The 114256-nt window shown below is 59.0% G+C and carries 102 protein-coding genes, 1 tRNA gene, 1 CRISPR repeat array and 2 riboswitches (2 of these 106 only partly in view); of the genes, 46 read left to right on the forward strand and 57 right to left on the reverse strand.

The window, feature by feature from the left end; genetic code table 11:
* Together G7Y41_RS00225 and G7Y41_RS00230 are read left to right on the forward strand one after the other, a co-directional pair.
* Positions 1-682, forward strand: partial view of a sensor histidine kinase gene (locus tag G7Y41_RS00225; RefSeq protein WP_165315487.1) — the final stretch only. Its footprint begins 1511 nt before the window's first position; 682 of the gene's 2193 nt are visible here — the last part of the coding sequence; the start codon falls outside the window, past its left edge; the stop codon is at positions 680-682.
* A gap of 126 nt (positions 683-808) precedes the next feature.
* Positions 809-1288 (forward strand): response regulator, encoded by a 480-nt coding sequence (locus tag G7Y41_RS00230; protein WP_165216989.1) that lies wholly within the window; start codon positions 809-811, stop codon positions 1286-1288.
* 613 nt (positions 1289-1901) lie between these two features.
* A CRISPR array of direct repeats spans positions 1902-2833; the repeat unit is 36 nt; unit sequence GCTGGGAATCAGTCATCGTTCCCCCTGATAGACTTC.
* Positions 2834-2882: 49 nt separating this feature from the next.
* Here the strand turns inward: G7Y41_RS00230 and cas2 are convergent.
* Genes cas2 through cas9 form a run of 3 tightly spaced genes read right to left on the reverse strand, consistent with a single transcriptional unit; the run spans position 2883 to position 7425 of the window.
* Complete coding sequence (gene cas2 / locus G7Y41_RS00235) at positions 2883-3203, reverse strand: CRISPR-associated endonuclease Cas2 (RefSeq protein ID WP_165315486.1); 321 nt, start codon at positions 3201-3203, stop codon at positions 2883-2885.
* Positions 3193-4116 carry a type II CRISPR-associated endonuclease Cas1 gene (gene cas1 / locus G7Y41_RS00240; protein WP_165315485.1) on the reverse strand — a complete coding sequence of 308 codons (924 nt, stop codon included), beginning with the start codon at positions 4114-4116 and terminating at the stop codon, positions 3193-3195. The genes cas2 and cas1 overlap by 11 nt, the downstream gene beginning before the upstream one ends.
* Before the next feature lie 3 nt (positions 4117-4119).
* Positions 4120-7425: a type II CRISPR RNA-guided endonuclease Cas9 gene (cas9, locus tag G7Y41_RS00245; RefSeq protein ID WP_165315484.1), complete on the reverse strand. Its 3306-nt coding sequence runs from the start codon at positions 7423-7425 to the stop codon at positions 4120-4122.
* Between the two features lie 573 nt (positions 7426-7998).
* On the opposite strand from cas9, the gene G7Y41_RS00250 reads away from it, so the two are divergent.
* Both G7Y41_RS00250 and G7Y41_RS00255 read left to right on the forward strand, forming a co-directional pair.
* A complete protein-coding gene (locus G7Y41_RS00250) occupies positions 7999-8298 on the forward strand; it encodes a hypothetical protein (protein ID WP_196819519.1) in 300 nt (99 codons plus the stop codon).
* Positions 8299-8307: 9 nt separating this feature from the next.
* Positions 8308-8646 (forward strand): hypothetical protein, encoded by a 339-nt coding sequence (locus G7Y41_RS00255; protein ID WP_165315482.1) that lies wholly within the window; start codon positions 8308-8310, stop codon positions 8644-8646.
* Between the two features lie 359 nt (positions 8647-9005).
* Here G7Y41_RS00255 and G7Y41_RS00260 read toward each other — a convergent pair whose 3' ends face one another.
* The 6 genes from G7Y41_RS00260 to G7Y41_RS00285 form a co-directional block, all read right to left on the reverse strand.
* Entirely contained in the window at positions 9006-9740 is a 735-nt protein-coding gene (locus G7Y41_RS00260) for a CBS domain-containing protein (protein ID WP_165315481.1), read from the reverse strand.
* A 137-nt stretch (positions 9741-9877) separates the two neighbouring features.
* Positions 9878-11503: an NAD(P)-binding protein gene (locus G7Y41_RS00265; RefSeq protein WP_231367307.1), complete on the reverse strand. Its 1626-nt coding sequence runs from the start codon at positions 11501-11503 to the stop codon at positions 9878-9880.
* A gap of 1 nt (position 11504) precedes the next feature.
* Positions 11505-12704 carry a thiamine pyrophosphate-dependent enzyme gene (locus tag G7Y41_RS00270; RefSeq protein ID WP_165216856.1) on the reverse strand — a complete coding sequence of 400 codons (1200 nt, stop codon included), beginning with the start codon at positions 12702-12704 and terminating at the stop codon, positions 11505-11507.
* A gap of 7 nt (positions 12705-12711) precedes the next feature.
* Positions 12712-14106 carry a pyruvate ferredoxin oxidoreductase gene (gene porA / locus G7Y41_RS00275; protein ID WP_165315479.1) on the reverse strand — a complete coding sequence of 465 codons (1395 nt, stop codon included), beginning with the start codon at positions 14104-14106 and terminating at the stop codon, positions 12712-12714.
* Positions 14099-14764: a 2-oxoacid:acceptor oxidoreductase family protein gene (locus tag G7Y41_RS00280; RefSeq protein WP_165315478.1), complete on the reverse strand. Its 666-nt coding sequence runs from the start codon at positions 14762-14764 to the stop codon at positions 14099-14101. Before G7Y41_RS00280 ends, porA begins: the two co-directional genes overlap by 8 nt.
* A gap of 193 nt (positions 14765-14957) precedes the next feature.
* Positions 14958-15197 (reverse strand): hypothetical protein, encoded by a 240-nt coding sequence (locus G7Y41_RS00285; RefSeq protein ID WP_165315477.1) that lies wholly within the window; start codon positions 15195-15197, stop codon positions 14958-14960.
* On the opposite strand from G7Y41_RS00285, the gene G7Y41_RS00290 reads away from it, so the two are divergent.
* The 3 genes from G7Y41_RS00290 (at position 15196) to G7Y41_RS00300 (ending at position 16898) form a co-directional block, all read left to right on the forward strand.
* Positions 15196-15660 (forward strand): RidA family protein, encoded by a 465-nt coding sequence (locus G7Y41_RS00290; RefSeq protein WP_165315476.1) that lies wholly within the window; start codon positions 15196-15198, stop codon positions 15658-15660. The genes G7Y41_RS00285 and G7Y41_RS00290 overlap by 2 nt on opposite strands.
* Before the next feature lie 176 nt (positions 15661-15836).
* A complete protein-coding gene (locus tag G7Y41_RS00295) occupies positions 15837-16331 on the forward strand; it encodes a DUF2249 domain-containing protein (protein ID WP_165315475.1) in 495 nt (164 codons plus the stop codon).
* Positions 16332-16427: 96 nt separating this feature from the next.
* The gene (locus tag G7Y41_RS00300) at positions 16428-16898 is read left to right on the forward strand and encodes an SRPBCC domain-containing protein (protein WP_165315474.1); all 471 of its coding nucleotides are present in this window, start codon (positions 16428-16430) and stop codon (positions 16896-16898) included.
* 56 nt (positions 16899-16954) lie between these two features.
* Here the strand turns inward: G7Y41_RS00300 and G7Y41_RS00305 are convergent, their stop codons facing one another.
* Together G7Y41_RS00305 and G7Y41_RS00310 are read right to left on the reverse strand one after the other, a co-directional pair.
* Complete coding sequence (locus G7Y41_RS00305; RefSeq protein ID WP_165315473.1) at positions 16955-19171, reverse strand: YhgE/Pip domain-containing protein; 2217 nt, start codon at positions 19169-19171, stop codon at positions 16955-16957.
* Positions 19168-22032, reverse strand: coding sequence for a YhgE/Pip domain-containing protein (locus G7Y41_RS00310; RefSeq protein WP_165315472.1), 2865 nt, complete (start codon positions 22030-22032; stop codon positions 19168-19170). The genes G7Y41_RS00305 and G7Y41_RS00310 overlap by 4 nt, the downstream gene beginning before the upstream one ends.
* On the opposite strand from G7Y41_RS00310, the gene G7Y41_RS00315 reads away from it, so the two are divergent.
* From G7Y41_RS00315 to G7Y41_RS00325, 3 genes are all read left to right on the forward strand, one after another.
* On the forward strand, positions 22026-23582 hold the full coding sequence (locus tag G7Y41_RS00315; protein WP_165315471.1) for an amino acid permease: 1557 nt from the start codon (positions 22026-22028) through the stop codon (positions 23580-23582). The genes G7Y41_RS00310 and G7Y41_RS00315 overlap by 7 nt on opposite strands.
* Positions 23583-23695, forward strand: a riboswitch (TPP riboswitch).
* 30 nt (positions 23696-23725) lie between these two features.
* A complete protein-coding gene (locus tag G7Y41_RS00320) occupies positions 23726-24427 on the forward strand; it encodes an ECF transporter S component (RefSeq protein WP_165315470.1) in 702 nt (233 codons plus the stop codon).
* Positions 24420-26900: an ATP-binding cassette domain-containing protein gene (locus G7Y41_RS00325; RefSeq protein ID WP_231367308.1), complete on the forward strand. Its 2481-nt coding sequence runs from the start codon at positions 24420-24422 to the stop codon at positions 26898-26900. Before G7Y41_RS00320 ends, G7Y41_RS00325 begins: the two co-directional genes overlap by 8 nt.
* Before the next feature lie 145 nt (positions 26901-27045).
* On the opposite strand, the gene G7Y41_RS00330 is transcribed toward G7Y41_RS00325, so the two are convergent.
* From G7Y41_RS00330 to G7Y41_RS00340, 3 genes are all read right to left on the reverse strand, one after another.
* The gene (locus G7Y41_RS00330; RefSeq protein WP_165216843.1) at positions 27046-27729 is read right to left on the reverse strand and encodes a Crp/Fnr family transcriptional regulator; all 684 of its coding nucleotides are present in this window, start codon (positions 27727-27729) and stop codon (positions 27046-27048) included.
* 178 nt (positions 27730-27907) lie between these two features.
* Complete coding sequence (locus G7Y41_RS00335) at positions 27908-29374, reverse strand: hypothetical protein (protein WP_165315469.1); 1467 nt, start codon at positions 29372-29374, stop codon at positions 27908-27910.
* 145 nt (positions 29375-29519) lie between these two features.
* Entirely contained in the window at positions 29520-30605 is a 1086-nt protein-coding gene (locus tag G7Y41_RS00340; protein ID WP_165315468.1) for a hypothetical protein, read from the reverse strand.
* Between the two features lie 125 nt (positions 30606-30730).
* Here G7Y41_RS00340 and G7Y41_RS00345 point away from each other — a divergent pair, with 125 nt between their 5' ends.
* On the forward strand, positions 30731-31627 hold the full coding sequence (locus G7Y41_RS00345; protein ID WP_165315467.1) for a hypothetical protein: 897 nt from the start codon (positions 30731-30733) through the stop codon (positions 31625-31627).
* Here the strand turns inward: G7Y41_RS00345 and G7Y41_RS00350 are convergent.
* Positions 31597-33141: an MFS transporter gene (locus G7Y41_RS00350; RefSeq protein WP_196819520.1), complete on the reverse strand. Its 1545-nt coding sequence runs from the start codon at positions 33139-33141 to the stop codon at positions 31597-31599. The two genes, G7Y41_RS00345 and G7Y41_RS00350, sit on opposite strands and share 31 nt — an antisense overlap.
* An 86-nt stretch (positions 33142-33227) precedes the next feature.
* Between G7Y41_RS00350 and G7Y41_RS00355 the strand changes: the two genes are divergently transcribed.
* On the forward strand, positions 33228-33779 hold the full coding sequence (locus G7Y41_RS00355) for a TetR/AcrR family transcriptional regulator (RefSeq protein WP_165216835.1): 552 nt from the start codon (positions 33228-33230) through the stop codon (positions 33777-33779).
* Positions 33780-33872: 93 nt separating this feature from the next.
* Here G7Y41_RS00355 and G7Y41_RS00360 read toward each other — a convergent pair whose 3' ends face one another.
* A complete protein-coding gene (locus G7Y41_RS00360; RefSeq protein ID WP_165315466.1) occupies positions 33873-34712 on the reverse strand; it encodes an HAD family hydrolase in 840 nt (279 codons plus the stop codon).
* 157 nt (positions 34713-34869) lie between these two features.
* Between G7Y41_RS00360 and G7Y41_RS00365 the strand changes: the two genes are divergently transcribed.
* The 4 genes from G7Y41_RS00365 to G7Y41_RS00380 all read left to right on the forward strand — a co-directional run bounded on the left by G7Y41_RS00365 (position 34870) and on the right by G7Y41_RS00380 (position 38933).
* Entirely contained in the window at positions 34870-36069 is a 1200-nt protein-coding gene (locus G7Y41_RS00365) for a CpaE/TadZ family protein (protein WP_165315465.1), read from the forward strand.
* Positions 36066-37334: a TadA family conjugal transfer-associated ATPase gene (locus tag G7Y41_RS00370; protein WP_231367309.1), complete on the forward strand. Its 1269-nt coding sequence runs from the start codon at positions 36066-36068 to the stop codon at positions 37332-37334. The genes G7Y41_RS00365 and G7Y41_RS00370 overlap by 4 nt, the downstream gene beginning before the upstream one ends.
* The gene (locus tag G7Y41_RS00375) at positions 37318-38538 is read left to right on the forward strand and encodes a hypothetical protein (protein ID WP_165315464.1); all 1221 of its coding nucleotides are present in this window, start codon (positions 37318-37320) and stop codon (positions 38536-38538) included. Before G7Y41_RS00370 ends, G7Y41_RS00375 begins: the two co-directional genes overlap by 17 nt.
* 152 nt (positions 38539-38690) lie before the next feature.
* Positions 38691-38933: a DUF4244 domain-containing protein gene (locus G7Y41_RS00380; protein ID WP_165217782.1), complete on the forward strand. Its 243-nt coding sequence runs from the start codon at positions 38691-38693 to the stop codon at positions 38931-38933.
* Between the two features lie 118 nt (positions 38934-39051).
* On the opposite strand, the gene G7Y41_RS09990 is transcribed toward G7Y41_RS00380, so the two are convergent.
* On the reverse strand, positions 39052-39192 hold the full coding sequence (locus tag G7Y41_RS09990) for a hypothetical protein (protein WP_231367311.1): 141 nt from the start codon (positions 39190-39192) through the stop codon (positions 39052-39054).
* Between G7Y41_RS09990 and G7Y41_RS00385 the strand changes: the two genes are divergently transcribed.
* Complete coding sequence (locus tag G7Y41_RS00385; RefSeq protein WP_231367312.1) at positions 39179-39466, forward strand: hypothetical protein; 288 nt, start codon at positions 39179-39181, stop codon at positions 39464-39466. The two genes, G7Y41_RS09990 and G7Y41_RS00385, sit on opposite strands and share 14 nt — an antisense overlap.
* On the forward strand, positions 39463-39879 hold the full coding sequence (locus tag G7Y41_RS00390) for an Rv3654c family TadE-like protein (RefSeq protein WP_165315462.1): 417 nt from the start codon (positions 39463-39465) through the stop codon (positions 39877-39879). Before G7Y41_RS00385 ends, G7Y41_RS00390 begins: the two co-directional genes overlap by 4 nt.
* A gap of 331 nt (positions 39880-40210) precedes the next feature.
* On the opposite strand, the gene G7Y41_RS00395 is transcribed toward G7Y41_RS00390, so the two are convergent.
* Positions 40211-41332, reverse strand: a complete 1122-nt coding sequence (locus tag G7Y41_RS00395) for an IS1249 family transposase (protein WP_165315542.1) — start codon at positions 41330-41332, stop codon at positions 40211-40213.
* Between the two features lie 202 nt (positions 41333-41534).
* Here G7Y41_RS00395 and G7Y41_RS00400 point away from each other — a divergent pair, with 202 nt between their 5' ends.
* The 3 genes from G7Y41_RS00400 (at position 41535) to G7Y41_RS00410 (ending at position 45825) form a co-directional block, all read left to right on the forward strand.
* Entirely contained in the window at positions 41535-42938 is a 1404-nt protein-coding gene (locus tag G7Y41_RS00400) for an IS3 family transposase (protein ID WP_231367313.1), read from the forward strand.
* A gap of 291 nt (positions 42939-43229) precedes the next feature.
* Positions 43230-44501: a serine--tRNA ligase gene (serS, locus tag G7Y41_RS00405; protein WP_165217015.1), complete on the forward strand. Its 1272-nt coding sequence runs from the start codon at positions 43230-43232 to the stop codon at positions 44499-44501.
* A complete protein-coding gene (locus tag G7Y41_RS00410; RefSeq protein ID WP_165315663.1) occupies positions 44485-45825 on the forward strand; it encodes an HAD hydrolase family protein in 1341 nt (446 codons plus the stop codon). The genes serS and G7Y41_RS00410 overlap by 17 nt, the downstream gene beginning before the upstream one ends.
* Before the next feature lie 66 nt (positions 45826-45891).
* Here G7Y41_RS00410 and G7Y41_RS00415 read toward each other — a convergent pair whose 3' ends face one another.
* Positions 45892-46269, reverse strand: coding sequence for a winged helix-turn-helix transcriptional regulator (locus G7Y41_RS00415; protein ID WP_165217019.1), 378 nt, complete (start codon positions 46267-46269; stop codon positions 45892-45894).
* Between the two features lie 212 nt (positions 46270-46481).
* Between G7Y41_RS00415 and G7Y41_RS00420 the strand changes: the two genes are divergently transcribed.
* The 3 genes from G7Y41_RS00420 to G7Y41_RS00430 all read left to right on the forward strand — a co-directional run bounded on the left by G7Y41_RS00420 (position 46482) and on the right by G7Y41_RS00430 (position 50038).
* Complete coding sequence (locus tag G7Y41_RS00420; RefSeq protein WP_165217022.1) at positions 46482-48077, forward strand: xylulokinase; 1596 nt, start codon at positions 46482-46484, stop codon at positions 48075-48077.
* 122 nt (positions 48078-48199) lie between these two features.
* The gene (locus G7Y41_RS00425; protein WP_165315664.1) at positions 48200-49081 is read left to right on the forward strand and encodes a DUF5926 family protein; all 882 of its coding nucleotides are present in this window, start codon (positions 48200-48202) and stop codon (positions 49079-49081) included.
* A gap of 105 nt (positions 49082-49186) precedes the next feature.
* Positions 49187-50038, forward strand: a complete 852-nt coding sequence (locus tag G7Y41_RS00430) for a glycosyltransferase family 2 protein (protein WP_231367314.1) — start codon at positions 49187-49189, stop codon at positions 50036-50038.
* On the opposite strand, the gene G7Y41_RS00435 is transcribed toward G7Y41_RS00430, so the two are convergent.
* From G7Y41_RS00435 to G7Y41_RS00465, 7 genes are all read right to left on the reverse strand, one after another.
* A complete protein-coding gene (locus G7Y41_RS00435; protein ID WP_165315665.1) occupies positions 50007-52679 on the reverse strand; it encodes a heavy metal translocating P-type ATPase in 2673 nt (890 codons plus the stop codon). The genes G7Y41_RS00430 and G7Y41_RS00435 overlap by 32 nt on opposite strands.
* Before the next feature lie 389 nt (positions 52680-53068).
* Positions 53069-53314 carry a heavy-metal-associated domain-containing protein gene (locus G7Y41_RS00440; RefSeq protein ID WP_165217028.1) on the reverse strand — a complete coding sequence of 82 codons (246 nt, stop codon included), beginning with the start codon at positions 53312-53314 and terminating at the stop codon, positions 53069-53071.
* A gap of 69 nt (positions 53315-53383) precedes the next feature.
* Positions 53384-53668: a metal-sensitive transcriptional regulator gene (locus tag G7Y41_RS00445; protein ID WP_165217030.1), complete on the reverse strand. Its 285-nt coding sequence runs from the start codon at positions 53666-53668 to the stop codon at positions 53384-53386.
* Between the two features lie 145 nt (positions 53669-53813).
* Positions 53814-54416, reverse strand: coding sequence for a pyridine nucleotide-disulfide oxidoreductase (locus G7Y41_RS00450; RefSeq protein WP_165217032.1), 603 nt, complete (start codon positions 54414-54416; stop codon positions 53814-53816).
* Positions 54413-55999, reverse strand: coding sequence for an alpha/beta hydrolase (locus G7Y41_RS00455; RefSeq protein ID WP_165315666.1), 1587 nt, complete (start codon positions 55997-55999; stop codon positions 54413-54415). The genes G7Y41_RS00450 and G7Y41_RS00455 overlap by 4 nt, the downstream gene beginning before the upstream one ends.
* Positions 56000-56029: 30 nt before the next feature.
* Positions 56030-57502, reverse strand: coding sequence for an adenylosuccinate lyase (gene purB / locus G7Y41_RS00460; protein WP_165315667.1), 1473 nt, complete (start codon positions 57500-57502; stop codon positions 56030-56032).
* A 59-nt stretch (positions 57503-57561) separates the two neighbouring features.
* Positions 57562-58464, reverse strand: coding sequence for a fructosamine kinase family protein (locus G7Y41_RS00465; RefSeq protein ID WP_165315668.1), 903 nt, complete (start codon positions 58462-58464; stop codon positions 57562-57564).
* Positions 58465-58640: 176 nt separating this feature from the next.
* Here G7Y41_RS00465 and G7Y41_RS00470 point away from each other — a divergent pair, with 176 nt between their 5' ends.
* The 6 genes from G7Y41_RS00470 to G7Y41_RS00495 all read left to right on the forward strand — a co-directional run bounded on the left by G7Y41_RS00470 (position 58641) and on the right by G7Y41_RS00495 (position 63836).
* Entirely contained in the window at positions 58641-58931 is a 291-nt protein-coding gene (locus G7Y41_RS00470; RefSeq protein ID WP_165315669.1) for a hypothetical protein, read from the forward strand.
* A 27-nt stretch (positions 58932-58958) separates the two neighbouring features.
* Positions 58959-60719: an alpha/beta hydrolase family protein gene (locus tag G7Y41_RS00475; RefSeq protein WP_165315670.1), complete on the forward strand. Its 1761-nt coding sequence runs from the start codon at positions 58959-58961 to the stop codon at positions 60717-60719.
* 134 nt (positions 60720-60853) lie between these two features.
* A complete protein-coding gene (gene thiM, locus G7Y41_RS00480; protein WP_165315671.1) occupies positions 60854-61654 on the forward strand; it encodes a hydroxyethylthiazole kinase in 801 nt (266 codons plus the stop codon).
* On the forward strand, positions 61651-62328 hold the full coding sequence (gene thiE, locus G7Y41_RS00485; protein WP_231367315.1) for a thiamine phosphate synthase: 678 nt from the start codon (positions 61651-61653) through the stop codon (positions 62326-62328). The genes thiM and thiE overlap by 4 nt, the downstream gene beginning before the upstream one ends.
* Before the next feature lie 3 nt (positions 62329-62331).
* Positions 62332-63177 (forward strand): bifunctional hydroxymethylpyrimidine kinase/phosphomethylpyrimidine kinase, encoded by an 846-nt coding sequence (gene thiD, locus G7Y41_RS00490; protein ID WP_165217048.1) that lies wholly within the window; start codon positions 62332-62334, stop codon positions 63175-63177.
* Positions 63174-63836 (forward strand): TenA family protein, encoded by a 663-nt coding sequence (locus G7Y41_RS00495; protein ID WP_231367316.1) that lies wholly within the window; start codon positions 63174-63176, stop codon positions 63834-63836. The genes thiD and G7Y41_RS00495 overlap by 4 nt, the downstream gene beginning before the upstream one ends.
* A 256-nt stretch (positions 63837-64092) precedes the next feature.
* Here G7Y41_RS00495 and G7Y41_RS00500 read toward each other — a convergent pair whose 3' ends face one another.
* On the reverse strand, positions 64093-64476 hold the full coding sequence (locus tag G7Y41_RS00500; protein WP_165217050.1) for a phage holin family protein: 384 nt from the start codon (positions 64474-64476) through the stop codon (positions 64093-64095).
* A gap of 174 nt (positions 64477-64650) precedes the next feature.
* Between G7Y41_RS00500 and hisC the strand changes: the two genes are divergently transcribed.
* A complete protein-coding gene (gene hisC / locus G7Y41_RS00505; RefSeq protein ID WP_165315672.1) occupies positions 64651-65718 on the forward strand; it encodes a histidinol-phosphate transaminase in 1068 nt (355 codons plus the stop codon).
* Positions 65719-65939: 221 nt separating this feature from the next.
* Here hisC and G7Y41_RS00510 read toward each other — a convergent pair whose 3' ends face one another.
* The 4 genes from G7Y41_RS00510 to G7Y41_RS00525 form a co-directional block, all read right to left on the reverse strand.
* Positions 65940-67082 carry a DUF308 domain-containing protein gene (locus G7Y41_RS00510; RefSeq protein ID WP_165315673.1) on the reverse strand — a complete coding sequence of 381 codons (1143 nt, stop codon included), beginning with the start codon at positions 67080-67082 and terminating at the stop codon, positions 65940-65942.
* A 310-nt stretch (positions 67083-67392) separates the two neighbouring features.
* A tRNA-Pro gene (locus G7Y41_RS00515) sits at positions 67393-67466 on the reverse strand.
* 124 nt (positions 67467-67590) lie between these two features.
* Positions 67591-68640 carry a metallophosphoesterase gene (locus tag G7Y41_RS00520; RefSeq protein ID WP_165315674.1) on the reverse strand — a complete coding sequence of 350 codons (1050 nt, stop codon included), beginning with the start codon at positions 68638-68640 and terminating at the stop codon, positions 67591-67593.
* Between the two features lie 10 nt (positions 68641-68650).
* A complete protein-coding gene (locus G7Y41_RS00525; protein WP_165315675.1) occupies positions 68651-70789 on the reverse strand; it encodes a transglycosylase domain-containing protein in 2139 nt (712 codons plus the stop codon).
* Positions 70790-70937: 148 nt separating this feature from the next.
* Here G7Y41_RS00525 and G7Y41_RS00530 point away from each other — a divergent pair, with 148 nt between their 5' ends.
* The 3 genes from G7Y41_RS00530 (at position 70938) to G7Y41_RS00540 (ending at position 72382) form a co-directional block, all read left to right on the forward strand.
* Positions 70938-71273 carry a WhiB family transcriptional regulator gene (locus G7Y41_RS00530; RefSeq protein WP_165217061.1) on the forward strand — a complete coding sequence of 112 codons (336 nt, stop codon included), beginning with the start codon at positions 70938-70940 and terminating at the stop codon, positions 71271-71273.
* Between the two features lie 164 nt (positions 71274-71437).
* Positions 71438-71608, forward strand: a complete 171-nt coding sequence (gene sp36, locus G7Y41_RS00535) for a Sp36 family protein (RefSeq protein WP_165217063.1) — start codon at positions 71438-71440, stop codon at positions 71606-71608.
* A 15-nt stretch (positions 71609-71623) separates the two neighbouring features.
* Positions 71624-72382: a class I SAM-dependent methyltransferase gene (locus G7Y41_RS00540; RefSeq protein ID WP_196819521.1), complete on the forward strand. Its 759-nt coding sequence runs from the start codon at positions 71624-71626 to the stop codon at positions 72380-72382.
* 62 nt (positions 72383-72444) lie between these two features.
* Here the strand turns inward: G7Y41_RS00540 and G7Y41_RS00545 are convergent, their stop codons facing one another.
* Both G7Y41_RS00545 and G7Y41_RS00550 read right to left on the reverse strand, forming a co-directional pair.
* The gene (locus G7Y41_RS00545) at positions 72445-73575 is read right to left on the reverse strand and encodes a Gfo/Idh/MocA family protein (RefSeq protein WP_165217065.1); all 1131 of its coding nucleotides are present in this window, start codon (positions 73573-73575) and stop codon (positions 72445-72447) included.
* Between the two features lie 78 nt (positions 73576-73653).
* Positions 73654-76347, reverse strand: a complete 2694-nt coding sequence (locus tag G7Y41_RS00550; RefSeq protein ID WP_231367317.1) for a lysylphosphatidylglycerol synthase transmembrane domain-containing protein — start codon at positions 76345-76347, stop codon at positions 73654-73656.
* Positions 76348-76416: 69 nt separating this feature from the next.
* Between G7Y41_RS00550 and G7Y41_RS00555 the strand changes: the two genes are divergently transcribed.
* From G7Y41_RS00555 to pheA, 3 genes are all read left to right on the forward strand, one after another.
* Positions 76417-77199 carry a DedA family protein gene (locus G7Y41_RS00555; RefSeq protein WP_165315676.1) on the forward strand — a complete coding sequence of 261 codons (783 nt, stop codon included), beginning with the start codon at positions 76417-76419 and terminating at the stop codon, positions 77197-77199.
* Positions 77165-79438, forward strand: a complete 2274-nt coding sequence (locus tag G7Y41_RS00560; RefSeq protein WP_331272605.1) for a DUF6541 family protein — start codon at positions 77165-77167, stop codon at positions 79436-79438. The genes G7Y41_RS00555 and G7Y41_RS00560 overlap by 35 nt, the downstream gene beginning before the upstream one ends.
* Positions 79439-79577: 139 nt before the next feature.
* Entirely contained in the window at positions 79578-80603 is a 1026-nt protein-coding gene (gene pheA, locus G7Y41_RS00565; protein ID WP_165217069.1) for a prephenate dehydratase, read from the forward strand.
* 177 nt (positions 80604-80780) lie between these two features.
* Here the strand turns inward: pheA and G7Y41_RS10135 are convergent, their stop codons facing one another.
* Both G7Y41_RS10135 and G7Y41_RS00570 read right to left on the reverse strand, forming a co-directional pair.
* Entirely contained in the window at positions 80781-80906 is a 126-nt protein-coding gene (locus G7Y41_RS10135) for a hypothetical protein (RefSeq protein ID WP_269207956.1), read from the reverse strand.
* A 561-nt stretch (positions 80907-81467) separates the two neighbouring features.
* Positions 81468-82796, reverse strand: a complete 1329-nt coding sequence (locus tag G7Y41_RS00570) for a diacylglycerol/lipid kinase family protein (protein ID WP_165315677.1) — start codon at positions 82794-82796, stop codon at positions 81468-81470.
* Between the two features lie 143 nt (positions 82797-82939).
* Here G7Y41_RS00570 and G7Y41_RS00575 point away from each other — a divergent pair, with 143 nt between their 5' ends.
* Positions 82940-85867: a homing endonuclease associated repeat-containing protein gene (locus G7Y41_RS00575; protein WP_165315678.1), complete on the forward strand. Its 2928-nt coding sequence runs from the start codon at positions 82940-82942 to the stop codon at positions 85865-85867.
* Here the strand turns inward: G7Y41_RS00575 and G7Y41_RS00580 are convergent.
* The 7 genes from G7Y41_RS00580 to G7Y41_RS00610 all read right to left on the reverse strand — a co-directional run bounded on the left by G7Y41_RS00580 (position 85864) and on the right by G7Y41_RS00610 (position 91235).
* Positions 85864-87027: a ThiF family adenylyltransferase gene (locus G7Y41_RS00580; protein WP_165315679.1), complete on the reverse strand. Its 1164-nt coding sequence runs from the start codon at positions 87025-87027 to the stop codon at positions 85864-85866. The two genes, G7Y41_RS00575 and G7Y41_RS00580, sit on opposite strands and share 4 nt — an antisense overlap.
* On the reverse strand, positions 87024-87803 hold the full coding sequence (locus G7Y41_RS00585; RefSeq protein ID WP_165315680.1) for a thiazole synthase: 780 nt from the start codon (positions 87801-87803) through the stop codon (positions 87024-87026). Before G7Y41_RS00585 ends, G7Y41_RS00580 begins: the two co-directional genes overlap by 4 nt.
* The gene (thiS, locus tag G7Y41_RS00590) at positions 87804-88007 is read right to left on the reverse strand and encodes a sulfur carrier protein ThiS (protein WP_231367318.1); all 204 of its coding nucleotides are present in this window, start codon (positions 88005-88007) and stop codon (positions 87804-87806) included.
* Between the two features lie 58 nt (positions 88008-88065).
* Positions 88066-89148, reverse strand: coding sequence for a glycine oxidase ThiO (gene thiO / locus G7Y41_RS00595; RefSeq protein ID WP_165315681.1), 1083 nt, complete (start codon positions 89146-89148; stop codon positions 88066-88068).
* The gene (locus G7Y41_RS00600) at positions 89145-89804 is read right to left on the reverse strand and encodes a thiamine phosphate synthase (protein ID WP_165315682.1); all 660 of its coding nucleotides are present in this window, start codon (positions 89802-89804) and stop codon (positions 89145-89147) included. The genes thiO and G7Y41_RS00600 overlap by 4 nt, the downstream gene beginning before the upstream one ends.
* A gap of 2 nt (positions 89805-89806) precedes the next feature.
* Positions 89807-89916: riboswitch (TPP riboswitch) on the reverse strand.
* Positions 89917-90009: 93 nt separating this feature from the next.
* Complete coding sequence (locus tag G7Y41_RS00605; RefSeq protein WP_165315683.1) at positions 90010-90483, reverse strand: 2-thiouracil desulfurase family protein; 474 nt, start codon at positions 90481-90483, stop codon at positions 90010-90012.
* The gene (locus G7Y41_RS00610; RefSeq protein WP_165315734.1) at positions 90483-91235 is read right to left on the reverse strand and encodes an NADPH-dependent oxidoreductase; all 753 of its coding nucleotides are present in this window, start codon (positions 91233-91235) and stop codon (positions 90483-90485) included. Before G7Y41_RS00610 ends, G7Y41_RS00605 begins: the two co-directional genes overlap by 1 nt.
* A 339-nt stretch (positions 91236-91574) precedes the next feature.
* Here G7Y41_RS00610 and G7Y41_RS00615 point away from each other — a divergent pair, with 339 nt between their 5' ends.
* The gene (locus tag G7Y41_RS00615; protein WP_165315684.1) at positions 91575-92000 is read left to right on the forward strand and encodes a hypothetical protein; all 426 of its coding nucleotides are present in this window, start codon (positions 91575-91577) and stop codon (positions 91998-92000) included.
* 198 nt (positions 92001-92198) lie between these two features.
* Here the strand turns inward: G7Y41_RS00615 and G7Y41_RS00620 are convergent, their stop codons facing one another.
* The 6 genes from G7Y41_RS00620 to G7Y41_RS00645 all read right to left on the reverse strand — a co-directional run bounded on the left by G7Y41_RS00620 (position 92199) and on the right by G7Y41_RS00645 (position 98646).
* Positions 92199-93023 carry an amino acid ABC transporter ATP-binding protein gene (locus G7Y41_RS00620; protein ID WP_165315685.1) on the reverse strand — a complete coding sequence of 275 codons (825 nt, stop codon included), beginning with the start codon at positions 93021-93023 and terminating at the stop codon, positions 92199-92201.
* Entirely contained in the window at positions 93023-93886 is an 864-nt protein-coding gene (locus tag G7Y41_RS00625; RefSeq protein ID WP_165315686.1) for an amino acid ABC transporter permease, read from the reverse strand. The genes G7Y41_RS00620 and G7Y41_RS00625 overlap by 1 nt, the downstream gene beginning before the upstream one ends.
* Before the next feature lie 57 nt (positions 93887-93943).
* A complete protein-coding gene (locus G7Y41_RS00630) occupies positions 93944-94825 on the reverse strand; it encodes an ABC transporter substrate-binding protein (RefSeq protein ID WP_165315687.1) in 882 nt (293 codons plus the stop codon).
* Between the two features lie 172 nt (positions 94826-94997).
* Entirely contained in the window at positions 94998-95498 is a 501-nt protein-coding gene (locus G7Y41_RS00635) for a cupin domain-containing protein (protein WP_165315688.1), read from the reverse strand.
* Positions 95499-95508: 10 nt separating this feature from the next.
* On the reverse strand, positions 95509-96861 hold the full coding sequence (locus tag G7Y41_RS00640) for an amidohydrolase family protein (RefSeq protein ID WP_165217088.1): 1353 nt from the start codon (positions 96859-96861) through the stop codon (positions 95509-95511).
* Between the two features lie 102 nt (positions 96862-96963).
* Complete coding sequence (locus G7Y41_RS00645; protein ID WP_165315689.1) at positions 96964-98646, reverse strand: adenosylhomocysteinase; 1683 nt, start codon at positions 98644-98646, stop codon at positions 96964-96966.
* Between the two features lie 222 nt (positions 98647-98868).
* Between G7Y41_RS00645 and G7Y41_RS00650 the strand changes: the two genes are divergently transcribed.
* Positions 98869-99756, forward strand: a complete 888-nt coding sequence (locus G7Y41_RS00650) for a Cof-type HAD-IIB family hydrolase (protein ID WP_165315690.1) — start codon at positions 98869-98871, stop codon at positions 99754-99756.
* Positions 99757-99855: 99 nt separating this feature from the next.
* Here the strand turns inward: G7Y41_RS00650 and G7Y41_RS00655 are convergent, their stop codons facing one another.
* Positions 99856-100542: a hypothetical protein gene (locus tag G7Y41_RS00655; protein ID WP_165315691.1), complete on the reverse strand. Its 687-nt coding sequence runs from the start codon at positions 100540-100542 to the stop codon at positions 99856-99858.
* A 247-nt stretch (positions 100543-100789) separates the two neighbouring features.
* Between G7Y41_RS00655 and G7Y41_RS00660 the strand changes: the two genes are divergently transcribed.
* Both G7Y41_RS00660 and G7Y41_RS00665 read left to right on the forward strand, forming a co-directional pair.
* Positions 100790-101311 carry a peptidylprolyl isomerase gene (locus G7Y41_RS00660; protein ID WP_165217096.1) on the forward strand — a complete coding sequence of 174 codons (522 nt, stop codon included), beginning with the start codon at positions 100790-100792 and terminating at the stop codon, positions 101309-101311.
* Between the two features lie 283 nt (positions 101312-101594).
* A complete protein-coding gene (locus tag G7Y41_RS00665; RefSeq protein WP_331272606.1) occupies positions 101595-102383 on the forward strand; it encodes a rhomboid family intramembrane serine protease in 789 nt (262 codons plus the stop codon).
* Between the two features lie 180 nt (positions 102384-102563).
* Here the strand turns inward: G7Y41_RS00665 and G7Y41_RS00670 are convergent, their stop codons facing one another.
* Positions 102564-102827, reverse strand: coding sequence for a cell division protein CrgA (locus G7Y41_RS00670; protein WP_165217101.1), 264 nt, complete (start codon positions 102825-102827; stop codon positions 102564-102566).
* 122 nt (positions 102828-102949) lie between these two features.
* On the opposite strand from G7Y41_RS00670, the gene G7Y41_RS00675 reads away from it, so the two are divergent.
* The 4 genes from G7Y41_RS00675 (at position 102950) to G7Y41_RS00690 (ending at position 105609) form a co-directional block, all read left to right on the forward strand.
* Positions 102950-103813 carry a DUF881 domain-containing protein gene (locus G7Y41_RS00675; protein ID WP_165315693.1) on the forward strand — a complete coding sequence of 288 codons (864 nt, stop codon included), beginning with the start codon at positions 102950-102952 and terminating at the stop codon, positions 103811-103813.
* Positions 103806-104573 carry a class E sortase gene (locus tag G7Y41_RS00680; RefSeq protein ID WP_165315694.1) on the forward strand — a complete coding sequence of 256 codons (768 nt, stop codon included), beginning with the start codon at positions 103806-103808 and terminating at the stop codon, positions 104571-104573. Before G7Y41_RS00675 ends, G7Y41_RS00680 begins: the two co-directional genes overlap by 8 nt.
* Positions 104574-104598: 25 nt before the next feature.
* Positions 104599-104766 (forward strand): hypothetical protein, encoded by a 168-nt coding sequence (locus tag G7Y41_RS00685; protein ID WP_165315661.1) that lies wholly within the window; start codon positions 104599-104601, stop codon positions 104764-104766.
* 201 nt (positions 104767-104967) lie between these two features.
* A complete protein-coding gene (locus G7Y41_RS00690; RefSeq protein WP_165217111.1) occupies positions 104968-105609 on the forward strand; it encodes an anthranilate synthase component II in 642 nt (213 codons plus the stop codon).
* A gap of 72 nt (positions 105610-105681) precedes the next feature.
* Here the strand turns inward: G7Y41_RS00690 and pknB are convergent, their stop codons facing one another.
* The 7 genes in view from pknB to G7Y41_RS00725 are tightly spaced (at most 1 nt apart) and all read right to left on the reverse strand, a layout consistent with a single transcriptional unit that may run on beyond the window.
* Positions 105682-107676 carry a Stk1 family PASTA domain-containing Ser/Thr kinase gene (gene pknB / locus G7Y41_RS00695; RefSeq protein ID WP_165315695.1) on the reverse strand — a complete coding sequence of 665 codons (1995 nt, stop codon included), beginning with the start codon at positions 107674-107676 and terminating at the stop codon, positions 105682-105684.
* On the reverse strand, positions 107649-109223 hold the full coding sequence (locus G7Y41_RS00700) for a serine/threonine-protein kinase (protein WP_165315696.1): 1575 nt from the start codon (positions 109221-109223) through the stop codon (positions 107649-107651). Before G7Y41_RS00700 ends, pknB begins: the two co-directional genes overlap by 28 nt.
* The gene (locus G7Y41_RS00705) at positions 109220-110674 is read right to left on the reverse strand and encodes a peptidoglycan D,D-transpeptidase FtsI family protein (RefSeq protein ID WP_165217118.1); all 1455 of its coding nucleotides are present in this window, start codon (positions 110672-110674) and stop codon (positions 109220-109222) included. The genes G7Y41_RS00700 and G7Y41_RS00705 overlap by 4 nt, the downstream gene beginning before the upstream one ends.
* On the reverse strand, positions 110671-112062 hold the full coding sequence (locus G7Y41_RS00710; protein ID WP_165217120.1) for an FtsW/RodA/SpoVE family cell cycle protein: 1392 nt from the start codon (positions 112060-112062) through the stop codon (positions 110671-110673). The genes G7Y41_RS00705 and G7Y41_RS00710 overlap by 4 nt, the downstream gene beginning before the upstream one ends.
* Positions 112062-113339: a PP2C family protein-serine/threonine phosphatase gene (locus G7Y41_RS00715; protein WP_165315697.1), complete on the reverse strand. Its 1278-nt coding sequence runs from the start codon at positions 113337-113339 to the stop codon at positions 112062-112064. The genes G7Y41_RS00710 and G7Y41_RS00715 overlap by 1 nt, the downstream gene beginning before the upstream one ends.
* A gap of 1 nt (position 113340) precedes the next feature.
* Entirely contained in the window at positions 113341-113841 is a 501-nt protein-coding gene (locus G7Y41_RS00720; protein WP_165315698.1) for an FHA domain-containing protein FhaB/FipA, read from the reverse strand.
* On the reverse strand, positions 113838-114256 hold the 3' portion of the coding sequence (locus G7Y41_RS00725) for an FHA domain-containing protein (protein WP_165217123.1). 286 nt of this gene lie beyond the right edge of the window; the window shows 419 of its 705 coding nt (coding positions 287-705); the start codon falls outside the window, past its right edge; it ends in the stop codon at positions 113838-113840. The genes G7Y41_RS00720 and G7Y41_RS00725 overlap by 4 nt, the downstream gene beginning before the upstream one ends.

Genomic DNA, 114256 nt, shown 5'->3' on the forward strand with positions numbered 1-114256 from the left:
CACACTGACTCATTCCCTCAAAGGGTATGCCCGGCCCGACGCCGACGAGAAACGTCCGCTGTCCGTTGCCGAGGGAATCGAGGACGTGCTCCGCCTGACGAACCACCGATTGCGTGGAATCGACGTTGAACGTGACTATGCGGATGTCCCCGAAATCATTGGGCATCCTGCGAAACTTCAGCAAGTGTGGACGAACCTGCTGGTCAACGCCGCCGAAGCCCTTGAAGGGGAAGGGCAGATTGGCGAGGGCGCGCATATTGATGTGATCGTGCGCTCCGTGTCAGTTGAATGTTCAGGTAAGTGGATCGAGGTGATCATCGCCGACAACGGCCCCGGTATCGCACCTGAACTCATCGACAAGATCTTCGAGCCACACTTCACAACGAAAGCTGGGCGCGTGCGGTTCGGTCTGGGAATGGGAATGTCCATTGTTCAGTCGATTGTTTCGGACCACTCTGGAACCCTGACCATTGATTCGCGGCCCGGGTGCACCCGCATTTCCGTGAGGCTGCCCATTGACTTGGCTGGGGAGTCTGGTGGGTTGGCTGGGGGTTCTGGCGGGCTGGTTGGGGAGTCTGGCGGGTCGACCGGGGGTTCTGGTGGGTTGGTTAGGGATTTTGACGGGTCGACCGGGGGTTCTGGCGGGCTGGCCGGGGAACTGAATCTTCCCCCTCCAACATGACAATGGGATCGCGCCAGCTCGCGTTCTCGTCTCCCTGGGGAACGAATGTCCCTTTCCAGATGACGATTTTGGAATAAACCACACCTAGTGAATAACCTACGAAATCAAGTGAACTCAGGAGTAACGATGACACTGACGATTCTTTCCCTTGAAGATGAAGCGGACGTTCGCGAAGCCCTCGAACGTGACCTTGAGAATTACCTTGATCGATTCCGCCTAGAGATGGCCGAGGACGTCGACGACGCATGGGCCGTTATCAAAGAAATCGAAGCTGATGGTGACGAACTTGCTCTGGTTCTTTCCGATCACCGTCTCCCGGGTCGATCCGGAGTCGACTTCCTCGTCGAACTCGTGGCCGATGAGCGCTTGAGTGCTGTCCGCACCGTCCTCGTCACCGGTCAGGCCAACCAAGAGGACACGATCCGCGCCGTCAACGAAGCTGGCCTCGACTATTACATTGCGAAACCCTGGGATCCCGAAGCGCTAAAAGCGGTCGTCCGCAACCAACTCACCGAATACGTGCTGGAAACCGGCACGGATCCGCTGCCCTACATGCCGTTACTTGACGGCGTGCGCGTCATGGAGGCGATCCGGTCGGGGATGTGAGTGAGGGCCCCGGGGATTGGTGTGGTGGGTGCGGAGACTTGTCCACAATGACCGCACTGACGAGGACTCTATACGGATTAGCCCTGCTGACGCAGAAACTTGGGATGGAGACGAGGTATCGCGTGCGGATCGCCGATGACAGCTGATTCGTTTGATCCGTGATGTACCTGCGGACCGGCTAGCGTCGACCCTTGCGGTGGCGGCCTTTTCCGGGAATGAGGAACCCAATGAAGATTGTCAGGACAATCAAGGACATCGAGAGTGCAAGTTGGGTGAGAGTCAACTTTGGCATCGCGGGTCACCTTCCGTATGAATGATTCGTAGCGACGAGGGAGGACTGTGAATGCTGAGGAAAGTCTATAATAGTTCGATAGGAATTCTCCATGTTTACCTTTGAATCTTCGGATCTGAATCTGACCGTGCAGCGCGTCAACGTCTACGGTCAGTTGATGCACAACATCAGTTGACATGAGTACCGCGTCATGCGAGGCATCGGGTTCAGATGGTGCGAATTGATGCTTACTGCTTTAGAGTGGTGCATCTGCTTGTCGCGGATGTGCGTACGGAATATGTTCTGATAGGGTCGGGACCGACACAGTAGAGAGAATTCCTAGTTGGGAATCAGTCGTCGTTTCCCCTGATAGACTTCTAGGGTTACACAGGAAACGAGTGTGAACGCTGGGAATCAGTCATCGTTCCCCCTGATAGACTTCTACTACGCAAGCGGCAAAGAATTTCATTGCTGGGAATCAGTCATCGTTCCCCCTGATAGACTTCGTGAGCGTCGATGTTCGTCAACGCCTTTGCTGGGAATCAGTCATCGTTCCCCCTGATAGACTTCGAGAATGATATTCGTCAGGCATCCGTTTGCTGGGAATCAGTCATCGTTCCCCCTGATAGACTTCCCCGGTAAACCGAAGGAACATCCCCGGGGCTGGGAATCAGTCATCGTTCCCCCTGATAGACTTCCAGACTGGAGTCTCGCCGCATGTATGACGCTGGGAATCAGTCATCGTTCCCCCTGATAGACTTCCCAGACGCACAATCACATCCTGCGCTTCGCTGGGAATCAGTCATCGTTCCCCCTGATAGACTTCACATCAGGCGCAACCCGCGCCGCCCGCGGCTGGGAATCAGTCATCGTTCCCCCTGATAGACTTCTGCTTGCCAGCATGTATGGAGTCGAAATGCTGGGAATCAGTCATCGTTCCCCCTGATAGACTTCTTCGGCGCCGCGTCTGGTTTGTTGTTGGGCTGGGAATCAGTCATCGTTCCCCCTGATAGACTTCCCCAAGCAACAACACTCGCCGCAACACAGCTGGGAATCAGTCATCGTTCCCCCTGATAGACTTCAGCTCCCGACGCTATCCGTGTGCCCGGAGCTGGGAATCAGTCATCGTTCCCCCTGATAGACTTCTGCCGTGAACGATCCCCACGCGCGTATCGCTGGGAATCAGTCATCGTTCCCCCTGATAGACTTCGTTTTCCCGATGTTTCTGCCCCGTCCTGGCTGGGAATCAGTCATCGTTCCCCCTGATAGACTTCAGGGGGACGATTTTCCCTTGGAATTACAAGGAAAACTAAAGATTTTCCGTTAAAAAATCATGAGCTGTTCGGGTTCTGACTCGGGTGTTTGTGGCTTCGCGTTCTCAAAACGGAGCCCCGTGGACCACTGACGATCGGTCAATGCGATTATTCGGACCTGTCCTCCCTCGGGCAGATAGGTCTTTATTGCATTTATCGTGGCGTAATTCCAGCCACCCGCTGGCCAATACTTAATGTACACAGAGAACTGGACCATAGAGAAGCCCCAATCGAGAAGAGTGTGTCGAAAACGAGAAGCTTCACGCCGTTGAGTTTTTGTCTCAACCGGAAGATCGAACATCACGAGGCACCACATAGAATCATCCGGCATGTGTAGAATCCTTGGTCTGAATTGGCCCCCTCCAGGTTGGTGGATTTAGCCGTTCACGCTGCCCTTCGATGTACTGACCGAGTTGCTGTGCAAAGTCATCGAGGACTGCAGGGATCCCTCGTCCGTCGTCAGAAAATGGTTGTTTGGCAGCAGCCACCAAGAGCTGTTTAATGGCCCGGTCGCTAGGAGAAGCGGTAGTGTCCAACTGAAAGACCACGTGATCAATGCATGGTCGAAACGGCTCGATCAAGTCGTCTGCCAATGCGAACGCGTTACCGCGACCGTGGTGGAAAAGTCCTAGAGGCGCTGACAATCCTGCGCTCAAAATAGATTTAATTACAAATCCGCGGAGGACGGCATATCCGTAGTCGAGACATGCGTTCAGACCGTCATCACTTCTTGTGCCAGGAGTACGTTTGTCTCCGTCAAAAAGCGCTTGCCAATAGATGCGCGCTGCTTGTGCTTCGATGTTTCCGGGATCCCCGGAACGTACTTCCTTTGAGAGGGCTGCGAGCGTTTTTGTCTCTGGAAGGCCGGCAGCATCCAGCACGGCTGCTTGCCCTAGTACCTTTGCTTTGACGATTCGTCCCCACGCGTTCTTTCGGCGCGGTTCCGAAAGCCGAGCTTGAGCTTGATGCCGAGCAGCAATGCGACCGTGATCGGACCAAGAGAATGCGCCACCCTCGGGAACGCCCCGCCAGTCGCAAAATAGGACAGCAACATCAGCTTCACAAAGCCGGTGAAGTGTGGCCGCGCTGAAATGAACATGCATTCCGACAAGAACGACTGCGAGATCGGCAACGGGGATTCGCTTATGAACTTCGGGTTTCTTTGTCAAGGAGATCGCTCCTCGATCCGAGGTGATTGTGCCATCGAATTCCGTAAGATCAAGGATCTGCCATTGCCGACTCATCACTCACCTCAACACATATGAGGAAGGAAGGGACGTCTTCTGGGTAATACGACGTTCTCCGAGCGCATTCCGCCTCACTACCTGTAATTCTGTCGTTGATAGGAGAGTATTGACAGTGGATAACCATCCTCGATCAAAAGTAATTGTTTGGATTGCTTCACCAGCGCCCTCTGGCAGCCCCTCTCCTGAAAGAACCATTGGACGGAGCCTAAATCTTGATGGTGATGGAAATCCTGCAATCCGCCAGGATTGACACCTAGGGTACTCGCTGAAAAATGTTCCGATTGCATGAGTATTGAATGAAGATGGGTCCAAACGAAGTTCATCTCCTTCAACCAACCATCCGATGTAACTAGCTGTACCACTAGCCAACGCCGTGCGCAGCTTTGGCTCAGCTGTTCGAACGCTAATTGTTGAGGGTGCAAGGGGAGCAGTAAAGAGATCTCGATCTTGTACTTTGGCAAGATCGATTTGGTAAACGCGAAGCATTGCGTAGATAGGCTTCTTCTTGCCCTCAATTCTATAGATTCGAGCGTGATGGATTGCGTTTCCTAGTTGTGCAGAACCACCCCTGACCATGACCGATGCTGAACTGCTCTTGAAGAATGGGAGCTTGTCGTCAGCGCGGAAATGAGTGCCGTTTACGCGAATGTGTCGGTTTGAATCTGCAGGAAGACCGGTACTCGGATTGTAGTCAGGGTGTCTCGTCAATGCAGTCCAAAGTGCCGGTGTAGCGGCACGGTCAATGAGTTCGGAAGAGAGTTCTGCGCCTAGGGCTACTTTGCTTAGCTCACTGATAGTTGCCTCATGAATCGCGCCACTTCCTTGCCGTAAACGCATGTTCTCGAGAATCGGAATAGCGTCGTCAGTTAACGCTAAGTTGAATAGCTCAACTGCTCGAAGCATTGAGTCCTTCCAACGGTTCCACCGTTGTTGTGTGGCGACAGTGGCCCCCGTATATGACTTCCAGGTTTCAGCTTCACCGGATATTCGCTGAGCGTCACGGATACTATCGCGTTCGGCGAGGGTCTTCGCAACAGAGCGATCCATCAGGGCGATTACTACGGCATCCATAGCATGGTGACGACGATCAAAGCGCGTCTTCCCATGCCCGCCGATGAGATTTACACGGTTTTCAAACCCGCTAGCCTTTCTGGCTGATGCGGTCAATGAACCACGGAATACTGCAACGTCAACAATTCTTTCTTGTCGGTTAAAGTGCGCGTCAATTCGGTGGCGTAGCTCGGAAGCCATCCATGCGACGGACTCAAGGGAACGACCATCGATCTCGTCGTCGGGCGTAGTGAGTGTAAGTCGTTCGATTACTTCGCGTTTAAAGCGATTAAATGCCTGTGCAGTCATTCCGCTGTCACGTTCCCAGACGCGAATAGCTTGTATGACGTTCTCGAGACTCACTTTGTCGTTTGATGTAGTAGCGGCCCATACAGCAAACGGCATTTTGCCCTTGGAATGGTTGCAACGCCTACAGACTGCGAGCAGGTTCGATCGAGTATTTGTTGAGCCGGCACCTGCGCGCGGAACAATATGATCCATCTCCGCTGTTCTGAAATCGATGGCGCACCCACAGTACGCGCAATTCCCACCTTGTCTTTGGATTGCCTGGTAGCGGATAAGCTCTGAGCGACGAGTGCGCCCAGAAATGTTCAACTGTTCACGCATGCTCTCATAGGTGGCCATGTTCGCCTTTCGGCGCCGCTCAATGTCCCGTTCATATTCACGGCGTACCTTCTCACTACCGAGTGCATTACGAACGTGCTCGATGTAGATCGATTCAGGAGTGCCAAATCGTGACTCAATTCCCATGAGCCATCGGTTGATCTGCTTTGTCACTCGATCTACAGCGGGATTGCCAACGGGGAGACCGATTGGATCGGCCGGCGGCGTCCATGTGTCGTCGACTCTGAAGACATACTTTCGCGCCTCGTGGAGATCGATTCCCATCTCGAGCATTGCGTCGGTGAGGCGACTCATTGAATCTAGGGAGTATGCGGCGCGGCCCGAGGGAAGGTTGATCTTTTCAAATTTTTCCTGATCCGTTTCGGTTGCTTGTTCGAGTACCTCGGCAATCTCATCATCGATTTCCGTGTCGATCTGAGAGCCGCCGCTGTTGGAAAGGGCATCAATCATCAGACCACGGCGAACGAGGTCCGCGCTATCCCACCATTCAACCAACCAAGGAATCTTGGACTCGCGAATTGCTCGGTCGGTCACGTCGATAGGGGGCCGGCTCAGCGAGGGAGCGCCATCAACGCCCTCCTTTGCGGTACCTCTAAGTTCTCGTCGGCTGACCCCGAGCGTCTCCGCGACATCTGCCCACGACAGGTCGTCGGATCGATTTGAGTCCGTGAGTAAGTCTACGAGCAGGGACAGTTCGTCGGGGTCGAGCTGGCGTGAAACACCTCCTTGGACAATGCGAAGATTCGTCAGGACACCTGCGATCCTGAAAAGCTGAAAAACGGGGTGTGCTTTTTCTGCACGAGGTAATGCCCCCTGGCCAGGTAACGCATCTTTCCCGCGGAGTGCGCTCGCACTTCCACGTGGGGACTTTGCATAGAAAACCTTACGGAGCAAAATATTGAGGTCGTCGTCAGAAAGCTTCTGAGTCTGCGCGATCAGCCGAATCTCCTGGGCATTATCAGTTTGATGGAGCTTGCCGCTGAGGATCCCTTCGGCGCCACGAATCCGGCCCTCTGGGAAATCTGTCAAGTATTGCGAGATGACTTCACCGGGAGTGAGGTCCGGCGGAAGCGTCTGTCCAAGAGCCGCGCCGACGCGGGAGTTGAGGGCAACGAGGAACTCGGATGGTTCTGCTGTCACAAACAGGGTTTCAATCTTTGCGTAGGGGCTTCGCCACCCGCGATGGCGTGCGATATGACGAATTGCAATAGAAATCGATTTGAGACGCTCTTCCGGATCCTCGATAAAGTGGTCTGTTAAGGCTGCCCTGATGTGCCACGGAGCGTGCGGGTCTGTGAGGGTTTCTAAGTCGACCAGTGGATATCCCAGTTGCATTAGTGTTTCATCAAGATTCTTGAGGCGTTTCTTCCGAGCCCGAACCAAGCGGCGAGCGCGTCGGGCAAAACCTGAACGAGCCTTGCGAGTTTGCGCAAATTTCGCGCCATCCGGATCGATCCCCGAGTCATGCATGAATACGACGGAGTTGAGAATAGATACCGGCATCCCCGAATCATCGACCTCAACGGCAGCGTAGCCGGTTGAGTGGCTACCGACATCAATCCCGATTCGGTACCGTAGGTGATTGCCTGCTTCGTTTTCGATAATACCCATAAGAGAATTGTGCCATGCGTCACCTGCATCTGAGGCCCGTGAAACACAATGTATGGATTTCGTTCAGTACCGATTTCCCGCTATGAGACAGGAGCGGTAGCCATTCCAGTTGATACCAGTCCCTCATTGGTTGATTTTTAAGCGTAGCTCTTTTCGGCAAAGATCAGAGATCTGCTCGTCGGTGAAGAGATCTGCAAATACTCGCGCACCTCGATTTTCGATCGGACCTCTGAAGATAGCTTCACCTGGTGATCGGAGGGCATCTTCTGATGGCTTCCAAGCAGTGGAAACCTGGGGTTAATCTCCGGAATCAGTTCACCTTAACCGGCAAATGTGGGGCGAGGCAGTGCGCAGCCTGGTCTGTCACAGGTCACAAGTAAGGGAGGGGTCGTGCTTACGGATGGCCATGCTTAGATTCTGGCGTGGTCACTTGTATGAGGTCCTTGCGCTGGGGAGATCCGAGTTTCCTAATGGCTTTCGTCACCGATTGTGCGCGATTGTCACGCGTCAGGTTTAGTGGCAGGGGCGGCTGAGCCCTTCAAGGACCTCGAGGTGATCGACGTGGAGGTGGGCATGTTGACCGCGAGGATGCTCGAGCACATCCTCTATGGGAGTCGTCCAAGCCGAGGCGGCGGACACATGTACGGTCACGGATGGAAGGCCAAGGGGATGAGGTGGCGTAGCGAGTTTTCACAGTCATGGACGCAACGTGACATCACCAATGCCATACGGGAAGTCCTCGAAAATCATTGGGACGGGGAGTCCGTTGGCTCCTTCCCGGCTACTATTAAGGGCGAAATAGTTACAGTGGCTATTCGTCGAAATAAAGCCGGTGCCGTGGAGATTAAAACAGCGCATTCAGGAGTGCTGTAGGAGATGATCATGCTGTTCGAAGATAGTGAACTCACTGATGAAGAATATCGGCGGCTGTACGACGATCTGCGTGTGTACGCTATCCAGGTTCCTGACCCAGATAACAACGTAGCGATGAGCGACCGGGGATACAACAACGATCAAGAAGAGGCAATGGGTGGACTGATGATCCCGCTCATCAATGGTGACGTGATTCTGTCTGATGATCTCATGGCCCGGCTGCGCGCTGAAATGCCAGAAGACCCATACTGGGCTCCAGAATTCCGTGACCTTGAAAAGGCTCAGAAGAAGCTGCGTCAGAAAGCCGCGATCAAGGAACTCAAGAAGTTCGACTGCCCCGATCCGTGACGGGGTTCTGCAAGCACCGGGTGATGTGGCCGGGCTCAATGACCCCCGATCACATGAAAAAGCATTATCAGGAAACCCGGGTGCCTATTGACGTTCCCGCGTAGGTGACTATCGGGTGATCAGTGAAATCATCAATGACCAGTTAAGCATTGTTGCGATAAAGGTGAGACATTGAGGCCACGTCTACCGTGTTGATGGTCGCTGACACTCTTTGGAGCAGCAACGAAGGTTCTGATCGAAGTCAGGTTAAAGAGGTAGACAAATATCAGGACATACACCGACATTAACGGAACTGTTTTCAGTGATAAAGCTGGGACTGCCACTTGAGCCTCAGTTGATGTTTGATACCCGGCCGACAACTACTTCAGTGATAACGTCGTTGCCTTGAGTATTCTCGATACGTCGTAGCGTGTGACAAGTCCTTGGAGTTCACCCGTTTCTTTGCCGTCTGTCGTAATCAAGGCGGCAACTGGCCCATCACCGGAACTCAGGGCGTTGCATACCGTGTAGACCGGAGCAGTTGGTTTGAAGAACTTTTCTCGCTCGGTGGCCTCAGCGTGGTCAAGGATAGTCGCGACGGTGACACCATCGGCAAGGAGTGTGCCATCCGAGTCAATGATTGTGCTGAGCCACCGGGCCATAGCGTTCGTGGTGAACAGACCGATGTATTTCCTGCCGTCATAGACAGGCATCTGGGAGATGTCGTGCTTGATGACGCTATTCGCCGCTTCAGATAGGGTGGCGGTCGGGGTTAAGACATCGACGTTTCTGATCATGTAGTCGGAGATGTGGGGTGCCCGCTCAATCCAGCGTGCGAGTTTCTCCATGAATTCGACGGTGTCTTCGCGTGGCACAGCGATAGGTTTACCTGCGTTGTAGTTTCCGTGTTGAATTGCGTTCCTGAGGTCAACGAGAGTATCCAATATATCCCGGTAGTTTCGCACGACGGAATGTTTCTTTTCATCCGCATGTATTATGGCGGTTTTGAGTCCGCTGAACTTCCTGCCGTATTGATTCTCAAGTGCTTTTTTCGCTTCTTCGACGGCGTTGAGAAATCGACCTGTTAAGTCGTTGGGATCGCTTGTTGAGTCCATGTCGGTGCCTTTCGCATCAGAAGGTAATAAGTCGATTATCCCAGGTCGGATTGTTGAAACATAAATTCACGGTGTTTGTTCGCGGGTGTCGAGGGGCCCATTCCTGACAGTACCCTGACATGACGATCCCCCTGCCCCTACACCTCCTCCGGAACCATTGAAATCGCACCGCAGGGGCACTCCTGTGCGCACACCGCGCAGCCCTTGCAGTAGTCGTACTTGAATTCATATTCGCCGGGCTTGATTTTCGTGATCGCGTTGTCGGGGCAGACACCGAAACAGTTGTCACAGCCAAAGCAGTTGCCACATGACATGCAGCGGCGTGCCTCAAACACAGCCGAGGACTCATCAAGGCCCTGGACGACCTCGTCAAAAGTGGAAGCTCGGCGAGCACCCTCAAGTTTTTCGCGCACCTGATGGGGAGCGTCCGCGTAGTACCAGGGGGTCATTCGGGAGAACTCGGCGGTTGGGTGCTTAGGCGCGGGCGTGTAGGTTGTGCCACGCAGATACGCGTCAATGTAACGCGACGCTTTCTTACCGTGACCGATCGCCACGGTCACGGTACGCTCGGACGGCACCATGTCGCCGCCGGCGAACACCCCCTCGATTCCCGTCATCATCTGGTTGGATACCTGGACGACGCCGTCCTCGATGGTGATGCCGGAAGCGTTCTCAATGAGCGACAGGTCAGCTTCCTGCCCGAGAGCCATCACCAGGGAATCGGCGCCAAGCTCCTCAAACTCGCCGGTTGGCTGGGGGAATCCGTTTTCGTCAAGCTCCATTTTCTCAATCGTCAGCGTGCCCTCATCAACGTGCTTGACGGTTGAGAGCCAACGCATCATGATGCCCTCTTCCTCGGCCTCGATCACCTCGGTGTCGTGAGCGGGCATGCGATCGCGGGTGCGACGGTACACAATGATTGCCTCGGACGCCCCCAGGCGCTTGGCGGTGCGCGCCATGTCGATTGCCGTATTACCGCCGCCGTAAACAACGACGCGGCGTCCAAGCATCGGCTTCTCACCGGTCTCGACGTCCTGGAGAACGGAGACGGCATCCATGATCTTCGCGGACGACCCCGCGGGAATGTACGCGCGCTTACCGATGTGTGCGCCCACAGCAAGGAAGACGGCATCCCACTGGCCGACCTCGTCCTCGATATTGTCAACTTTGGCGTTGAACTCGAAAGTCACACCCATGTCTTCGATTCGCTGAATCTCCGCGTCAAGCACTGCGCGCGGCAGACGGTAGGCGGGAATACCGAAACGCATCATGCCGCCGGCCATCGGACCGGCCTCTTTGATGTGAACGGAGTGACCCGCGAGCGCCAGGTGATACGCAGCCGACAGACCCGAGGGCCCGGCGCCGACAACGAGGACGCGTTTGCCGGTCGGTGGGTTGAGGACGGGAACGGTCCACCCTTCCTCAATGGCTTTGTCACCGAGGAAACGTTCAATCGCGTTGATTCCGACGGCCTCGTCAACTTGTGCGCGGTTGCATACCGTCTGACACGGGTGGTAGCAGACGCGCCCCATTGTCGCAGGCAGCGGGTTGTCACGCATGATCTGACGCCACGCACCCTCGTAGTCGCCTTCTTCGGCGTGGTAGAGCCATTGTTGAATGTTTTCCCCCGAGGGACAGCCCTTGTTGCACGGGGGGAGTAAGTCGACGTACATGGGGCGTTCCGTGCGCCATGACCCGGTTTCGTTCGCCAGCGAACTGCCGACGTTCAGCGTGATCGCAAAAGGTTGAGTTTCAATCGTCATGTCACTGGTCTTCTCTGTCCGAAGGGTTTTCGGTGGCTGCATTGCGAGTGCGCGCCTGCGCTTGTGCCTGTTTCGTTTCCGAGGCCGCGTGGAGGATCGCCTCGTAGCGTCCCTCGGGATCCTCGGGTGCGGCGAGGACACGGGCGAGGACGTCGTCGTCAAGCTGATCTTCGTCGATGAGTCCGTACCTGCGGATGTTTCGGTCGGCGATGGCCTGTAGGCGCGCAATGACCTCGGGTTCGCCGCCGCCCTTGAAGAGGTGTGCGAAGCGCCGCTGTGGCTTGAGGTATTCCTCGACGGGAGCTGGCCGGCGGATCTTCATGACGGAGGTGATTTCGCCGCCCTCGGCCTCGAAAATTGGGAAAAGTCCGGTTTGTGTGGCGAGGCGTGCGAGTGTGACGGTGAGGTTCGATGCGGATCCCCATCCCAGTGGACAGGGAACGAGGACGTGGATGTAGCGAGCACCGTGCATGCTCATTGCTTTCGTCACCTTAAATTCCAGGTCACGCAGGTCTGCAACGCTTGCGGTGGCGACGTAGGGGATTTCGTGGGCCATCGCGATGCGGGCCATGTCTTTGCCCTGACCGAAGCGATTGCCGGGCTTGGGGCCAACGGGCTGTGTCGTTGCCGTGCGAGCGGTGGGTGGGGTTGCGCCTGAACGCTGGACTCCCGTGTTCATGTACGCCTGGTTGTCGTAGCAAATGTAGAGGACGTCGTCGTTGCGTTCGAACATTCCTGACAGTGTGCCCATGCCGATGTCGACGGTGCCGCCGTCGCCACCTTGAGCGATGACGCGCGTTGACTTGCCTTTTGCGCGTAGGCCCGCTGCTGCTCCCGCCGCAACGGCCGGGGCGTTTCCGAAAAGGGAGTGGAGCCACGGAACGGTCCATGCGGATTCGGGGTACGGGGTGGAGAAAACTTCAAGGCAGCCGGTTGCATTTACGGCCACGAGGTCGCCGTCGGACGCTGCGGCGGCTGAGTCGAGGGCGTAGCGTGCCCCCAGGGCTTCGCCGCAGCCTTGACAGGCGCGGTGTCCACTGGTGAGGGTGTTCCACCGGTTCGGGTCGGATTGAACGGATCTGAGGCCCTCTTCAGCCAGACGGTTACCTACCGCGTAGGAGCCGACCTGATAGAACTTCACGTGCTCGCGCGCCGGAATTTCGGTTTGCCGAACGCCGGGGATTCCCAATGGTGTGCTCATGAGTCGCTCACTTCTCTTCGGATTTGGCGTCGGTGGACACCGGCACGTTGGCGGTTCCGACTAGCCCGCCGGCTTCGCTTCCGTTCGCTAAGGGACTTGCCGCGCGGGCACGAGCTGCGCCGCGGGCCGGGTCAGTGCCTTCGTTCTCTTCAAGGACCGCGTCCGTCCGAGCTTGCGAGGCGCGGACAAGGTTCTCAGCTAATGGTCCTGACCTGCGCGAATGTGCTTCGCGGGCCAACTCTTCCTCGACAAGATCACGGTCGAGGTCGAGGAACGTTTGCTCGGCGAGCGACCCCGCCGCCAGGTCATCGAGCATCCCGTGCAGTGACGCCTTCGTGATGGGGCGGCCACCCAGCCCTGCGATCACCTCAAAGTTCTCCAGGTCGAGGCCGCGAACGGCGCTACGGCAATGCGACGACACGATGCCGCCGATACCCACCGAGAACGCCTTTTCAACATTGACGAACCGCTGGCAACCCGATAGGGCTTCACGGACTGCGTCCGTGGGGAAAGGACGGAAGCTCGTGATCCCGAGAACACCGATTTTCTCACCGCGCTCGCGGCGTTCGTCAACAACGTCCTTGATGGTTCCAAGTACGGAACCCATCGACACGATGACGGTTTCTGCATCATCCAACAGGTAGGGGCGAACCAAACCACCCGAATCACGTCCGAAGACCTCGGCGAATTCTTTCTGAACCTGCGGAATCAACTCAAGTGCCTGCATTTGGCGGTGATGAGCCAGATAACGGACCTCGGTGTAGGCCTCAGGCCCAACCATTGCGCCGATAGATACGGGGTTCTCGGGGTCGAGGACCTGGCGTGGCTCGTAGTCGGGGAGGAACTTCGCGACCTGTTCGGCCTCGGGAACGTCCACCAGCTCCATTGCGTGCGTGAGAATGAACCCGTCCATACACACCATGACGGGCAAGGACAGCTCCTCGGCGATGCGGAACGCCTGAACATGCAGGTCAGCGGCTTCCTGGTTGGTTTCGGCATACAGCTGAAGCCACCCGGAGTCGCGCTGACTCATCGCGTCCGTGTGATCGTTCCAAATGTTAATCGGAGCGCCGATTGCCCGGTTCGCCACCGTCATGACGATGGGCATTCCCAGACCGGAAGCGTTGTACACGGCCTCGACCATGAAGAGCAAACCTTGGGATGCGGTTGCCGTGTAGGTGCGCGCCCCAACAGCGGACGCACCGATGCACGCCGACATCGCGCCGAACTCAGATTCGACGTTGAGGTATTCCGCCCCCGGCAGGTCACCCTTCTTCACCAGCGCTGATAGCGCTTCGACGATGTGGGTTTGCGGGCTGATCGGGTAGGCGGCAATGACGTCTGGACGACAGGCAGCAACGGCCTTCGCGATGGCCTGCGAACCTTCAATTTGTTCACGCATCGGTTCTCTCCTGTTCGTGGCCAGCGGGTGTGTCGTGGTCGCCGGGCTGCGACTTGGGCTGGTCGGCATCACCAGACGGCGTCTCCTGCGTGGAACCCAGAGCCTGAGCTATCAGATCAAAGGTGTGCGTTGCGGCGGCAATGTTTGCCTCACCGACCCGCCCGGGAAAACGACTGCGGATTGCACCGACAACGGACTCGAGGCGGATCAACCCGGTGAGAGCCGCAAATCCGCCGAGCATGACGGCGTTCGGCACGGGCCTGCCAACGAACTCTTTGGCAATATCGAACGCGGGGATCGTTTGCGCATGCCCAGCGGGAAGTGCGTTGACCATGTCACCCAGTCCGAGTTCGGTGAAACTCTTCGTTGAGTTCACCAGCACGTATCCATTGGGTTTGATGCCGGCGAATACGTCCATGACGGGCAGCAGCGTCGGATCTTGAACAATGATGACGTCGGGTTCGAGGACGGGTTCGCGTGTCCGAATCTCTGACTGCGTGATGCGGCAGAACGAGACGACGGGTGCGCCCATGCGTTCCGAACCGAACGAAGGAAAGGCCTGAGCGTGGTGTCCGTCCGTGTAGGCAGCCATCGCCAGCAGATCGGACGCCGTGACGACTCCTTGTCCTCCTCGGCCGTGGATTCTCACTTCAACCATGTCTTCGACGGTAAGACGATTCGTGGGACCTCGTGTGCGGCTGTGGTAAATCCTGTGAAACCGTGGGGAGAGTGCGGGTCACGATGTGGAAACTTTGCCGGGGTTTCGCTGAAATTCGCCACGCAATGCTTCCGTAATACGGTGTTTCAGCTTCTCCTGAGTCCTCCAGAATCGACCTGCGGCTGCACACATTTCACGTTGCTGGGAGCTGCGCGGGCGTGGTTTCTTTCGCGTGAGTGACCCCGTTGTCAATCATTGACGAGGACGAGTCCGGCCTGGGAACCCGTTTGCGACCCACGTCAGTGCGGTGACGGATGGACGAGGACGAGCCCGGCCTGTTGACCCGACTACATTTAAGCGGGTCGGGCATGGATCGTGCCCGCGTTCGTCGCCGGAACCGGCGATCGGCCTGTTGCCCGAAAGGAATTGCCATGACACTGCCGTCCGAAAAACTTGCTGAGCTGGGAGTGGAGCTTCCCGAGGTCGTTGCGCCCGTGGCTGCGTATGTTCCCGCGGTTCTTGACCGCGGTGTTGTACGGACTTCTGGGCAGATCCCCGTTGTCGGCGGTGAAGTCGTCTGTATCGGTGCTGTGGGCGAGGACGGAGCCGACCCCGATGACGCCAAAGATGCCGCGCGGATCTGCGCTCTCAATGCTCTTGCGGCTGCGGCTGATGTGGCAGGTGGGATTGACCGCTTGGCCGGCGTTGTCAAGGTTGTGGGATTCGTTGCTTCGCGTCCCAACTTCTATGGACAGGCCGGCGTCATCAACGGAGCATCGGAGCTATTCGGGGAGATTTTTGGCACCTCGCATGCGCGTTCAGCGGTGGGTGTTGCCGCCCTCCCCCTCAATTGTTCCGTCGAGGTCGAGGTCGAGTTCGCCCTCCGCGAGAACTGAAAGACTGCGCCGGGCACGTGAAAGACTGCGTCGACACGACCCTCGTTGGTGTACCGGGTAGCCTGTGCGCTCTGGCCGCGAACCGCGTTCCGCCGTACACTGGTCGGGTACCCCCACCGGGTATCTTCTGACGATATTTTCAGTTGCTCATCCGACCGCAATCGAAGGACACGATCATGGTTGACACTCTTCCCGAAGCTGCTCCCAACGGCGATCACCAGACGTTTAAGCTCGTCGACGCTCATGCGACGACCTCGGCATCGGGTGGCGGATGTGGCTGTGGCGGACACGGGCACGGTGAGGCCGAGGGTCACGGAAACGGTGGCGGTTGCGGCTGCGGTGGACACGGGAAGGGTCATGGACACGGCGGTGGCTGCGGTTGCGGCGGTCACGGTAAGGGCCACGGCCACGGACACGGACATGCCGATGCCCATCCCAGCGAAACCGAGGTCGAGGAACTGGTGGTCCACTCCCTCCCGCGGATCATCCGACGCGCCCTGCTCTTTGCCGCGGTTGATCAGCTGCCCGTGGGCGAAAACCTCGTGATCCGTACCCCGCATCAGCCCGATCCGCTATTTGAGCATCTCCAGCAGTCCGAATCGCACTACCGTGTTGAGACTCTGGAAGCCGGCCCCGAGGCGTGGCGTTACCGCATCACTCGCGTATCCTGATCCAGCTCGCCAGCAAGATTGCTAGGAGGCATGTGTTGATCGGGGAAACTTCCCGAAGCACTCGCCCAAGCCGAACTCACCGTTTACCGTTGATATATGGAAACCTACGAAGCTGAAGATGCCCAGGTAGAAACCGATGTCGACCGCGTTGAAGCTGACGTTGTCGTCGCCGCCACACAGGAAGCAGTGTGGGCGGTGGTCTCTGAACCCGGGTGGTGGATGAATGACGGGCCGCTTGACGATCACGAGGTTGAGCGTGACGAAGACGGGGTTTACCACGTCGAGGATCCCGACGCCGGTGAGTGGCTGGTTGAACGTGAGGACGAGGACCCGATGGACATGATTTCATTCCGCTGGGATCCGCGAGCCTCCGATGAACTGGATTCGGATCAGTGCACGCGCATTGAGATTTCCCTGTCCGAAGAAGACGGCGGAACCGCAGTTCACATCGAAGAGTCCGGCATTTCGACCTTGGATTCAGACGAGGCTGTGGTCCGTCAGATCTGGGAAAACGAACAGGGGATGTGGGAGGACGCCCTCGCACAGATCGCCGCTCACTTCGCCTAGAAGGTTCATCCCGAAACAGCTTCACCTCGGCGTTCACCGCTGCCAGGAGATGCTGTCTAGGAGATGATCCGCGTTTCCTCGACTTTGTCAACGTACCAGCGGTTAAAGCGCATCAGTGGGCGCCGCAGGACCAAGCCGAGCAGGAGCAGCGGTGGAATGAAGGCGAGCAGTCCGCCGATCGACCACCAGAAGTCAGCGTGGTAGATCCCCGCGATGGCCGCGCGGATCGCATCGATGGAGTGAGTCATCGGTAAGAAGGGACTGATTGCCTGGATGGGTTTGGGGAGCATGACCAGCGGATAGCTGCCGCCCGAACCGGTGATCTGAATGACGAGCATGATGACCCCGATGGCTTTGCCGATATTCCCAAAGCTCACGGTCACGGTGTACAGGAAGAAGGAATACACCAGAGCACTCACCCAGCCTGAGAGCATGAAGAGCCACGGGTGAACGGCATCGACTTCGAGGAAGAGAAGGCTGCCTCCCAGTGAGAACGTTGCCTGGAGCAGGGAAATGAGCCCGAAGATTCCGTAGTGACCGAGGAAGAGAATGTGGGCGGGCGGATCACCAAGTTCAGCGCGACGTGTCCGTGACACACTGGTTTTCAGCGTTGCGACGAGAAGGAGAGCACCGACCCACAGTGGGACGAAAGTGTAGAAGGGTGCCATCTGTGATCCAAAGTGGTCGACCGCAAAAACTCGATGCGCGGTGACGGTTACGGGAGCCGCGAGGGTTGCAGCAAAAACAGCGGAGTCACGTCCGAGGATGTCGCGGAGCATGTCAACGTCTCCGGAAGAAAGCGCCTCAGATAGGCGCGAATGGAAGGTATTGAGGTTGTCGCCTGTGTCGCGCAGGTTCTTCGCGGCCTCGTGCAAGGCGGATTCGATGTCATCGAGCTGTTTGGCCCCCGAAGTCCCGTTGCTCGTCACCGTTGAGAAAGCGGAGCGCAGGTCGCCAGCTGCCTCAGACAGGGTGGAGGCAGCTGACCCGGTGTTTGAGCGAACGGAGTCCAGCGCGGGAGAGACAGTCGATGAAAAATCGGAACGGATTGCCTCAATCGCGTTCTTTGCCTGCGTTGCGAGGTCAGCAATGTCCTTGCGGTCTGAGTCGGATACCTCGACTTTTGCGTCGATACTGTCTGCCTGGTCGCTCAGCTTGGACTTCAGGGCGTCGAGGCTGGAATGGGCGGCATTGGTGGAATTGATGAGGTGATTGAGTGATCGAACAGCGTTGGCAATCGCGGGGTGCGCACCCGTTGGGTCGGATGCCGAGAGGGAATCCCGCACCGATGTGAGATGGTCGGTGAGTTGGTCGATGTGTGTGGCTTGGGTGTTGATTGTGACGCTGAGGTCACGAAGGGTCCGGGCAGTGTCGGTGGCGGTCGCTGAGGCACCTCCAACGAGGTCGTCAACTTTCGTCGCAACGGAGGAATATCCGTTTGCCGCCTGATCGAGGGCGGTTGATAGTGCCGTCGATGACAGGGAAATTGCCGAGGACACGTCGGATACTCCGGCGGCTGCATTGGCGAGAGTGTCGCGCGCATCCGAGGCCGTGCTCCGCGTTGACGCCAGCAGTTTGGCGGAGGAATCCATGAGCGTTCCCGATGAGTCGAGGATGACGGCGTATGAGTCAAGAAGCGTTGCAGAATTCCCCAATGAGTATGCGAAATCGGTGAGTTTCGCATCAAATGCTAATAGGCGCTGCTGGGTTTCGGGGGTGTCGATCGAGGCGGCCAGCTGGGATCCGATGTCAAGCGCCGTCTCCGCCAGAGTCTGCGAGAACACCTGGTTGATCTCGGCCGATACCGTGTCCGCGCCCTGTCCGGTGATCTTCGGCGTCAGCGCATTTTTCTTTTCGTTGTTGTAGTACGTCAGCGTTGCCTGCGTGGACCGGGTGAAGAATGTGAGCATATCTTCAGAGAATTGCTCGGGGATAACAACCGCGGCGTAGTATTTCCCGGATTTTGTTCCTTCGATGGCTTCCTCGGTCGTGGTGAACGCCCAGTCGAGCTGGCTATTTGCTCGCAGGGTGTTGATGACTTGGTCACCGATGTTGACGGTGATGGGAACCAGGTCTGATCGGTAGCCCACGTCGTCGTTAGCGACCGCGAACTTCAGGTTCCCCGTCCGAGCGAAGGGATCCCAGTTCGCGATGACGTTGAACCATGTGAAGATTCCGGGGATGACGACGAGTCCGATGACGATGATGACGGATACCGTGTTCATTGTCATCCGTCGGATATCGGAAACACACAGTGCCCACAGTGTTTTCATCGGGTGACCTCCGCCGTTTCATCGTCGTCGGTTGCGTGCGCGGCATCGCTGGTGTCTTTGGCGTCGTCGTCCTCGTCACTGTTGTCGGCGGGCGGGACGGGTGCGTCCGTCGCGGAGATTCTCAGGGGACGAGGACGAGGGCGCGTCCTACGTGCTCGGCGGAGTCGCCGTCCACGCAGGACACTGTGGATTTCTTCCTCAGTGAGGTTCCCCAATTCGCATTGGCGTTCAAGGGAGTCCTTGACGTATTCAACAACGATGAGGAAACCAATGATCAGCAGGAGCCACATGAGCCATGTGGCGAGAGTGGCAACCTGGGCGTCGGGTGTCAGGGAGAACGCGAGGACGAGAAGAGTGGGAACAGCGAGACCGGCGATGAGGGCACCGCGGATGAGTTTCGGATACCAGTGGGTGAAACGTTGGGCGCGTTCGGTGATGTGCTCCCGGTAGGCATCTTGGTCGGTGAATGCGGAAAGGATCTGGGGGATCGAGAATCGACGATCCGGAAGGTGGATGTCTTCACCGAGGACCATGCCGGATTCGGCGATTTGTCGGGAGAACATGCGGTTGAGATTCGTCAAGGACGGGCGGATCACCAGTCCGATGATGAATGACGCCAGCGCGAAGATCATCATGCCAAGGGTCATGTGTAGCCACTCGTTACCGTAGAAACCGGCGATGGTTTCACGCATTGCGCGGATCGAATACGTGAATGGAACGATCGGTTCGATCAGTGAGAAGAACGGCGGGAGCATTTCCGTTGGGTAGATCCCGGATGCCCCCGGAACCTGAACCATGATGAGAGCGAGGCACAGTCCTTTGCCGACGTGCTGGAACGTTGTTGACAGGGCAAAAATCACCGACAGGTCAACGAATGACGTGACGACACATGTGGCGAGGAATCCGAGGAAGGACACCATTTGCACGCCAATGATGAGGTTGCCGACGGCCACAACAATTGCCTGGATCGTTGCGAAGATCGCGAGCAAGGTGAAACGAGCCAGGTACTTCTGACTTGTGGTGACCTCTAGGCTCTCGAGGCCGTCGTCGTCGACCTCGACCCTGAGCATGACGACCAGCATGAATGCGCCAACCCACAAAGAGATCGTGGTGAACAGGGGAGCCATTCCTGAACCGTAGGAGTCAACGGGGAAGATGTTTTCTGTTTCTAAGACGGTTGGTGATGCCATGAATCGGGCAATGGATTCGGTGTTGAGGGAATCTTTCCCACCTGTGAGCTCCGCTAAGACGCTGGATGTATGCAATGCGGAAATATCCGTCGACATGTGCGACAGCTGTGATTGAAGAGATTGAAGACCGTTGTCCGTAGCTGTCACCGAGCGATGCGCTGCGGAGGTCACGGAGTCGATCTGGTCGAGGACGAGGCGTGCCTGCGCGATGAGGGACTGTTGGCCCGAGGTGATCCCCGCAAGTGTGCCTGCACTGGTTGACAGAGATGTCAGACCGGACGTCATCTGGGGGATCGCCTGGGAGTTGACCGACGAGCGGGCCGTGGAGAGCCACTGGAACGCGGAAGTATTTGCCGTCAGAAGTGATTCTGATGTTTCCGAGGCCGCGTCAATTGTTGACTGGAGATCTGAGTGGATGTCTGACAGTGATCCCAGGGTTGTTCCCAGTGCAGCCGTTGTTTCTTCAAGCTCGGTGACTGCCGAGTTCAACGACGACAGGTCATGACCGGGGAGAGTGTTCGCCGAGTCAGTGAGGTCTTTGAGGTCGTCAAGGACCTGCGTGAGATCGGAGTTAATGGAGGTCAGGGATGACACGGCAGCGGATGTGTAACCGTTGGCCGAACTCAGCGCCGATGTGATGCCGTCAACGGATGAGTGTGCCCGCATGTTCATTCGTGTGAGCGTCTGGGAGCTGGTGTCCAGCTGCGTTGATGCCTTCGCTGAGAAGTCCGAGAGGGCACGTGAAGCATCGTCCATCAGATCACCGGTTGTTGCCAGTGCAGTGGATGCGTCGTTAGCTGCGACCTCGATGCTGTTGAGAGCTGCACGCGTGTCATCGGCGGCCTGGGAAATGTTGTCGAGCGTGTCGATCAGCGTGTCCCCGCTATTCCGGATCTTCGTGACTGCGTCGAGGGATTGCGTGAGTTGATCCAGTGCCTTCGTGGTGAATTGATCCGCAAAGTCGTCGATCGTGTGGGCACCGGAGTTCGTGGCCTGTGCGATGACCGATGCGGCGGTGGAGACGAATGTGTCGTTGATCTGCCGGTCAAGTGTGGTCATTCCGGCGTTGGTGATCTTCGGAGTCAGGGCGTTGGCTTTTTCGTTGACGTAGAAGTCCAGTGTGGGTCGTGGCTGGTCGCCGTCAATAACACCGATGAGTCGTGCCGAAAAGTTCGTGGGGATGATGATCGCGGCGTAGCTTCGACCGGAGTACACATTGTCCATCGCGTCGCTGCGCTTCGTGAACTGCCAGTTGAGCTGGTGGTTTGCCCGTAGCTGGGCAACAATTTTCTCACCGGCGTCAAGGTCGCCGACAGTGTCGGAGGATGCCCCACGATCCTCGTTGACAACGTCAACGGTGATGCTTGCCGTATTGCCGTAGGGGTCCCACAGGCCGTAGATGTTGAACCATGCATACAGCGGGGGCAGAGCGATGATGCCGAAAATGATGACCCAGGCGGCAGGTACGCGCAGAATCCGGCGGATGTCGCGCGTGAGTATGTGTCGAACGCTGCTCATGGGCACCTCGAAGATGACGATGATGACCTTGCCAGGGTAGTCCTGGTGCAGTCCGAGGGCATCACGATGAGGAGAGTCTCTCAATTCTTTGTGCTCGGACAATGACGGGGGTAGCGTGAAATAGCCGTGGAATAACGGGAGAGACAATGACATCGGACAATAAAACACCGCCGAGTTGCGCAGATGCGAGGAAACTCACGGAGGGAACATCTGCTCAGGTGGGACACGCCCCCAACCTTCAGCGCAGCCTTGAGAACCGTCATATTCAGCTCATCGCCGTCGGCGGAGCAATCGGTACCGGCCTGTTCATGGGATCGGGGAAGACCATCGCTATTTCGGGTCCGTCGATTCTCCTGGTGTACATGATCATCGGTGCTGTCCTCTTCCTTTTCATGCGCGCAATGGGTGAGTTGCTCCTCTCCGACCGTCGCTACACAACGTTCGCCGATATTACGCGCGACCTCATTGGCCCGTGGGCGGGATTCGTCACCGGGTGGACATACTGGACATGCTGGGTGGTCACCGGCGTTGCCGACATGATCGCGATCACCGGATACATTCGCTACTGGTGGCCAGGCACTCCCGCGTGGATCCCCATCGTTGCGATGACCGTTCTCCTCTTCACACTCAACGCGATGACTGTGGCGGCATTCGGTGAGACAGAATTCTGGTTCGCTCTGATTAAGATCGTTGCGATCCTCGCCCTCGTTGTCGTGGGAATCGGCATGGTCGTCCTGGCGGTCCCCACCGCTGGCGGTGAAACTGCTGCCGTGTCTCACCTGTGGAATCGAGGAGGATTCTTCCCCACGGGGTTGAGCGGATTCCTCGGGGGTTTCCAGATCGCAATTTTCGCCTTTGTGGGTGTTGAACTTGTGGGCACGACCGTTGCGGAAACCTCGGACCCGGACAAGACCCTGCCTAAAGCCATCAACTCCATTCCGATCCGCATCATGATTTTCTATGTCGCAGCCCTGGCAGCGATCATGATGGTGACACCGTGGAATGAGGTTGACCCGAACACCTCGCCGTTCGTCACGATGTTTTCTTTCACCGGCCTGGGAGCCGCAGCAACCGTCGTGAATTTTGTTGTTCTCACCTCGGCTGCGTCCTCGGCGAACTCGGGAATCTACTCAACGTCTCGGATGCTTTTCAGTCTCGCGGGGCGAGGCGACGCTCCCGGAGTGTTCAACCGCCTGTCGCGTCACCATGTGCCGCGCAACGCCCTGTTCCTGTCGTGCGTGTTCCTCCTGTCGGGCATCATCATCATGGAATTTGGTGAGTCACTGTCGGACGCGTTTACTTTGGTGACGTCCATGTCGGCGACCCTGTTCATGGGTGTGTGGGTGATGATTACCGTTTCCTACCTGATCTATGTGAAAAAACGGCCACACCTGCACAAAGAGTCAACATTCCGCGCACCCGGAGGCGTGGTGAGCGCGTGGGTTGTCCTCGTGTTTATGGGACTGATGGTGGTTGTCCTGTCGCTTCGTTCGGATACGAGGACGGGGCTGCTGGCTTCCATTGGGTGGTGCGTGTTCATCACCGTCGCGTCTCTTATTCATCGTCATCGTTCATTGGCGAGGGCGAGGGCGAAGGCTTACTCCGTGTCCGCTTCACGAACGAGAGGCATAGGGGAAGCAGAGTCGTCCTCGTCAATGCAGCATGACAACGATGGGAAGAACGTCACCGACGGGGTAGACTGACTGCCGTGCCACGGGAACCCGAACGTTTTTTGGGTTGAGAGGGGAGCCGGATGCTCCCGACCGTCGAACCTGAACCGGTTAATGCCGGCGTAGGAAGGCTCTTCACTCGTGCACGCCGCGGAGTACGAGAGGAGAACCCCGGCATGGCCGACACAACACCGCACCCATCAGTCCCCCGAGTTCACGCACATGAGGCAAGCGCTGGGCGAAAGCCCGACAATCCTGGGCACGCAGGTGAGGGGCCGGAACATTCCACGCAACCGTCGCTTAAGTGGCGCGTTGTCGATATTGTCACCGCAGCCGTCCTGGGAGTGACCTGCGCTGTCATCATTTTCGTCTGGAACCAGATCTACGGACTCGGCGGAGGCGTCATCGGTGCGGCACTGCCTGGCCTTGAGGGAGTGTTCCTCGGTGGCTGGCTGCTCGGTGGAACCCTGGGGGCGCTGATCATCCGTAAACCCGGTGCCGCCCTCTTTGTCGAGGTCGTTGCCGCAGCTCTTGAGGCAGCGATCGGCTCGCAATTCGGGCCGACGGTTGTGCTGTCGGGCCTTGCTCAGGGATTCGGCGTGGAAATTGTCTTCGCGATTCTCCTGTATCGCCGCTACACCGCACTGACGGCCACACTGTCAGGGGCAGTGTCGGGCCTGTGTGCCTGGGGCCTGGAACTGTTTATGTACGCCTACATTGAAAAAGGTCCGGCTTTTATTTTCACCTACCTCGTGTGCTGCGTGATCTCGGGTGCCCTGCTTGCGGGTCTTGGAGGTTGGGCGGTGACTCGAGGCCTTGCACGCACCGGTGCGCTTGACCGCTTCGCCGCAGGACGCGAGGTTCGCACGCGTGTCTGAGGCTTCGCATGACACGACGCCCACGACTACCGGTGAACACACTGTGGAAACAGTGGGATCGCGCGATCCTCATGCCGTGGGCGCGTCACGTTCGGTCGGCGATACGTCGGGTGCTCGAGCCTCGTCCTCGTCCCCTTGCGAGGTGGAACTTCACGGCTGGGGATGGCGGCACGGTGGCCGAAAAGCATGGGCGATAGAGTCCGTTGACCTGCACATAAGGCCGGGTGAACGCGTCCTGATTCTCGGGCCTTCAGGGTCGGGAAAGTCGACGCTCATGGCCGGACTTGCGGGGCTTCTCGGTGGTGACGACCAGGGGGATAGCCGCGGGACTCTGAGAATTGACGGACACGTCCCCGAGAAACTCCGTGGACGCATCGGCCTTGTCATGCAGGACCCCGAGGCTCAGGTTGTTCTTGAGCGCGTCGGCGACGACGTGGCTTTCGGTATGGAAAACCTGGGGGTGGCGCGCGAGAACATCTGGCCGCGGGTTTCTCGGGCGCTCTCGGACGTCGATCTGCGTGTTTCACAGCGACGCGCAACGGCGAAACTCTCGGGAGGGCAAAAGCAACGGCTTGCTTTGGCGTCCGTTGTGGCGATGGAACCCGGACTGTTGCTCCTTGATGAACCAACTGCGAATCTCGATCCGCAGGGCACTGCGGACGTGCGGGCCACGGTGGAAGGGGTGCTCGACTCCACGGGCGCCACCCTCGTTGTCATCGAACATCGCGTAGACGTGTGGGCCAGCCTCGTTGATCGCGTTGTTGTCTTGCTTGACGGGCAGATCCGTGCAGATGGGCCGCTTGATCGGGTGCTCGCCGATCACGGGGAGGAATTGCGTTCTCGTGGAATCTGGCTTCCCGGAGACAACGTCGCCCTCGCCGCGCGCAGAACCGGTGGAGGCGAGGTCGATGGGGGTGGGCCTGCGGGTGACCCGATTCTTCGCCTCACGGATGTCACCGTTGGATACTCACCGGAACAACCGGTCCGATGCGGCATCACACTGGATATCCCGCGCGGCCGTGCGACGTGCATCACCGGGGTCAATGGAACAGGGAAAACAACGCTCGCCTTGACGATCGCCGGGTTGCTTGATCAGCTTTCCGGCAGTGTCACGATGGCTCCTGCGGCCGGAATTCCCGAGGGCGTGGGACCGGATCCGCATGAGTGGACCTCGCGTCAGCTGTTGGGGCGTATCTCGATGGTCTTCCAAGAGCCCGAATATCAGTTCCTCAGTCGCACTGTGCGTGAGGAACTTGAGGTCGGGCCGCGTCAGGCTGGAATCACCGGGGAACGGCTTGATGCTCTTGTTGATGAGTATCTTGATGCGTTGCGGCTCTCAGCGCTCGCCGGGGCTCATCCGATGACTTTGTCCGGAGGGGAAAAACGTCGACTGTCGGTGGCAACGGCCCTCATTAGTGCGCCTGAGCTGCTGATTCTTGACGAGCCAACTTTCGGTCAAGACCGGTTGACGTGGATCGAACTTGTGCGGCTGCTGCGTCGGGTGCGGTCAAATGGGACCACTCTGGTTGCGATTACCCATGACGCTGCGTTCATTGAGGCGATGGATGATCACGTTGTTGACCTTGCCGAGGTTGGTGACGCAGCTGCCAGCGTTGATGAACCTGCCGGCGCCGACGCCCTTACCGGCACCGATGCCCCGACCATCGCCAATGAACCCGCTGAGAAGCGACGTGACGCCCAGTCCACGTCCTCGCGGATAACACCCGTTGACCGCGTCAACCCGGTCACCCAGTTCTTCGCCCTTTTCGTCATCGCGCTCCCCCTGCTGGCCGCGGTTGATCCAACGACGGCGCTCGTTGCCGTGGGCGTGGAAATCCTCCTCGTACCACTGGTGAGGATCCCACTGAAAACACTGCTGATCCGGATGATTCCGCTCATCATGGCGGCACCGTTGGTCGCACTGTCGATGCTGCTGTACGGAAAGGCCGGTGGCGAGATCTACTGGAGTCTAGGGCCGGCCGTGATTTCCCAACGATCCATCAGTTTGGCTATTGCCATGTTTCTGCGGATCTTCGCAATGGGGATTCCTGCGCTCACCCTGATGCCACGGATTGACCCAACGAACATGGCCGATGGCCTTGGACAGGTCCTTCGACTCCCCGCCCGTCCTGTCATTGCCACGCTTGCGGCTGCGCGAATGACGGGACTGATGTTCACCGACTGGAAGGCACTTGAACAGGCCCGACGGATCCGCGGCGTGGGCGACTCACGAAAGGTCCGGGGTTTTCTCTCCGGCGCATTCTCGCTGCTGGTGTTTGCGCTGCGTCGCTCGGCGAAACTGTCAATGACAATGGAAGCACGAGGGTTTGGCGCATCTGGTCGTCGAACCTGGGCGCGAGAATCACGTGTCGGATGGCCGGACGCGATTTTCCTTCTCATCGCGATTCTCATCCCGGCTTTCGCTGTGGTGATGTCGATGATGCTGGGGCATTTCGAGCCACTCATCGGGTAAAGAAGTGCTCCCCACGAGGTGAACTGAGTGAATCAGTGGCCTACTCGTGGGGAGCATTCGTACATGTGTTCAACGTTTCTCGCTCAGCATCAGTGAGTCAATGACAAACCGTGTGCGTGGCGTATCCGCGTTGTTGAGCGCGGGGTCAGCGTGCGCGTCGAGCCAGTCGATCGACGTCAAGCAGCGTGACCGCGCGGCCTTCGAGACGGATCCATCCGCGGGACACGAAATCCGCGAGGGACTTGTTGACGGTTTCACGCGATGCGCCAACGAGCTGCGCAAGTTCCTCCTGCGTCAGGTCGTGAGGGACGTGCACCCCCTTGTCGGTTGCGTTGCCGAAACGATCAGCGAGGTCGAGAAGCGCCTTGGCAACGCGACCGGGAACGTCGGAGAAAACGAGGTCCGAAAGGGATTCGTTGGTGCGACGCAGTCGCTGTGCGAGTGCCTTCAGCATGTGCTTGGCAAGCGTCGGGTTGGAATCGAGGATCTCCATGAGATCCTCGTGTTCGAGGAAGAGCAGCGAGGCCGGGGAAACGGCGGTAGCTGTTGTTGAACGGGGACCCGGATCAAAGAGGGTGAGTTCACCGATGATTTCGCCGGGGCCGAGGACGGCGAGCAGTGATTCGCGTCCGTCGTTTGATGTGTGTCCGAGCTTGATCTTGCCTTCGGTGACGATGTACAGGCGGTCACCGAGATCGCCCTCGTCAAAGAGGGTTTCACCGCGTCGAAGCGAGGTGTGTCCCATTTTCTGTTGTAGTGAAACCTGCTGGGATTCATCCAAGCCACCGAACAGTGGGACCTGGCTGATGAAGTTAGCATCACCGTTCATATGGTGGAGCTCCATTCTGGTCATTCCCGCTGAAAGTGAGCGGGCCTCATCTGGCACCGTCACGGCGCGTTGGCCTAAGGTTCGGCCCCGCATACCGTGAATCACATCCATTATGCCTCTATTAGTCGTGATCTTGCTCATTCTCGGGGTATTCCGCACGAATTCCCACGAATTTTCCTCAGCGCAGTCCGGCCTGCTTTTCGGCACGTCGGCGTTCACGACGTGTGAAGTATGCGCCCACGGGGTTGACCTTTTCGACCTCGGCCCGCAGAACCTCTTCGCTGCGTCCAACGCGACGCGCTGAATGGGACACGTATCCAAGGCCGATGAGGGCGATCCCGAGGAAAAGCATTCGCCCGGAGTAGCCGGAGGCCTGGAGGTGGTGAGCGATGTTCCCGGTGAAACTTGATGCCGCAAACATCCGCGTCAGCAACGGATTGAGGGTTGTCGCGGTGAGAGCGGGGATAACGATCCACGGGATGCCCGCGATTGTCCACAGGACACCGCTGATCCACGCGCCCAGTGAGGAACGTCGGCCGAGCACGAAGAGGAGGAGCACGACGACAAGCGCGCCAACGAGTTCACCCAGGGCAAGGAAGTTCAACGCGCCGGTGTTCATGGGGGAGTTGTCCAGCAGCGTCATTCGCGCTCCGGCATCTCCGAGGAGGTACCACGCAACGGGGCTGAGCAGGAGGAACGCGAAGAAACTCAGCCAGTGAGCCCCTGCCCGCGAGGGAACTTCGGCAACAACGGTTGCGCCGGAGAAGATCGCGTCGTCAAGTGACCCGGGTGTCGACTGAAGAATTGCGCGTTCTTGGGCGCCATCACGCGGCTTCCACGCCGCTTCTTGCGTCTCTTCGATGTCGTCGGCTGCGGTCATCAGGGACCGGCGGCGGATTGTTGTGTCTTCGGGGTGCGCGGTCTGCGCAGAGGTGTCGTGGGCGTCGTTAGTCAGTCCAGGAGCTGCGCCAGTGTGTGCCGTTTCAGTATTGTCGGGCTCAGTGGTGGGTTCTGGCGTAGAGTCTTCCGTCGTGTCTGCCCACAGCAGTGAGGGATGCTTTGTGGATGGTGCGGTTGTGTCATCCGATTGCAGCGTTTGAGGGGACGAGGACGCATCGGCGTTGGGCAGGATTTCCGGTGCATCCGTGGAATCTGCATCTGAGTCGTCGGATTCGCTGATCACGGGGATCGTTGTTGTGTGAGCGCCAATCGTCACGGGTTCGATCTGTGAGGTTTTGAGCGTGTGCGCCTCCCCGACGATGTCTTCAACGTCGGTTTCCTCTCCGGGCAGTTCAACCTCTTCGCCGGTGAGGACGCGTGTGCGGTCCCTGGCCGCTGCCCACATCTGCGTGGACGCAGGGCTCTCAGTGTCTTCCGATGGTTGCGCAGGTGTTTGCGCATCGCTGGCCATTGACGAGGACGAGGCCGCATCTTCGGGTGTGTGCTCGGCTTCATCGAGGGCATCGTCGGCGGGTTCGCGCGGCGTCTCTTCTCCCGTCTGCGCACCTTCCTCCAGATGTGAGTCGGTGTCGGTGTGAGGCTCGGGAGTGGTTTCGGCGACGGCATCCTCGGTGGGCGTGGAAAGGTCGTCGGTGTTCTGGGTGTCCGGTGACGCGTTGCGGTCGTCGAATTCGTGATCTGACATGCTCATCCTCCTGCTTGTGGCCACACGATAGTTGGTGAAGATGAGTAGGTGGCTCTTTTCCTCCGGCAGGCCTTGAATCTGAGAACTATGTCGCAGGTGTACTGGGTGAATGATCGTCGGGCGCATGCCGGTGCGTGAGGGATTCTCATGTGTCTGAGGAGGTAGGGAGATGTTCCTGCGGAGTCGATGTGTTCTGAGGGACAGTCGGCGTGCGGGCGTGTGTGTTCCCCGTTGTGGGAGAAGCCGCCTCGTCCTCGTTCGCAGTGGACGGGTGATGTGGGGCGACCGGGCTTAGGGGGCCACCCGCCTGGCCCTCATGTGGAGCGAACTCGGCGCCGGTGTCGAGAGGAGACTCAACGACGTCAGTTTTACGCGCCCAATAGACGCCGATTGTTGTTGTTGTCAGGACGAGACCGAGCGAAGCAGCTACGGGAGCTGCCAGAGCGATCTGCGTGAGTGTTGACGCTCCCGGGGTGACAACGCGACCCGTGAGGGATGCCCAGAGGGGTTCAAGAAGGTAGGACGGGAGGATCAGCACAGCCCATCCGGCGAACTGAGGTCCGGTCAGTGACCAATGGGTGACGAATGCTGTGATAGCGAGCAGTAGTCCAACGATGAGCCCGGCGAAGGGTCTGAGGGTGTAGCCAAAAAGGATGCCGGCGAGCCCTGACGCCCCGACTTGAGACGAATCTGCGGGTGCCATGTCGATGAGGATGAGGAGCACGCTCGCGCAGGCGGGGAGCGAGATCGATGCGGCCCATGCGTGACGATGGGACGAGGGGACGAGGCGCTGGGTCTGATCGAGGGATGGTGAAGGGCGGACAAGCGTGAGAGACGCGGTTGCCCCAGCTGTGATGAGGGTGACGCACACGGGGTAGAAGTTCCACAGCATCGCGGCGTTCATGTCCGCCGGTCCCATTCGTGAGGCCATGAGAACGGGAACTGAGAGAAAACCGGAGAGTTGAAGTAAGCCGATGGGGATTGACATCAGGCATGTCACGGCCATGCCGGCTGCGGAAATATCGCAGTTGATGGACACCAGGGCAAGGAGGGACGACGACAATGCCACACCGATCATGCCTTCAACGGACGCCAGAGGTTGCCCCATTGCTGTCTGCGTCTGAATGTCAGCCATTGATGACCCCATGAGGATCAATGCGATGGGCGCGAACACCAGCGCAAAAATCCCCGAGCGGAATCGTGGAGTCTGAATGAAAGCGCTTTTCGTCATATGTACAGAGTGCCACAGCTCCTCTCATCTGCCGTAGGCATCGCCACTCCCTGTGGAAAACTTTCAGCGGGAAAGGTGACTGAGCCAGGACGCATCTTGGCGAGTGAGGCCCTAGGCTGTGAGTCGTGGCAATTGACGCTGTGGTGAACCCTGACCTGAATGTCCTGCGAGCCGCCTCCCAGCGAAAGGACGTGCGCGAGGCGATCGACAAAGCCCACGTCAAGCTCGCCGAATTGCGGTTCCACGAGGGGCTTCGTCGGCGATGGGAAGAAGCCCGAGCCGAAGCTGGCGTGCGGGAAGCAACCGCGTTGGCAATGTGCGAGGGCATCCGCATCACCGTTGACGATCTTCGCCTGCTATCAATGACACCGAACGGAGAATCCCCTGATCACGTGGCCGATGAAAACGGCATGACAGAAGGTGAACGACAGGGGTCCCGACACCTCGATCCTGCGCACGCACTGGCCGTAGGGATTTGGCGGTCTCAATGGAACCTTGCCTCGTCGTTCGACCCGATGAACACCCGTACACCGGTACGTCGCGCGCCCCGTCCCCTTGCTGCGCTGATCGCCACCATTCATCGTGATATCACGTCAAAACTTGTGGAAGAAGGGCACGTTGATGCTCGTTTAAGCGCGATTCCTCAAGATCCGCACGCGATTTCCTACGCGATGAACCTCCTGCACGCCGACCTTTCCGCTCTCGCGTGCGCTGCGGGACTGATCGCCCACTTCCGCATCCGGGACGTTTTCACACCGGCATCCGCGGCCGTTGGGGCCGCACTTGCCCGGTGGGTGCTTGTCAGTCGCGGAATCGATCCGAGTGGGGTCGCGGTTCTCACTGCCGCCGATGCCCTCGATCAGGCTCAGGCAAGTCGCGCCCTCGCGGGATGGGTCATGGGGGACGAGGACGGACTTGCTCGCTGGCTCATCCACGTTGCGCAGTCGGTGGAATACGGATGTGACGTGGGGATTGACATTGCTCGTCATATTCAGGCCGGAAAGCTGTCTGCGTCCTCGTGACGTGAAGGTATGACCGTGAGTGCGATCGCGGCACCGAGGATGATGATCGCTGCGGCAGCTGTGGCTGTCAGTTGCATTCCGTGAGTGAATGCTTCGCGCGCGCTCTGTGCGATAGCGGCCTGCGTGGGGTCTGACATGTCGAGACTTGCTAGTGCCTGAGCCAGTGACTGACGAATTCCGGTAACGAGGTCGGGTTCTAGCGACGTGGGGATGTCGAGGGATGATCGGTAGAGCGATGCCTGGAGTGAGCCCAGAATGGCGATTCCTAGGGCGGAGCCTAACTCGTAAGCGGTCTCGGACACTCCAGAGGCTGCGCCCGCACGTTCGATAGGAGCTGAGGAGACGACCGCGTCCGTTGCTAGAGGCATCGCGACTCCCGAGCCGAAACCCAGGATGCCGATCGCACAGATCAGCAGCCACAGCGTGCCGTTCCCTTCGGCCAATGCAAGTATTCCCATTCCCAGAGCCATGAGGACGAGACCGAAGGAGACAGCTCGTCCTCGTCCCATGAATATGAGGAGGCGGGTTGCGCAAAGGTTGGCTGCGATGGAAGCCGCGGTAGCTGCGAGCTCGAAGAGACCTGCCTGAAGGGGTGTGTATCCCAATACCAACTGGAGGTATTGGGAGAAGAAGAACAGTAGACCAACCAGAGCAAAAATTGAGATCGTGACCGATAGCACTGCTCCCGTGAATGCGGGGATTCCGAAGAGAGAAACGTCGAGCAATGGGTGGGTGAGACGGCGCTGGCGTCGGATGAACATGATGCCAGCAGTGATACCGATGAGTGCGCTCACCCATGCGCTTGCGTCGAGTCCATCGTGGGCGATGTGCTTGACCGAATAGACCACAGGAATGACCGCGACGACTGACATGAGTGCTGAGAGGAGATCAATGGGGGCGGTGTGATCGCCGTAGGACTCGCGGAGAATCGGGAATGCGGCGGCGATGAGGAACATCATGATGGGGAGATTGATGAGGAATACGGACCCCCACCAGAAGTGTTCGAGCAGGAAGCCGCCAACGAGGGGACCAGCTGCGGCACCTCCGGTTGCGCCGATTGACCAGATAGCAATGGCGCGGGTGCGCATCTGTGGTTGGCGGAAGGAATCCCGAATGATTGAGAGTGTTGAGGGCATGATTGTTGCGCCGAATGCGCCTTGGAGTGCGCGCGCCGCGATGAGAATTTCTGCGGAAGGAGCGAATGCTGCAAGGGTGGAAGCGAGGGTGAAGCCTAGTGCTCCGATGAGGAGGACTTTCTTTCGGCCGAATCGATCCGCGACATTCCCCATGATGACGAGAAGCCCAGCGAGGGTGAAGGAGTAGATGTCGCCGATCCACAGGATTTCGCTTGAGGTGGGTGCCAGTTCTTGAGTGAGATGTGGGACGGCAAGAGAAAGAACGGTTCCGTCGATCGCCAGAAGCATGACTGCGACAGTTGAGACACTGACGATTCCCCAAAGATGGGCGTTCATTCGCGGAATCTGGGGTGTTGATGAATCTCCTGTGGAGGACATGACATCTACTGTACCGATCAAATGGTCGGTTAAATAGTTTTGAGTAAATGTTAATACTCACACGTACGGTTGGTTATCATGGTGGGATGACACGATCTGGCAGTCGCAACACCGAACGGACACGCACCGCAGTCCTTACCGCTACGGAACACCTGATCCTCACGAAGGGCCTGGCCTTCTCCCTGGGTGAAGTCGCCTCTGCTGCCGGCGTGTCGAAGTCCGGTCTGCTTCACCACTTTTCATCCAAAGACGATCTCGTCCTTGAAACAACTCAGAGAATCTGCCAATCCCTGCGTGAGGTGGTGCTTCGGCAGGTTGACCTGGCCGAGAATACCCCCGGAAAGCTTCTGCGAGCATACGTGCGAACCTTATGCGGAGGTGACGAGCAAGCGGCTCGGGGATGTGCGCTCTTCATGATGCTCAAGGCGTCCGTCGAGGCGGCTCCCCAGATTGAGGGTGTCCTTGCTGAGGACTCGGCCTGGTGGACGAAGAATCTCGCAGCGGACGGTATGGATCCAGATCTTCTCCACCTGGTGCTGCGCGCAACTGAAGGGTGTGCCATTGCCTATGTCTGGGGTGCGGAGACAGCTGAGGAGGCCCGGCATCTCAGGGATATTCTTCTCAAAATGTGCCCCTAGCGCCGTGGGTGCCAGGCTGCCTACGGCTCGCGCGGTCCCCCAGGGTGATAGTTGGTGAAAGTTGGTTGAGCGCGACCCGCGTCGACGCTCCTTTCAGTGGCCTCGCCTCACGGAGCGGACAACCTGTGAGAGCGCGAAAGTCAGGGCAACACCGCCGACAACACCGATGGCGGCGGCCCGGATCGACGGAATAGATTTCCCGTTCTTCGTGGGGCGCAGCCACCACGGACGCATGTGGGCGTAGTCCGTGAAGCGAAGAATCGGCCAGCCGCGTTCATCGGCGATTTTGCGCAGTTCACGATCAGGATTGACGGCGTGCGGCTCACCAACGGCTTCAAGCAGGGGAACGTCAGACACCGAGTCCGAGAATGCCGCACAATCGGACATTTCCCAGCCGTTGCGTTTGGCAAGGCGTTCGCATGAACGCGCCTTTTCTTCGGCCTGGTTATACAAGCTGAGAGTTCCGGCGAAGCGTCCGTCCTCGTCAATGTCGGCAATGGAGGCGAGGACGAAGTCAGCTCCGAGCAACCGGGCAATCGGTCGAACTAGCTGCTCAACGGAAGCGGAGGCAATGACAATTGCGTAGCCGGCGTTGCGGCGCGCATAGATTTCCTCAAGGGCTTGCGTGTAGATCACCGGGTCGATGGAGCTGCGCAGCGACTGCGTGGCAACGTCCTCAAGTTGGTGTGGGTCCATGCCTTTGGTCAGCGCACCTAGCGCTTCTGCCATGTGTTCCATCCGCTGTTCGTCTGCCCCGCCGATGAGGTACGGCAGGTGAATGAGGACGCCGATCAGTGCTTCACGTCGGCTAATGATTCCGGCGGAAACGCACGGTGAGCGCAGTGCCATCGAGGATGATGTTGCCAGGATTGTCTTATCCAAGTCGAAGAACGCAGCGCGAGTGACGCGGCGTACTGGGTGGTTCGTGGTCATCGCGGTTCCTTCTGTTGTCGATTGTCAATCGGTGGTGACACTGGGGTGCACATCGGTGATGCGGTGCGCAGCGTCGCAGCGTGCATGTTCCGTCCAGTCTTCCACAGGCTGAGGCTGAGGGGGTGACAAGCAGAATAATTCGCAGTGTCATGAGGGGATGGGAAAAATCAAGGACCCTCGTCAAAAGCCCTCGTTTCGTGGAGATGAAAGAACGAGGCAGACAACCGAAGACGCTGCGCAAGCACCGCCGTTCCTTAATGGTGGGTGCTCGCCCAAGCCATGCGCTGATATTCATGGGCTCAGCCCGCACAATCGCCAGCTTGTTGTACCGATCCTTGAACTTGTTGGACTGAAACCAGCCGAACCTGATGATTCGAATATCCGGGTGGCACTCATCGACAGTGCAGGGGCTCATGCTGGCATCCCCGGTGGCATCCCGGGCGGTGTTCCCGTTGTGCGCATCGGACCGGGCGGACACCTCCATCTTCCAGGAGAAGAGGAACAGTTGGCGCAGATCCTCGTGCATTTCGCTCAGGAACCTGTCAGTGGCCGGTGCCGCACCGTCATGGTTGCTGGCTGGCACGGAGGTGTGGGCACATCAATGCTCGCCGGATTGCTCGCACAATCGCGCGCGGCCATTCTTCTTGACGCATCGGGTGAAACCTCCGGATCGAGCACAGATCATCAGTCTCGGCGCGGTATCGCATGGGCGGACCTGAAACCCGATGAATGGATGTTCCCCTCAGATCTGGCTGAGGCCTTCCCCGTTGTCGAAGGCGTTCCTGTGCTCAGTGGCGGCGGTCGCGGCGGAGTGGATTGCGCGGACCCGAGACTGGGACATGTTCTTCGCGCGCTCACGCGTGGAACCACCGTTGTCGGTGGTGAAAAAACACGCCCGCTTTCTCGCAGAAATCCGGGAGTGAACCGTGGAAGCAGGCCGAGGGCCGCCGTCGGCCCTGCGCGCCGAATCATCATTGACGCGGGACGCTGGGACCGGGATTCGTGGACGTTTCACAAAGACAACGCTGATGTTCTTGTGCTCGTTGGTTGGGGAGACGAGGATTCGCTGCAATCCTTGGCCTCCCACAACCAGCTTTTCCCACCTCGGATTCCCTTCGTCCTCGTGCATTCACTCCGTCACCCTTTTCCGCTGATTGACACAGTGATCAACGAGGCGGTCGGCGTGGCCCCGCACCCGCACGCACGGTTACTGAGCCGATCAGGACACGCTACCGCTGTGGGTCACAGAAAATCCGACGTGCCGTGGAGAACCCGTGGACGTGTGCGGCGGCGAATGCATCGACTGTGGGACCTCATTGACGAGGCCGAATCCGGGGACAAACGGGAGGAAGAATGAGGAGACAGAGCAGGGGAACTGACGAGGACGATGCCCGGATGCTGCGAGTTCTCGCGGCGGAGAACTCCCTCGCTCATGCTGTGCACTCTCGGTCACGGCCGGGAGCTGGGCTGGCTGAGATGTCGCAGTCTTTGGTGCGTTTACGGTCGATCTCTCAAGGCCTGGGGCCGAAGATTGCGCACATTTTTACCGATCCGACTGTCACGGATGTTCTGATCAACTCCACGCAGGTGTGGGTTGATCGGGGTCGGGGACTTGAACGATCGGTAGTTGACATCGGCGATGAGCGTGACGTGAAACGCCTGGCGATCCATATGGCCGCGGCGTGCGGAAATCGTCTGGACGATGCCAGTCCGATTGTTGACGGAACGCTTCCCGGTGGGATTCGCCTCCATGCGGTCCTTCCGCCCCTGTCGTCCTCGGGAACTGTGATTTCTTTGCGCGTGTCCGGGCGAGTTGACCTGAGTATTGACCAGTTGGAACGGGCGGGAAGCTGCACACCCCGAGTTGCTCGCGTGCTTCGGGGTCTTGTTGCTCGCCGCGCTAATGTGGTGATTTCGGGGGCAACCGGGTCGGGGAAAACCACTCTTTTGTCGGCGCTTCTGGCGTTGGTTCCTGCGGATCAACGCATCCTGTGCATCGAAGAGGTCAGCGAGTTGCATCCCGTTCACCCGCACGTCGTTCACCTCTGCGAACGTCGAGCAAATGTTCAAGGTCTCGGAGCGGTCACCCTGTCCGATCTTGTCCGAGCGGCCATGCGGATGCGACCGGATCGTCTTGTACTGGGGGAATGTCGCGGACCGGAGGTGCGTGATGTCATGACGGCTCTGAACACGGGACATCAGGGCGGATGGGCAACGATTCATGCGAATAGTGCCCAGGATGTGCCCGCGCGACTCCTGGCTTTGGGGGCGCTCGCGGGAATGAGGGAATCGGAGGTGACTGCGCAGGCGGTTGCTGCTTTCAACGCGGTCGTGCACCTGGAGCGCCGTGCCCTGCGCTCGGGTGAGTCGGGTCCCGGTCGGTGGGTTGCGCAGGTGGGGGTGTTTCGGCGTGATGGTGACCGGCTCATCTGTTCGCCGGTCCTCGACGTCAGTTCCGATGGGACTGAAACCTGTGGACTTGACTGGCCACGTTTTGCCGCATTGTTCCTCTCGGAGCCGGTTCCGGGTTCCTGTAGCGAGGGGGTATTGCCGCCGTCGTCGCCCTCGTCATCGCCGGTTCCGAGTTCCTGCGGGGAGGTGGCCGATGAGCATTCTCGCTGATGCGCTGGCCCCGATATGCGCGGGAAGCACTGTCCTTGTCCTCTTCGTTATCTGCGCAGGTGACGTGGTGTTTCGTGCGCAGCGTCTGATTCGTTCCGTGCCGCGTTGCGGTAACGAGGACGAGTCGGCATCTTACGTTGAGCAGCCGGGAAAGAGAATGAGTCAGCGGGCGTATTCGTGGGGAGTCGAAGGGGCTGACTTGGCCCTCATGGTTGCTGAGGTGTCTGCACGCTTGCGGGCCGGAGCCCCTGTTACTCAGGCGTGGGCGAGGACGTGGGCTGATCGCGGTGATGGGCGGGAGTTTTCAGGCGTTGATGAGATGGGAGTACCCCACGTTGTACGTGATGATGCGAGGAAAATGCGTGCGCGCGACATCCGTGGCCCCGCGCAGGTGATTCGCTGGTGGCGAGGGCGCACATATGCGGGTCGGGCCAGGATTCGGGCAGCGAGGGGACTGGTTGCTGCATGCAGTCTGACTGGACAGTTGGGTGCGCCGCTCGCGGATGTTCTCGACGCGATTGCCGATGGTATTGACGAGTCAGAGCAGGCCGAGGAGGCTCGACGGATCGCTGGTTCGGGGCCTCGTGCGTCGGCTCGGATTCTTTCCGCTCTTCCGCTTGGTGGAATCGGAGTTGCTGTGATGTTGGGAGCCGATCCGCTGGGAATGCTCACGTCAGGAGGCCTGGGAACGGTTGGTGGATGTGTCGGTGCTGCGTGTTTCATTGCTGGTCACGTCGTGTCGCGCCGAATGTTGAGGAAAGCATTGTCTGGTGACGAGGACGTCGACCAGGCAATTCTGTGTGATCTTGCGGTGGCGGGCTTGGAGTCGGGAGCTTCCATTCCGGCAACGTGCTCGGCGATAGGTGTGGCCATCGGATCGGATGTACTGGCCAGGACAGGGAAGGAACTCACACTAGGGGTTGATTGGGAGAGGGCTTGGGAAGAATGTGTGGGACCGCAGAGGGTTCTTTATGAATCGCTTCGATCCGCGTGGAATGACGGGACTTCGCCGATTCCGCTGCTGCGTCGCGCGGCGCATCAAATCCGATGCCGTCGAATCACTCAGGCACGTACTCGCGCGGAGGAACTGGGTGTTCGTCTTGCAATGCCGCTGGCGGGTCTTCTCCTGCCTGCGTTTGTTCTTTTAGGTGTTGTGCCGTTGGTTGTGTATTTCGGTCGTGAAGGATTCGGAGGCTTCCTGTAGGAAAGGGGTTTTCGGTCCGGTAATCCACAGGTGCGGTAACGAGGCCACGTCATCCACAGGCCCACGCATTCACGTGGATTCGCGATGGTGATTCGGGGATCCTCAAAGTCCCAGAAGGTCTGGGATTGATGAGGGAGGTCATCATGCATTTCATGAATAGCGTTGTTTCACGCATCTTTGGCTGCGGCAACGGCGACATCATTCGTCGGTGTGATCGTGAATGGGGTTGCGCACGTGGTCGTGTTCGTGACGCAGAGGAAGGGTCAACAACGGTTGAGTATTCAATTGGTGTGGTTGCTGCGGCGGGATTCGCGGGGCTGCTTGTTGTCATCCTCAAGTCCGGAGCAGTCAAGGGCCTCATTGAGGGAATCATTCAGACGGCGCTCTCGCTGTGAATGATCGATCCCTGGGTTCCCCGCTTACCCGGCGGGGAACCCTCGCAACAGGGCCACGCGGTGTGCGATCTGAATCCGCAGATGTGATGCCGCTACGCCGAGTCAGTGTGGGAAACAGCTACCGCGTTGTGAAAAGAGGAAGAGAATCACTGATCGAACCAACGAGGCCCAGGCCCCGCCATTGCGCCTTCGATGAGGGAGCAGTAACGGTCGAGTTGGCAGTCGGCTTCTTCGCTGTTGTCGCGATGGTTGCACTCATCGTCTCAGTGTCTGCCATCGGGGTTACGCGATCCCATCTCTGCCATGCGGTAGGTGTGGCGGCACGTGCGGCTTCAACCGGAGACCGCGACCCGGTAGCTCAGGCTCAGCAGGCATTCTCAGTTCAGGGGAGAGGTCACGTCGTCATTGACATTCACCGCTCTAACCGGTGGGTCACGGTAAGTGGTGAAGCGCCGATTAACGGAATCACCGGACTTGTTCATCCGACGATCACCTGTGAAGTTTCAACCGTCGTGGAGTCAGGAGTTCCATGATTCGCGAAGAAGTGGAAGTGATCGGACATGACGACCAAGGGTCCGGCACGATACTTACTGTGGGAGTTGTTGCGCTCGCAACAGTCCTCGCGGGGGTGTGCCTAATCGTCGGGATGGTCCACGCACATCACTGTCGTCTTCAGGCCGTGGCGGATGTTGCAGCGCTCGCGGGAGCGGATGTTTCCGCCGTTGCTCAGTGGGAGGACGTCGGGGATCGTCCGTGCTCGGCAGCCCGTGAGGTTACTGAGGCCAATGGGCTGAGGCTCTCGTCTTGTGAGGTTGTGGCTCACGATACGCGAGTTGTCGTGGAAGATTCCGTGTTTGTGCTCGGTTGGCCTGTGTCGATTACGGGTCGGGTGCGTGCCGGTCCCAGTTCACCAACCAGTGAAGAGAATCCCGAAGTATCCGGCTGATCAGTGGTTTTGATGTCAGGAAACATCATTATTCTCAGGGAACTCTCAGGTTCGTTCAATGGTTTCTCAAGGAGAGGCTGATACCTTGAAGGTCATCAAAGGAACAGACGTAGCCGATCATCAGGATCGGCAGTCGTGAAAGGGATGCATCGGGAAGACTCGCACTGTGTTGATGGGATGCTATGAGGGGCCGGCCGTTTGGCTGGCCCCTCGTGGTTTCTGGCCTATTGGCCTAAGTCTTAGGCTCGTACGCCTATAGGCCACGCTTTGGCCAATAAGTCGTCTTCGTACGCCTATAGGGGGTTATTGGCCAAAACGTGTTGGTTTTGTGTTAGTAGGTTTCGTGCCAGGTTCCGTTGTGGTGGAAGTCGGTCCAGTTAACGCCGGTGCCCCAGTGTTCGATTTGGGTTTGTGCGTTTGCTCGGTGTCTGGTGGTTTCGAACAGGTTGATGATCTGTTGGTCGGTGATCGTGGACCTGAGGATGTGGGCTGGTGTGCCGGGATATTCGGTGTGCAGGTAGCACCACCACAAGGCGGTTTTGACTTGGTGATCAAGGCTCATCCCCCGATGAACACGCAGCAAGGCCCTCAGTTGGGCGTTAATCCCTCCCTCGATCAGATTCGAGGTCGCTGGGATGGGATCAGCATCGACATGGAGTCTGGGGTCAAGATAGGTAAACAGAGTGCCTTTCTTGACCAGCGTGTTCAGCGAGTTCTTCGCCTGGATCAACCGGGCGTGGGTGGGAACCCACCGGCCGTTAGGTAGGCGGGTGCGCTGAGCCAGGAACCTGTGATACGTGCTGTTCCAGTCGACCAACTGGCTCATCCATTCCACAGCTTGGGTGAAGGTGTCGATGTATAGCAAGGATTTAGCGATAGCGTAAAGATCGACCCCTGCCTGGGTGCGAGGCCGGGTCGTGGTCTTACGCTTGACCGCGTTAAAAGCATGAAACGTGCAGCGTTGAATCCGGGTTCCAGGCCAAGTAGCGGCGACAGCACTGGCGATGCCTTGCCCACCATCACACACGACAACATCAGGCGGGGCAATACGAGCCATGAGCCCTTGCCAAGCACGGGTGGTTTCACCCTTGGCCACATACCAGCCCAGCACGTGCGTCTTGGAGCAAGCGATCAGGATCACGAGCTTGTGGGACAGATAGATCCCGTCAACAAACACCACATGACAAACCTCATCAACCAGTGGAGAAACTGGCCACAAACACCAAAACGGCTCGTTACGCCGCCGCAGTGTACGAGCCTGTCCACCGTGATCAGCCAGAGTGTACTTACCCGTAACAAAGTCCAAGAACGCTGCGAAATCACGGGCCCGAACGTCACTACTCCGCGACTGGCTTGCCCTGCACATCCGACACCGAAATCGTGGCCTACCAGCTTGCGTTGAACCCCATTTTTGCGTTACGCCACCACAGATCTTGCATCGAGGATTTCCCATCCCCCAATCCAAGCCGACTCCAACACCGAATTTGCCCCGTAATATCAATAAAAAACCAGGATAAAACCAACACGAAATGGCCAACCAAAAAGTCAACCCAAAACGAGTTCAACACCGACTTTCCCCCGCCATACCAACGAAAAACAACCCAAAACTGGACTGAACCCCTGTGGTTGGACAGTGCTGATGTGAAGGGACTGTTATGAGTCAGAGGAGTAAGGAGCGGCGCTTGAAGGTGCTGCGTTTGTATGCCAAAGGGGTTTCTATTAGTGATTGCGCGCGTTTGGCTGGGGTAGCGTATGAAACTGCGCGTCGTTATTGTCGAGAAGCTGATGTGCATGGTATCGAACACGCGCGAAAAGTCCCGTCGTTTCGTACGTGGCCCATAGAATTGAAAACAGAAGTTGGATCACGTTGGCTTGATGGTGAGAGTGCGTCGGACTTAGCTCGCGAGTTTAAGTTGCCTTCAGCTTCGTATCCAGCGTTGTTTGGGCGGTGGTTGGAGCGTCAACATATGATTGATTATGAACAAAGAGCGCGAGCGGCAGGTGGGCGGGTTGTTCGGGCTCAAAAGGCTGGAATGGGGATTAGCCAGTGGGGTAAGTGGTTAGCTGAAGTTCGTCAACACATCGAGTCCGCCAAGCAGCAAGCAACTTGTGATGCCAAGCGTCAACAACTTGACGCGTTGCATGTGGAGATCTTGGAAAAATCTTGCGCTTTGAGGGAGGAGACTGACACGTGGCAAGCGTTCTTGATCCGCTTGGTCACAACCCTTAAAGCACACCATCGAGTATCAAGACTTTGTCGGATTGTTGGACTGGCCCGTTCAACGTACTACTGGGCGTTGAAGAATGCCTGTCGGATAGATGCTGATCTAGAGCTAGTCCAAGAAGCATATGCCTATGCTCATGGGCGTTATGGGTATCGGCGCCTCACCGACCTGATACGCATTGGTTTTGGGACTCATCAAGGGCGTTGCATGAACCATAAGAAGGTTGCACGTCTGATGCGCCGTGTCGGGTTACAAGGAGCCCAGCCCAAACGCAAACACTATAGGTCTTTCGCAGGAACACTTGCGTGTATTCCCAACCGTTTACAACGCCGCTTTAGTGCCTCAAAGCCTGGGCGATGTCTCGTCACAGACATTACACAGATTAAGTGGGGTGGAACCTGGTACTACCTTTCACCATTGACTGATCTGTTCAACAATGAAGTAGTGGCATGGCGTTTGAGTACCTCCCCAGACTCTGCTCTTGTCACAGGGATGGTTCGTGACTACAGCAAAACAAGGAATCTGCGTGAAACGATCATTCATACCGATCAAGGGCGCCAATACTTTTCTGAAGACTACCGCAAGCTCCTGCAAACCTTAGGTGTACGACAGTCAATGTCTCGGAAAGGAAACTGTCTGGATAACTCGCCAGCAGAAGCCTTCTTCGCCCGACTAAAAATCGAGCTTGGACTCTCCACAGGCACACGCGCCGGACAAGCAAGTCTGCGACGAATCATCACCGAATACATCCACTGGTCAAACACCCAACGAATCGTCAGCCGACTACACACCAGCCCACTAAAATACCGACAACAATACGAACTCGCTGTCTAACAAACAGGGTTCAGTCCAAACCAACACGCTTTGGCCAATAACCCCCTATAGGCAAAATACCGGGCCGCCTTGAAAAGGCGGCCCGGTGGAGCATTCAGTTCCGCTAACGAGTCGGAACTTACTGAGAATCAGTCAAGGCCTACGTTATCACTTATGCAACGAAGACGCAGCTGTTTCAACGCGAATATGGGAGAGGGTTCCGGAGCTTGGGTTGCACATGCATTCTGCGTCTTTTGGACCGCGATGGGCAGCAAAGTGCCGCCCTAACGTTTACCCGCTTAGAATGGCCTCATGATTGATGTGCGTGCTCTGCGTGAAAACCCCGAACCGGCCCGTGCCTCTCAGCGTGCGCGAGGCGCTGATGAAGGCTTAGTGGATCGGATTATCGAGGCGGATGCTGCCCGCCGTGAGGCGCTCAAGGAGTTTGAGTCGCTGCGTGCCACCCAAAAAGAGGTGTCGAAGTCTGTGGGGAAGGCTTCGACGGAGGAACGCCCGGCGATCCTCGCCAAAGCGAAGGAGCTGGCCGAGGAAGTGAAGAAGGCTGAGGCTCGTTCCAACGATCTCAGCGCCGAGGCTGACCGTCTTGCGCGATTGCTCCCCAACATCATTGAGGGTGCGCCCACAGGTGGCGAGGAAGACTACGTTGTTCTGCGTCACGAGGGCCCGGCTCCGCGTGATTTTGCGGCGGAGGGTTTCGAGCCGCAGGATCATCTTGCATTGGGTGAGGGCTTGGATGCGATCGACACGAAGCGCGGCGCGAAGGTGTCGGGCGCGCGTTTCTATTACCTCAAGGGCTTGGGCGCGCGTTTTGAGCTTGCGTTGATGACGATGGCGATGGATCAGGCGATTGAGAACGGCTTCACTCCGATGATGACGCCGACGCTGGTCACTCCCGCAGTTATGGGAGGCACGGGCTTCCTCAACGAGCATTCGGATGAGATTTATTATCTGCCTGCCGATGACCTCTATCTCACGGGCACGTCCGAGGTTGCGCTGGCGGGCTATCACGCAGAGGAGATCCTCGATCTGTCCGGCGGGCCGAAACGCTATCTGGGGTGGTCGACGTGCTATCGCCGTGAAGCGGGGTCTGCGGGCAAAGACACGCGCGGCATTATTCGTGTCCACCAGTTCAATAAGGCGGAAATGTTTTCCTATGCCCGTCCCGAGGATGCTGCTCAGGAGCATGAGCGTTTTCTTGCCTGGGAGGAAGAGATGCTCCGCAAGGTTGAGCTTCCCTACCGTGTCATTGATACGGCGGCCGGTGATTTGGGGACGTCCGCGGCGCGTAAGTTTGATTGTGAGGCGTGGCTTCCCACGCAGAACCGGTGGATGGAGGTGACGTCGACGTCGAATTGCACGACGTTCCAGGCTCGTCGCTTGGGTATCCGTGAGCGCCGCGATGGTCAGATGCATCCGGTGGCAACGCTGAACGGCACGTTGGCGACGACGCGGTGGATTGTTGCCCTATTCGAGAATCATCAGCAGAAGGATGGGTCGGTGCGCGTTCCCGAGGCGATGCGTCCCTACCTGGGTGGGCTTGAGGTCCTTGAGCCAACCCACTGATCCTCTGGGCGCAACTCCTCGCGGGTCTGCGCCTGCTTCTCAGGTTGCTTCGTTGATGAACGAGGACGAGCGCGCACTTTCGCCTGTGAGTGCCACGGTGCCGCGGGTTGGGTTTCCGGGTCTGAGGGGTGCTCAGTCTTCGGTCGAGGGTGCCATAGGCCAGTTCTCACCCGGTTCATCTGCGGGGATCCCCTCAGGTGGGGGTGATACCGGAACTGGCGGCGAGGCTCGCGTCGAAGTGGTTCGACCGTCCGAACGTGAGGACGTCATTATCCGATCAATGACGTCGCCGCCTCCGTCGGGTGAGGCTCCGATTGATTTTGACGTGCTTGTTGCGCGCGTTCGGGAGGCTCTTCCCACGGATCTTCCTCGGGATCCACGCCGGATCATGGTGGCGTTGGACTTGGATGGGACGATTCTGACGGGTGAGGGAATTTCCACGCGGGTCCGGGAGACGCTTGATGCGGCGACGGATGCGGGGATCCATGTCGTCATTGCAACGGGTCGTTCTTTGGGTGCCACGATTCCTGTGCTTGAAGACCTCGATGCGAGGAATATGTCCGTTGTCTGTTCGAATGGGGCGCTTCGCCTGCGCGTTGGCGATGTTGTCGACGAAGCGGTAGTCGGTCAGGCAGTGCGTGGTGGAACGCTAGGCGCTGCGAGGGATGGGGTCGTTGGTGGAGGTCAGCATCGCCTGGGGATTGACGATGCGCAGACCCGAGGCGCGTGGGAAAGGCGACTTGGGAGAAACGGCGCGTCCGTCCTCGTTAATGATCCGATGTATTTCGAGCCTGCGACGCTCATTGATCTTCTTGTGGAGGGAATCCCGGGGCTTCGCGTGGGTGTGGAAACTTTAGGCGGATATGTGTTGTCGGAGGATTTTCCGCCGGGGGAACTCATTGAGGCCCACAGGGTTGTTTCCGTGGAGGAATTACGCGCGACGCCGGCGATTAAGCTCATTATTCGCCAGCCGGAGCTGACTCGCAGGCAGTTCGATGGTGAACTGACTCGATTGGGTGTGAAGGATTCGTGGGAGTGTTCGGTGGGGTGGACGTCGTGGGCGGACATTCTCCCCAAGGGTGTAACGAAGGATTCGGGTCTGGAGGTTCTTGCGCAGCAGCTGGGGGTTCCTCATGAGGGAACGGTTGCTGTGGGGGATGGAACGAATGATATTTCCATGATCCGCTGGGCAAATTTTGGTGTTGTCATGGGTGGTGCGAACGACGAGGTGCGCGTACACGGCGACCACGTGACGGGTGCGGTTGAGAATGATGGTGCTGGAGCGGTGATTGAGGCGATTCTCCGGCGCAGCGTGTGTATGTGACGAGACCTGGGCGAAGCGAGGGGATGGCAGACCTCTGGGAAGGTCCGCGTTGACGTTGGCGGGGAGCTACGTGATGCGGATGTCGTAGGTCTCCCGGTTTCGCAGCACCGACTCGGTGTTGTCTTGGGCCCAGGTACGCAGTGCATCGAGCGGTGTGATCACCGTGTGCCCAAGGTCAGTTAAAGCGTAGGTTACCTGCGGGGGGACTCCGGGAATTTCGTCGCGGGAGATGAGCCCGTCGCGTTCGAGCGCACGCAGAGTTTGTGTGAGGACTTTGGGGGTGACTCCACCGACCGCATGGCGCAGGTCGTTGAAGCGGCGAGGACCTTTGGCGAGGCCGAGAATCCTGCGCACCGGAATACGCGTTTCTCCGTCGCCTCGGCATGATGACGTGCACGCTCGTCCTCGTTCATCATTAACGAGGACGAGCGGGGTTTGACGCATCTTGCGGCGAAGTGTTGCGGACGGATCTTGTGATATTTCGCAGGCCGCGATGCCACAGCGATGACACGCATAAGTGTGAACGTTCACCCTTAGGCGGTGAACGCCCGCTCGGATTTCCCAGATGCAACTGAAGATGCCGGTCACGCGGTGTACGGTGGACATAGAAGCGGCAGGGGTGCCGCCAAAGTCGACGACGACACCGTGGAGGACTCATGACTCAGATCGACGTTCGCGCAGCGATCGAATCCGGCGACACCGCGCTGGGAATCGAATTCGGATCCACTCGAATCAAGGCCGTGCTCATTGGGCCGGATCATCAACCCATTGCTTCGGGTGGTCACTCGTGGGAGAACCAACTTGTCGATGGTCTGTGGTCCTACACTCTTGACGCCGTTCGCGAGGGACTCCAAGATGCCTACGCCTCGCTGGTTGCCAATATCGTTGAAAAATACGGTGTCACACCGACCACGTACGGCTCGATCGGTGTGTCTGCGATGATGCACGGATACCTCGCATTCGATGCCGAAGGGAAACAACTGGTTCCGTTCCGTACCTGGCGTAATACCAACACAGCACAGGCGGCGGATGAACTCATTGATACCTTTAAGTTCAACATTCCTCTGCGCTGGTCGATCGCTCACCTCCACCAGTGCGTTCTCGACGGCGATGAGCACGTCACGAAGGTCGCATCCATCAACACACTTGCCGGCTGGGTGCATGAACAGCTCACCGGTCGCCACGTCCTGGGCGTTGGTGACGCTTCCGGTATGTTCCCCATCGATTCGACAACCGGAGATTATGACCAAAGCCGCGTTGCAGCCTACGACGCCCTCGTTGCACACCACGGCTTCTCGTGGGCGCTCCGTGACCTGCTACCCACGGTGCTCGTGGCCGGAGAAGACGCGGGAACCCTCACGCCCGAAGGTGCATTGCTCCTGGACCCCACGGGAACACTGACATCGGGAATCCCGATGTGCCCGCCCGAAGGAGACGCGGGTACGGGCATGGTGGCAACGAACTCCGTCGCTCAGCGCACCGGAAATATCTCGTGCGGCACCTCTGTGTTCCTCATGGTTGTCCTTGAAAAGGCACTGAAGAATCTCCACACCGAAATCGACATGGTGACAACGCCCGATGGGTCACCCGTCGCGATGGTCCATTCGAATAACGGCGCATCCGAGATTGATGCCTGGGTTGAGATGTTCGCAAAGTTTGCCGAGCTTGCGGGCATTGATATGCCCCTGCCAAAGATCTACGACGCGCTGTACTTCCACGCGATGGAGGGGGCGGCAGATGGCGGTGGCCTGCTGGCCTACAACACGCTGTCAGCCGAACCGCTCATTGGCCTGACGGCAGCGCGCCCACTGTTCACGCACACCCCAGACGCCGACTTCTCCCTAGCGAATGCGATCCGCGTGCAGCTCATGAGTATCTTCGCAGCCGTCCGCATCGGCGTTGACATTCTCGACTCCGAAGGAGTTGCCCTGGACAAGCTCTTCGCGCACGGAGGTCTCTTCAAGACTCCGGGAGTTGCGCAGAAAATCCTCGCCGATTCCCTTGGCATCCCCGTGTCGGTTGGCGCGACCGCCGGCGAAGGTGGCGCGTGGGGCATCGCGGTTCTCGCTCGCTACCTCACTGCAAAAGACCAGGGAGAAACTCTTCCGGACTACCTGACCGCCAAGGTCTTTGCCGAGGCCGAGGCGACGGTTATCGATTCAACACCTGAGGATCATGACGCATACAATCGCTTCCTTGAGCGCTACCGTCAGGCATTGCCTGCTGTTCAGAGCGCAGGTGAGAATTCCTGAACTGAAAAGAGAGGTGACGCCGGCGCGAGGATCCGCTCGGTGTGAGGCCCTTCCTCCGATCGTGTTCCACAGTGGGTTCCACGAATCCCGTGAAGAGCCGTAGACCCGCTACGATGGCGCGTATGGGAAAAGCAAGCCGTCGTAAAAAAGTCACCGATCCAGCGAAACTCAAGGCCTATCGTGCGCCGATCCCTTTCGTTGCCCGTCCTTTCGAGGGCATGACGAAAGAAGTTGAGCTTGTCGCCATGCGCGAGATCATCCCCGCGGCCATCATGTCCGCGCGCACAACTCCTGAGCACGGGGGGATCGAATGTGACCTTGTGACGCTCCTTCCGGATGGGCGCGCCGCTATGGTTCGCTCAGACGGCCGCGTCCTCGTTGCCTTGCAGACACGCTTTAATTCCGGCGACCTATCCCACGACGTGGGAGCAGCTGTTCTCGCAGCGATCGCCGCGCAGAAAGCGGGAACCGAAGGAATCGTCGACATCGATGTCCGCGAGCCCTCTGAGCGGCTCCAAGACATCCTCGACCCCGAAGGTTTTGGGGACCTGGACATCACCGATGACTTTGGGTTCTGGTTTGACCCGACCGAAGAAATTGACGCGGACACGTGTCGAGCCCTCGAAGAGAACCGCGCCGACATCATCCCAACCGAAGCGGTTGCCGACGTTGAGGGCATGTACTGGTGCTCAATGAACCGCAACTTCGTTCGCTACGTCACCGACATCGACGAATCGGCCCTCTTTAACGGCCTCGCACGTCTTGGAGCTCAAGGAACCGCGAATGTTGGCGAGGGCTCACGTTTCGTTGGAGCATTCCGCGCCCTGGGAATCGCGATTCCCGTATTCGAGCTCGGCGAGGGAGTCTCAGCCGCAGACGTCGCACCCGAAGCGCAAGCGTTCGCCAAACGCCTCGATGAGGCCCTGGCTCTCACCGATCCTCTCAGTGACGACGAACGCCGCATCCGCGCTGGAATGGTGTCCCGCCAGGTGACGATCCGCTAAGAGTAACCACCCGATTGCGCAGTTGCGCAAGGGACTGAAAATCCGCCTCGTCCGATAGGCGTAGCCTACCCACGCTCTTCGGGTAAACCCACTAGGCTGTCAGTTGTGGTAACTGTGGGTGGAACAACGGTGGGTTCTCAGGCTCCTCAGCGTGTGGCGGCGGTGATTCCTGCCCACAACGTCGGGCACGACGTGGCGACCACCGTACGCTCCTGTCGGGCAATCCCCGGTGTTGACCTCCTCATCGTCGTAGACGACGGGTCCGAGGACGACACGGGACGCGCCGCCCGCGCCGCAGGAGCCGTCGTTGTGCGTCACAGCGTGTACCGTGGCCGTGCCTCCGCGATTGAAACCGGAGTCAAAGTTGCGGCGATGCGTGATCGTGCCGACTGGCCACCCAGGCACCTGCTCATCCTTTCTGCGGATCTGGGCGAATCGGCGGTTGAAGCGACACTCCTCGTTCAAGCGGTGACCTCCGGTCAAGCAGATTGTGCGACCGCGGTCCTTCCGCACTCCGAATCAACGCTCCGCACCGGCCATGCCCAGCGTGTTGCTCGTTCCGCAATTTTTCGGGCCACCGGCTGGGAAAGTTTCAATCCCCTCTCATCGCAGAGGTGCGTCACTCGTGAAGCGATCTCAGTGGCGATGCCATTCATGCAGGGGTACGGCCTCGAAGTTGCGATGACGATCGACATCCTTGAAGCGGGCCTATCTGCCGTTGAGGTGCCATGCAGTTTTGTTCACTCAGGTGCCGACAAACGCATCGGAGACCTCAATCGGCCGGCACGTCTAACGGACTCGCTGATCGCGGCGGCACGCCGCAGGTTGAGGCGTTCACGTCGAGCTGAGATTCAGTCATTGTGCGCTCCCGGCTATACCCAGGGGATCGGGACGCCGTATCCGCGTCCAGCAAGTGAACGCAACGCTAGTGAGCGCGCCGTAAACGCAACGAATTGAGCACAACAAAGATCGAGGAGCACGCCATCGCCGCGGAGGCGATCATCGGTGTGAGCATCCCAGCGATTGCCAACGGCACCATGAGAACGTTGTAGAAGAACGCCCAGAATAGGTTTTCCTTGATGATGCGCAGTGTCGCTCGAGAAATTCTCATCGCCGCAGCCGCACTCGTCAGATCCGAATTGACCAGGGTAATGTCAGCAACCTCGATTGCCACATCCGTTCCGGATCCCATCGCGATGCCCAAGCCCTTGACGCTGGCCTGAGCTAGTGCTGCGGCATCATTAACTCCGTCTCCGACCATTGCGACGACGCGTCCCTCGCCCTGAAGCTGTGCGATGACATCGCGTTTTTCATCAGGCATGACCTGGGCGATAACACGTTCGATCCCCACGTGCTGCGCAACGTCATGCGCGGCTTCGGAATTGTCGCCTGTGAGCAGCACGGGCTCGATTCCCAGTGCGACAAGCTGTTTCATTGCCTCCGCGGACGACGGCTTCACCGAGTCGCGCACGACGAGAACGGCAACTGCGTGAGCCTCGTCAAGAGATGCAGGGAGGACACGGATTCCGGTGGCGTCGCTCGACTGCTCACCCTCGATGTGGGGTGACGAGGACGAGCCTGCCTTGTGACCGTCGGAATCAACATCTTGTGCAGACGCTGAACTTTCGACCCGTTGAAGAACTCGTCCCGAATAGCCGGCCTTGGCAACAATGGCTTCGAGCTCCTCGTCTGTGTGCGGCTCAGTCAGCGTAATCACCGCCGATTCGGTTGCGAGGTTCACCGACGCTGAAACACCCTGAAGTTTTCCCAGTTTGCGCTCAACCCGGTTGACGCACGACGCACACGTCATCCCGTGAACATTCATCGTGATCGTCGCCACAGGAGCTGGATCAAACACCGAGTTGAGGTCCGCGGGTGCCGGTGACTGAGGTGCGAAGCGATCGGCCTCGTCCTCGTCAAGGGACACTGAGACTAAGGGCTGAGAAACGGAATCTTCCCACCCGTGAACAACGGCAGCGACAACGGCACTGGCACCGGAGCTTTGGGCGTTGGCCACCGCGCGTTCGAGCGAGTCGGGGATGCGTGTGCCCAGACCCTGAAGCCATGAAAGCCGACCAACGAGGATCAAATCAGATCCGGAAGTGCTGGCCCCCGGCACGAGTGCGGACACGCCGAGACCAGCGTGGTTGGTGAAGCCGGTAACCGCTATGGGACGAACCCCCCGTGTCGCAGCTCCGGCGACGATTGCCCGGGCAAGAGGATGTTCGGAAGGAGCCTCAGCTCCGGCGACGAGGACGAGCACGTCGTCCTCGTTCATCGAGGACGACGCGCAGGAGTCAGCGTCGGTGACCACGGATTCAAGAGCCATTTTGCCGGTCGTCACGGTGCCCGTTTTGTCCAGGACGATTGTGTCAATACGACGGGTCTGCTCGAGGATCTCAGCGGACTTGATGACGATGCCGAGCTGGCTTGCACGCCCCGAACCCACAAGAAGCGCGGTGGGGGTTGCCAAACCGAGCGCGCACGGACACGCAACAACGAGGACGGCGACGGCACTGGTCACGGCAGTCTGAACCGACGCTCCGACAAATAACCAGCCGATCGCAGTCGCCAGGGCAACTGCGATCACCACGGGAACGAAAACGCTGGAGATTCGGTCAGCCAACCGCTGAACAGGGGCTTTACCCGCCTGAGCATCAGTGACCATGCGGCCAATCTGCGCAAGAGTCGTATCAGAACCAACGCGGGTGACGCGAATCGTCAGAGTCCCCCACGTGTTCATCGTCGCGCCGGTCACCTCGTCACCACCACTGACATCCACCGGGATTGACTCGCCGGTCAGGAGTGACGTATCCAGGGATGAATTGCCCGATTCGACTACGCCATCGGTGGCGACCTTTTCTCCCGGGCGAACAAGAATGCGATCACCGACGCGCAGATCCTCAGCGGGGACTCTGCGTTCGACCTGCGTGTTTGTGAGGGGATCGGCTGTCAGGACGGTTGCTTCCTTTGCCCCGAGCTCTAAGAGTGAACGGAGTGCGTCACCCGCACGGTAGCGGGCGCGCGCTTCCATCCACCGGCCAGCGAGGAGGAAAACAACAATCATGCACGCCCCCTCGAAGTAGATCTCCGCGTGGCCGCTGTGGGCATCTGCGCGTGGCAGGAGCGACATGTGCATCGTCATTCCAAGTGTGCCGGCATCTGTGGCAATCAACGCCCACCAGCTCCACAGCGTCGATGCGATAACGCCCAATGAAACCAGCGTGTCCATCGTTGTTGACCCGTGGCGGATAGCCATGAATGCTGCCGAATGGAAAGGCCATGCGCCCCATGTGACAACCGGGAGGGACAGCGCTGCAACAACCCACTGCCAGCCGATGAATTGGAACGCGGGGACCATTGAGATCACCATGACAGCAATGCCCAGAGGGGCTGCAATAGCGAGGCGGCGCTTGAGTTCTTCAGCGTGGCGGCGAGCACCTTCGCCGACCTCGGTCGGTCGGGACGTCCCATAGGCGGTGACGGTGTTTTCAGCTGAGCTGTGGGTGCTGGAGGAGGCGGGTGAGTGGTCGAGGGACGAGGGCGTGTGGCCTGGAGTGTTGGCGGATGCTTGGAGATGGGAAGACGACGTCGGCATGGGAAACTTTCGCTTGTCATGCCGCGGAGCTTGGGCGCCCAGTTCCGTGATCTTGCCGCCTGGCGAGATAGTGGGCGTCGGATGAGCGGGTTGCGCGCAGGCAAGTCGCTCAAGCTCGGCGATACGAGGGAGAGGTCGACTGTGAGGTGCTCATTGACGACATTGGCTGTGCGGCGTGCTGCATGTGCGAATGACGCATGCGCCATGCTGTATGCAGCCGCGGTGATCGTTGAGAGGACCCTTCAGCGGCCAAGGACAATTGCGGACGACCTGCGTTGTCAGCTTGTGCTCGTGCGGAGCAATGACAGTTGCTGCGTAGCGGCTGAGCCACGAAAGCGGAGGTGGTCTGCGGGGGTGTCGCTGAGGTCAACGACATGCCCCAGGGGTGTCTAGAAGTCTCGGGTAATCCCCACGAGTTCGTATCCGGCTTCACTGACGGCGTCGCGAAGGGCATCGTCCTCAATGGGGGTGTTGGTGACAACGGTGACCTTAGAGGTGGCGCCCGAGTTCAAGATGACATCAACATTTTGGACACCGGGAACTTCTTTGAGTTCTTCGGTTACGGACATGACGCAATGTCCGCAGGTCATCCCATCAACAGATAGTTCAATTGTGCGGTCGAATTCAACAGACATCGTGTGCTCCTGTCGTTGGTGTGTCAAGATGTCGTTCTTCTCAAGAAGGTGGTGATGTCGCCTGCGACGCTATGACTTGACGAGTCGTGCGATTGCGCGGGTCGCTTCCTCGATCTTTTCTTGCGCGTCGACATCAGATTTCTTCGCTGCGTCGACAATGCAGTGACTCATATGGTCCTGAAGGAGTCCGATGGCAACGGAGTCGAGTGCGGACTGGGCTGCGGACACCTGTGTGAGGATGTCGATGCAGTACTCTTCGCCGTCAATCATCCGTTGGATTCCGCGAATCTGCCCTTCGATTCGGCGAAGGCGTGCAACGTAGCGGTCCGTTGACGCCGAGTAACCGTGTGCCATGCGATCCCTCCTTCCTGCGCCCGTAGATGTGGTCTTGAGACACTATTGACCATACCCCTAGGGGGTATCTCTGTCAAGAGTTCCGTCTCCAATGGGAACCGCTGGCTGGCCGAGCATCGACCCTGGCAGCGGGGAACATCCCCCCTTATGGGCGCCACTGAGGATCTGATGCGGGTGGCCCATAGATCTCAAATAACTCCGACGGGCGGGCAATATCATCGGGAAAACCCAAAGCCTCCATAGACACCAGCTCACGAACCCGTCGGTCGGCACTATTGCGTTCGCCCTGGGCCGTCAGCACCCGCGCACGCACCGACACCGGTGAAATCTCCCGGTTATTCCACACCGCGCTAGCGGCGGCATCAAGGAGCTGTCGTGCATGGGCGTCGACGTCCTCGTCCCCCGTCGAATCAACAACGAGATCAACCGTGACCAACGCGGGCTTGCCAAACCCCTCACCGACATCGACAACAACCTCGGGAACAAGAGGAGTCAGCCCAACGCACGCGGACTCAACCGCAGCCTGGAAGCGAGCCGACCGGCCCTGACGATGAGAAGGGCGGAGCGCATGAAAAGCAAGACCCGCCCCCAGCGCACCAACCCCGAGCGCACCAATAATGACCGGATGCCGTATCACCAGACCCGACTTCCCCGAAGGAGTTCCCCCCAGCCTCCTCGACGGAGCGGGCGCAATGATCATCCGACGACCGTGCCACCACGACCGTCCCGGAATGTTCGAATCACTCACCGTTGATCCTCTACTTTCTGTCGTGGAATCGTCGTGTGTCGCATTGACGCATCCCCCTGGTCTTCGGCTCCCTGGCGTCCCTTACGTAAGGAACGGATCCGACCGGCCAGGGACTGTGCAAAGGATGGGGGAAAGACCTGTGAAAATGCAGGGAACACAGTGGAGAACTCCTTCCACCACCCAGGCGGACGAAGCGGAGTCGGTGAAAAGTCGTACGGGTATGAGACAGGTTCGACCGCGTTTTCACGAGTCGCCCTCATGAAAGCCTCCCACGGATCCATAGGGACGCCCTCGCGAACATCCTGCCAAATCTCAAAATAGAACACCCGAGAATCCTCGTGCTCCTGCGGAAGAAAATCCTGCAACGCGGCCACGGCCCGACCAACGCGACCCCACGGAACAACGCTGACCTTCCGCTCGAGCTGGCGCACAGTCTCCGTGTAGGTCGCCGACGAATGAGCGTAGTAGAGAGGATTGGTTCGAGGGCGCACGAGCCTGCGTCCAATGGTGACCCGCTGATCGGGAGTCCGGTCGGGAGACCCATCCATCGCTGGAATAACGTCCTGATCGTGAGCGACCGCAAGAACCGTGACATCTGGACGAGTGCGAAAACGGCGTGCCGGAGCCCCAACCGTCAACACCGCTTCAACATTGACTCCCGCCTGCTCAGGAGGAAGGGAAGCCAGCGACACGGCAAGCAAACCGGCTTGAGAATGCCCGCAAAGAAGAACGGGTTCGCGAGCCCACTCGTCCTCGTCAATCCCATCAAGGCGCATCGCTTCATGGAGGGCCGCGATGACACCCAGACGGATCGCCGAGGGGAGACCAAGAACCTCACGAATGTTTGACTCCATATCCGCGGGGTTCGCATTCGAGGTGAACTCCAGGTGAGAGGTTCCCGGTATCGAAGCGATCCATCGACGTGTTCCACGACTTCCTACTCGGGAAATTTTCACCGTCTGACCCATTGTCATCGACCAGTACATCTCGTCGATGTCGGCGCACATGGCGCTGAGGGACCCCGGCACCCCCGTGCGCCTCAAGTGTGCTTTCGGATGTCCAGGAGCCGGGGGCTGCATCGGTGGATTCGCTTGGGAATCCCGAAGAAGATGAACGTGAACGTCACTTGCACGCATCGCCCCGACGGCGTGTCCAACAGCGAGCATCCCCACCATGAGGGCCTCATAGCCGCGTGCCGGGATGCGGGAAAGGGCTTCGAGGGCGCGGTCACGATCATCGGCATGAGTCACCAGGCGCGTGCGAAACCAGGCGCGTCCAAGATGAGCGATTCCTGCGGCCGCACGCCCCAGACTGCGCACCACCAGCGTATCCAACCCCGGTTCGTCGAAGAACAAACGCTGCGAACTCTGGGAAATCTCCTCGCCCATCGACTCTGAGCGCTGCTGAGCGGCGCTGCGGATCGACGGAGGAAGGTCCTGAAGCTGACTGAGTAGCCCAACTAACCCCGTGGCAACAAGTGAAGGGACAAGCGGAATCAGCTTGAGGCGGACATACGCGGGTGGAAACGCGTGGGGAACCCGACGCGGCGCGTAATAGCGACGCCTCATTCTCCGTCGACGCATGCGTTCCTCCCCACCGTTACCGCGCGCAGGCTACTCGTTAGCGCCCTCCACCCAATGAGCGATCGACGGGGCCAAACCGATGTACGTTGCGGGAGTGAGCGCCAAGAGGTGTTCTTTGACGTCAGTGGGAAGACCCAGACCTGAGATGAAATCGCGCATTTCGGCCTCGCCAACCTCATGGCCGCGGGTGAGCTCCTTGAGGCGTTCATAGGGGTTCGCCATGCCCGTAGCTCCCGCGATTGCCGCCGCACGCATCGCCTGCTGCACGGCCTCGCCAAGCACCGCCCAGTTGCGCTCAAGATCCTCGGCCATACGTTCGGCGTTGATGTCAACACCGTCGAGACCTCGAACAAGGTTGTCGAATGCGAGAATTGCGTGGCCGAATGCAACACCAATGTTGCGCTGCGTTGTTGAATCTGTCAGATCTCGCTGCATACGTGATGTGACGAGCGTTGATGCCAGTGAATCAAAGAGGGCTGCGGAAACCTCAAGGTTCGCTTCGGCATTCTCAAAACGGATGGGGTTGACCTTGTGCGGCATTGTTGACGACCCCGTTGACCCCTGAGCTGCGAGATTCTGATGGAAATACCCCATCGAAATGTAGGTCCAGCAGTCTGTGGCAACGTTGTGTGCCACCCGACCTGCGCGGGCGACATCTGCGTACAGTTCCGCCTGCCAGTCGTGCGACTCGATCTGCGTGGTCAGTGGATTCCACGTGAGGCCAAGCCCTTCAACGAAATCGCGAGAAATCGCTGGCCAATCCGCGCCGGGAACGGAGACGACGTGGGCAGCCCAGGTGCCGGTTGCCCCATTGATCTTCCCCAGATATTCCGCGCGTTCGATACGGCGAATCTGGCGTTGGAAACGATGTGCGAACACAGCCATTTCCTTGCCCATTGTCACGGGGGTTGCCGGCTGTCCATGAGTGTGAGCCAGCATCGGAATGTCCGCGCCCTCCTTTGCCAGGCGGGTGAGACGGCTGAGGAATTCGCGGGCCGCAGGAAGCCACACCTGTGTGACCGCAGCCTGAATGGTGAGTGCGTATGCCAGATTGTTGATGTCCTCGGATGTGCAGAAAATGTGGACGACCTCGCGTAGCTTCGGCAAAACAGAATCGGGGCCGAGGACGGACGCCGCCTTCTCCAGGTGGTCGCCAATGAGATACTCGACGGCTTTGACGTCGTGCTTGGTGACCGATTCGAAGGATGCGAGGGCTGCAATCGTTGAAGAATCAAAGGAGCGGGGAAGCTGGCGAAGATAGTCACGCTCATCGTCACTCAACGTGGGAGCACCGGGGAGGACCCGGTGATCAAGAAGATGAATGAGCCATTCGATTTCCACGTGAACGCGGGCGCGATTAAGCCCAGCCTCCGAGAGGTAATTTGCCAATGGGGCGGCGGCCGCGCGGTAGCGTCCGTCAAGTGGAGACAGGGGTTCGCCTCCCGATGCCAGATCGGTATAGCCGTGGGATGGGGAGAACAGGGACGATGGATGAGCGCTCATACCCTTCATCATCCCAGATTTGCCCGGGAAGACCACGGTCATGTCAGGAATTGCGTGTATCACATGAAACGACGCACGATCGCGAGGGTTTCGGGCACATAAGCGCGACCGAAAAGGAAGCAATGAACCATGAGAATGTGGAGCCGGTGGAGTGCAATGCGGTCTTGCCATCCATCCGCAAGAGGTGAGACTTCGGAGTAGGCCGCGTAAATGCGATCCACGAATGGACATCCGAAAACCGTCAGGGCCGCAAGATCTTCTTCGGCATGACCTCCCTGTGCTGCCGGGTCGATGAGCACGCCACCTAGAGGTGTCCACATGATATTGCCGGACCAGAGATCACCGTGTGTGCGGGCAACGCGGATATCGCACGAGTTTGAGGCTGCCGGTGAGTCGACGGCGCTGGTCTTCGCGGAGCTGGAAGAGGGTTGGGAGCTGGTGGAGGGGGGAGGGTTGGTGCGCACCGACTGAGCGATTCGCTGCTCGACGAGCGCCGGTTGGGGATGGTCATAGATTCCCGAGGCCAGGACATCGCCTAGGCGCAGGATGTCACGGATTTCCTCCGCCGTGAATGTCGGTGATTCAAGGTAGGGGCTCAGGCGTTCCTTCGCGTAGAACTCTCCCCACGACGCTGGAGACGCGTGAGGATCTGAGGGAAGTGACAGCGGAGCTTGACCCATCCACCCGTCCCCGATATGCCTGGGAGGTGGTGCTCCCCAATGCGATGCCCCGGATGCGTGGGTGACGGCAAGCGCTCGTCCGAAGTCATCTGCGGCTGTCGTTGTGGGGCGTGTGCTGGGCAGTTCCTCTTCGGTCAGCCACGTGTCCCCGGAATCGAGGACGGTGACGACGCGCGCCGCATCCTCTCCCATGTCCTCTCGCGCCGCGGCAAGCCAGCGAAGACCGTGGACCTCATGGGAGATCTTCGACGGATCGGTTGAGCGTTTTGTTCGCGTAGTCATCGCCACCCCCTTTCATTCGACATCCCGCACCTCAACCGTATCCACAGGATGTCATCAGGGGCCATCTGTATCCACAGAGAGCGCAACTCTCGTGGTGACCCTCGGCGCGTCTTCCTACCGTAGGGACCCATCGGAACGCATGGCGTGAATCTCTGGGGAAACAAGGAGGAGTTGTCGTGGATGATGACGTTGGGATCGACCTGTCCATCGCTTGTGAAACACTGAGCAACGTCGAAGGGGATATCGGAGCACAAACATTCGACGGCTGGAAATCCGCGGCGGCGGACGCGGCACGCGATGAGCTCAATGGGATTCGGCTCAGCATTGCCCGCAGTCTCGATTCCTTGGCATCAGCACGGGTTGTGCATTCCATTGCACATACCGCCTCCCACGAGGCACAACAGAGGGCCATTGTCAGCGGGGATCTTCGCGCGATCGGATGGGGATTTCTTCATCCCGGATGGTAAGAGGTCAATGTCGGAAGGACAGGAGCAATGGACGGGTCCGATGGGTTGACGCGCCTCGTCGTCGTTTCCTCACGTACCGAAGTGGATACGAACGCCCTCGTCACTGCGTGTCGGCAGCTGCGGCACCAGGCACGCATTCTCGATGACGTCAGACTCATTCTGGAAAATGCGCGGGACGGGTCAGAAATGTATGCGCGCTGGGCACCCGAAGAAACGGCGAGGCTGATGCGTCGAATTGACGACCTCTGTATGAGGGTTGAGGAAACCAGAGTACGGATCGACGCGCTGTGTGACTGCGTGGAATACGCGGCTATGGTGTACGTCGCGGCAGAAGGAAATGCCCGCCGATTCGAGTACGCATGGCGTGCGTTTCACCCCGGGAAGGGAGGGTTGTGGACCACGGGGATGGGAACGCTTTACTTTGCGAACCGGCTGAATGCCGCGAAGAATCGTTGGGGATTGACGTGGATTCCCAACGCTGTTGTTGACTATGTGACCAATCCGGTGGCATCAACTGCAAGCGGATACCGCTCCATCATCGCCTCATCACTTGAGTGTGCGACGGGCCGGGGTGATGGGCTCACCGGTCTTCGCGCTCAGTTCGACATTGAGGCCTTTGCTCAACGCATCGCCGATGGGGCATGGAGTCCATCAATTGACGCTCGCACAGCCCAGACTCGGGGAACATCGGTGCCCGCCGAACTTGCAGCCGCATGGTCCCTGGGACTGGGAGCGCTCATCTACGGCCCATCCGGTGGGGTTGTTGTCTCTACAGGAACCCGCGGCCAGGCGGGACGAATCATCCGGCAAACAGCGGTGGCACCAACCGAAAAGGAGAAACGGTCGACGCGGGTGACGGTGATGCCCGGTGACAGGCTTGGAGCGTTCACCGTGTTGTCGATGTTTGGAAAAGCGGGACTTGAACGCTTACCAAGCGGAGCGCAGATCGGCACACAAGACGCGGGCAAAGCGCTCGGCAGACTACCAACGCCGACACAACCAGCACGCACGCCAACGCCGACTAGGCCATCGCAGCTACTGGGCGAACTCTCCGGTCTACGAGAAGGAGGGGAAAGTGGCCAGATAAAAATTCTCAAACATTCCACCCCAACTGCGACGGGAGGAAAACGCACCTCGTGGTCCGTAGTTATTCGCGGAACACAAAGCTGGTCCGTTGGATCAAGCAATCCGCAGGACATGCTGTCCAATCTTCAAGGAGTCGCGCATGAAGACTCCGAGCAATGCAAGGCCGTGCGGACCGCAATGACGATGGCCGGAATCAAAGCGGGGGAAGCTGTGGAAATTGTTGGACATTCGCAAGGGGGAATTATCGCCGCTCAGCTTGCCAGTGATCCGCAGGTCGTTCGCAACTACCGAGTGACCAGTGTCCTCACTGCCGGATCCCCAACCGGAGGTTTCACCACTGCACCGGGCGTCAACATGCTCAGCCTGGAGAACACACGTGACATCGTTCCATCCCTCGATGGCGTGTCCAACCAGCACGGTCCAGGGTCGATGACGGTGAGTTTCGATGGAAACGAGTTGGGGCTGACAGGACCAAGCGGAAAACCTCGATTTGCTCATGACATGAGTGTGTATCGCACCCTCATGGAGCGGATCGAAAACCAGGACGGCCAGAATGGGTCCAGTTCTGGGCCGAAAGAACTCGGTGAGGTCCATGAATGGCAGGAACACCGACGTCAGACACTGGGCTTGACTCACGACACGGAAACAACGGCGTACGTGTTCGATACGCGCCGCATGATCCCGACGGATCACAAACCGTAACCGTCGAAAAGAAGACTTGAATTTCTAAAGACACCCAAGCGGTGGTACTGTGACCGGCGTGACACGGGGTGCCACCGGCTGAGAACACACCCGTCGAACCTGTCCAGATCATTCTGACGAAGGGATGTCGCACGATGAACCACGCGACTGCACAATCCGCATTAACCGCCGTAAAAGACACGAGTCCGCTGGTCTCCTGCATCACGAACTCCGTGGTAACGAACTTCACGGCCAACATTCTTCTCGCCCTGGGCGCAGCCCCCGCAATGGTTGACATTGTTGGCGAGGCCGGCCCATTTGCCTCAATTGCCACAGGACTGCTCATCAACCTCGGCACGCCCACCCCCGAGCAACGCGAAGCGGCAATCGAAGCAGCTCAAGCAGCCAATGATGCCGGTGTTCCCTGGGTCCTCGACCCCGTCGCCGTCGGCGTACTCAAGCACCGCACAGCCACCGCCCGCGCGCTCCTCGAACTGAAACCGACGGCGATTCGTGGAAACGCTTCGGAAATCATGGCGCTCGCGGGCACAGGCGCAGGTGGACGCGGTGTCGAGAGCGCCGACGATGTTGAATCCGCGCTCGATGCGGGGCGTGAGCTTGCCGCAACCTACGGCAGTGTTGTCGCAATCTCCGGTCCAACGGACGCAGTGATCACCGCCAACGCAGTGGTCCATGTCGGAGGTGGATCCGAGATGCTCACCCGGGTCACTGGCGGGGGATGTGCGCTGGGCGCAGTCATCGCCGCATTCATCGGTGCGGGACGCGCACACGGATTGACGGATGGCGATGCTGTTGCAGCGGCCCACGTCGCATATTCCGCGGCAGCAGAAATTGCAGCAGCGCAGGCGAAGGGACCGGGAACTTTCAGCTCCCGCTTCCTCGACGCACTGTATCTTCTGCGCGCAGATGATCTCGACCGGATTCCCCTGTCATGATGCACGAACATCAGCGACCAGCCCCCGATCTACGGTGCTACCTCGTCACCGACGAGGACCTCTGCGCTAGCGCAGGTCGGAGCGTCCTTGACACTGTCATTCGGGCGGTTGACGGCGGAGCAACATGCGTCCAGCTGCGCGCGAAAACAACAGATGGTGGACCATTCCTCGATGATGTATGCGACGTCGCGCGGGCGGTCGGAACCCGCGTGCCCGTCCTCGTCAATGATCGCGTGGATGTCTACCTGGCAGCGAAGGCCCTGGGTGTTCCCGTTGCCGGGGTTCACGTCGGTCAGGCGGATCTGCCCGCTCGAATTGTCCGTCAGCTCATCGGAGATGACGCCTATCTTGGGCTTTCGGTTGGAACCGAGGACGAAGCGCGAGTTGCTCGCGAGGAAGGCGCAGCGGATCACGTGGGTCTGTCGGTCCTGCGAACCACGTCAACAAAAACGGATACCCCCGAAGTCCTGGGCTATCAGGGGTGTCAGCGCCTCGCAGAAATTGTCGGAATGCCGTCGTGCGTAATCGGAGGAGTACAGGTTGATGATGTTGCCCCTCTCGCCCGAGCAGGCGTGAACGGGGTTGCCGTTGTGTCGGCGATCTGTGCGGCCGATGACCCTGCCGCAGCGGCCGCAGATTTCTTCAACGCATGGTCCATGCAGCAGGGAGACTGAGAAATGACACGTGTGAAGACCCTGTCGATCGCGGGTTCAGACCCCAGCGGTGGAGCAGGAATCCAAGCCGACCTCAAGGCAATGAGCGCGAACGGCGCTTACGCCATGAGTGTCATTACGGCGCTGACAGCTCAGTCGACACAGGGAGTCACTGACGTGCACGTCATCCCTGTGGACTTTGTGCGTCAGCAGATGGACACGCTTTTGGCGGATATCACTCCCGATGCGACGAAAATTGGGATGTTAGCCACGGCGGAGCTCGCTCATCTTGTTGGCGAATACTTTCCGTCCCTCACGTACACCGTCCTCGATCCCGTCATGGTTGCGACATCCGGGGATCGGCTCCTTGACCCGGATGCAACCGCAGCCGTCATGGATCTGTGTACGCAGGCTGACCTCATCACCCCGAACATTCCCGAAGCGGCAGCGCTCCTCAACGTTGAACCGGCAACGAGCGTGGACGAGGCCGTTGATCAAGCCATCATGCTTCGCGACCTAGGGGTTCGGCGTGCCCTTGTCAAAGGGGGACATCTGGATGCGGACGCGACGGACGTGTTCATTGACGAGGACGGACCCGTCCTCGTCACCGGGCATCTCGTGACCACGCAGAACACCCACGGGACAGGGTGCACACTCTCGTCGGCGATCGCGGCGCTGCGCCCGCAAAGTGAGTCATGGATCGACGCGGTGCAACGCGCGAAGAACTACCTGACGGGTGCGCTTGAACGAGCGGATGACCTGAACGTCGGCCAGGGACACGGTCCTGTCAATCATTTCGCAGCGCTGTGGGATGCTGCTGCGTCCGTTGCGCACCCCGCAACTCACAACCACGAGGAGAACGAGAAATGACAGCCGATCACCCCATGACCTTCACCGAGGAAGCGTGGGAGCGGACTTCTCACATCCGCGACCGCATCGATACACTTCCATTCGTTCAGGCCCTGGCCGATGGCTCGCTTGAACGTTCGGCATTCAACTACTACATGGTGCAGGACGCCCTGTATCTGGGTGCTTACGGGCGCGCCCTCGCGGGTTTGGGCGCGAAGGCAGACGAACCGGACGACCTGATTTTCTGGTCGAAGTGCGCAGCCGACTCCATCGAGGTCGAACGCTCCTTGCATGCTAGTCACGTCGATGTCTCGGCACGCGCGCAGGCCTCACCGACGTGCCGCGCATATTCATCATTTCTCTTGGCGTGCTTGAACGAGGATTATGCGATCGCAGCAACCTCCGTTCTCCCGTGCTTCTGGGTATACGAGGACGTGGGACGTCGGATCCTTGAGGCATCCTGCGATCTGGAGAATCATCCGTATGGGGACTGGATCGAAATGTACGGCGATCCGGTGTTTGCTGAGCAGACACTGAGAGTGCGGGCAATCATTGACCGCCTCGCCGAGGAAGCGTCCCCTCGGGGGCGTGAGCGCATGTTCGAGGTATTCCAACAGGCGGTGCGCTACGAGTGGATGTTCTGGGACGCTGCGTGGCGTCAAGAGGAGTGGCCGGTCTAGCGTCGGTGCGCTAAGCCGTCATCTCTCGTTGGGTCTGTCGCTGCGCGACTATGAGGAGCGGTCAAACGCGCTTTTCAAGCCAATCTGACAGGGCATCGTTGCCCCACGATGATGAAGTGACCAGGCTCAACGGCGCCTATACGGTCCACCATATGCGCCAACACATACGCGGCACACCCCAAAATCAGGGGTGTGCCGCGTGAGTGTCATGTCAACCGGAGAGGCCAGGCTCACCGGCTAAAAGAGAGAGTGGGAATTATTCCTTGTCCTTGCTGGACACCCCGAGGATGCCCGACACGATGGACGCGATGACGGCAACGATGATCGCACCGAAGAGCGCGGGCCAGAATCCGTTGACCTCGAAGGGGATGTTGAAAGAGCTCGCCACCCAACCCGTGAGCATGAACATCAGTGCGTTCGTCACGAGGGCAAAAAGCCCGAAGGTCAGCATGTACAGCGGGAAGGTCAGCACGTTGACGAGCGGGCGGACAAGGGAGTTGACGATCGTGAAGACCAGTGCCACAACCGCGAGCATGAGGAAGCGGTTGAGGAAGGATCCACCGGTGAAAGAAATACCGGGGAGGATCGTCGAGGCCCAGAGTCCGGCCATTGTTGCAAGGAGTCGAAAAATGAAATCCATACTTGAATGTTACAGATTCCGTATAAAAGCGCTCGGTGAGGAGACGATACGGGGGTTGCATGTGACGAAAGTCCCGGTATTTGACGATTTGAGAACATCGCGATGCTGAGGTGGGGACGTTCACTGAGTGAGAGACGCTCGGTGTTACGCGGGTGCGTGCGGTAGGACTGTCGTATGTCGCAGATGAATGTTCCGATTCGCCAGCAGGTTGACGATCTCCCCCGATATGTTCCGGGCCGGGCCCGTGAGGGAGCGGTGAAACTGTCATCGAATGAAATGCCGCAGCCACCGGATCAGTCAATCATTGACGCGGCATCACAGGCTCTCGCACAGGTCAACCGTTACCCCGATCTCACGGCATCCGAACTCCGCGGCGCATTGGCACAACGCTTCGGCGTCGACGCTGACGAGGTGTGTGTAGGGACCGGCTCCTCGGCAATCCTCATGGCCGCACTCATGGCGGTGTGCTGCGACGGTGACGAGGTCGTGTTCCCCTGGCGGTCGTTCGAGTCGTATCCGATTGCCGTACCAGCGGCGCACGCCACGGCTCGCCTTGTTCCTCTTCGCGAGAGCGGCCAGGTTGATCTGCACGCAATGCGTGAGGCGTTGACGGAGCGAACGCGGGTCGTCATCGTGTGTACACCGAATAATCCGACGGGTCCCGCTCTGTCTTTCGATGAGATCCACGAATTTGTCCGTCAGGTTCCGCCGAACATACTGATCCTCATGGACGAGGCGTACATCGACTTCGCGGATGACCCTGCGATCAGGTCAGCGATCCCGCTCATTGGGGAGTTCCCGAATGTTCTCGTCATGCGAACTTTCTCAAAGGTTCACGCACTCGCGGGGGTTCGCGTGGGCTATGCCATTGGGCATCGGCAACTCATCGGAGCGATTCAGGCGGTCCTCGTGCCGTTTGGGGTAAGCGCTGTCGCTCAGGCGGCGGCCGTGGCGTCGCTCAAAGGGGACGAGGACGTGCGCGCGCAGGCGCGCGCAATTATTGGCGAACGTCACCGGATGCTCAAGGAACTGCGAAGTCTAGGCTTTGTGGTCCCCGAGTCTCAGGCGAATTTCGTCATGCTCATGGGCGAGGGCGAGGAGTTTGTGGCGGCGTGTGCCCGTGAGGGAGTTGTGGTTCGGCCCTTCCCTGAGGGGATACGGGTGACGGTGGGGACACGTGAACTCAACGACTGTGTTCTGCGGGCGGCGCAGTCTTGCGCTGCTCGTCGCTCAGACAGATGATGGACGTCGCCCTCTTACAACGATGACTGGGGTAAGTCTCGGCTGCGCCGGGGCGAGATCGCACCATCCCTCTCACACGATGACTCGGGATGTGGGGAGCGCCTTGTGAAATGCGCGTGGGCTGCCCGGTTTCACGTGTTTCCCAGGCAGCCCACGGTGAGCTGAATGACTGTGCTCTTGGTATTCGATCTGTGCTCAGGCTGCTCAACAGCCGCGGTCTGTTACTGAAGGGCAACAAAGACCTTGGTGTCTCCGAATTCAGGAGCCACCGCGAGCACGCCCTTCGAAACGTCTGCTGCTGTCACAGCGATGGGAATGTCACCGCTAATGCTTCCGCCCTCGTACATTGTTGTCACGGTGTCCAACTGCTCGGGATATAGGAGGGACTTCGTGAAGGTATTGAAGCTCTTGCCCTCTGCCGATACGTAGGTGACGTCAGTAAAAGGCATCTCTCCTTGAGGGTCATCTCCGGTGTAGGTGATTGTCAGGTTAACGAGGATGTATGTTTCACCTTCGGCTGGTGGCTCATTGAAAGAATTGGAAGCGAGGATCGTGTCGGTGGCGTTGAGGTTGACGCTGTTGACGGTGACCTCCCAGTCATCGGAGGAGATCTTCGTTCCCAGCGGCGCTGGATTGTCGCGCGATGTTCCGACACCTCCGGCAGCAGTCTTCGACGGAGTTGACGATTCATCATCGCTGTCCTCGAACATATCGGAGGAGTCGTCGTGCTGTTCAATGCCGGGAATGGGCAGGTGAGAGGAGTCGAAGTGTGTCGTTTCGGCCAGCTTGCCGATGAATACGAGGTTGATGACAACGGCAATGATGGTTCCAAGAACCGCGATGATGACGGCGGCGATTGCGGTGCCGCGTTTCTTATTCTTGAGGAAGAGCCCAACGATTCCCAGGATGAGGCCAGCTAAGAGTGGGATCCAGCCGATGAATGCCACAAGGGGAATGAGGGAAATGACTGCGCCGATGATTGCGAGAACCAAGCCGATAATGCCGACAACGTTTGTCGTTTTCGGTGCCCCAGCGCCAGCCGGACCAGGCATTCCGGGAACCCCAGGAGTCCCAGGAACCCCGGGCATTCCGGGCCCGCCGGGGGTTGCGTAGGGGCCCGGCTGCGCCTCGTACGGATACGCTGCGGTTTCCCTCTGCTGGTCGTACGGCGGCAAAGCCGTGGTCTCTTGCTCACGGGGTGCGCTGTAGGGACTTTCCGAGCTTTCGGGTGTTGTCTGCGCGTACGGCTGACCAAACTCGCCGGGCTGCTGCTCGGGGAGTTGCGTTGTCGGATCGGTCGGCTGCGCTGAGTCCGTCGGATCCGAAGGGTTATCGGACGGAGGAGATCCGTAGGGATTCGTCATGGTGTTCCTCTGCTGAAATGTGTGATGGAAATCTGTGATTGGTGGGTCAGTAATGACCCAAATCGTTGAAAATTTTACAGTAGGCGTATGTGGGAGGGAAGAGTGTCCTGCGTGCGGATCATCAAGCGTGAGGGTCCGCAGCCCGCGCGCGAGCCCACACGAGGGACGGGAGAGAACTCGTGAGAATTGGCAGCGGAGGTTCGGGCTGGAGATAGCGGCCTCTGTATCAGCTCGCGCAGTGCATCACGGTCAGGCTCGGGGAAACAATCAGACCCGGAACCTCAAAACGTTGAGATTCCGGGCCAATTTGTCGGGGTGGCGGGATTTGAACCCACGACCTCTTCGTCCCGAACGAAGCGCGCTACCAAGCTGCGCCACACCCCGTGCGACCGTTTGAGTATAGCGACGCACAGCGCAACAGCCAAAATAAGAAGCATCACCGACGATGCCGAATCCGTCACACTGTGTTCTCGGGCGACTCGAATTCAGCGCAGCTCCAGCGACACGTTCAGACTGACATGCCCTGGCGTCGGGGAATAAGAGTCAGGAGTGACACTTCGGGTCGCGTGGCAACGCGGATCGGTGCGAATGGCGAGGTGCCGAGGCCAGCCGATACATGGAGCCACGATGATCTTCCCCCCGAATCCCATCGCGTCAAACCTTTGGCATGAGTTCTCGGGAGATCACAGTTGGTGACAAGAGCCCCAAACCACGGAATACCGATCTGACCGCCGTGAGTGTGGCCGGCAAGGATGAGGTCCGACCCCATTCGGGTGAAGGGGTCGATGACACGCAGATACGGGGAATGGGTGATCCCGAGACGCACAGAGTGAGGGTCATCCCACGACGTGTCGACCGTGACGATGCGTTCACGTTGGATGTGCGCGTCATCCGTACCGATGAGGCTCAGCGTCACCTCGTGGGAACGCGCGCCGGAACCGCGTTGCGCACGACGCGGAGTGAGCGACACCGAATCCGCTCGATTCGACAAGTCAGCCCACCCGGAATCCCTTAAAGTGCGCGCAACCTCGGTCCACGGAAGATCGGGATTGAGACGGTCGCGGTGACGTCCGACCTCACGGGGTTTGAGGTATTCAGCCCACCCCTTGTGTTCGGGGGAGTAGTAGTCATTCGACCCAAGAACAAACGCTCCCGGATATTCCAGGAAGGGGCGGTGTGCGTCGAGGACGAGGTCGAGCCCGTCAACGGAACCAAAATTATCGCCCGTGGACACAACGAAATCGAAGATTTCATCCCGAGCCACACGCTCAAGGAAGGAGACGATGAAATCCTGTCCCGGATACATGTGGAGGTCAGACAGATGAAGAATCCGGATCGGGGACGACAGGGCCTCGGGCCGAACCGGAACTGTGAACCGACGAATCGTCGGGAAGCGCCGTTCAATCGACCCCCACGCAAGAGTTGCTGCTCCGGCTGCCGCCGTCGTTGCCGCTGCGATCCCGAGGGCGCGGCCTACGGCAACGAGTCCTCGCGGGGCAAGTGATGGCCTGCGAGCGAGGTCTTCAAGACCCAGCGGGAGCGTACGCGTGTTATTCATCGTCGACAGCTTACCTATCGTCAGTGTCGGTCTCTTCTTCGGCTTCGTCCTCGTCTTGCTTCTCTTTCTCTGAATCCCGTGAGACCGGAGGCGGCGGGGAACCGAGGTTCGCAAGCTCAAGGTTTTCGATGGGAGTTCCGCTCAATGCGGCAGACATATACGGTGACCAGATATTTGGTCCGATGAATGTCTGGCCGAAGAGTTCGGAATAGTAACGGCCGTTGATCACGACATTGCGTGCCGGTGTTGTTGACGCGTTTGCGTGCCCAACCCAGGCGGCGGTTGCGAGCGAGGGCGTGTAGCCGGCGAACCACGTGTTTGAGTTGTTATCTGTGGTTCCAGACTTCGCGGCGTAGGGGCGTCCATCCGCAATCCTCACATTGGTGTAGTACTGCGCTGTTGACCGCGAAAGAACAGTGGATACTTTGTGGGCCACATCAGTAGCAAGAACTTGATGACAGTCGGGCTGGTATTCCTTGAGCGTGGTTTCATCCCGGTCAACGACGGTTGTCATCGACTGGGGCTTACACAGGTTCCCATCGTTTGCCATCGCGCCGAAGGCGTTAGCCAGTTGCAGCGGGGAAGCGGTGACTGTACCGATAACCGCCGCAGGGTAGGCGTTGGGAACTTTCCCGTTTTCGTCGATACCGAAGTCATAAGCAGTTTGGAAAATCTGGCAGAAGTCCACCCGCGACGCCATGTTGACGAAAGCCTGGTTGACGGAAAGTCCCGTTGCACGGATCGAATTCATGACGCCATCTTTCCCTGGCAGATCGTTGACATCGAAAGGCGTCGTGGTGATTGGCTGCCCATCGCATGAGAAGGCGTGTGCGTGATAGTGGCGGTTGGGAGAGCCAACGGGGTCGTACACCGAATGGCCTTCTTTCAACCATTGAATAAGGGTGAAGACCTTAAAAGTTGATCCAACTTGGAACTTGCCTTTGGCTCCGTAGTTTGACATCGTCTGCCCGGCTTCAACGCCGTAGGTCGTGTTCTGAGCCATAGCGACGATGTTCCCGGTTTTTGGATCCAGTGATACGAGGGCGTCGTCGAGGTCCGATTCGTCGTCAACGGGGATCGTTGACGTCAAAGCGGAGTAGGCGGCGTCCTGTTTGGCCGGGTCAAGGGTGGTGCGAATGGTGATTCCGCCGGTTTTGAGCAGGTGTTCGCGCTCTGCCTCGTTCTCGCCAAAAGCCTTGTCGTTGAGGAACTGCCCAACAACGTAGTCGCAGAAGTACGCGAGTTTCGAGTCCGCTCCTGAGCATCCTTCGGGGGTCCGAGTGGGTTTCAACATGTCGGCAACGGGGACTGCGATGCCCGCGTCGTATTCTTCCTGCGTGATGTACTCCTGGTCACGCATGACCTCGAGAACGGTGTTACGTCGTTCCTGTGCGGCTTCGGGATACGTCAGCGGATCGTATTCGACGGGTGACTGAACGAGGCCGGCGAGGAGCGCAGACTCAATGTAGGTCAGGTCGGAGGCGTGCTTTGAGAAGTATCGTTGTGCCGCTGCTTCAACTCCGTAGGTAATGGGTCCAAATGGTGCAATGTTCAGGTATCCCGTGAGAATGTCATCTTTGGACATCTTCTGTTCGATAGCCAGGGCGTACTTGATTTCACGAAGTTTTCGCTGAGTTGTCTGCTCAGTCGCGGCGGCCACCTGTTCGGCATCCCCTTCAAGATATCCGCGTTCTTGGAGGGAGTTACGAACGAATTGCTGAGTGATGGTCGACGCCCCCTGGGTTCCAGAGTCACCCAGATTGTTCACTAACGCGCGGAGGATACCCTGGGGGTCAACGCCGCGGTGTTCCTTGAAACGCTTGTCCTCGATGGCGATGATCGCGTTCTTCATGCTGTCGGAGATATTTGCCGAGGGAACGACGATCCGTTGCTTGTCGTAGAAGCGCGCGATGACAGCGCCCGTCGCGTCGAGCATGAGCGATTCTTCTGCCGGATCGGTGACATTAATTTCATGGGGAAGTTCGTTAAACACCGACGGCATGGCCTTAACGGTGATCGCTGCCGATCCGGTGAGCGGGGCAAAGAGACCGGCTCCGAGAACGCCCATGAGGCTGGAGACGCTGAGGAATGCGAGCAGCAAGCCAATGAGCTGAGCAGGCCGAATGAGGCGCGTTCGGGACTGAGACATGGGTTAAGAATACGTGTATTTGTCATATTTTGACCTGAGAGACCGCTGAAAACGATAAGTCGTCACACAAGCGAGTTTGTTCTTCGCGCCGACTGTGTGTATGGTCACATGTGTGGCTCGCTGACGAGCGGAAAACGGAGTATCTCAGATGACCAGTGTCGTTGAAGACCAAAGTTGGGTGGCGAAAGCACTATGCGCGGGTTATGAGCCCGATGCACTTTTTGTTCAAGGTGCCACTCAGAGACAGGTGAGGTTGCGGTGCCTCCAGTGTGAAGTGCGCCTAGAGTGCCTTGCCGACGCCCTCGAATCTGAGGCAAACTTCGGCGTCTGGGGGGGACTGACCGAGCGCGAACGCCGTGCGATGCTTCGCCATTACACGGACGTCACCGATTGGGGCCAGTGGTTAGCAACGTCAACGGATCCCCTCGCCGTTGAAATCCGTGCTCCGAAGGTCCCCAAAGTCCTCTCGCACGTGCGCGGCTGACCCGGGCACGAGGACGAGGCGGCAGTCAGCACCGGGAAGCTCCCACACCTGCGCGGCTGACCCCCTGTTTCCCCATTCCTCCTCATTGGCGAGGGCGAAGCCGAGGGCAACCTGTTGTCGATATCCCAGCGCGTCATGATGCTCAATGCTCTTAGGATGGACCCATGACGAAATGGGAGTACACAACGATTCCGTTGCTCACGCACGCAACGAAGCAGATCCTCGATCAGTGGGGTGCTGACGGCTGGGAACTTGTCCAGGTCATTCCCGGACCGACGGGCGGCGACAGCCTCGTTGCCTACCTCAAACGTCCGGTGGACACCGATAACGCCTGAGAGGTCGACGCATCATTGCGTGAACATCGGGAGAACCCGTTCACCATCCCCGCACCGAGCTACGCGACGGTACGTCCGGCGTATCCACCGCAGGCGGTGACACATCTTCTCAACAGGTGTGCACAAACGCGCGGAGAACCGGTGCGTACCGTTGCCGATATCGGTGCGGGAACGGGCAAGATGACGCGGCTCCTCGCCGAACGTGGGCTTACAGTTGTCGCCGTTGAACCGTCGGCGGCGATGCGGTCGGAGTTTCATCGACTACACCCGGATCTGTCTGCGCACGGAATCCTCGTGGAGGGAAGCGCCGAACACACGGGGATTGACAGTGCACGCATCGATCTGGTGGTCTTCGCGCAGTCGTGGCACTGGGTTGACGCGGACTTAGCGGCGGCCGAAGCGGCGCGAATCCTCCGGCCCCGGGGAATCCTCAGTGCCGTGTGGAACCAGATGGACGTTTCGATCCCCTGGGTTCATCGCCTGACACGCATCATGAGGTCCGGCGACGTTCACCGAATCGATCGGCCTCCATCATTTGGAGCTCGTTTTGAGGAACCCAGGTCCGTCCTCGTCCCCTGGGAAGACTCGATGACACCGGAGCAGATCCTGGAACTGGGAACCACCCGGTCGTCCTACTTGCGTCAGTGCGAATCTGGACGCAAACGGATGCAGGACAACCTCAGGTGGTACCTGTACACGCACCTGAGATACGAGGCCGAGCAACCCGTGACAATCCCCTATTCGACGCTTGTGTGGACGGCGGCACTTCGGTAGAGGAGAGGGAAAAGGCCGGTGGCTGCGGCTTCTCCCAGTCGCGCACAACGGGAGCGAGGAGCCTAGGAGCGCGGCCCCTCTTTCTCCCAGGGGTAGACGACGCCGAGCTGCTCGCGCACAGTGTCGAGCAATTCCATGACACGGATCGTGTCATCGAGAGGCATCGTCGCAGATTCCGTCAATCCCGCAGCAAGACAGCGTGCAACCTCGGCAGCCTGGTACTGGAAGCCGCCGGGAACAGTCCCATCCCACTCAGTGATGACACCGTTGTCGCGCTCCGGATCGGAAAAGACGCGCAGTCGAAGCGACGTGGGTCGATAGAACTGCTCGGGCATCTCAAGCGTGCCCTTCTCGCACACGACCTGACCGAAAGTTGCTGAGCGTCCATTGAAATTCGACGTGGCCGTTGCCGTTGCATCCTCGGTGCGTAAGAGCACAGCGTTTTCAACATCCACGCCGAGCTCGGTGAGTTTCCCAGCCGAACCAACGACCTCGCAATCGGGGAGTACCTGCTGAACAAAAGACACCGAGTAGACCCCCAGATCAAGCAGTGCGCCGCCGCCGAGCTGCGGATCCCACATGCGCTGAACATTCCACAGGTCCTGACCGTGGTCGGCAAAGACCGTGGAGATTGCACCAAGCGATCCGTTGCGGAGAATCTGTGTGAGAACCTTCTGATGCGGCAGATGCCGGGTCCACATGGCCTCCATGCAGAACAAGCCCTTCGATCGGGCAAGCTCGACGACGCGGCGTGCCCCCGCTGCGTCCATCGTGAAGCACTTTTCCACGAGGATCGGCTTTCCAGCCTCAAGGGCCTGGATCGCGAGTTTTTCGTGCTCGGGGTGGATGGCGGCGATATAGACGACGTCAATGTCGGGGTCGGCAAGCAGAGCCTCGTAGGACTCAAATGCACGGTTGACGCCGAACTTCTCAGCGAATTCTTCAGCGCGTTTCGGGTCACGCGCGGCCACGCCTTCCATGATTCCCGACGAGTAGGCGGCAACATCGTGAGCGAAGACAGAACCGATCCAGCCGGCTCCGAGGATCCCCCAACGCACAGCGGGTGCCTGCGTTGGATCAAGGAGTTCAACACCTTCGGCTCGCTGAGCAATCTCAGGAGGAAGAGGGAGGAGTTCGGCGTGAGGGTTACGAGGGTGGGCAGCTGGGCGCTGAGAATTCGACGTCTGTGTCATACCTTTTATTTTTGCATGACCCGACGGCATTTGGGATGTGAAGCCACGTGTCAACGTCAACGAGCCGCGAGCTCGTCATCAGATCAGATTGCGTTTCTCCATCCACTTCATCGCCAACCAACCGAAGGGAATACGTCCATAGAACGTCACGAGACGATAGAGGATCGCCGTTGGCAGGCCGATCGACAGACTGACCCCCGCAACTTGAAGTCCGGCGGTTAACGCGGTTTCGACAGGGCCAATGCCACCGGGAGACGGGATCACCGACCCCAGGGAATTCGACGCGAGATAGGTGATCGCCAGGGACGCAAAATCCAACGACCCGCCCATTGCCGTGAGCGCCGCCCAGAATGACCCGATGAAACCGATATTCATGATGATGTTTCCGGCAACCACGGCGAGAATTCGGCGGGGTTGACCACCGATCCACAGGAGTCGAGGAAATACCTGCTGCCACGTCGGCTCAATTTTCTCCCACACCCACCGTCGAATCTTCGGCACCAGCAGTGCTCCACCGACAACGATCCCGATACCCGCGACGATCGCGAGAATCATTCCAAAAGGAAGAGACACAGACAGCGACGCCCCCGACACCACCATGACGATCAGCAAAAGCGACACCGTGATGGTCAGCTGAGCGAGCTGCTGGATCGTGACCGTCGCGACGGCAAGAGCTGTGGGAATCTTCTTCTGACGCAGATACCTCATGTTGAGCGCGGCTGGTCCTACGCCCGCAGGAGCAACAATCGTCACAATCGACGCGGCGACTTGCGCCGTGAAGGCCTCAGCGAAGGGGAGTTTCACGGTTGACAGTGCCCGCAACGCAATCGCCGCGCCCACCCACGTCAGGGCTGCGAGTGCGAAGGAGATCGCCATCCACACGGGGTTCGCCGCCGTCACGGCCGTGACAATTTCATCGAAGTTCAACGAGCCAAGAACCACGACCAGTGCGAGGAAGAGAATCCCCACGGTGACCACCGTGCGCGGCTGGAAACGTTGAATTTTTGCTAATTCCTCGCTGGAAGCCTCGGGTTCCTCAAGGAGGCGAGACCGCAGTTCCGTGAGCAATTCACTGCGACGGATCTCCTGATTAATCGACGACGGAAGAATCGGAGCCTGGAGCACGGGTGCAGCCGAGGCGAGGGTATGGCCGTCCAAACACCTCCGAGCAGACGCCAGGGCACGGTCCGGTGATGACGCCACAGCAAGGAGCGTGAGCATCTGCGCAACGTCAATGCGCCGACTCAGGTCCGTGGTTGCCACCTCGCCCTGCTCCCAGTTAATGAGCCACACATCCCCCGCCTGATCAACGACGAGAGCATCCTCGGTGAGATACCGGTGCGCGATCGCATGTGTATGAGCGGATTTCAGCTGGAGCCACGCCTCGTCAAGCATTGCGTCGGTGATCTGCTCATCTGACAGGTCGTAGAGACGCGTCGTTGGTGGAAGGGCACGCGACACGGACACGAGCGAATCCCCCGCCTGAGCAACCCCGATCATGTCCGGGGTTCGGACATGGGCACGCCCCGCTGATAGAGACGTCAGAGTTGCGCGTTCGACCCGTGCTTTAAGGGAGGGGGACACCCAGCGAGAAATGCCGCGTAACCGGATGTTATTCCACACATCTCGCAGAGTTCCCGTTAACTCACGCCCCGGATCTACAACGACGAGGTCGAGGAGTTCTCCGCGGAAATCCCACACCTGATAGTGACGATTCCCATTGGGATGCGGCCTGCGCGTCACCGTAAATTCTGTGTCACCAGCGTCATAGGGACGCTGAACGAGGGTGTTGCGGACATCGACACGCGGCACAGAGGACACGGGGATCTGTGGCGGCGATGCGGCGGCCTCGTCCTCGTCCCCCGTGATGTCCTCTTCGTCGAGGGGGGCGGATACGGGAGAAGGAGCGGGGGAGCCCACGATTTCGTTGTCGATCAGCCAGGTCTGGAGGGGGTCCTCATCCGTGGGAAGGTCCGTCCGGATGATGCGCGACGGGATGATCGACAGGGACAGCAGCGCATTGACGAGGTCGATGCCCGTTGCGCGACGGTCGTCGAAGCCGTAGATCCATCGGGTGAGGCACCCGAAAAGCCGGCCGATGAAGACGCAGATAAAGGCCCCGGGAAGAGTCATCGTTGAGCGCATCACCCCGAGGAAAAGAACGACCCATAATCCCGCCCATGACCAGCGGACCGTCCGCATGTGATCTATTTCTCCGGCAGCGGTAAAAAATGCGCACAGGGTGATGACGAGGACGTTGATGCCGATGACGGATTCAGCTGGGGCATTTGCCTGAGTGACTTGCGACATGCGCAGGGGTGCGGTGAATTCCGGGGGGAGGAACGATAGTCCGTACACCAACGCCCATCCGCCAAGGGTTGCCGTCAGTCCCGTCCCGACGGCTCGGATAATCGTCGATAGTCTGCGGCGCAACGCCAAAGCGACGACGATGCCGATAGGGGCGGCCAGAACAACGAGCCCTTCGATGAAAGTCACCGGCAGAAGAAGCACCTCGCGGATCAACTGAAATTGAAGAACGTCTTGAGTGACCCCCTGCGTCGTGGCATTTGCGAAGACCCCGATGATCCATACGCCGCAGATGCCGATGGCAGCGAGGACAATATCAACGAGGTCTTCGCGTCGCCGATGGCGCGTCGATGTGCGGTCGGCAAAAATGATGGGCCCGGGCAGGGAGGGGGCGAAACCCGGTGAAAACGGGGCGTCATCGGCCACGTTGGCCTCGTCGGCACCGGGAACTTCGCGGATCGTCATAGTGGCAATCCTAACCACTCGGGCTCGCCGACTACTGTTAAGGCGGAGGTATCGCTAAGGAGAATGTGCATGAACTGGTCACTGACCGCTATGGCCACGGACCCGACGCTCATCGACACGGTCGTTGGGTGGTTCAAGGACCCCGAGACTCTACTTGTCGCTATGGGACCGTGGGTGCTGTGGGGAACCCTCGCGATCGTTTTCGTTGAATCCGGTGTACTTTTTCCCGTTCTCCCCGGTGATTCACTGCTGTTTACCGCAGGACTGCTGCATGACAGACTCCATCTGCATCTGCCCACGCTCGTGCTGCTGACCTTTATCGCCGCGTTCCTCGGCGCCCAGATCGGCTACTTTCTCGGGGCACAATATGGGCGGCGATTCTTTAGCCCCAATGCCCGATTCTTGAAAACTGAGTATTTGGAGAAAGCAGAACATTACTTCGACCACTACGGTGGTCGATCGCTGGTCATCGGGCGTTTCATTCCCTTCGTTCGCACCTTCATTCCACTGGCCGCGGGAATCGCCCGCTACCCCTATGGAAAATTCCTCCTCTACAACTCCGTGGGTTCGTTGTTGTGGGGCGTAGGAATCACCTACCTCGGGTCGGTGCTCGGTGGAATCCAATTCGTCCACGACCACCTATCCCTGATTGTCATGGCGATCGTCGTTGTGTCCGTCATGCCGATGATCATTGAGGTTCTTCTGCGCAAAAGAGCAGCAGCCACAGCTGGGGGAGTTGACACCGCGGGCGTAGACACAGTGCCTGAGATCATAGATTCTGCCTCGCTCATCGCTGACACCGCGTGCGTGGAGACCGGTGACGAAGCGACGGCGCGCCAAGAAGAGAAGTGAGCGTTTCGTGTTCCTTCAGTGGTGGTCGCTCGGGCCCATCGCCCTCGCGATGCTCATCGCGCTATTCGTCCCAGGATTTGCGTGGATTCGGACCTCCGTTCGTTCCGCGCTCGTCGCCTTTGGAGTCTCACCCGCATTCACTCTGGGAATTCTGACGATCCTGTCGATCCTCTCCGATCGATTCGGCGTTCCCTGGGAGGCAACGAAGGTACTCCCGATTCTCGGGATGATCTTTATCGGGGGCTGCCTGACGTGGCTCCTCGTTGTTGCCAAACGTTCGGGCTCAGGCAGGATTCCCTCCGTTGGTACGCTGACCGCGTCGATCGGTCCTAGGAAGCCCCTGGGAGCCGCTCAGCTGCGGGTTCGGGTTTCGACATGGGTGACGATCGGAGTGGGAATTCTCCTCGCGGTCATGCCGATGGTCATGGTTGCTAACCCACGAGACCCCGTTCAACAGTGGGATTCAACCTTCCACCTCAACGGCGTCCACTCGATCCTCGACCAGCATTCTGCCTCCCCTTTCGGTGGTCTCGCTCCTCTTTACGGTGGATCAAAGGTCTTCTACCCGACGGCATGGCATGCTTTCGTTTCACTCTTCGCCACCTCTCGCACGGTCGTTGAAGCAGCGAATGTGTCATCCCTGCTGGTGATGGTCGTTTGGGTTGTTGGCGTGACGGCTTTTGTTTCGGTGATCACGACGTCACGTGCGGCAATCCTTGCAGCTCCGATCCTCGCGGGCACGCTGCTCAATATGCCCGCCGACTCCCTGACGATGTACAACCAGTGGCCACACGCCACCGGGCTTGCAGTTGTTCCCGGAATTGCGGCCCTCAGCCTGATCGTCGGTCGCCGACTGGTCCTCTCCATCCACGATGGTGGACGCGGGATCGTTCATCTGATTCCGCTGGGTCTGTTCTGCGTCATCGGATGCATCGGTGCGATCGGGGCTCACCCGTCATCGGCGTTCACTCTTGCGATCGTCCTCGGCCCTGCGGCGGTCACCTCGCTGACGTCCCTTGCGCGCCGTTCCTGGTCGCACCATTCCCGAGGACGTGCCGGCGTATTCCTTGCCGGTGCACTCCTCGTTGTGATTGTCCCCTGCGCCCTGCTCTTGACCGACAGTGTCCGGGCGATGGGGAATTATCCGCGTTCGGGCATCGATTGGCCGACGGCGCTGGCACGTTTCATCACTCCCTTCCCACCCTTCGCTCAGACCTTCAGCTTCGACATCCTCATCGTCATTCAGACGGTGCTTGTGCTGCTGGGGATCGTGGTCATGCTGGGTCTTGACGTTCGGGTGGCTGGGTGGCTGGGTCACCCTCACCGGGCGTCGTCCTCGGCCATCATTAACGAGGACGAGGCCGGACTTTCTCCTTCCGAACGAATTCCTGGGCAGCCCCCGCGCCTGCGATGGCCGATCGTTTCCTACGTGATTTTTGCACTTTTCACTCTTCTGGCCTACGCCCCCGACTCCGCTGTGCGCACGTTCCTCTTGGCACCGTGGTACATGGATCCGCGGCGAATCATGGGGTCGCACGGTCTGATGATGGTGCCGATCATGGCGATCGGATTCGCAGCATGCACGCGGTGGCTGCACGGAGCGCTCGTGGGGTTGGAGCGTCTCAACCTGTCCGGTGGAGGCGCCGAACATGCCTCCCGTCCCTCACATGGGGACGGTGCGGTGAGGCGATGGCAGGTGGATGTCGTCGTGGGGATGCTCCTCATCTCCCTGTCCTTCGGTGGATCCGTGGATTCGCGGATCTGGGCTGTCAACTACGTGTACGACGCCGATCACCTGGGTAAACCGGGAATGGCAACGACGGCTGAACTGTCAATGATTCGCCGGATGCAGCTGCGAATTCCCGCGGATTCTCTGGTGCTTGGTGATCCGATTGCAGGAGCTGCTTATGTGCAGGTCATCGGTCAGCACACGGTAGTGTTCCCCCAGCTGACCACGACGCTTGCCGACAGTGCAACCAGAGATCTTCTCACCAAGCATTTCAACGAAATCCACACGAATCCGCAGGTGTGCGACGTCGTGAGGAAACTGGGGATCACGCACTTCTATGAGGACGAGGACGGGTGGTATTACAACTTCCTTCGATCCTCTCGACACCCGGGCCTATACAACGTTGATACGTCAACAGGTTTCGAGCTTCTTGACGAGGGCGGAAGCGCGAAAATCTATAAGATCACCGCATGCGGAGACGTCGCAGGCGGAGGACACATCTACAAGTAGCGGGGTTGCCAGATGGGGAGCGTGACGGGGAGGTGTGTCGATGAGATTCGAGGCAGAGACACCGGAACCTTACGTCGTGTGTCGTGCGCCGATGGACGCCTACAGCGCCGCAGCCTTGCCCTCGTTTACCCTATGAGACATGCGTGAAAGCTCTCCATCCACTCACATTCCCGGACCACCCCCGCTGGGGGACCGCATGAAAATCGCGTTCCTCGGCCCCTTTGGAACTTTCACCGAACAGGCCGTACACCAAGTTGCCCCCGCAGGGTCAACTCTCGTGCCGATGACCTCAGCACCCCAGGCGCTCGCAGCTGTGAGGCGAGGTGACGCTGATCGTGCCGTCGTTCCCATTGAAAATTCCATCGAAGGAGGCGTGAACGCCACCCTCGATTCGCTGTCCCACGGGGATCCGCTCGTCATCGTGTCGGAAATGGTGGTCTCTGTGGTCTTCCAATTGGCGGTACGTCCGGGAATGCGTCGTGAGGATATTCGGCGTATCGGCACGCATCCGCATGCGTGGGCACAGTGCCGAAACTGGGTGGAAAACACCTTCCCCGGAGCGATCCACGTTCCAGCGACATCCACAGCCGCCGCCGCTGAACTCCTTTCCCAAGGAAACACGAGTTTCGATGCCGCTCTGTGCAACTCGGTGTCCGTTGACACCTACGGTCTCGAAGCCCTATATACGGATGTTGCTGACAACCCGGGGGCGGTGACGCGCTTCGTCCTCGTTGCCCAACCTGGCGTGCTTCCCCCACCGACCGGGGCGGATAAAACAACGATCCAGGTTGCACTGCCCGTCAATGAGTCGGGCGCGCTCCTGACTCTTCTCGAACAATTCGCCGTCCGAGGTGTTGACCTGTCGCGTATTGAGTCACGGCCCAGTGGAGATGGGCTCGGAAACTACACCTTCAGCATTGACATCGTGGGACACATCGCGGAGGAAAGAGTTCAAGCGGCGCTTGTTGGCCTTCACCGCTACTCACCGGAAGTTAGGTTCATGGGGTCATATCCCCGCATTGACGGGATCCGTGCGAACGTGTTGCGCGGCACCCGCGACGAAGACTTCCAAAGGGGGCGAGCCTGGGTGGCTCAACTTCTCCACGGCGGAGACGGTGAACACGTTGACCTGTCGGTGCCCGCTCCTAACTGGCCGCTGGCATAACCGCGTCGTCCTGCGGGCACAGCAGGCGTTCGGCGGCTGAATATGGTGCCATCGTGCTGTGCTGATCTTGCGCGCGTGGGAAAGTCGCCGATACTCACATACCTTGTGGACGCCATGACCGCCACGAACATTTTGAGGAGCCTCTCTCAGGCCGGAAACCCGACCTGAGAGAGGCTCTCAGTCCTCAGCCTCACGGTGCTTGCCGAACTTTTCAACAAGGCGAGAAACCTTGTCAGCAAGCTCAACCAGCGCTATGATGGCGGCAGGAATGGAGAGCAGAACCTTGATGAGGTCTAGGCTCATTTTGGCTCCTTCCTCCTTGGCCCCCGGCTCCGTCCGGGGGCTTCCTTTGTTGGAGCGGTCGCCCCAACATCCCCTCACTATAGATACGGGGATTGTCCCGGTTAACGGGTGAGGGACGACCTGTGGAAGACCTCGCCACCAGTTGACGATCATCCCCGCTTACGCGGGTCAACCGCAACCTGTTGGGTGCGGTTGGTCAATAGGCCAATATTGTTGATTGAAGGAGTTAGGCGAGGGACCCGAGGCCTGGCCCAGGATTTCTCCCTTAATGGTGGGCTGGCTGGCTTCCCTCGCCTATGAAGATAGAGGGCCCCTTGCCTGCCCCAGGATTTCTCCCTCAGGTGGGCTGGCTGGTACCCTCTAGCTTTGCTTCAGGATCTCACTGATTGCTGAAAAAGTGAAGTCGGATCATCCCCGCTGACGTGGGTGAGACGTCCGTCCGTTACCCCTCGCGTGCTCGAGGGCTCAGCAGAAAACGTCAAGGTCGTCTGACCCCACGCTTTATCCATCGCGTGCTCGGGGGAGGGAGCTCCTATAACCTGGCTCTTGACGGATGATCTCTTAAGGAGCGGGAACCGCAATGTCCAAGGCGTGCCCCTGAATACGCGCAGACACTGTACGGGCGGTGCCGATCGCATCGCCATCCACCTGCACGACCTGTGGTTCGTCAACACTGACCGACGCCAAGCGAGCCTGACGGAAAGCAATTTTTCCAGTGGAAAAACCGTCATTTTCTGCTTTGAGCCCCATCCCCTGACTGACAAGTTTGCGCGACAGATCCGCCCACCCAAGCAAGCCCGCCTCAATATCAACCGCGATGACGTCAATGAGTCCATCATCAAGCTGAGCATCGGGAGCCAGAGTAATGAACGGCAGCTCGCCGCAATTGGCGAACATCACCGAACGCGCCGTCAGTTCCGTGGTCACCTCGTCCTCGTCTCCTGAAATTGTCGAAACAGAAGCGGACGTATCCGTGTTGGGGGGAAGAACATCGGGATGCGAATACCAATCCGGGTGTGACTCATGAGGTGACTGCATTGTGAGGCGGACATGCATCTGATCGGATGTCATTGACGAAATTCCCGACACGACGTACGCCAACCATCCGACTTTCTTCTTCAGATCAGCATCGGTGTGCGCCATAGTTTCACCGTCGAAACCAATTCCTGAAATCACAACAAACGAGTATTCGTCGGGTTGGGGGAGATCTTCGGGTTGAGTGCGTTGTGATGCCGCTCCTTCGCCACCTTCGGTGCCCTGATTATCGAGGCCTTCGCGCTCGCGGGCCTGGAGGACGAGTCGTCCTTCGGGTGGGAGCTCGGCCTCGTCTTCGACCTCGTCAACCCGAACCCACCCGATATCGAGCATCCGATGGTCGGGTCCCAGGGCCACGCGGACAGCTGCGGGGACGTCGTCAATAGGAAGAGCGAGGTTGCGCGCGAGGAGATTACCCGTGCCGACGGGGATGATTCCCATGCGCACTGCGGATCCAGCGAGTCCGGCGGCAACCGCGCGCACCGTACCGTCGCCGCCAGCGGCAATGACGACGGATGCGCCGAGCTTGAGTGCGCGAATGGCCTGGCCGGTTCCCGGGTCCTCAACCGATGTGTCGAGCCAATGAACGTGGGGAATTCCCAGTTCCGCTGCCGTTGCGTTGACCTGTTCCTTGAAATGTTCGTAGTCCTCGGTGCTGGCGTGTTTCGACGGGTTGGCGATGATCCAGGGACGAGGACGACCGCGCTGCGGATCCTGTGCAATGCGCGGGGTGAGCATCGCGGCACGTCGGGCTGCTTGGGCGGCCTCGCGTTGATGGAGGAAGCGTGAAAGAAAAACTGTGCCGATCACTAAAACGAGGACGACGAGTATCCAGAAACACATCGTGAAGAGCATGTCTCTCAGCCTAGTGCGTGCGCTGCCCTCGGTGATGGAGAGAAGAAATCACTTCCTCGAAACCTGTGATGGATGCCACAGATATTGGTAGAGTTTCTCGTAATCTATAGGTGACGTCGGGAAATCAATGAGTGGAATGCACAATGAGTGAGAGCGCTGAAAGCCGAGAGTTTCGTGAAGCGGTGGAACTGCTCGACGATATTCGGTCGGGCCGCGTATTCGTTCTCACGGTTCCCGCGCATGTCCGCACGATGTTCGCCGCCTTCGTCAGCGGAGCGTCGCTCGAGTCCCTTGCGCACGAGCGGGGAATGAGTGTGGAGCAGGTGCGGGAGATGCTCGAGGACGCCTTGGAGTACTCACTCGAACAGGTGATCCATGCACGGTCGATCGAAAAGATGATGAACAGAGAGAAAGAGCGACGAAACACCGAACAACGCGTGCTCGAATGGTCACATACACATGAAGGGGTGTCGCTCAAGCACGCGGTGTCCGACCTGGGGATGAGTCTTGACGAGATCAAGCGGTATCTGGGAGATCGCCGCTTCTTTCATCTTGAGGGGACGCGCAGGAGCGCGCCGTCCTCGGCCATCAAAATGACGGAGCGCGCACACCCGCGGGTGCCTGCCAAAAAGAAAGCTGCTACGTGGCGACAGCCGAAGAAACGGCGGCAGCACCAGACACCCTCGCCGGATGCGAAAGAAAGCGAGCCGCGCAGAGAAAAGCCAGCGAGCGCCGCCGAGCACCAAGAACGTCACCTCCGGCCGTTCGACCTTGACGTGGATAAGGAACTGACGGCGGTGTCGAACGCCGAACACTCACGCACCCGACGTCGCATGATGCGCGCAATGAGGTCGGAGCATACGACGCTGGGGCCGGGGGAAATTCTTCGCGGGATTCTGTCGAGGATGGCGGTTTTTCCAGAATGCTCTCCCCGCGTTCGTCGACTGCTTGATGAATATCTCAACGGCACGTCGATCATCGAGATCGGTCGCACATGGAATCTGCCGCCGGCGACGGTCCGTGAAATCCTCAGCCGGGCCACCCCTTTTACTCTTGACGATATTCGGCGTGCACGAGACTTCGCCCAAAAATATGACGCAGCAACAAAGAGGAAACAATTGAGACAGCGAGTTCTTGAATGGTCGGAAACACACGTGGGAATTCCTCTGTCGCAGGCCGAATCAGACCTTGATCTCGACATTGACGACATCGAGAACTTTATTGGGTGGAGAGCTGTTTTCCACAAACTCTGGGTGGATTCATCGGGGAATCGATACGGCTCTGACGACCTCGTGAAATTGTTGACGCCATTCACGGCATTTTTCCAAGCACGGGAACTTCTTGACCGTGTTCGCTCTGGGGGAGCAATTGCCGAGAACCAGCCCGAGGATGTTCACGAGATGCTCATTGCCTACGCCGACGGTGCGGCGCTCGACACCTTGAGTCGAGACAAAGGAAAGGACCCTGAACAGATCCGAGCGCTCCTTGGGAAGGCATCGCCGTATTTCCTCGAAGAAATTCGATGCGCGCACCTCATTGAAAATGTCATGTACTCCGAATACGTCCATCGATCCGAGGACCTCAGATCTGAAGAACACAGCAAGAAACTTACCCAAAGCCCGAATGACCGTGGAAAAGACGAGGCCGGATCGGGGATCGCCTCTGTCCCTGCGCGCAAGCGCAATGAAGATCGGGAATTGTGCGCGTCGTGGCCGGCTTTGGCAGATGGGCGACGTTTCAGTGACGATGAGTTGCATGAGATTGCCGCTCCCTTTGCAGCATTCCTTGAGGTCAGAGATGTTCTTCACGGGATTCGTTCGGGTGAAGCCATCTCGCTTGGGGTGTCTGCGCTGCATCGTCAGATGCTTGTGGCCTACTCCGAAGGTCAGACCCTTGAATCACTGGGGGAACAGCGAGGGATCACTCGCGAGAGGGTCCGCCAAATTCTCACCAAGGCTTCCCCGTACCCCCTCAGAGAGATCAGACATGCTCGGACGCTTGAGGCGCAGATGTATGCCGAGTGCGTTCATCGAATTGAAAAGTACCGAGTGATCGAATGGTCGCAGTCGCACATCGGTGTCCCGCTCACACAGGCGGTGAGTGATCTCGGGATTCCCCTGGCGCAGGTGAGGAAACACATTGGACGTCGGAAGTATCTCCACGATCATCGAAAGAGAATGGCGGGCCCACTGTATGACGACGAACAGCTCCTCGACCTCCTGAGAACATTCCATGAGGAAACGGGGTCTTTCTCGTCGGATCAATTCGATCGATGGTCCACCGCTCGTGGTGGGCCAACCAAACAAGTCGTGATCATTCGTTTCCAGAAGTGGTCACAGGCGTTGCGTCGTGCCGGACTCAACGGAGGAAAGCAATATCACCGCATTCGCCTGTACACCGACGAGGACTGCTGGGCGGCCCTTGTCGAATTTATTCGCTCGGGTCCAGAACGCATCACCTTTGACAATTTCGCCATGTGGCTCCAGGATCAGCCCCTGCTTCCTTCGGCAGCGCTCATCCGGAATCGGATCCGCGAACCGTGGTATGACATGCTTCGAACCGTCGTGATGATCAACGCGGGTGAAACGGAAGGGATGGACCCCACGTGGGTGCAGGAAGTGACCCGAGTCCGTGACTGGCAGGCCCAAAGAAATCAGCGAAAACGCACGATTGATGCAGACAGCCTGATTGTCAGGGCCTATCAGGATCTCGGCTATCCGCTGACCTGTGCACGATACAACCAGTGGGCAAAGGACCGCGGGGAGCCGGTTGCGGCCTTGGTGATGAAACACGCGCAAGTCACGTGGAATGAACTCCTCCAACGGGCGGGTATTCCCTTGAGCCGTCACCGCAATGTCTATACGCGAGACGATGCCGTGAGCGCAGTGACCGAGTATCTGGTCAGCGGGGGTGACCCGCGGTTTGAGGCGTACCAGGCGTGGGCAAGAGACAAGGGGCGTATGAGGCCCGACGCGATTTCCCGCATCTATGGCAGCTGGAAGTTGGCTATCGCGTCAATTCGGGAAGGTATCGCGCAGAACGAGAAAGAAGCCTCCACGTTGACTCGCTAGCCCACTAACCCGTCAATCCCACCGGGCAGCGAGTACATGTCCGCGCCCGAATCGCTGAATTTTTGAACGAATCGCGCGCTCCGAATCCCCTTCGCGCAGGCAACGACAAGAGTTTTTCCTTTCAAGGAACTGGGAATCTCAGTTGTCGAGCTCATCGGCAGGTGCACGGGTTCACACCCTGGCCACGGGCGCAGCTCCACCTCGAAATCCTCACGGATATCCACCGGGATCGCTTCCCCTCGCGCCACCATGTCGAGAAGAACGGAGACGCTACGAGACCCTCTAGCCGGCGACGGGTTGAACATGCTTCCACTGAAACTCCGTGTGCTCCAGGAACTCTCCGCTCCGGCGGTCGGATCAATCGCGCAGGTGGAATCCTCGTAGATCCCCAAATCGGTGACGAGTTCTCGGAGGGGATCAGCGGACACATTCCACGTGTGCACAGAAGGAGCGAGTGCCTCGTAATGGATGAGTTGCGGCAAGTCCGGGCGCAATAGTCCCGTGATGTGCTGAATTGTTGCCGTCACCATGAGCCCAGCAACGACGGATGTCGTCACTCCGAGTACACCCGCGGTCGCGCAGTCATCAACAAAGGTGCTGTCAGGTTGGATGGGGAACACATCCCGTAGTCCGACACCGCGTCCGTCTGGAGCTAAGGGGCCGGAATGGAAGACGCACACGTCACCGGCAAAGCGCAGAACTGTTCCCCACACCATCGGCGTTGACGTGATCTCGGCGGCATCGGCGCACAGGTACTTCGTGGCAAAGTTATCTGAGCCTTCAATAACGACGTCCGCCTGGCCAAGGAGATCGCATGCGTTTTCTGGGGTGAAACGCGCATGAATGGGGGTGATGGTGATTCCAGGTTGAAGCTCACGTGCACGTTCAGCGGCAACCTCCACTTTCGGACGTCCCACGTCTTTGACTCCAAAGAGGATCTGACGGTGAATGTTACTCAGGGATACAACATCATCGTCGATGAGGGTCACCCGTCCCACACCGGCTGCGGCCAGCTGTTGCAGCGCAGGACACCCCAATCCACCGGCACCAATGATGAGGATGTGCGCGTCATGCAACGCCAACTGTTCCTTCATACCGAATCCGGGGAGCCTCAGATGACGCTCAACCCGGCGAAGCTCATCAATGGAGAGAGTGCTCATAGGACCGCATCCGCCCAGTGTGCAATGTCGTCAAAGGACGAGGACGGACGCGCGTGATTTCGTCGCGGAATCCGCCCCGCCTGCGCGTTCAGGTACCCGGCGTCAACGGCATGACGCATCGCCCTGGCCATCGCGACCGGATCCTGACAGCGGTTAATCGCCGAGGCAAGGAGGACCCCGGAACACCCAAGTTCCATCGCGAGAGCGGCATCTGATGCCGAGCCAATTCCTGCGTCAATGAGCACAGGAACTGATGCGTGGGCACAGATGAGTTCAATGTTGTGCGGGTTGAGGATCCCCAGGCCTGTACCGATGGGGGCTCCGAGCGGCATCACAGCCGACGCTCCCGCATCTTCGAGCCGACGCGCAGCGATCGGGTCGTCACTCGTATATGCCATCACGGTAAAGCCATCAGCAACCAGCTGTTCGGTCGCGGTCATCGTTTCGACGACATCGGGAAGAAGAGTGTGTTCATCGTGGATCACTTCGACCTTCACCCAGTGTGTCTCCAGGGCTTCACGTGCCAACTGCGCTGTGATGACGGCGTCGCGGGCGGTGCGACATCCAGCGGTATTGGGCAGCGGAGCGATACCGAGCTCCCACAGGAGGTCAAAGACACTCGGTCTATCTTTCCCGGCTGCAAAGCGACGCATGGCGACGGTGGTGAGCTGGGTTCCGCTGGCGATGAGTGCCTCTTTGAGTAAGGAGTGCGAGGACGCGCCACCCGTTCCCATGATCAGGCGTGAAGTGAACGTTGTGTCGGCGATAGTGAGCATTTAACCTCCTTGGACTGCCGTGAGGATATCGACGACGTGGCCGTCGCGGAGCGGGCGACCCCACTGGGAACGTGGGACGACGGCACCATCAAGAGCAACGGCGAATCCGGCATCGGGCACGTATCCGAGAATCTCAGCGACGAGTTCTTCGACGGTGGTGGCGTCGGTGGTCCGCACTGTGCCATTCACAGTCAGTGTCATCATTCTCCTTTGATGGGATGGATGGTCAGGGAGGGTGTCCAATGAGTGGTCTCTTGGGCAGTTACCCGCGCATGGGATCGCATGCAGATAGGTCAATGTGGCAGTCCTTGTGCTCGGCGATGTCTGCGGTGACTCGCGAGGCGAGGGCGGCCAGGAGGATGCCGTGCCGGAAGAACCCGGAACACACGATCTGGTGATCGGCGACGCGTCCGATGTAGGGCAGGTCGTCGGGAGTTCCGGGCCGCGCCCCCGCCGTCAGCTCAATGAAGTCACATTCTTCAATCCCGGGGATCACTCGGATCGCGTCTTGAATGAGCTGGTACATGCCGCCAACGCTGGGCTCGGGTCGTCCGTCCTCGCGCGTTGTTGCTCCGATAGCGATGGTGCGGTCCTCGCGGGGAATGATGTACACGGGGCGGTCTTCAACGAATCCTCGGACAACGTGAGTCACCAGGGGATACAGGTGATCTGGGACGCGCACTCGAACAATGTCTCCGTACACGGGACGCAGGTGATTCGTCCAATGCCCCAAGGTGTGTGCTTCGAGGCCGGTTGCGTTAATGATCTCGTCGGCTTCCACGCTGCGTTGGGAAGTTGTCAGCGTATTGCCGTCAATCGCTGTGACCCGCTCCTTGACCAGCGTGACTCCGAGGTTTGTTGCAGCGTCGAGCAGTGCGCGGAGGAATTGCCGGGGAAAAAGTTGCGTGTCCTCGACAATGGATACTGCGCCGGAGAGGCGCGCAGAGAGCGCAGGCTCACGTTTCCGGGCTTCAGATACCGCAAGGGGGTCGATCCTCATCCCGCGTGCCGACTGGTATTCGGTGAGATCGCGCAGGTGCTGGGCATCGGCCCTGTCGGCAGCGATGACGAGGGTTCCTTCTTCGCGATATCCGGTGGGACGGTCGGTGTGCGCGGTGACAAGACGAAGAAGCTCGGGATAGAGACGGCGGGACTCACGCATCAGCGGAAATAGGGCGTCCTGTTGGTAGACGACCTCGGCGTAGGGTGCGAGCATTCCGCCGGCGTGGTGGCTGGCACCGCTCATGGGTTCCGGGTCGAAGACAGTGACGCTGTGGCCTCGGTCGGCCAGGGTCAACGCCGTGGACAGACCAATGATTCCGGCTCCGGCGATGGCAATTTTCATGACTGTCCTGCTTTCTCGAAGTTCGTGATGATCGTGCGCGCGTACTGTGTGGGATCCTCGGAATTCATGAATCCTCGGACAATGGCGACTCCTGCAACGCCGGTGGAAGCAAGGGCCTGAACGTCGTCAAGGTGGATGTCACCGATCGCAACAACGGGAACGCGCGAAAGCGCGACAAGCTCGGCGTAACCGTCAAGGCCGATGGGTGTGCGTCCCGAATTCTTTGTTGGGGTGGGCCTGAAAGGGCCACAACCGATGTAGTCAATGTATTCAGCAACGTTGTTTGCACGTTCAACGAGATCGCGGGTACCCGTTGTCAATCCAACAATGGCGTCGGGGCCGAGCAGAGCTCGAACGTGTTCGACCGGAAGATCATCTTGGCCAACATGAACACCGTCGACCCGTGCTCCGCGCTGTCGAAGGGCCAGTGCAACGTCAACGGCATCATCGATGACCAGGGCGGCGCGTGTTCCGTCGAGTGCACGCGACACGACAAGCCCCAGGTCGAAAAGCTGTCGGGGAGTGATTGGTTTAGATCGCAGTTGAATGATTCCTGCTCCGCCGAGTGCAGCGGCCCGGGCCCGTTGAGCGAGCCGGAATGGGTCGTCGGCACCGGTAACGAAGTAGGCGCGCAGATCAGGTTGGGGCCGAGTCATCGGATGAACCGTTCCTCTCTTCCTTCGCTGGTCCTAACCAGACAGGTTCAAACGGTCCGCACCGCAATAGTGCAATCTCAGCCCGATGCATCGGGCACCCGCGGGGTTAACGGCTTCGACGATACCTCAAAAGAGAGGGGTTTTCCATCATCGCTGAGGCTCCCCCTCCGGTGCGCGCATGTCATTAACGAGGACGAGGCGGGGGTCAGTCGTGGGCGATGACGTCAATGCCTCGGGACTTGAGAATTGCTGTCAGCACACCGTCTCCGCTCACCTGCACGCCCGAATGAGTGCCGTCATACACCGTTCCACAGCCGCACGAGGGACTGCGTGCCTGAAGAATCGCGGTGGTGACACCGGCAGATACGGCTTCGTCGGCAACGGCCTGCGCTCCGGCAACGAACTCTAAGGACACGTCGGTGCCGTCTGCGGTGAGAACGCGAGCTCGTCCTCGTACCACATCATCTGCACTTCCTCCGACGATTTCCGCTGGAGGTCTGGGCGTGGGGAGACCCCCGGAACGTTCAGCGCACCGGGCGATCGCACGGCCCTGGTCAACGGCGGCAATGATCGCTGGGTCGGGCTTGGCCGCACCGTCGTAGCGGCACGGAATCCCCGCGAGGCACGCGCTGACAAGGATCGGAGCATCCGACTGGTTGGGAGCGGAAGGGGAAGACATCAGTGCAGCGCCAGGCCCTGCTCGTGGAGGATGTCAAGCATTGGACACGTGTGGGCGTCTCCTGTACCGATTGCTGTGGCGACGAGGGTTGAGAAGGACTTGAGGTTGAGTCCCCCATCGCGCAGGTCGTAATACTTCGTGACGTCACTGTTGTAGTCGGCAAGCAGGTCCGCGTATGACTCGACGTGCGGATAAGTATTTTCGGCGGTCATCACCGAAATCGGCAGGCGTGGCTTGTATTGAGGGTCCTGATCTGGATGACCAACGAGCAGGCCAAGCAGCGGGAAAGTCAGCCGGGGGAGTTTGAGCGCGGTGATGACGCGGCGGGGATCTCCGGTGATTGATCCGAGGAATACGGTGCCCAGGCCCAGAGATTCGGCGGCGAGGGCGGTGTTTTGAGCAGCGAGGATCGCGTCTTCAACACCGCAGAGGAAAAGGTTTGTTGATGACAGAACGTCGGTGTTTGTGCCGGCTTCTTCGCGGATGCGGGCGTTGCGGTAGAGGTCGACAACGAAAATGAAGAGTTCACCGCGGGTGCCGCCGACGTAGGGCTGTCCGGATGAGCGGTAGATTTCCTCGCGAACCGCGGGGTCGGTGATGCGGATGACCGTCATCTGTTGGAGGAACGAGGACGTGGCCGTGTGACGGGCGACGTCGAGCAGGGTGGTGACAATGGAAGAATCGACCGGCTCGTCGGTGAATGCCCGGATTGTTCGGTGACTCATCTGGGTGCGGATCGTGTCGTTTTCCACCGGTGTGTGTTCGGCGGTGAGAAAGGCGAGGTGTTGATCGCCACCGGATGTGGGAAGTGGTGAACCGGGAAGTGAATGATCTGCCATGATGAACCGTTGCCCTTTCGCGTCGGTGTCTCTATTGTTGCCCATCTGCCCGATGTGGCGCCAGAGTGTGTGGAATGTGAAAAATCGCGGTCAAAAGATTGTGAATAATCGTCAAGTTTTCACCTTGAATTCTTTGTGAAATGTTCATGAACCCATGAGAAGTGTCAGATTTGGGTGACAAATCAATGACAACCTATTTTTTCGTAAAATCGCGGGCGATTGCCGAGGTGAACGGGGCGTAGGATGTCTGATGTGAATACACGAAGAATTTTCTCCGCATTAACCGCTCTTTCTCTGGTCACCGTCGCACTTGCCGGTTGTCAGGGGACCTCTGATAAGAACTCCGCACATTCCTCCACTGAGACAATGACCTCGCAGTCCGGCGAGGCCACGATGAAGCTCGCGCCGATTCAGAAGGATCCTACCCTCCTCGACGGCGCTGAGGTGACGCTTCCCTCCGAGCGCGTTCTCGTCTTCAACGTTCCTGCCGAAGATGACGCGACGAAGTGGATGGGATCGATCGAGGACGCGACTGTTGCGGAGTTCGTTCCCGGAACCAAGTCCGACAAACCGACGATTCGTCCCTTGGCTGTCACTGAGGGCACGACCGTGACCCTGACGAACCCTGCTGGCGAGACCGTGACCTTCACATTGAAGATCACCGAGGGAGCCAACTGAGTCCGTCGATACAGATACGTCTTTGCATCTCCGGCTAACTCTGCGCACGGGTGAGTCCCGTATGTGACGGGACTTGCGCGAAGCAAACCCCCGCGAAGTGCACCACTGCGGTGCGATTCGCGGGGGTTCTTTGTGGCCTCGGCACCTAAAAGAAAGGCCGGAGCGAAAGGACGTGAGCGGGACGCCTCGGTGGGAAACCTAGTGGAGGATCCGCGCGAGGAAATCGCGGGTTGCGGCTTCGCGTGGATCGTCAATGACTTGCGAGGGCGGGCCCTGCTCGACAATACGTCCGTGCTCAAGGAAAACAACGCGATCGGCTGCCTGACGAGCAAAGCCAATCTCGTGCGTCGCCATGAGGATCGTTGACCCCTGAGCTTTGATTTCGCCAACCAGATCAAGGACTTCGCCAACGAGCACCGGGTCCAGTGCCGACGTGATCTCGTCAAGGAGAAGCAACTCGGGGTTCGTTGCGAGCGCACGGACAATCGCGACGCGCTGCTGCTGACCACCCGAGAGACGATCGGGGAATTCCTTCGCTTTCGCGTCGAGTCCAATGCGGGCAAGAAGCTCCATTCCGCGCTTCGTGGCACGGTCGTTGTTCCAGCCGTGGACCTTTCGCGCGGCAAGGGTGACATTGTCGAGGACGGACATATGGGGGAACAGGTTGTAATGCTGGAACACGACTCCGATGCGTGCACGGATCGCATCCGTGTCGACGTCGGGATCGGTGATGTCCTGGCCAGAAAGGAAGATCTGCCCGTCATCAACGCGTTCAAGGAGATTTGCGCAGCGCAGGAGAGTTGACTTGCCAGAGCCGGAAGCTCCCAGGAGCACAACGACCTCGTGAGCAGCAACGTCAAGGTCGAGGCCGCGCAGGACGACGTTGTCTCCGAAACGTTTGACGACCCGCTGGGCGCTGAGCACGGGCACGGCGGCGGCATCAGCCGCCGGAGAAACAGAAGCGGCGGGCGTTGTGCCGCCAGGCGCGGGGGTGGCGGGGGTGCCGGGTGGAGTTGTGGTCATCAGACGGTGCCTCCCATTTGTTCGCGCTTACGTAGGCGTGCGGTGTACCAGTCGGACAGTCGAATGAAGGGGAAAGACATGACAACGAAGAGGACACCGGCAACCACGTAGGAGGTGAAGTTGTATGTCTGTGCCTGGTAAATCTGTGCGGAACGAATCGCGTCAACCGCACCGAGAACCGAGATGAGGCCAACGTCTTTCTGCATCGAAATAAAGTCATTCATCAGCGCCGGCGTGACCTTGCGGATCGCCTGCGGAACGATAATGTGACGCAGCGTTTGGCCGTGTGTTAGCCCGAGGGAACGTGCGGCGTAGCGCTGGGAGGGATGAACGGACTCAAGGCCGGCGCGTAGCACCTCGGCGACATATGAGGAGTAGGTCAGGACCAGAGCGGCGGTTCCAAGAACAGCGACGGGAATGCGCGTCGTCGGGTTGAGTGCGGGGATTCCAAAGCCGATGAGGTAGAGGACAACGAGGAAAGGAACTCCTCGGAAAATATCCGTGTATGCGGCCGCGAGGAAACGGATCGGGAAGAACACGGGCCCACCGAGAGTCCGGGCAGCGGCAAGGATCGTCGCGAAAATTGCGACACCGATAACGGCAACGAGGAGGATGCGGATGTTGAGCCAGAGGCCTTCGAGGACCTTGGGGAACGAGGCAACGAAATGCTCCCCTGAGAAAAAGGTCTTCTGCGTGGCTTCCCAGCCGGGGGAATGGGTGACGACCAGCCACATGACGACCGCGAAGACCACGGTTGAAACAACGGAGATGGCGATCGACTTGAGGGCACGCCGGCGGCGAACGGCCTGCCGGTGGAGTTCAACGTCGGAGACAGGCAGCTCCGCGAGGGGGTTTTCGCTCATGTTGGGGCTCCAAGAGCATCGGGGTCGACCAGTGATGGTCGACCCCGATGGTGAGGTTTACTTCAGGACCGGGACGTCAACGGTCTCGGACAGCCACTTGTTTTGCAGCTCAGCGAGGGTGCCGTTGTCGCGCAGCGCATCCACGGCCTTCGTCACGGCGGCAGTAAGCTTCGAGCCCTTGGGCAGAACAATGCCGTAGTTGTCGCCGTCAGTGGAGTCCTCGAACTGGCCGACAATCGTGCCGTTGTCAATCTGGCCGGAACCGGTCATGTAGAACGCGGTGGGAACATCTACAACGATCGCGTCGACCTTGCCGGTCTGCATCGCAAGAACCGTGTCGTCCGACGAGTTGAAGATCAGCGGATCATGGGCGAGGTCCGTGAGATTCTTGGACACAAACTGCTGTGAGGTTGTGCCCGACTGGACACCGATGAGGACGTCCTTGAGATCGGCGATGGACTTCGCGTCGGCTGCCTTCGAGCCCTTGACCGTGACCAGTGCCTGCGATGTCGTGTAGTACGGGCTGGAGAAATCGACGGCGTTCTTGCGTTCCTCGGTGATAGAGAACTGCTGGAGGTTGAGATCCCAGTCCTTGGCGCCTGGAGCCACAGAGGAATCAAAGGTTGCGCGAACCCATTCGACATCATCCTTGGAGTAGCCCAGCTCCTCGGCAACGGCGTAGGCAACGGCCGCCTCGAAACCTTCGCCGGAAGCGGGATCGTCGTTCTCAACCCACGGAGAGTACGAGGGCTCCGACGTGGCAAAGGTCAGCTTGCCGGGCTTGACGGTGTCGAGGGCCCCCGAAGCAGATGACTGCGTGGCATCCGACGATGAATCAGACTCAGCGGAGGAACCTGTTGAACCCGAGCAGGCACCAAGAGCAAAAATGGCGGCGGTTGCCGTTGCGGCAACGGCGAGTGAACGAAGTGAGCGGCGCATTGAGACCTCCCTGAGAGTGCCGATCAGATGGACGCACACGCACGGACGTCAGGTGTTGCCACCACAATTGAGCAGCATAACCGGGCGTGAACTCTCTCAAGCCTATCGACGTGTCACGCGCCCCGCTGAAAATCGTCCGCCCGACGGGACGACGTGACGGAACAAAATGGCGCTACTGTGCCAGTTTCCAGTCGTCGTATGTGAATTCGGGTGAGACAACGCACGTTGCCAGCGCGTGTGAGCCCCGCGCGAAAGTCCGCTGCCATGTGCCCGCCTTCACAAGAATCTGCACCGGATTACGTACATCTGTGGTCCCGACAACGCCCCTGGTCACAGGTGGATTCGCGCCTGATTGTCCGGCGTCGTCCTCGTTCATGAGGGGCTGAGCTGAGAGGGTGACGATCTGCGGGGAATCGGACGGAGCATCGCCTGAACCACCCAGGTGAACTTCGAGGTCACCCGGCCCGTGCCACAGCCACAGCTCGTCGGAGTGAACAACGTGCCAGGCGGCTTCCATGTCCTCATCAAGGAGAAAGAGGATCGCTGATGCGGTTGCTCGCTCACCTCTGGGCGTCACCAGGCGCTCGGGAGCCGTCCACGTGCGGCGGAACCACCCTCCCTCGGGATGTGATTCAAGTTTTAAGGAATTAACGAGGGTGGAGACGTGACTCATCACAGTCCTTTCAGTCATCACAGGTTGGGTGCGTCTCAGGGGCGACCGATGATGCGTCCCCCGACGAGGACGACCAACGGACCTCACCGGAGATGACGGTCTCAACTTGACGTCCTGCCCCGTGGCGAGCAACGTCGTCAATGGTGCCGACGATGTCGGACACGGGAACGTCAATGACCGTCATATCGGCGATGGCACCCGCCTGAAGTTGACCCACCCGATCGGGACCCGTGGACAGGCCCATTGCTGTTGCCCCGCCGAGCGTTGCTGCTTGGAGGAGTCGACGACCCAGGTCTGAGGAGCGGTATCCCTGATTGCGTGCGAGGTCAAAAAGAGTCCGAACATCTTCGAGCACATCGAGGGATGGCGATGACGACAGGGAATCCGTGCCCACGGCGATGAGGTTGCCTTCCGTAAGGTAGGCGGCAACCGGGGGAGAATCCAGACCAATCACCCGGTTGGAACGTGGACACAACGCCACCGCCGTTGCACGCGCCCGCAGGCGGCGCCGATCGTCCGCGGTCATATAGACGCCGTGAGCGACATGGCAGTCAGGCCCTAAAACCCCCAGCTGATCAACAAATTGCGTCGCCGAGAAACCGCCACCGCGGGCACGCATCGCCGTGAACGACGGAGAATCCCCGCTGCGCCACAGGTCCGCCAAGGTCGCTGTGCGCGATTCCGACCATTCGGCCTCGGAATGGGACTCACCCAGATGAATGTGAAGACGCAAGCCGCGTCGCCGCGCCAGATCTGGCAAATCAAGCAGAGGATTCGTGTCAAGGGAATACGGGGCGTGTGGGGATAAACCAATCGCGGGGGAACTCGGCATGGCATCCAACGCCGTTTCCACCGTACGCGGGCCACGTTCGGACCAGTCCTCGTTGGACCATCCCATGACTTCCCAGTAGGCCACGCCATGAAGACCTGCGTCGTGAAGAGCTGACGAGGCCTGCGGATCTGTGACGACATCCGCCGCCGAGGTCGTTCCGAAACGGATGAGCTGCGCCGCTCCCTCGCCCGCGTGACGCCCCCAATCCATAGGCCCTCTGTCGTAGACCGCATCGAAAGCGTCAACCCACTGCTGGAACCCGGAATACTGGCGCGACCCCACTTCCGACATTCCCGTGTATTGCAGGTGCGTGTGAGCATTGACGAGGCCGGGCATGAGAACACCGTCAAAGTGGCGCTCCTGGAATGTCAGCCCCCGATCACGCAATGTCTGAAGAACCCAGTCGCGCGCCCCCACGTGCTCGATGCGGCCGTGACGGACAGCAACCGCCCCATCCATCATTGACGGAGCAGTGATTGGAATGACCATTCCCGCTGACCAGACGGTGACGCGATCATCCGAGGGTGTCATTTGCGTTGACATGGTGCCCTTTCACTTGGCAGATATCGGACTGCGTGTCTGCGGGGCTCCACATGCTGGGCCTCACCCTACGCAAAATCCCCAGACACCAGGCTACCTGGTGACTCCCAGCGCCTCTAAGGCATGCTCAGCGACACCGCGATCGTCCTGTTCCGGCAAGGGATGAAGCCCCGCTGACAGGTCGGCTCCCCCTTCGAGAATGCGGCGAAGAGCCGCGACCTGCACACCGAAACTCATGTCCATCACCTCAATGGGATTGCCCTCACCGGCCGTACAGTTAATGCAGCTGCCGTTATCGAGGACAACAATGCCACGGGAAAACTCGTCGTTGACATCGCGAACATGAGTAACGCGCTCGTCCTCGTTCATTTGGGCAGACACGGCTGGTGGCGCACCAAGGATCGACACCGAACGGAACGAGGAGGCCTCTTGCGTCCACCCCTGCGCACGCGCGGCAGCCAACTCAACCTCGTTGTCCACACCTCCCGCGACGGCAACAACGGTTCCCAGGCGAAGCTGCTCAAGGACAGACACGGGAATCGTTGAGGCCTCACCCGTTGCCGACACCACCATGTCGGCGTCTCCCACATGACCCACGAGCTGCGGCGATGACTCGAAACCATCCATCTGCGCCTGAAGCTGACGCACGGGATCCACCTCGACAACGCGGACACGAGCCCCCATTGCCCGGCAAAAACGCGCAAAACCCTGACCAACATCACCGTAGCCAACAACAACGACGCGCTGAGTCCACAGCGGATACCCCTGCAGCGTCGGATCCACAAGATCAAGAATCGTTGTCAGACACGACTGTCCCGTTGCGTACGCATTATCGAAAAGAGTTTTAGACCGGGCGTCATTCGACGCAATGACCGGGATACGCAAAGGGAATGAACGCAGGGGACGCAGCCCCGACGTTGTTTCTTCCGCGGCACCAATGAGGTGGTCCAGCGCTCCCGGTACCTCGCCGCGTGGACCATCATCGTGAGCCAGGCGGATCAGGTGAGAACCATCGTCGAGAAGAACCTCTAAACCCTGGGTAAGGAATTGGCGGGCCAGTTGACGTTCGCGAGGATTGCCGCGCTCACCTGACTCGGCGAACACGGCGACGCCCTGCTCGCTCAAGACATGAGCAATGTCGTCGCGTGTCTCATCGGCATGACCAAAAACGGACACGCGTGCGCCCGCCTGATCAAGCATGAGTGCCAGCGACGCGGTCTTTGGTTCAAGGACCAGAGCCAAGCCGATCCGGCGGCCCTTGAGGATGCCTGATTCGGCGAGCTTGGCAACCGCTGCCTCGGTGACGGGCATGCGTTGGCGTGCCCACTCGATGCGCCCGCGCGCATACTCCACGGCGGCATGTGGATCGTCTGTGAGCGCCGGATCATGAGGATCGAGGAGACGTGAACCATCGGGGGCCCACACCACGATCTGACCCGACAGCGGAGCGTCCACGGTCACCGCGTCAACATTCACCAGAGCGCCGGGATGAACATTCGACGGAAATCCGAGATTGATGACGACGTGCACGGGAAGGGAGAGGTTCGGGGAGGCGGCCTCGTCCTCGTCAATGACGGTGACGTGAGCGCCGAAGCCGGTGAGAATATCCTCTAGGGCGGACACAAGGCGAGACAGCTGCTCGGCGGACCCGTGTGCCAGGCCGGATATGGGGGCGTGACGTAGGAGGAAATGACGACCCGGGATCAGCAGATTCGAGGTCGCCGCGAAACGACGAAGGATCACCTGGGCACGGGCAAGAGCATCACGGACGGTCATGGATTGACCGTAGCAAGGAGGCGGCGCTTCGGCGCGAGTAGGTGACGTGCGAGTCTCGACGATGGTGGGCACAACGAGCGGAGATACTTTCGCTGACTTTCGTCAGCGTCTCTTTCGGGGACACTGCGCACTGAGCTGCGAAAACCCGCGAACGAGGCCTACGTAGTGTTAGGCAACGCACCAAATTTTCGTTCCCCGGCGACTTCGGGGACAATCACACTCATGACCCTCAATGCCACTCCCACGCCCAAGTCCCAACTGCCCATCGGCGCAGATATCCGCCTGGTTGCCATCGACATGGACGGAACCCTGCTCAACGATGCGAAAGAATTTCCCGAAGGACTCTGGGAACTCCTCGACCAGCTTGACGAACGCGGCATCGTTTTCGCTCCGTCATCGGGACGTCAAGCCTGGACACTGCTCGACATGTTCCCCGGGCGTGAAGACATGACCGTCATCGGTGAAAACGGCGCGATTGTCATGAAGAACGGCGAGGAAATTTCGTCAAGCCCGGTTGACCACGACACCCTTCACGCCGCTATCGACATGGTGCGCGCGGCCGTGGCCGGTGGAGTGGACGGGGGTATCGTCCTGTGCGGCAAACAATCGGCGTACGTCGAGAGAATCGACGATCGCTTCGTTGATGATGTTCTGCCCTACTATCACCGAACCCAGCGTGTTGAGGACCTCCACGAGGTCCTGTGTGCAATGGACCGCGGTGAGATTGATGACGCGATCGTCAAAACCGCCATCATGTGCTTCGACGATGTTGAACGATTTGCCGAGCAGAGCCTGGCGCGCTTTGCCGACACACATCAGTACGCCGTCTCCGGTCATGCGTGGGCGGACTTGCAGATCCGCGGTGTTGATAAGGGCAAGGCTGTGCGCGACCTGCAAGAAGCACTGGGGATTACTCGTGCTCAGACGGTTGCCTTTGGGGATTTCCACAACGACCTGTCAATGCTTGCCGAGGCCGACATGGCGTTTGCTATGGCGAATGCCCACGAGGACATCATTGCTGCCTGTCCCTACGTTGCCCCGTCGAATAACGAGGACGGTGTCGTTCAGACCCTGCGGCTGCTCCTTGGGCTCGAGGAAGAGCGCGCTTAAGAATGAGGAATGCACTCAAAGATTCGGCGCGTAAGCGGGATGCTTACGCGCCGAATCCTGTTGTCTTAGCGTCTCACTGAGACGCTGGGCCCAAGGGCTTCAGTTCTTGTCTGTGGCTTCCTCATCGTCGCTCGTGGCGTTGTCCACGACCTCGGCCGCGGTCTCCACGGCGTCTTCGACGGTGTCCTTGACGTCCTCTGCGATATCTTCCGCGTCGACGTCGGGAACGAAGCTATCGGTCTCAAGATCCGCCCAGTATTCTTCGGCCCACGGATCCTCGATCGGCTGCGAACGCTTCCACAGAACGTATCCCGCACCGGCGACAGTTGCAGCCAGCGTGGTCCATCCAAGGGCGCGCAGGAAACGACGACGCTTACGAGTCTTCGTTGGCTGCTTCAGCGCAGCGGTTGATGCTTCACCCGCACGACGTGCCCGGTCAGCGAGGGTTCCCTTTGACGAACTCAGCGCTGCCCCGGCCTCTGAAACGGCGAGGCTTGCGCGGGGGAGGTAGTCCTCAACCACTGCGGTACGCGCGTTGGAAATCGCAGGTCGAGCCCGGTCGAGCGCGTCCTGAGCGCGGTCAGCGGCGTTTTCAACGAAGGGAGTGGCTCGTTCGATGGCGTTCGCGAGCGCGGCTTGGGCGCGAGGTGCGGCCCAGTCAACGCCCTGTTCGGCCAGATCAGCGGCCTTGACGGCTACGCGCCCCGCGTGGACGGCGGCGGCGTCGCGAAGCTGGATCGCCCCGGTGCGCAATTTGTCCGTGTCGAAGTTTGGCGTGTTGCCCATGATGTCTCCGAATCTTTCTGGTGTGTGGACGCACCACGCGCCCCTGCCTTCCATTCTGCCTTGAATCAGCACAATGTGCAGGGTGCTGATCAATATCCTGTGGAATGACAAGGTGATGCGCGTGGGATAACGAGACGATGGGAGTGCCTCTTCTGGGGATGTGGCGCGTGGTTCAGGGCGCGCGGATTGTCCCCTCACCGGTTTGTTGAACGTGCCGAGGAGACGACTTTCTGCCAGCATTGACGGTATGAAAGCAACGATCCACACCTCAATGGGTGATATCCACGTCGATCTTTTCCCCGACCACGCGCCGCACACAGTGCGCAACTTCGCCACCCTGGCCAAGGGTGAACGCGAATGGACAGACCCGGCGACAGGCCAGGCAACATCGCGCCCGCTCTTTAACGGGACGATCTTCCACCGCGTGATTTCCGGGTTCATGATCCAGGGCGGCGATCCGCTGGGCACCGGAACTGGCGGCCCCGGCTACCAGTTCAACGACGAGATCCACCCCGAAAAGACCTTCGACAAGCCCTATCTCCTGGCGATGGCGAACGCCGGTAAGCGCATGGGTCGTGGAACGAATGGTTCTCAGTTCTTCATTACGGTGGCTCCGACGCCGTGGCTCTTCGGTAAGCACACAATTTTCGGTGAGGTCTCAGATCAGGCATCCCGCGATGTCGTTGACGCAATAGCGACCACGGCGACGGGTGCGAACGATCGCCCGGTCACGGACGTTGTCATCGAGTCCGTGGATATCGAGGACTGACGTTTTTCTTCGCCGAGGCGTCCCCCTGACGGGTCCCTCTCATTGACGAGGACGAGGCGGGGCCTTCCGGCCCCGCCCAACATGTCTGTTGGGGGTTGAGGCGTAGAGCACGCAGCTTCACGCCTGCACGCTTGCGACGCTGCGGCGATTGCCGCGAAAAATCAAGGGGGAGCTCATGAGCATGCCGACCTACGGACGTCGATCGAATCCGAGTGCGGCTCCTGAATGCCCGAGACACCCGGGAGTTCGATCCGTTGACTATTGCAAGAAATGCAATAGACCGATGTGTTCGGACTGCCTGGTGCACACGGAGGTGCGCAACATCTGCGTGGACTGCGCAGGCGTTGTCCGCCGATCAGCTCGCGTTCGCGGCCCGGTGGTGACCTACACGATCATTGGGATTTGCGCTGTCCTTTTCCTTCTTGGCGCGGTCCCCTCTTTCGTTGGGGTCGACGCCGTCGAAGCGTGGATTCGCAGCTGGTTGGCCTTTACTCCGGTGTATGGACTGATTCAGCCGTGGCGTTTCTTCTCCACAGCTTTCCTTCACTCGGGGATCCTTCACGTGGCATTCAACATGCTGGCGCTTTACTGGGTGGGGCAGGCGTTGGAATCTGCGCTGGGGCACTGGCGTTTCGCAAATCTCTATGCCCTGTCTGCGATAGGTGGCTCAGTCTTCGTTCTCGCCTGGTCTCTTGCTGATCCGATGATGCTACACACCGTGACAGTCGGTGCGTCGGGGGCGGTCTTTGGCCTCTTCGGTGGCGTTCTGGTGATGCAGCGGACGATGGGCCAGGACACCCGCTCGATTCTCGTTCTTTTGGGAATCAACTTGGCGTACGGGTTTATCGGGTCAAATATCTCCTGGCAGGCGCATCTAGGTGGGCTGATCACAGGGCTTCTCGTGACGTGGATCTACATGCGTGTGGATCGTCCGCGTCCGTCGGTGACAGCGCGACGCCAGTCGCGTCAGGCCGTTGCCGTTTCTGCGGGGATGTGGGTGGTGATGGTCGTGCTCACAGGACTGATCTATCGCCTGATCTTTGAGTCCGGGCTCCTGAGCTGGGGACCCTGACCTGAGTTTTCGTGTGAGCCAGACCGGGGAATCACACCAATGTAGTTCTCCACAGGTGTGCATAAAGCTGTGGATAACTACCGTTTTCTCGGTTCCCGCAGATTTTGATGTCCGGCTATCGCCAAGGTCAACGTGACGCTCGTGATGAGTTCCACGATCCTGCGGATGCGCGCACGCCCTCTATCGCCAGCGCAGCGTCATGAGGAAACCAACCATCATGATGCCCAGTCCGATCACGAGGTTCCACCAGCGGATTCCGGGAATTGGGAAGGCTTCCTGTGAGATGTAGTAGACCATGAGCCACAGCAGTCCAACAATGAGCAAGGTGACGAACGTCGGGGCCCACCAGCGAGGACTCAATGGAATTCCATCTGTCCACGCCTGGATTTCGGTGTCTTCGGAAGCTTCTTTGCCGTTTTTCTTGCGCTTCTTTGACTCGGCCACGTCGATCCTCCCAGCAGATGCACGGTGGGACTCCAGTCCCAGTGGTGTGCCACGAAAAGGCACGTGCCATAGCGTAGTCTTCAATATGAATCTGACCAAAAATGACACGGGGGGAGATGCCGATGAGTGATGCACACCCTGCGCGGTCGGCCCAGTCGTCCTCGTCCCCGAAAAGTACAGCGCCGGACTTTGAGCCGACGAAAAAAGGCGAGGGTGCGGAAAAACCCCCGACGCGACGACAACAGGATGGGGGCGGCGCTTCTGCGGCGGCGCCCACAAAAACACGGGCGGTGCCGAAATTCTTGCGGCATGCGCCTGCGATTCTCTTGGTGACGGGAGCTTCGGGCCTGCTGTTCACCGTGTCGGCGTTGAATAACTATCACAGCTTGGCTCCGGCGGATATTAACCTTGTGACGCTCGTCAAGCAGTCGCAGGAAAAAGTCAAGGTGCTTGAAGCTCAGACGGAGAAACTTCAGGACCAGATTAACGCGATGACACCTAAGGACCCCACGGAGGTGCCGACAACGATTCCGGCGCTGACGCAGGTGCCCGTGCGCGGACCGGGAGTTTCAATTTCATTGACGGATGCACAGACCGACGTCATTCCCGATGGGGTCACCGCGAATGATCTGGTGATTCATCAACAGGACATCGAAGACGTGATGAATGCGCTGTGGGAAGGCAAAGCGGAGGCGATGACTGTTCAGGGGGTGCGTGTGACGTCGAGAACGGTGATTCGCTGCATCGGGAACGTCATCCTCGTTGATGGTACATCGTACTCGCCCCCCTATGTCATCGAGGCGATTGGTGATCCCGACCGCCTGGCGGAGGCTGTGAATTCCAACCCGAGGATCGTGAACTACAAAGCGTATGTGGCGCTTTACGGATTAGGCTGGGATCTTGCGAAAAAGAATTCCCTCGAATTTCCTGCAGCAACGCAAGACTCTGCAATGAAGTATGCACAGGTGGTGGATGCCAATGGGTGAGCATATCAGGCGGAGACGTCCGTCTCGACTAAGCCGAATCATCTCGGGGATCATCGGTGTTATCGGCGAGCTTTTGATTACTGCCGCGTTCGTCATCGGTTTGTTTGCCGTGTGGCAGGTGTATTGGACGAGTTACGAGGTCGCCGCCCCGGTCAAGCACGCGGTGACAACGTTCACGCGTGAACACACACCGGAGAAGATCAAACTCGGTGAGGTGCGTACCGATGCGCCTCCGTCTTTCGCGCAGTCTCCGGCTCTCCATGACCTGTACGGAGTGGTTCACGTTCCCAAGTGGGACTGGGCAAAGATCCCACTGTCAGAGGGAATCGACCTTGAGGTGTTGAATGCGGGTCATGCGGGGCACTATCCGCAGACGGCCCAGGCGGGAGAAATCGGGAATTTCTCGATCGCGGGTCACCGGCGCTCCTACGGGGACGTGTTCCTGCGGATCGATCAGCTAGCTCAGGGTGATCCGGTGGTCGTTGACTTGCCGGGCTACTACCTGGTGTACACGGTGGAGAGTTCGGAGATTGTTCCGGCTGATGATCCTGAGAACATCCGAGTCATTGCACCGGTTATTGGTGACGCGTCGTATTCGCAGGTGCCGACCGAACGGTGGATGACGATGACAACGTGTCATCCCGAATACGGTATTTCGGAGCGGTACATCGTTCACTTGAAATTTACATCGTGGACTCCGAAAGACACGGGAGTGCCCGCGGAGCTTCTCGACGAACCTGGTCTGAGCGACGCGAGCTGATTAACTTCTCAGACTTCTAAGGAGAGTGACAAACATGTATGCGTGGATCTTTCGGCATCTCCCCGGCCCGCTGTGGCTGCGAATTATGGAGTCCCTGGTGCTCATCGCGGCAATCGTCTGGGTGCTGTTTACATACGTGTACCCGTGGGCGCAGGATTTCTTTGGTCTGGGGGCTGCGGCCTCGGTGAGGTAATACGCCAGCAGCTGCGGTCCGGGCATCCTCTTTCGGAGTGATGCGAGGCAGGACGGTCGCTGAGACGCCCTCGTTATCTGCGTCGGCGCGACCTCCCGGCGTGAGGCGCGGGTCGCGGTGTCGCGTGGTGTCGCGGGAAAATTTTGGGGACGAGGACGGACACGCGTGCGTTCGACCTGCAAGATGAGGGATCATGGCCTCATGACTCGGATTTTATGCATCGATAATTACGATTCCTTCGTCTGGACAATCGTCGGCTACCTGCGTCACCTGGGCGCACAGGTTGATGTCGTTCGTAACGATGCGGTCGATCCTCGATGGTATGAGTCAGAAACCTACGACGGTGTTCTCATCTCCCCGGGCCCCGGGGATCCCCAGGGCGCCGGCCAGTCGTTGCGCGTCATCGGCGACTGCGTGGACCACCGCATCCCGATGCTCGGCGTTTGCCTGGGACATCAGGCCCTCGGAGAATTCTTCGGGGCGACGGTGACACATGCCCCCGAACTGATGCACGGGAAAACCTCAGTCATTCACCACGATGGTCGCGGCGTATTTACGGGCATTGACAATCCGGTGACGGTCACGCGCTACCACTCACTGGCTGTGGATCCGTCCACGCTCCCTGACGTTCTCGAAACGTCGGCCTCAACGGACGGCGGCATCATCATGGGGTTGCGTCACCGGGATCTTCCCCTGTGGGGCGTGCAATTCCATCCGGAGTCCGTGATGACTCAACAGGGCCACAGGATGCTGGCCAACTGGCTGGAACTCACCGGAGATGACGGAGCGGTTGCTCGCTCGCAACTCCTCCATCCCGTCGTCGCGCAGCGTTCCGAACTCTAGGCAACACGGGGCCCGGTGAATGACATTCACCGGGCCCCCGCTGCACTGAGTGAGCTGCACTGAGTGATCCGACTATTCGGAACCGCCCTCGCCTCGTCCATTCCCACCGCCGTTGTTCTGGCGCGGACCCTGGGAAACGACGATCGTCACGGAGCTGCCCTGGCTCACGCTGGCCCCCTCACTGGGGGACACGGCGATCACAGAGCCTGCGGCCACGGTGTCAGAGTGTTCCTCCGTCACCGATACGCGCAGAGTCAAGGCCTCAAGCTGCGCGGTGACAGTTGCCTGCGGCTGTCCCGCAAGGCCCGAGGGAATGCCAACCTTACCCGTGGAAATCGTCAGGATAATCGCATCGCCCTTGGACGCGGACGACCCGGCAGCAGGATTCGTTGAAATAACCTTGCCCTGAGGCTGCGAGGCATCGTCGGCGGGTTCAACGCTGCCGACCTTCAGTCCGGCGCTTTCCAGCGCCTTACGCGCTTGGTCCTGCGTCATTCCGGTGACGTCGGGAACCTGAACAGTGTCAGACCCGGATGAGGCATACGCGGTGACCTTCGATCCTTTCTTCACCTTTGCCCCTTCGGAGGGATTGACCTTCGCGATCTTTCCTTCCTCGACGGTGTCGGAGGCCACCGGATCGGGCGCGAGCTCCCACACAAGTCCCGCAGCTTCAACGGCTTTTTGTGCGTCAGCGGGACTTAATCCCACCAGACCGGTAGGAACCTTGACAGATTCAGGACCGCTGGACAGGTATGCGGTGACCAAGGACCCGGCCTCCACCTGAGTTCCCGATTCCGGATCAGTTCGAGCAACATCACCCTCGGCAATATCGTCGGATGGCTCAGTGTCCTCAGCGACCGCCCACACGAGTCCCGCGTCTTCGACGGCCCTCTTCGCTTCGGCCTGCGTCATTCCCACGAGACCCTCGGGAACCGTGACTTTCTCGCTTTCCGCCTGACCCTGAGACAGCAGGAACCATGCGCCGAAAATAATGAGGAGAGCGGCAACAATGACGCCGGAGATGATCCACGCTCTCTTGCGTTTACGCTTGCGTGCGACCTCTTCCTCGTCCTCGGTCATATCGGTTGACGAGGCCGAGGTGACGGTCTGATTGGTGGGGATCGCCGGGGACATCATCGGCATGGTCGCTGTTGCTTGAGAGGCCACAGCCGGCGCCCACACAGTCGCGTCGGGCGCGTTGACGGCAACGCCGCGTGACACGCGCATCAGGTCAGCGAGCATTGACGAGGCCGTTGCGTACCGGTCATTGCGGTCTTTTGCGAGGGCCTTCATGACGACGCGATCAAGTGCTTCGGGGATGTCGGGCGTGATTGACGAGGGAATCGGAGGGGTCTGCTGCACGTGCTGGTAGGCCACGGAGACCGCGGAATCCCCCTTGAAGGGCGGACGACCCGTGAGAAGCTCAAATAAAACGATACCCGTGGAATACAGGTCGGAGCGGGCATCCACCTGCTCTCCGCGCGCCTGCTCGGGAGAGAGGTACTGCGCTGTGCCGACAACCGCGTTTGTCTGCGTCATCGTTGCTTGCGAATCTGTGAGCGCCCGAGCAATGCCGAAGTCCATGACTTTGACCTTGCCGTCGTTCGTCAACATGATGTTCCCGGGCTTGATGTCGCGGTGAACAAGATGCGCGGCGTGCGAATACTCCAGGGCTGACAGCGTGCCGGTGATGATCTGGATGGCCTCGTCAATGGGCACGGGGTCTCCGTCGGAAATCAGATCCTTGACGGTGTGTCCCTCAACGTACTCCATGACGATGTAGGGCACGGAGATCGCACGGCCGTCAGGACGGTTGACCAACTCCTCACCGGTGTCGTACACGGCCACAATGTTGGGGTGGTTAAGCGACGCCGCCGACTGTGCTTCGCGCCTGAAACGGGCAAGAAACACCGAGTCTTGGGCCAGGTCGGAGCGCAGCATCTTGATCGCAACAACGCGAGACAGACGCGTGTCGAAGCCGATGTGGACCTCGGCCATTCCTCCGCGTCCGATGAGTGAGCGGACCTCGTACCGTCCGGCTAGACGGCGGCTGATGGGCTCTGCCATGTCAGAACCTCCTTGGTGCTGTGTACTTCCCGGGCTGAAGCGCCCAGCGAATCGAACATATTGTGAATCGTAACCGCCATGACGACCATGAGCGCCACAACGACAAGAGCAATGAGAACCCCGATGAGGATCTTGCGTAAACGAGATGCCGGCGGAGCAACCACCGACCGGTTATACCGAGTTTTTATCGGAGCCACAGCGGGGGATTTCCGAGAATCAACCACTGTTGACGAGGGCGAATGCCACTGCAGTTGACGTCGGGTTCCCCTCGATGGCGGATCGTCTCCCCGGCTGAGGGCGCGCTCAGTCAGACGAGAAAATAGCTCTGACTGACCGTGTCCAGGTTTGTTGGTACCGCTGTCGGAGTGCTCCGAGGACGAGGACCGAGAGCTCGTGGGAAGGTGCTCGCGGTGTTGGGGACGCGTGGGGGCGGCACCCGGCTTGTCATCGGATCGATCTGCCGTTCCGGTGGTCATCGGCTCAGCGTCGTTGACATCGGAAGCGCTTGCCGCACCCTCGCTGCTTCTCTTCGGGAGGCCTGCCAATCCCGCAGGTGTGTGAAGCATTTCCTCGGGGAGGGTCCGGCGCGTCACATGCCGAACCGGGGCGATGGGGCGTTGGATGCCGTCAACGGCTGTCTGTGTTCGCGGTGCGTCGTGATCGTCTGGGTGCGACTGGGGGAGAGTCAGAGGTGTTTTCGAGACCGACAGACCGAGTTCTTGCGCTGCTGCCGCCAGTTCGCGCACGACTGCGCGACCAGAATTGGGGCGCTTGGACGGATCTTTCTCCAAGAGATGAAGGATGACTGCGGCTAACGCGTGGGGAACATCGTCGGGAAGGGGAGGGACCGGGTCGTTGACGTGTGAAAAAGCAATGTTTACCTGGGACTCTCCGGTGAAGGGCCGGCGTCCGGCGACCGCCTCGTAAGCGATGACCCCGAGAGCATAGAGATCCCCGAGTGCCGTCGCTGTTTCCCCCATCGCCTGCTCAGGGGGCAGATACTGTGCGGTCCCCATGACCATTCCAGCGGCTGTCAGGTTGACCTGGTCAGATGTGCGCGAAATACCGAAGTCGGTGAGCTTCACCATCCCGTCGGGTCGAACAAGGATATTTGCCGGCTTAATGTCGCGGTGGACAACTCCTGCCTGATCTGCGGCTCCGAGCGCCATCGCGACCTGCATGAGGAGGGGAATCAGTTCGTTGGGAGCGATGCGTGCCCCTCCGCGCAGATAGTCGGTGAGAGGACGGCCCTCTACGAGTTCCATAATGATCCAGCCGCCGCCGTTTTCCTCACCGAAATCTTGAACATTTGCAATGTTCGGATGCTCGACTGACATGGCGTTACGCGCCTCAAGACGCAGACGAGACAAGGGGAGTTCTTCTCCCAGAAGTTCGGGGCGCAAAACCTTTGCGGCAACGATTGAGCCAGTGACGCGGTCGCGTGCTTTCCACACCTCACCCATGCCACCTTGCGCAATATGGCTGAGAAGCGTGTATCGGTCACCGAGAACCCGTCCCACTCCGGTAAGTGTTCGTCTGTCGCTCATTGGAGCCCCGCTTCCACAAGAGCACGGGCAATTGGGCTGGCAGCTACTGCCCCGTAGGTCACGGGATTGGACGCGTCGCCCTCGACAATGACGGCGAAAGCAATCTGAGGGTCGTTTGCGGGAGCGAACCCAACGGCCCATCCATTGGTGAATCCCTGAGTTCCTGTTTCGGCGGTCCCTGTCTTTGCGGCAACGGAAACACCGGGGATACCGATCTGCGTTCCCGTGCCGTAGGGACGGTTGACAACGGCCTGCATCATCGTGTTGAGCTGGGAGGCAATCTCAGGTGAGATGGGATGACCCGCAACCTTCGGCGTTGTTGTTGACTGGGGTTGGAGGTCGGCATCAACGATCTGATCGATCAGGTAGGGCTTCATCATCGTTCCGTTATTCGCGATTGCCTGAGCAACCTGTGCCATCTTCAAGGGAGTGACCTGAACGGTGTACTGCCCGATCGATGCCATTGCCAGCTGCGCAGCATCGGCGTCGTCAGGGAAAACGGACGGGGTCACCGGTAGGGGAATGGTGTCCTTTTCGTTGAATCCGAAACGTGACGTGATGTCCGTGAAATCAGCGGTCGTCATCTTTTCTGACGCAATGATGAAAGTTGTGTTGCATGAGCGCGCGAAGGCTTCGGTGAGCGTGGGGTTCCCGTCTCCACATGCGAGGTTGTTGCTATTTGCCACATTCGTCACCGTTCCGGGAAGTGTCGTCGACACGGGAGACGGCATGGTGGTGTCAGGGGTTGCCAGCTGCTTTTCCAGCAGGCCAATTGTTGTGAGAATCTTGAACGTTGATCCGGGAGCGTAGCGGTCACCGCCGATTGTCCGGTTGATCAACGGCTTATTCGGGTCATTGGCAAGCGAAGAATATGTGTCGGAAACCTTCGAGGAATCGAAAATCGCGAGGGCGTTGGGATCGTAGGAGGGAGAGGAATACATGGCCAGGACAGCGCCGGTCTTGGCATCCAAGGCAACGACCGCGCCCTTTCGGTTCCCCAACTGTTCGGCTGCGATCTGCTGCATCTTCGGTCGGATCGTCAGGACAACTCCGCCGCCCTGGCGCTTCTCCCCGGTGAAGAGGTTCTTGAGGCGCTGGCCCAGGAGGGCCTGAGAGTTCCCGTCAAGGATTGATTCAGCCGATGCTTCCAAGCCGGTTGATTGCGAAACCGCCGCTGAGAAATATCCGGTGATTCCCGCGTACAGGGGACCCTGTGCGTAGGTGCGTTGGAAACGTCGAGATCCGTCAATCTTTGACGAGGACGCGATTGCGTTGCCGTCAACAATGATTGGTCCGCGGTCAACTTCCGCGGAGTGAAGAATTGTCCGTTCATTGCGCGGATCCGCGTTGAGTGAGGGAGCCTGAATGAACTGGGAGTTCGTGACGCCGAAGCCAAGAAGGGCAAACATCAGCAGAATCACAAGGAAAAGTCGACGAATCTGGTGGTTCATGACGCGCTCCCCTCAAGGACCGGTTCCTGGATCCCAGAGTTCCACGGTGCGGGAGCGGCAGCGGGTCTGCGCGCGGCGTCGGAGACGCGGATGAGGAGGGCAACCGTGATCCATGACGACACCATTGAGGAACCGCCGGCGGCGAGGAACGGAGCGGTTAGGCCCGTCAGCGGAATAATTCGGGTGATTCCGCCGAGGACAACAAAAAGCTGAATCGCCAGCGAGAAACTCAGGCCAGTGGCGAGGAGTTTCCCAAAACCGTCGCGCACTGAAATCGCAGCGCGCATTCCCCGCTCAATGAGGATGAGGTAGAGCATGAGGATCGCGAAGAGCCCAACCATGCCGAGTTCCTCGGCCAGTGACGACAGAATGAAGTCAGAATTCGCCAGAGGAACAAGCTGCGGGTAGCCGCGCCCCCACCCGGTTCCAAACAGGCCACCGGAGGCCTGTCCGAAAAGAGACTGAACAACCTGGAATGAGCCGCCGTTTGCGTTGTACACGTCATGGTCGAGGGCGTGAATCCACACGGAGAAGCGGCGCGCAACGTGAGGAAATGCGCGGATCGCCACGAACACTGCGGGAACGAACATGACGAAACCGATGACTAACCAGGACACGCGATTCGTTGCAACGTAAAGCATCGCAACGAAAAGGGAGAAGAACAGCAGCGAGGTTCCCAGATCGCGCTGGAGGACGAGAATGGCGATACCAATGAGCCACGTCGTCAAGATCGGGCCGAGATCACGGGCACGAGGCAGACGTAATCCGAGGACTTTGCGTCCCCCGATCGCCAAGTTGTCTCGGTTGGTCACGAGGTATCCGGCGAAGAATATCGCCAGCGTGATCTTGACGAGCTCACCCGGTTGGAAACTGAACGTTCCCAGCCGAATCCATACGCGCGCTCCGTAGGTTTCCTGACCAAGCCCCGGAAGCATCGGGAGAAGAAGGAGGAGGAGTGAAAGGAAACCGAAGGTGTAGGTGAAGCGTCTGAGCTTGCGGTGATCGCGAAGAACAATGAGGATGACGGCGGCGACGGCAATGGCAATGCCGGCAAAAACCAGCTGCCGGATCCCCACAGTTGCTTGACCGAGAGCCCTGTAGGACAGGTCAAGACGGTAAATCATGGCCAGGCCCAGACCTGTGAGCGCCACGGCGATCGGAAGGATCACCGGGTCGGCGTAGGGCGCAAGAAAATGTACCCCGACCTCGGCAATGATCGCGAGGATCACGAGGACGACGATGTGGCGCGTCAGATTACCGGGAGGCTGACCCGTCCGGTTAATCGAGGTGAGTACGTAACCACCGATCCCCACGGTCAGCGCCGCAAGAAGAAGGATGATTTCTGTGATTCGGCGGGGTCTGGCGGGTGCAATCGATACGGTCGCCATCAGCTGCGACCTCCCGACTGACTGCCGGACTGCTGGGCGCCTGACTGCCCGCCGAGCCCAAGTTCGGCTCGACGCGCCGCGGACTCCTCAAGACCTGCGATGTAGTCGTCAATCTCCTCACGGGATGACCGAACAACGGGCTCCGTCAGACGCTGACGGTCAACAGGAGACAGATCCTTGAGCTGAACGTCGGTGACTTCAATGGCATGGGAAAGCTGCCACGAGCCCAGCGACTGCGGGATTCCCTGGTGAATGACAACGCGGCCATCGTTGCCGATTGCGTAGTACTGGTGCTGCGTCCACACCCAGCCCAGCCACGCAGACACAATGATGACAGCGGCAAGGAAGGCCGCTGACACAAGCGGCCACCACCGGCGAGGTTGCGGTGAACTGTCTTCTCCGTCGTCAGGATCATCAACGGATGGTGCTGACGTGTGCAAGGCTGCGGCCCGCGCGGCGGCACCGCTTCCTCCACGGCTTGCCGCATGACGATCCACGGCTGCGGCACCAACGATCTGCGGCGGATCCGGAGCGTAGGAACCAGAGGCGACAATGTCGGCAACGACGCAGGTGATGTTGTCGGGACCGCCGGCAAGTAGCGCCAAGCGGATCAGTTCCTCCGCGCAGTCGCCCGGATCCTGCGTGTCAGCGAGAACTGTCCCAATTGTTTCCGGCGACACAACACCGGACAATCCGTCTGAGCAGAGAAGCCACCGATCACCGAGGACGGCCTCACGTACCGTCTCATCCGGGCTCACGTCGGCTTGAGCATCACCGAGGATCTTGAGGACAACGTTACGATTGGGATGATGTTCAGCCTCTTCGGGCGTAATTTGTCCGCTATCGACGAGGTATTGAACGAAGGAATGATCCGTTGTGACCTGAGTGAGCGTTGTTCCCCGCAAAACGTATGCGCGCGAATCTCCAATGTGGACCATCGCCAAACGGTTCCCCGTCCGCATCACCGCGATACATGTGGTTCCCAGGCCCGCCAACGCGGGATCGTGCGCCGACCGGTCTGATAACTCGTCGTGCGCGGCCATCAACGCGTCCCGTAGGAGCGGAAGCATCTGATCGGAAGAATGTGTGTCCGTGTCTAGGGGAACGAGATGTGCCAGAGCCACTGACGAGGCAATGTCACCTCCGGCGGGCCCTCCCATTCCATCAGCAAGAACGAGAAGATTGGCTCCCGCGTAACCGGAATCCTGGTTGTTGGAGCGGACGAGGCCGACGTCTGAGCGGGCCGCCGCGTGAAACTCAATCGGTTGGGTGGCCATGTCACCTCACCAATTCGAGCGTTGTCTGCCCGATCCGAATAACGTCGCCGGCCTTGAGCAGCTGCGGATGAGAGAGGCGCTCGTCGTCAACGAAGGTGCCGTTGCGGGAACTGAGGTCTTCAATGAACCAACCCTCGGCGCTGGGAGACAGGGTTGCGTGTCGACTAGATGCGTACTCGTCCTCGATCACCAGAGTGCACGAGGGAGAACGGCCGATGGTGATGGGAGTGGACCCCAGGGGAATGACCGTGCCAACAAGGGGCCCTCCCGTCAGAAGGAGATTCGTTGGATTCTGCGTCTGGTTTCCTCGACTACGTGCAGCTTTGCGCTCGCGGCGGCTCTCGCGACGACGCTGATCAGCTTCTTTGCGTCCCTTTCCTCGGGGTGTGACAACGGTGCCGAAGATGTCGCGGCGCAGGGTGTTGACGGCGCCGAGGACGAGCAGCCACAGGAGTACAAGGAATCCCAAGCGAAAAACGGTGAACGCGAGGTCTGTGGTCATTGATTTCCGTCCTCTTCTGGGTGAGTCCAAAAGAGGATCCGCGTTCGACCGATGACGATTTGGTTGCCGTCGAGGAGTGTGGCGGCGTCGATCTTGTGGCCTTCAACGTATGTGCCGTTTGTTGATCCCAGGTCGGTCGCAATAACCCCGGTTGGGGTGATCCGAAGTTCAAGGTGGCGCCTGGAAACCCCGGAGTCATTGACAACAATGTCGGCCTCGGATCCGCGACCGATGACGGTGACGGGTTCAGTGAGCAGCCATTTCTCTTCGCCGATGTCGAGAATCGGATGCTCGGGGGAGGCCGAGGAGGCCGTTGCGGGGGCAGCGGCGCCACGTCGATTCTCCGCTTCGACGCGCAGCGTCCCCGTCATCTCCGTGGAATCTTCACGGAAATCGATCGTCACGGGGCCAAGGA

It is taken from the genome of Schaalia sp. ZJ405 (assembly GCF_011038885.2).
Classification (GTDB): domain Bacteria; phylum Actinomycetota; class Actinomycetes; order Actinomycetales; family Actinomycetaceae; genus Pauljensenia.

Excerpts from the sequence above, each read along its gene's own strand:
- G7Y41_RS00230 (WP_165216989.1), top strand. The coding sequence starts at position 809 with ATGACACTGACGATTCTTTCCCTTGAAGATGAAGCGGACGTTCGCGAA.
- cas2 (WP_165315486.1), bottom strand. The coding sequence starts at position 3,203 with ATGCCGGATGATTCTATGTGGTGCCTCGTGATGTTCGATCTTCCGGTT.
- cas1 (WP_165315485.1), bottom strand. The coding sequence starts at position 4,116 with ATGAGTCGGCAATGGCAGATCCTTGATCTTACGGAATTCGATGGCACA.
- cas9 (WP_165315484.1), bottom strand. The coding sequence starts at position 7,425 with ATGGGTATTATCGAAAACGAAGCAGGCAATCACCTACGGTACCGAATC.
- G7Y41_RS00250 (WP_196819519.1), top strand. The coding sequence starts at position 7,999 with ATGTTGACCGCGAGGATGCTCGAGCACATCCTCTATGGGAGTCGTCCA.
- G7Y41_RS00255 (WP_165315482.1), top strand. The coding sequence starts at position 8,308 with ATGCTGTTCGAAGATAGTGAACTCACTGATGAAGAATATCGGCGGCTG.
- G7Y41_RS00260 (WP_165315481.1), bottom strand. The coding sequence starts at position 9,740 with ATGGACTCAACAAGCGATCCCAACGACTTAACAGGTCGATTTCTCAAC.
- G7Y41_RS00265 (WP_231367307.1), bottom strand. The coding sequence starts at position 11,503 with ATGACGATTGAAACTCAACCTTTTGCGATCACGCTGAACGTCGGCAGT.
- G7Y41_RS00270 (WP_165216856.1), bottom strand. The coding sequence starts at position 12,704 with ATGAGCACACCATTGGGAATCCCCGGCGTTCGGCAAACCGAAATTCCG.
- porA (WP_165315479.1), bottom strand. The coding sequence starts at position 14,106 with ATGCGTGAACAAATTGAAGGTTCGCAGGCCATCGCGAAGGCCGTTGCT.
- G7Y41_RS00280 (WP_165315478.1), bottom strand. The coding sequence starts at position 14,764 with ATGGTTGAAGTGAGAATCCACGGCCGAGGAGGACAAGGAGTCGTCACG.
- G7Y41_RS00290 (WP_165315476.1), top strand. The coding sequence starts at position 15,196 with ATGACACTGCCGTCCGAAAAACTTGCTGAGCTGGGAGTGGAGCTTCCC.
- G7Y41_RS00285 (WP_165315477.1), bottom strand. The coding sequence starts at position 15,197 with ATGGCAATTCCTTTCGGGCAACAGGCCGATCGCCGGTTCCGGCGACGA.
- G7Y41_RS00295 (WP_165315475.1), top strand. The coding sequence starts at position 15,837 with ATGGTTGACACTCTTCCCGAAGCTGCTCCCAACGGCGATCACCAGACG.
- G7Y41_RS00300 (WP_165315474.1), top strand. The coding sequence starts at position 16,428 with ATGGAAACCTACGAAGCTGAAGATGCCCAGGTAGAAACCGATGTCGAC.
- G7Y41_RS00305 (WP_165315473.1), bottom strand. The coding sequence starts at position 19,171 with ATGAAAACACTGTGGGCACTGTGTGTTTCCGATATCCGACGGATGACA.
- G7Y41_RS00315 (WP_165315471.1), top strand. The coding sequence starts at position 22,026 with ATGACATCGGACAATAAAACACCGCCGAGTTGCGCAGATGCGAGGAAA.
- G7Y41_RS00310 (WP_165315472.1), bottom strand. The coding sequence starts at position 22,032 with ATGTCATTGTCTCTCCCGTTATTCCACGGCTATTTCACGCTACCCCCG.
- G7Y41_RS00320 (WP_165315470.1), top strand. The coding sequence starts at position 23,726 with ATGGCCGACACAACACCGCACCCATCAGTCCCCCGAGTTCACGCACAT.
- G7Y41_RS00330 (WP_165216843.1), bottom strand. The coding sequence starts at position 27,729 with ATGAACGGTGATGCTAACTTCATCAGCCAGGTCCCACTGTTCGGTGGC.
- G7Y41_RS00335 (WP_165315469.1), bottom strand. The coding sequence starts at position 29,374 with ATGTCAGATCACGAATTCGACGACCGCAACGCGTCACCGGACACCCAG.
- G7Y41_RS00340 (WP_165315468.1), bottom strand. The coding sequence starts at position 30,605 with ATGACGAAAAGCGCTTTCATTCAGACTCCACGATTCCGCTCGGGGATT.
- G7Y41_RS00350 (WP_196819520.1), bottom strand. The coding sequence starts at position 33,141 with ATGTCCTCCACAGGAGATTCATCAACACCCCAGATTCCGCGAATGAAC.
- G7Y41_RS00355 (WP_165216835.1), top strand. The coding sequence starts at position 33,228 with ATGACACGATCTGGCAGTCGCAACACCGAACGGACACGCACCGCAGTC.
- G7Y41_RS00360 (WP_165315466.1), bottom strand. The coding sequence starts at position 34,712 with ATGACCACGAACCACCCAGTACGCCGCGTCACTCGCGCTGCGTTCTTC.
- G7Y41_RS00365 (WP_165315465.1), top strand. The coding sequence starts at position 34,870 with ATGGGAAAAATCAAGGACCCTCGTCAAAAGCCCTCGTTTCGTGGAGAT.
- G7Y41_RS00370 (WP_231367309.1), top strand. The coding sequence starts at position 36,066 with ATGAGGAGACAGAGCAGGGGAACTGACGAGGACGATGCCCGGATGCTG.
- G7Y41_RS00375 (WP_165315464.1), top strand. The coding sequence starts at position 37,318 with ATGAGCATTCTCGCTGATGCGCTGGCCCCGATATGCGCGGGAAGCACT.
- G7Y41_RS00380 (WP_165217782.1), top strand. The coding sequence starts at position 38,691 with ATGAATAGCGTTGTTTCACGCATCTTTGGCTGCGGCAACGGCGACATC.
- G7Y41_RS00385 (WP_231367312.1), top strand. The coding sequence starts at position 39,179 with ATGGTTGCACTCATCGTCTCAGTGTCTGCCATCGGGGTTACGCGATCC.
- G7Y41_RS09990 (WP_231367311.1), bottom strand. The coding sequence starts at position 39,192 with ATGAGTGCAACCATCGCGACAACAGCGAAGAAGCCGACTGCCAACTCG.
- G7Y41_RS00390 (WP_165315462.1), top strand. The coding sequence starts at position 39,463 with ATGATTCGCGAAGAAGTGGAAGTGATCGGACATGACGACCAAGGGTCC.
- G7Y41_RS00395 (WP_165315542.1), bottom strand. The coding sequence starts at position 41,332 with ATGGGAAATCCTCGATGCAAGATCTGTGGTGGCGTAACGCAAAAATGG.
- G7Y41_RS00400 (WP_231367313.1), top strand. The coding sequence starts at position 41,535 with ATGAGTCAGAGGAGTAAGGAGCGGCGCTTGAAGGTGCTGCGTTTGTAT.
- serS (WP_165217015.1), top strand. The coding sequence starts at position 43,230 with ATGATTGATGTGCGTGCTCTGCGTGAAAACCCCGAACCGGCCCGTGCC.
- G7Y41_RS00415 (WP_165217019.1), bottom strand. The coding sequence starts at position 46,269 with ATGCGTCAAACCCCGCTCGTCCTCGTTAATGATGAACGAGGACGAGCG.
- G7Y41_RS00420 (WP_165217022.1), top strand. The coding sequence starts at position 46,482 with ATGACTCAGATCGACGTTCGCGCAGCGATCGAATCCGGCGACACCGCG.
- G7Y41_RS00425 (WP_165315664.1), top strand. The coding sequence starts at position 48,200 with ATGGGAAAAGCAAGCCGTCGTAAAAAAGTCACCGATCCAGCGAAACTC.
- G7Y41_RS00435 (WP_165315665.1), bottom strand. The coding sequence starts at position 52,679 with ATGCCGACGTCGTCTTCCCATCTCCAAGCATCCGCCAACACTCCAGGC.
- G7Y41_RS00440 (WP_165217028.1), bottom strand. The coding sequence starts at position 53,314 with ATGTCTGTTGAATTCGACCGCACAATTGAACTATCTGTTGATGGGATG.
- G7Y41_RS00445 (WP_165217030.1), bottom strand. The coding sequence starts at position 53,668 with ATGGCACACGGTTACTCGGCGTCAACGGACCGCTACGTTGCACGCCTT.
- G7Y41_RS00455 (WP_165315666.1), bottom strand. The coding sequence starts at position 55,999 with ATGCGTCGACGGAGAATGAGGCGTCGCTATTACGCGCCGCGTCGGGTT.
- purB (WP_165315667.1), bottom strand. The coding sequence starts at position 57,502 with ATGAGCGCTCATCCATCGTCCCTGTTCTCCCCATCCCACGGCTATACC.
- G7Y41_RS00465 (WP_165315668.1), bottom strand. The coding sequence starts at position 58,464 with ATGACTACGCGAACAAAACGCTCAACCGATCCGTCGAAGATCTCCCAT.
- G7Y41_RS00475 (WP_165315670.1), top strand. The coding sequence starts at position 58,959 with ATGGACGGGTCCGATGGGTTGACGCGCCTCGTCGTCGTTTCCTCACGT.
- thiM (WP_165315671.1), top strand. The coding sequence starts at position 60,854 with ATGAACCACGCGACTGCACAATCCGCATTAACCGCCGTAAAAGACACG.
- thiE (WP_231367315.1), top strand. The coding sequence starts at position 61,651 with ATGATGCACGAACATCAGCGACCAGCCCCCGATCTACGGTGCTACCTC.
- thiD (WP_165217048.1), top strand. The coding sequence starts at position 62,332 with ATGACACGTGTGAAGACCCTGTCGATCGCGGGTTCAGACCCCAGCGGT.
- G7Y41_RS00495 (WP_231367316.1), top strand. The coding sequence starts at position 63,174 with ATGACAGCCGATCACCCCATGACCTTCACCGAGGAAGCGTGGGAGCGG.
- G7Y41_RS00500 (WP_165217050.1), bottom strand. The coding sequence starts at position 64,476 with ATGGATTTCATTTTTCGACTCCTTGCAACAATGGCCGGACTCTGGGCC.
- hisC (WP_165315672.1), top strand. The coding sequence starts at position 64,651 with ATGTCGCAGATGAATGTTCCGATTCGCCAGCAGGTTGACGATCTCCCC.
- G7Y41_RS00510 (WP_165315673.1), bottom strand. The coding sequence starts at position 67,082 with ATGACGAATCCCTACGGATCTCCTCCGTCCGATAACCCTTCGGATCCG.
- G7Y41_RS00520 (WP_165315674.1), bottom strand. The coding sequence starts at position 68,640 with ATGAATAACACGCGTACGCTCCCGCTGGGTCTTGAAGACCTCGCTCGC.
- G7Y41_RS00525 (WP_165315675.1), bottom strand. The coding sequence starts at position 70,789 with ATGTCTCAGTCCCGAACGCGCCTCATTCGGCCTGCTCAGCTCATTGGC.
- G7Y41_RS00530 (WP_165217061.1), top strand. The coding sequence starts at position 70,938 with ATGACCAGTGTCGTTGAAGACCAAAGTTGGGTGGCGAAAGCACTATGC.
- sp36 (WP_165217063.1), top strand. The coding sequence starts at position 71,438 with ATGACGAAATGGGAGTACACAACGATTCCGTTGCTCACGCACGCAACG.
- G7Y41_RS00545 (WP_165217065.1), bottom strand. The coding sequence starts at position 73,575 with ATGACACAGACGTCGAATTCTCAGCGCCCAGCTGCCCACCCTCGTAAC.
- G7Y41_RS00550 (WP_231367317.1), bottom strand. The coding sequence starts at position 76,347 with ATGACGATCCGCGAAGTTCCCGGTGCCGACGAGGCCAACGTGGCCGAT.
- G7Y41_RS00555 (WP_165315676.1), top strand. The coding sequence starts at position 76,417 with ATGAACTGGTCACTGACCGCTATGGCCACGGACCCGACGCTCATCGAC.
- pheA (WP_165217069.1), top strand. The coding sequence starts at position 79,578 with ATGCGTGAAAGCTCTCCATCCACTCACATTCCCGGACCACCCCCGCTG.
- G7Y41_RS10135 (WP_269207956.1), bottom strand. The coding sequence starts at position 80,906 with ATGAGCCTAGACCTCATCAAGGTTCTGCTCTCCATTCCTGCCGCCATC.
- G7Y41_RS00570 (WP_165315677.1), bottom strand. The coding sequence starts at position 82,796 with ATGCTCTTCACGATGTGTTTCTGGATACTCGTCGTCCTCGTTTTAGTG.
- G7Y41_RS00575 (WP_165315678.1), top strand. The coding sequence starts at position 82,940 with ATGAGTGAGAGCGCTGAAAGCCGAGAGTTTCGTGAAGCGGTGGAACTG.
- G7Y41_RS00580 (WP_165315679.1), bottom strand. The coding sequence starts at position 87,027 with ATGAGCACTCTCTCCATTGATGAGCTTCGCCGGGTTGAGCGTCATCTG.
- G7Y41_RS00585 (WP_165315680.1), bottom strand. The coding sequence starts at position 87,803 with ATGCTCACTATCGCCGACACAACGTTCACTTCACGCCTGATCATGGGA.
- thiS (WP_231367318.1), bottom strand. The coding sequence starts at position 88,007 with ATGATGACACTGACTGTGAATGGCACAGTGCGGACCACCGACGCCACC.
- thiO (WP_165315681.1), bottom strand. The coding sequence starts at position 89,148 with ATGAAAATTGCCATCGCCGGAGCCGGAATCATTGGTCTGTCCACGGCG.
- G7Y41_RS00600 (WP_165315682.1), bottom strand. The coding sequence starts at position 89,804 with ATGACTCGGCCCCAACCTGATCTGCGCGCCTACTTCGTTACCGGTGCC.
- G7Y41_RS00605 (WP_165315683.1), bottom strand. The coding sequence starts at position 90,483 with ATGTCTTCCCCTTCCGCTCCCAACCAGTCGGATGCTCCGATCCTTGTC.
- G7Y41_RS00620 (WP_165315685.1), bottom strand. The coding sequence starts at position 93,023 with ATGACCACAACTCCACCCGGCACCCCCGCCACCCCCGCGCCTGGCGGC.
- G7Y41_RS00625 (WP_165315686.1), bottom strand. The coding sequence starts at position 93,886 with ATGAGCGAAAACCCCCTCGCGGAGCTGCCTGTCTCCGACGTTGAACTC.
- G7Y41_RS00630 (WP_165315687.1), bottom strand. The coding sequence starts at position 94,825 with ATGCGCCGCTCACTTCGTTCACTCGCCGTTGCCGCAACGGCAACCGCC.
- G7Y41_RS00635 (WP_165315688.1), bottom strand. The coding sequence starts at position 95,498 with ATGAGTCACGTCTCCACCCTCGTTAATTCCTTAAAACTTGAATCACAT.
- G7Y41_RS00640 (WP_165217088.1), bottom strand. The coding sequence starts at position 96,861 with ATGACACCCTCGGATGATCGCGTCACCGTCTGGTCAGCGGGAATGGTC.
- G7Y41_RS00645 (WP_165315689.1), bottom strand. The coding sequence starts at position 98,646 with ATGACCGTCCGTGATGCTCTTGCCCGTGCCCAGGTGATCCTTCGTCGT.
- G7Y41_RS00650 (WP_165315690.1), top strand. The coding sequence starts at position 98,869 with ATGACCCTCAATGCCACTCCCACGCCCAAGTCCCAACTGCCCATCGGC.
- G7Y41_RS00655 (WP_165315691.1), bottom strand. The coding sequence starts at position 100,542 with ATGGGCAACACGCCAAACTTCGACACGGACAAATTGCGCACCGGGGCG.
- G7Y41_RS00660 (WP_165217096.1), top strand. The coding sequence starts at position 100,790 with ATGAAAGCAACGATCCACACCTCAATGGGTGATATCCACGTCGATCTT.
- G7Y41_RS00665 (WP_331272606.1), top strand. The coding sequence starts at position 101,595 with ATGTGTTCGGACTGCCTGGTGCACACGGAGGTGCGCAACATCTGCGTG.
- G7Y41_RS00675 (WP_165315693.1), top strand. The coding sequence starts at position 102,950 with ATGAGTGATGCACACCCTGCGCGGTCGGCCCAGTCGTCCTCGTCCCCG.
- G7Y41_RS00680 (WP_165315694.1), top strand. The coding sequence starts at position 103,806 with ATGGGTGAGCATATCAGGCGGAGACGTCCGTCTCGACTAAGCCGAATC.
- G7Y41_RS00690 (WP_165217111.1), top strand. The coding sequence starts at position 104,968 with ATGACTCGGATTTTATGCATCGATAATTACGATTCCTTCGTCTGGACA.
- pknB (WP_165315695.1), bottom strand. The coding sequence starts at position 107,676 with ATGGCAGAGCCCATCAGCCGCCGTCTAGCCGGACGGTACGAGGTCCGC.
- G7Y41_RS00700 (WP_165315696.1), bottom strand. The coding sequence starts at position 109,223 with ATGAGCGACAGACGAACACTTACCGGAGTGGGACGGGTTCTCGGTGAC.
- G7Y41_RS00705 (WP_165217118.1), bottom strand. The coding sequence starts at position 110,674 with ATGAACCACCAGATTCGTCGACTTTTCCTTGTGATTCTGCTGATGTTT.
- G7Y41_RS00710 (WP_165217120.1), bottom strand. The coding sequence starts at position 112,062 with ATGGCGACCGTATCGATTGCACCCGCCAGACCCCGCCGAATCACAGAA.
- G7Y41_RS00715 (WP_165315697.1), bottom strand. The coding sequence starts at position 113,339 with ATGGCCACCCAACCGATTGAGTTTCACGCGGCGGCCCGCTCAGACGTC.
- G7Y41_RS00720 (WP_165315698.1), bottom strand. The coding sequence starts at position 113,841 with ATGACCACAGACCTCGCGTTCACCGTTTTTCGCTTGGGATTCCTTGTA.